Genomic DNA, 102,654 nt, shown 5'->3' with positions numbered 1-102,654 from the left:
GTTGAGCAGAAGCTGCAATTGGTGCTGAACCTGGCTAACTACGCGATGCTCGGCGACGACGAGTTGTATATCGCCGCGTACCTGGGCTCGCTGAAGGTGGCTTTTTTCAGCACGCTGCTGTGCCTGTTGATCGGCTACCCGATGGCCTACGCGATTGCCAGCGCGCGCAAAGAGATGCAGACCGTGCTGGTGCTGCTGATCATGATGCCGACCTGGACCGCGATCCTGATCCGCGTGTATGCGTGGATGGGCATCCTCAGCAACAACGGTTTGCTCAACGGTTTCTTGATGTCCATCGGGCTGATCAACGAGCCTCTGCAGATCCTCAACACCAACATTGCGGTGTATATCGGCGTGGTCTATTCGTACCTGCCGTTCATGATCCTGCCGCTGTACGCCAACCTGGTGAAGCACGACCAGAGCCTGCTGGAAGCCGCCTCGGACCTGGGTTCGAGCACCTTCAACAGCTTCTGGAAAATCACTGTGCCGCTGTCCAAGAACGGCATCATCGCCGGCTGCATGCTGGTGTTTATCCCGGTGGTGGGCGAGTTCGTGATCCCGGAACTGCTCGGCGGCCCGGAAACCCTGATGATCGGTAAAGTGTTGTGGCAAGAATTCTTCAACAACCGTGACTGGCCGGTGGCCTCTGCCCTTGCGGTGGTAATGCTGGCGATCCTGATCGTGCCAATCATTCTGTTCAACCGCAGCCAAGCCAAAGAGATGGAGGGCAAGATATGAAGCGCTTCAGTTTCTCAAGCTTCATGCTGGTGGTGGGGTTGTTGTTCATCTACCTGCCGATGCTGATCCTGGTGATCTACTCGTTCAACGAATCCAAACTGGTGACGGTGTGGGGCGGTTGGTCGATCAAGTGGTACGTCGGCTTGCTCGACAACACCCAGTTGATGGGCTCGGTGGCGCGCTCCCTGGAAATCGCCTGCTACACGGCGGTGGCGGCGGTGGCGCTGGGTACCCTGGCGGCATTCGTGTTGACGCGCATCAGCAATTTCAAGGGCCGCACGCTGTTCGGCGGCCTGGTGACGGCGCCGCTGGTGATGCCGGAAGTGATCACCGGTCTGTCGCTGTTGCTGCTGTTCGTGGCGATGGCGCAGATGATCGGCTGGCCGCAAGAGCGTGGCATCGTCACGATCTGGATCGCTCACACCACGTTCTGTGCGGCGTATGTGGCGGTGGTGGTGTCGGCGCGCTTGCGTGAGCTGGACCTGTCGATTGAAGAAGCGGCCATGGATTTGGGCGCGCGGCCGTGGAAGGTGTTCTTTCTGATCACTATCCCGATGATCGCGCCGTCGCTGGCGGCGGGCGGCATGATGTCGTTCGCGCTGTCGCTGGATGACCTGGTACTGGCCAGCTTTGTGTCGGGGCCGGGCTCTACGACGCTGCCGATGGAAGTGTTCTCGGCCGTGCGCCTTGGGGTCAAGCCGGAGATCAACGCCGTGGCCAGCCTGATTCTGCTGGCGGTGTCGCTGGTGACCTTCCTGGTGTGGTTCTTCAGCCGCCGTGCTGAAGAGCACCGCAAGAAAGCCATCCAGCAAGCGATCGAAGAAGCGGCGGCGGATGGTTGGAAACAGCCGGACAAGCGTCGGGCGCCTGCACCGGTCTGATCAGGTAATGATCGTTCCCACGCTCCGCGTGGGAATGCCTCCTGTGACGCTCCGCGTCACGCCTTCAAGAGCGGACGCTGCGCGTCCAGGGCTGCATTCCCACGCTCGCGTGGGAACGTTCCTGTCAGTCGGCCCAAGGCGACCTGCGAATCACCTCGACAAAGTTCATCGGCTTGAACCCCGGCTCCTGATCCACCAGCACATCCGTCTTCACGTTGCCAAACGTGGTCTGCGGGCGATGGCGCAAGCCGTCGGCAAACGCGCAGATGATGCACTCCTTGAACCCTTCACCCCGTGGATGCGCATGCACCACCGCGTCGCGCTGCACGCTGGTAAACGCGGCATAGTCCAAGCCCAGCACGTCCATTTCCACACCGGCGGTCACCAGCGCTACGGTCGGGCGCAGGTGTTGCGGCACGCCTGGCGTGGTGTGCAAGGCGATCGACAGCCACACCTGTTCAATATCGTCATCGCTCAGCCCGTAAGGCTTGAGGAAGTCTGCCGCTGCGTTGGCGCCGTCCACTTCGAAACGCTCGTCCTTGCTGCGATGGCCTTCCACCAAACCCAGGTCATGGAACATCGCGCCGACGTACAGCAGCTCCGGATTGTAGGCCAGCTGCTTGCGCTCGCCGCTCAGTGCGCCGAACAGAAATACCCGGCGGGAGTGGTGGTAAAGCAGGTCGGATTGGACGTCGCGGATGTACTCGGTGGTGGCCTTGGCCAGGGCGCTGTCCGGGATCTTGATGCCCGCGATGGTGGTGCTCATGGTCGTTATCCTCGAGAAAGCGCCGCAGTGGCGCTGAGGAGTCCAGTCTGGTCGCGCGCCCGCGAAGGGGCTATCGCGGCGGGGGTGCGATCCCGGCCAATGTGCCGCCACATCGTGCCACCCCGCCCTGTAGGCCGGCTCGCCGGCGATGGCGGCCGTATTGGCGCTATCGCCGGCAAGCCGGCTCCTACACAATTGGGTGACCCCACACAGCCGAGGTGCCTGCAGCATGGGCAAAACCGTCGCCGTCCTGATCTTCCCCGGTGTCCAGTCGCTGGATGTGACCGGCCCCATGGATGTGTTCTGCGAGGCCAACCGGTTCCTGGCGCCGCAAGACCACTACCAACTGGAAGTCATCGGCTTGGGCCGCGGCACCATGGCCTGCTCCAACGGCCTGTCGCTGCAGGCCCACCGGCATTACAGCGAAGCCCTGCACGGCTATGACTTGCTGCTGGTAGCGGGCGGCCCGCAGTTGCCCTTCGAAGATTTCGGCCCGCAGTTTGATGAGTGGCTGCGCGGTGCCGCCGCCAGGGCGCAACGGTTTGGTTCGATCTGCAACGGCGCCTTCATGCTGGCGCGCGCCGGGCTGCTTGAGGGAAAAACCGTCACCACTCATTGGGGCGATGCGGCTGACCTGGCGCGTCTATTCCCCTCGACCCAGGTCGAAGCCGACCGCCTTTACGTGCAGGACGGCAACCTCTACACCTCGGCCGGGGTCACGGCGGGCATCGACCTGTCGCTGTACCTGCTGGCCCAGGACCACGGCCCGGAAGTGGCGCTGAGCGTGGCCAAGCGCTTGGTGGTGTTCACCCAGCGCTCGGGCGGGCAGTCGCAGTTCAGCCCGTTTCTTACGCCCCATGCCGAAACGACGTCGGCCGTGGCGCTGGTGCAGTTGTACGTGCTGGCGAACCTGACGGGAGACCTGACCATCGCCGACCTGGCCAAGGCGGCCAATATGAGCGCGCGCAACTTCTCCCGTGTGTTCGCCCGTGAAGCGCGAACCACCCCGGCGGAGTTTGTCGAGCAGGCGCGGGTGGACGCAGCGCGGGTGATGCTCGAGAGCAGCCACGCACCGCTGAAGACCGTGGCCTATCAATGCGGCTTTCGCGATGCCCAGCACATGCGCAGTGTGTTCAACCGTCGGCTGGGGGTGACGCCGCAACAGTTCAGGCTCAACTTTGCGGCACCGGTCTAAGCGGAACACACCGCAGATCAACTGTTTTGATCGTTCCTACGCTCCGCGTGGGAATGCATCCCGTGACGCTCTGCGTCACCCTCCTTCGGGACGCGGAGCGTCCCAGGCGGCATTCCCACGCAGAGCGTGGGAACGATCATCAGCGTGCCGGCAGCAGCTTGAGCGTACCGCGCGTATTGGCCGTCACTTCCTCATCGCTGAAGTGCGCCTGTTCATAGCCGCCCTCGATATACGTCTCGGCTTGATCCCCATAGTGCTTGTCGAACGGCACACCGCTTTGGCCGACCGGGTTGATGGTCAGGGCGTGGGGCACGTCGGCGAAGTCGATCAGGCGGCGGGTCGACGGGCCGTAGGTCACCGGCCATGGCGCTGGGCCGATATTCGCTGACTGGTTGTTCGGCACTTCGTGGGTGCCGGGCGCCGGGAACGGGCCGACATTGACGATCAGGTCCAACGGTTTCTGCGAACCCAACGGATGGCCGTGGGTCAGGGTGTGCGCCTTGCCCCATTGCCACTGGCTTGGGTCATCACCGAACGTGGCCTTGAGGTGCGCCAGGCTATTGTCCCAGGCGAGCTTGACGGTGTCGGCACGCTTGCCGTCCCACCAAGGCGAGTCCGGCGACGCGGCCAGGCGTGGCAAGGCGGCGTCGACTACGCGGGTGCTGAGCAGGGTCTTGAACATGCCGTCGCCGAGTTTCGGGTGGAAAGCCGCATCGGCGAGGTTGAACAGGAACTGGTTGAACAGCGTGGCGCTGGTGGAATCGAGCGGGTAGTCGCCTTTCCAACTGGCCAGTTGTTCCACCAGCTTCAACTGCGCCGGGTCTTTGACCACCTCACGCAGCACCGGCAACAACGGCGCCAGCAGGCGCGGGCCGAAAGTGGTGGTGGTGCCCAGTTGCAAGGCCTGGCTGTTGGTCACATTCCACTTCACGCTCTTGTCGCTCAACTGAGCGTTCAACTGCTGGCCACGGTCGGCCAGGTTGTAATAACCGGGAATCTCCAGGCCGGTGGGTGATACCGGCTGGGCGTTGGCGGACACCACATAGCCGCGCGCCGGGTTCTCTTCCTGGGGGTTGGCGCTGAAAGGGTAGAAGCCCAGCTTGTCCGCCTGGTCGGTGCTGCCATCGAGGATAAAGCCGGGGTGGGTGCCGACGGGGCGGATCGGCAACTGCGCCGCCGCCCACCAACCGATATCGCCCTTGGCATTCGCCCACACGATGTTCAGACCCGGCGCCGAGACCTTGGCGGCTGCGGCGCGGGCCTTGGCCAGGGTGTCGGCGCGGTTGAGCTGGTAGAAGCCTTCGAGGATCGGGTTCTGGGTGTCGAGGAACGCCCACCACATGGCAATCGGCGTCTTGCCGGCATTCTCGCCGAGCACGTCATTGATGATCGGACCGTGTGGCGACTGGCGCAGGGTGAGGGTGACCGGCGGCTGGCCCTTGACCGCAATGTGCTGCTCGCTGTGGGTCATGTCGACCCACTGGCCGTGGTACCAGACTTGGTTGGCGTTGTCCGGGTTGACCTTCTCGGCGATCAGGTCGAGGTCGTCGTTCTGGAACATGGTCAGGCTCCAGCCGAAATCCAGGTTGTGCCCCAGGAACGCCGTCGGCACCAGCGCGTTGTGATAGCCGTACAGCTCAAAACCCGGCGCCGAGAGTTGCGCCTCGTACCATACCGACGGCACCGAGAAACGAATATGCGGGTCACCCGCCAGCAACGGCTTGCCGCTTTGGGTGCGGTTGCCGCTGATGGCCCAGGCGTTGCTCCCTTCGAACTGCGGCAAGCCGTTTTCGGCCAGGGCCTGCTCGCTCAGGGAGGCGATGACGCCGAGAGTTTGCCAGTCGCTGGCAGCGAGGTTGAGCGCGCCCTTGGGTTGCCAGTCGAGGTCGAAGACTTTCAGGTAATCGCTGCCCAACTGGTCGCGTACGTAAGTCAGCAGGGGCTCGGTACGAAACGCGGCGGCAAAGCTGTAGGCCATGTACCCGGCGACGCTGATGGTGTCCTCGGCGGTAAACGGCCGCTTGGGGATGCCCAGCACGTCGAACTCCATGGGGCTGGCGTGGTTGTCCTGATACTGGTTGATGCCGTCCAGATAGGCTTGCAGGGCCTTCCAGTGCGCGGACTCATGGTCGAGTTGTGCGGCATAGGTGGCGGCGCGGTCGCGAATGCGCAGGCTGCGAAACAGCTTGTCGGTCTCCAGTACCTTCGGCCCCAGCACTTCGGCCAACTCGCCACGGGCCAGGCGCCGCATGATCTCCATCTGGAACAGCCGGTCCTGGGCATGCACATAGCCCAGGGCGCGGTACAGGTCGGTCTCGTTCTCGGCGCGAATGTGCGGCACGCCACGGTCGTCGTAGCGCACGGTGACCGAGCCTTGCAGGTTGGCCAGCGTCACCGTGCCCTGGCGGGTCGGTTGCTTGCTGTACACGTACCAGCCGGCGCCCAGGGCGATCAGCACCACCAGAACCGCGAGAACCCGCAAGACGCGCTTCATCAACTTTCCTTACCAAGAGAGGGGTAACTAACTACAAACCTTTGGGCCACGAACAATAGCAGCCCACCGCCAGGGTGTGAGTGGCATTCACTTCGCGCCCCTCTTGAAGGGCTTTCAGGATGGGCTCGATAAAGCTGTTGCCGGCGTTGCACGTCAGCCCCTCACTGTACGGCCCGAAATACGCGAGCTTGCCGGTGCGATCCCAAATACCCACGGCCGGGCTGGCCGGCACTTGATCGGCGCCGGGCAGGGTGGCGAGAATTTTCATGTTGCGCAGATTGTTCGGCAGTTGGCCGTGGCTGCCGGCTTTTTGCAGGGCATAGAATTCGACGCCTTCGGGCGCGTACTGCTCGATCAATTCGCCCAAGTGTTGCTGGTTGCCGACATTGCACGGGCAGGCCGGGTCCCAGAAGTGCACCAGGCGAATCGGACCGGGGCCGGTCAGTTCGGCGGGCAGGCGCAGGGCGTCGCCGGAGAATACGGCCGTGTGTTCGCTAAAGGCGCGCAGGTAGCGCCCCTGGAACCAGTCATACGCCGCCCACAGCACGCCGGCGCAGATGAGCAGGATCAGGCTGGCGAACAAGGCGGAACGGTAGGGTCGTCGCATTCAGATGTATCCTCGCAGGTCGCGTAGCTTGCCATGCTTGTCCGGACAGATGAATATCGCAGCTCGATATTCATCTTCGCCGCAAGTCTGGAACCCTTTATGCCCGTTACCTTTGACCCTGATCATCTGCGCGAAAGCTTGCGGCCCCTGGTGGATGCGCAACCACTCAGCGCCGAGGCGCGGGTGTATCAGCGGTTCTATGGGTTAGACCTTGCATCACGCAAGGTGCCGGCTGTGAGCCGCCTGGGGCACTTCGAGGTGGATGGTTTTGAGGTGGTCGCGCAAGTGTGGTGGCCGCCCGTGCCGGTGGCGACGATGTTTATGTTCCACGGTTTCTACGACCATATGGGGCTTTACCGCAGCGTGGTGGATTGGGCGCTCGACCAGGGGTTTGTGGTGATCGCTTGTGACCTGCCGGGCCATGGCTTGTCCAGTGGCGCGCGCGCGAGCATCGATGATTTCGCGGTGTATCAGGACGTGGTGCAGGCCCTGTTCGTCCAGGCTAAAGCGCTGCAACTGCCGCAGCCCTGGCACCTGTTCGGGCAAAGCACCGGCGGCGCGGTGGTGGTGGACCACTTGCTCAACCATGGCGCCGACAGCCCTGCACAGGGCAAGACATTTTTGCTCTCGCCCCTGGTACGGCCGCGTGCGTGGGGCTGGTCGCAACTGAGTTATTACCTGCTGCGGCCGTTCGTCAAAGGCATCGCCCGGCGGTTCAGCGAGAACACCAACGACCCTCAATTCAAGCCGTTCCTGGAAGCTGATCCGCTACAACCGCGTCAACTGCCTACTGCCTGGGTAGGGGCGCTGGCACGCTGGATCAAACGCATCGAAGCCGCGCCGCGCAGCACCAGGCGGCCGGTGATTGTGCAGGGTGAGGAAGACATGACGGTGGATTGGCAGCACAACTTGCAGGTGCTGCGCGACAAGTTTGATCAGCCCGAGGTGTTGATGTTGCAGCGTGGCAGGCACCATCTGGCGAATGAGATTCCCGAGATACGCGAGCAGTACTTCAAGTACCTCACCGACCACCTGAAATAACGCAGTCCAAATGTGGGAGGGGGCTGCTCCCGATGGCGGTGGGTCAGTCAACGTATGCATCGACTGAACTGCCGCCATCGGGAGCAAGCCCCCTCCCACATTTTTTTACGGTGTCAGGCTTGAGGTGCTCTGGCCCACTGCAAGCCCTGCACGAATGGCCGCCAACGCCGCCTGGTAATACGCCTTACCCTCCGGCGACTCCGCAAACGTGGCGAACTCTTCCAGTTCCGGGTCGGACAAATCCCGATAAACGTACAGCAGCGTGTTGTTCAGGTCATTGCCGATCTGTTGCATCAACCGTTCCCGCTGGCCATTCAACATGCCCTGGGCCTGACCTCCACCCAGCAGGCCGGGAATCATCTGGCTCAAGCTGTCGGCCGCCACACCGGCAATCGCCAGGCTGACTTCGGCACCGGCCTCACGGGCGGGCAACGCCTGGGCCAGGTGGCCGATGATCAGGCTGCGGGTGGCGTCTGCTTCAATTTTCGGCAGGCCCTGGGCGTTTTTCGCCAACTGGTCGCGGCGGGTGGCCAGCAATTCGGCGGCGACAATCTTGCGACCCAGCGGTGACTGGAAAAACGCCAGCGCAGGCGCGGGGTCCGCCAGGTTTTTACGCAATTGGGCTTCGGCGCGCTGGTCCATAGCCTGGGCGGCAAAACGCTTACTGCTGTTGTCCACCAACGCCTGGTACACCGCTGGCGGCAGGCTATTGCGGTAGCGCTGCTGAGCGGCACTGAGGGCGTCATTGAAATGCGCACGTTGTTCGGCCCAGCCGGCGACCTTATACAACTGGTCATGGCTGTCTGCCCAAGCAGGCAAAACGCAGAACATCAGCAAGGAAAAAAACAAACGACGCATATGGACTCCTGTCAGTCGGCCACTATTGTCCGTGTCGGGCGTAGGATTTGTCGAGAAGTCCTATCAGTCACCTGACTAAAGTGTATTCAGACGCTCGGCGGCTCTGTCGGATTCACAGGCGTATGGATACTATGCGCGCCATGCAAATACCCCTCGATCACCCCTTGCTGCAACGCATTGTCGACGACCTGGCCGAAAAAGGCTGGTCGCAGCAAAACGGCTTCCTGCCCCAGGCTCTGACCCTGGAACTGGCAGCTGAGTGCCGTAAACGTGCGGCCGAAGGTGAATTGGCCCCGGCGGCGGTGGGGCGCGGGCCGGCCCAGGAGATTCGCGAAGGCATTCGCGGTGATCATATACAGTGGCTGGAAGAGGGCGATGCCGCTGTCTGTGGCAACTACATGGCGTTGATGGACGGCGTGCGCCTGGCGATGAACCGCAGCCTGTTCCTGGGCCTGGAAGATTTCGAAAGCCATTTCGCGATGTACCCGCCGGGGGCGTTCTACCTCAAGCATCTGGACCGTTTTCGTGACGACGACCGACGCATGGTTTCGGCGGTGCTCTACTTGAACGACGCCTGGCTGCCTGAGCATGGTGGCCAGTTGCGCATGTACCTCAAGGGCGGCGTCGAATACGATGTGGTACCCACCGGTGGAAGCCTGGTGGTGTTCCTGTCGGGGGAAGTGCCCCATGAAGTCCTGCCCGCTACGCGCGAACGCCTGTCCCTGACCGGCTGGTTTCGCCGTCGGGGTAACGAGCCGTTTTAAGCATGGAAAAGATTCTGATCAGCCGTTGTCTGCTTGGGCACAAGGTGCGCTACGACGGCGGGGCCAGCGGGCCGTTCGACCAACTGGCGGCGTGGCAGGCCGAAGGTCGCGTGGTTGCGATCTGCCCGGAAGTCGCGGGTGGTTTGCCGACACCCAGGCCCTCCGCCGAGATTCCGGGCGGGCAGGGCGTCGATGTGTGGGAGGGCCGCGCCCAGGTGCTGACGGCCGAGGGCGAAGACTTCAGCGCCGCCTTCCTTGACGGCGCCCGCCAGGCGTTGGCGCTGGTGCAGCGCCACCACATCCGCATCGCTGTGCTCAAGGCCAACAGCCCGTCCTGCGGTAACCTGCTGACCTACGACGGCACTTTCACCGGTGTGAAAGTGAGCGGCGAAGGCGTGACGGCGGCGCTGCTCAAACGCCATGGGGTGCAGGTGTTCAGTGAGCTGGAGTTGCCTGAGGCGGCACAGGCGCTGAAGCACCTGTAGGAGCCGGCAAGTCGGCTCCTTGTTTGGGTTCCGGCTCCAGCCACTTCTTCGTCAGTTCCTTCAAGCGGCCATCGGCCTTCACGCGTTGCAGCGCCTTGTCCAAACTCGCCTTGAACGCCGGGTTGCCCTTCTGAAACGGAATCGCCAACTCCGGCTTCTCCCGATAAGCCTCACTGAAATCGAAACGATCCTGCAGCTCGGCAGTCATAGCAATATGGTTGATGGCCACGTCGTATTTGCCGGTTTCAACGCCGGGCAATAGATCGGCGTCATCGGTAGTGATAAACGAGGGGCGTACGTCCATTTCCTTGGCCAGTTGCTCGCCCAGTTCCACTTCGAAGCCGGTGAGTTTGTCGCCTTCCTTGAAGTTGAACGGCGGGGTGTTGGCTTCAAGCGCGATACGCAGTTCGCCGCGATCAAACACATCATCGACCAGTTCGGCGTGAGCCAAGGGGCTCATGAGGGGCAGCAAAATTAACAGGCCAGGCGAAAAGCGCATGGTCACTCCTAGAGGTTTCGAATGTGCGAGGCGCGGTTCAGCATCGCTTTGCTATGGTGTTGAGTGCCTTGGACAGCAATTTGTCGCGAAGTTGTCATAACCCTACCTATTTCATAGAAAAATGGAGAAGCGAATGAAAGCCCTTTTGTCACGCGCAAGACTCTCAAATACAGTGCTTGCCAGCCTGTTGCTGGGTGCTTCGATGTTGGCTACTGCCGCTGATGGCATCCCGCGCAGTGCTCCGCCTGAAGGCGCCAAGGTATTTATCGTCTCGCCAAAAGACGGCGCCACCGTTGATAAGACCTTCACCGTCAAATTCGGTATGGAAGGCCTGAAACTGGCCCCGGCCACCGAGCAGGCCCCAGGTACTGGCCACCACCACTTGCTGGTCGACCAGAAAGCCCTGCCGGACGCCAGCGTGCCGATCCCGGCCACCGACACCGTGATTCACTACGGCAAGGCCCAGACCGAAACCGAGCTGACCCTCACACCTGGCAAACACACCTTGCAAATAGTGGCCGGCGACAAACTGCACATGCAGTTCAACCCGACTGTAGCCTCGAAAGTGATCACGGTTAATGTGAAATAAAAAAACGGGAGTCCCTTGCGGGGCTCCCGTTTTTTTATTGCTGCAAGCGGCAAGTTATGAGCTTTTAGCTTACCGCTTGAACTTGCCGCTTGTAGCTGACCATCACCACTGCCTTAGAAAAGCACGCGGCTTCGGATGGTCCCGTTAATGTGCTGCAGCTTCTCTTGCGCCAGGTCCGAGTACTCGGCGTCGACGTCGATTACCACGTAGCCGACCTTCTCGTTGGTCTGCAGGAACTGACCGGAGATGTTGATGCCGTTTTCCGCGAAGACCTTGTTGATCTCCATCATCACGCCAGGGATGTTCTGGTGGATGTGCAGCAGACGGTGCTTGCCAGGGTGAGCCGGCAGGGCCACTTCAGGGAAGTTGACCGACGATACCGAGGTGCCGTTGTCGCTGTATTTGACCAGCTTCTCCGAGACTTCCAGGCCAATGTTGGCTTGGGCTTCAGCGGTGGAGCCACCGATGTGCGGGGTCAGGATCACGTTGTCCAGGCCACGCAGCGGGCTTTCGAAGATGTCGTCGTTGGAGCGCGGCTCCACCGGGAACACGTCGATGGCGGCGCCGATCAGGTGCTTGTCCTTGATCGCGTCGGCCAGGGCGTCCAGCTCGACCACGGTGCCGCGCGCAGCGTTGATCAGGATTCCGCCTTTCTTGATGGCGCGGATTTCCTTCTCGCCGATCATCCACTGGGTCTCAGCGGTTTCCGGAACGTGCAGGGTGACGATGTCGGACATGCCCAGCAGCTCGGCCAGGCTCGACACCTGAGTGGCGTTGCCCAGTGGCAGCTTGGTCAGGGTGTCGTAGAAGAACACCTGCATCCCTAAGCCTTCTGCCAGTACCGACAGTTGGGTGCCGATCGAACCGTAACCGACGATACCCAGCTTCTTGCCGCGGATTTCGAAGGAGTTGGCCGCGCTTTTGATCCAGCCACCACGGTGGCAGGAAGCGTTCTTCTCAGGGATGCCGCGCAGCAGCAGGATGGCCTCGGCCAGTACCAGTTCCGCAACGGAACGGGTATTGGAGTACGGTGCGTTGAACACCGCGATGCCGCGCTCGCGCGCTGCGTTGAGGTCGACCTGGTTGGTGCCGATGCAGAAACAACCTACAGCGACAAGCTTCTTGGCGTGATCGAAGACCTCTTCGGTCAGCTGAGTGCGGGAGCGAATGCCGATAAAGTGCGCATCGGCGATCTTTTCCTTGAGCTGGGCTTCCGGCAGAGAACTGGTGATGTACTCAATGCTGGTGTACCCGGCGGCCTTCAGGACTTCGACGGCCGATGGGTGGACGCCTTCCAGAAGAAGGAACTTGATCTTGCTCTTATCGAGAGAAGTCTTGCTCATCTGCGTAAACCTGTATCCCGGAGAAAAATGGCAGGGAGTCGGATCGCCGGACGTGCCCTGATTCACCAATACTGTTCCTGTTTGACGGCGTCTGTTGCCGTCATGCTGCGTTGCCGCTCCTCCCCATAGCCAGCTATGAGTCGTCGCGGCGCCTTGCCTGACGACAACAGCTACTCGTCAAACAGAAACGTATTGGTGAATCAGGGCACAGAGCTGACCCGGACGGCAGGAAAGCCGTCACCGCAGAACGCCCTTGGGCTCTGTCCTGCGGGGGCGGTATGCTAGCATACGCGCCCCGCTAAACACTCATTCCTGCGACGTGAAGCGTTCTCAGGATGACCATGAATTGTTCGAGAGTTCTGTCGATGACCCATCCTGCCCTGATTGATGAGCTAAAGACCCTGGTTGAGCCCGGCAAAGTGCTGACCGACGCCGACTCCCTGGAGGCTTACGGCAAGGATTGGACCAAGCACTTCGCCCCCGCGCCGACTGCCATCGTGTTCCCCAAGACCACCGAGCAGGTGCAGGCCATTGTCCGTTGGGCCAATGAACGCAAGGTGGCGCTGGTGCCGTCGGGTGGTCGCACCGGCCTGTCGGCAGCTGCGGTTGCGGCGAATGGCGAGGTCGTCGTCTCGTTCGACTATATGAACCAGATCCTCGACGTGAACCTCACCGACCGCACCGCCAAGTGCCAGCCAGGCGTGGTCACCAAGCAATTGCAGAACGTGGCAGAAGAAAACGGCCTGTACTACCCGGTAGATTTCGCCTCGTCCGGTTCGAGCCAGATTGGCGGCAATATCGGCACCAATGCCGGCGGGATCAAGGTTATTCGCTACGGTATGACGCGTAATTGGGTTGCGGGCATGAAGGTCGTCACCGGCAAGGGCGACGTCCTCGAGCTGAACCGTGACCTGATCAAGAACGCCACCGGCTACGACATGCGCCAGCTGTTTATCGGCGCTGAAGGCACTCTGGGCTTTGTGGTCGAAGCCACCATGCGCCTGGACCGTGCACCGAAAAACCTCACCGCGATGGTTCTTGGTACCACCGATTTCGACTCGATCATGCCGGTGCTGCACGCCTTTCAGAGCAAGCTTGATCTCACTGCTTTCGAGTTTTTCTCCGACAAGGCCCTGGCCAAAGTCCTCGGCCGTGGCGATGTACCGGCCCCATTCGAAACCGAGTGCCCGTTCTACGCACTGCTGGAATTCGAAGCCACCACCGAAGAAGTCGCCAACCACGCGCTGGAAACCTTCGAGCACTGCGTCGAGCAGGGCTGGGTGCTGGACGGCGTGATGAGCCAGAGCGAAACCCAGCTGCACAACCTGTGGAAACTGCGCGAGTACATCTCCGAGACCATTTCCCACTGGACGCCTTACAAGAACGACATCTCGGTCACTGTCTCCAAAGTGCCAGCGTTCTTGAAGGAAGTTGACGCGATCGTCGGCGAACACTACCCCGACTTCGAAATTGTCTGGTTCGGCCACATCGGCGACGGCAACCTGCACCTGAACATCCTCAAGCCGGAAAACCTGAGCAAGGACGAGTTCTTCGCCAAGTGCGCCACTGTGAACAAGTGGGTGTTCGAGACCGTCGAGAAGTACAACGGCTCGATCTCCGCCGAACACGGCGTGGGCATGACCAAGCGCGATTACCTGACTTACAGTCGCTCGCCAGTTGAAATCGAATACATGAAAGCAGTGAAAGCGGTGTTCGATCCGAACGGGATCATGAACCCTGGCAAGATCTTCGCTGTTTAACCGCCCCTGAAGGAGTCGTTCCATGAGCTACCAGCACAAGTATGTCGACGGCACCAACATCCACTTCCCGTTGGGCAAAGTGGTGTGTATCGGGCGCAACTACGCCGAACATGCCAAGGAATTGGACAACCCGGTGCCGACCGAACCGTTGCTGTTTATCAAGCCGGGCAGTTGCGTGGTGCCGCTGGACGGCGGTTTCAGCATCCCCACCGAGCGCGGGTCGGTACATTACGAAGCGGAAATCGCGGTGTTGATCGGCAAACCGCTGTCGACCAAGCCCAGCCGTGAAGAAGTGCTGGATGCCATCTCCGGCTTCGCCCCGGCCCTGGACCTGACCCTACGCGACAAACAGGCCGAGCTGAAGGCCAAGGGCTTGCCGTGGGAAATCGCCAAGTCCTTCGACGGTGCGGCGGTGATCGCGCCGTTCTTGGTCGGCAGCACGTTCCCGGACGTGACCGACATCGGCATCCGCCTGACCATCAACGGCGAAGTGCGCCAGGACGGCAACAGTTCGCAGATGCTCAACCCGATTATCCCGATGATCCAGCACATGGCCGGCTGCTTCTCGCTGCAGGCGGGCGACGTCATCCTCACCGGCACCCCGGCCGGCGTGGGTCCGCTAAATGTGGGTGATGAGCTGGTATTGGAGCTGTCGGGCGTGAACCGCTTCGAAAGCAGCGTTCGCTAAACCCTGACGCGCTGATCGTTCCTACGCTCTGCGTGGGAATGCATCCTGTGACGCTCCGCGTCACGACCTCAAGAGCAGACGCAGAGCGTCCAGGGCGGCATTCCCACGCAGAGCGTGGGAACGATCAGCCGATCAGCGCGAACCCTGAGCTTTTGCATTTTTTTCACACGCCATCCGGATAATCTTCTGCCTCCAGCGCGCGGGCCCGTTGATCCTGTGCTATCACCTAACGCTGACTTTCCGGAAAAAGCGCCCCATGGCCGTGCCCCTGCCTGACATCACCTCCAAGCCGCGTTCCCGTTTTGCCCTGCGCTGGTACTCCTGGCTGTTTCTGGCCGGGGCCATTGTGTATGGCGTTGCCTGGGCAATGCACTGGGACGATCGCGGTGTGTTGTGGGTAGTGGAGCGTTTTGAATCCCCGGCCGAACGTCAGGAGAGTGTGTGGCTCCCTGACTATCACGCCGTCATCGATGCCAAACTTCTGCCCGGCATGGAGAAGGACGAAGCCTCGGACCTCTCTTACAACCCGCAGACCAAAACCCTGTTCTCGGTCATGGGCAAAAACCCCTTCCTCGTCGAGCTGACCCTGCAAGGCGATGTGCTGCGCAAGATGCCGCTCAACGGCTGGAACAACCCGGAAGGCCTGACGGTGATGGAGAACGGCCTGATGGCCGTGGTCGACGAGCGCCAACATAGCCTGACCCTCGTCAAGGTCGACGCGGGCACCACCGCGTTGAACAAGGCCGACTTCCCGAGTTACGACTTGGGCCCGTCCAAAGACCAGAACAAAGCCTTTGAAGCCATCACCTGGGACAAGCGCAACCAGCAGCTGGTGTTGGGCGAAGAGCGCCCACCCGCGCTGTTTACCTGGAAGAGCGATGGCAGCCAGACCCTTGTCGGCGACAAGGTCAAACTCGCCAGCACCGAACTGGACATGCGCAACCTCTCCGCCCTGGCCGTCGACCCACGCACCGGGCATTTGCTGGTGCTGTCGGCCGACTCCCACTTGTTGCTGGAGCTGGATGAAAAAGGCGAGCAGGTTAGCTTCATGACCTTGCTCGGCGGCTTCAATGGCCTCAAGGACACCATCCCCCGCGCCGAAGGCGTGACCATGGACGAGAGCGGCAACCTGTACATGGTCAGCGAACCTAACCTGTTCTATCGTTTCGAGAAGCAGAAATAAAAGACCGATTACGTCGGATATTTCTCCAGGAGCGGCATTCGCCAGACATCAGGGCGCGTTTAAGTTTAAATTCAGACAGTCGTGATATTCATTCGCCACTTTTGACTTTGAGCTCGCCCGATGCGCCGACTTGCCCGCCCCAAACCCATGTTTTTCATCCTGCTGCTGATCGCTTTGATTGCCGTCGGGGTCGTTGCGCAGCAGTTTCGTTTGTTCGAGCGCGCCTGGTTCAACTGGCAGGTGTGGCGCCAGCCGGCGGATGCGCGCTCGATTGGCCTGGCGGATTACCGGGTCACCCTGGAAGGCCAGGTGATCGAGGGCCTCAATGATGATGTCTCGGCTCTCACCTACGATCCGGTGCGCAAAAGCCTGTTTACCGTCACCAATAAAAACGCCGAGCTGATCGAGCTGTCCCTGGAGGGCAAGATTCTGCGGCGCATCCCGTTGGTGGGGTTTGGCGATGCCGAGGCGGTGGAATTTATCAGCGACAACATCTACGTCATCAGCGATGAGCGCCAGCAACGGCTGATCAAGGTGCATGTGGACGACGATACCCAGTTTCTCGACGCCGCTGATGCGGAGCAGATGACCCTGGGCGTGCACATTGGTGGCAACAAGGGCTTTGAAGGCCTGGCCTATGACTCGGTGGGCAAGCGCCTGTTTGTCGCCAAGGAGCGCGACCCGATGCTGATCTACGAGGTCCATGGGTTTCCGCATTTCAAGCCGGAAAAAACCTACTCGGTGCACGTGATCAACAACCCCAAGCGCGATGCCGGGCTGTTTGTGCGCGACCTGTCGAGCCTGCAATACGACGAGCGCAGCGGTCATTTGCTGGCGCTGTCGGATGAGTCGTTCCTGGTATTGGAACTGGATATCGACGGTCGCCCGTTGAGCAGCATGTCACTGCTGAACGGGCGCCAGGGCCTGAAAAAACGCGTGCCTCAGGCCGAAGGGATTGCCATGGGCGACGATGGCACCTTGTACCTGGTCAGTGAGCCGAACCTGTTCTACGTGTTCAAAAAGCCCGCTGACGAACCACTGTAGGCGCCGGCTTGCCGGCGATGGCAACGACCCGGTGCAACTGAAAGACCGAGGTGCTTGCGTCGCCGGCCAGCCAGCCCCTATCTGTCAGGCCTTAAGGGTTTTCACGCCTTCCGGGGTGCCCAGCAGCAACACGTCAGCCGGGCGCGCGGCGAACAGGCCGTTGGTGACCACACCGACGATGGCGTTGATCTGGGTTTCGAGTTCCACCGGGTTGGTGATCTGCATGTTGAACACGTCGAGGATGATGTTGCCGTTGTCGGTCAACACGCCTTCGCGGTACACCGGGTCGCCGCCCAGTTTTACCAGCTCGCGGGCTACGTGGCTGCGGGCCATCGGGATCACTTCAACCGGCAGCGGGAACGCGCCGAGTACCGGCACCAGCTTGCTGGCGTCGGCGATGCAGATAAAGGTCTTGGCCACGGCCGCGACGATCTTCTCGCGGGTCAGGGCTGCGCCGCCGCCCTTGATCAGGTTCAGGTGCTCGTCGCTTTCGTCGGCGCCGTCGATGTAGAACTCCAGGTCGCTCACGGTATTGAGCTCGTACACCGGAATGCCATGGCCTTTAAGGCGTGCAGCGGTGGCTTCGGAACTGGCCACGGCGCCGTCAAACGCACCCTTGTGCAGGGCCAGTGCATCGATAAAGCAGTTGGCGGTGGAGCCGGTGCCGACACCGACGACGCTTTTGTCGTCGAGTTTAGGAAGGATTAAATCGACGGCGGCCTGGGCCACTGCCTGTTTGAGTTGATCCTGGGTCATGCGGGCTCCGGAACGGGCGGGGAGTAAAGAGGGGCGCGAGTATAACCCAACAAAACCTCTGGATTCGTGTGGTCGCCCGGCCAAACGCTGGGTTAGACTCCTTGGCCCTGCCCAACCCGCCCAGTGACTTCCGCCGATGCTTGAACAGTACGTCAAAAAGATCCTCACCTCGCGCGTTTATGACGTTGCCGTAGAAACCCCATTGCAGACTGCCCGCCAGCTCTCCGAGCGGCTGGGTAACAAGGTTTGGCTCAAGCGCGAAGACTTGCAGCCGGTGTTCTCGTTCAAGATTCGCGGCGCGTACAACAAGCTGACCCAACTGACGGCCGAAGAGCGCGCGCGCGGCGTGGTCACCGCCTCGGCGGGCAACCACGCCCAGGGTCTGGCCCTGGCGGCCAAGGTGCTGGGGGTCAAGGCCACCATCGTGATGCCCAAGACCACCCCGGAGATCAAGGTCGAAGGCGTGCGTTCCCGTGGCGGCAAAGTGGTATTGCACGGTGATTCCTTCCCGGAAGCCCTGGCCTACTCGCTGAAACTGGTCGACGAAAAAGGTTACGTCTACATTCACCCTTACGATGATCCGCACACCATTGCCGGGCAGGGCACCGTGGCAATGGAGATCCTGCGCCAGCACCCTGGGCCGCTGGACGCGATTTTCGTGCCGGTGGGCGGCGGCGGGTTGATCGCCGGCATCGCGGCGTACGTGAAATACCTGCGCCCCGAGATCAAGATCATCGGCGTCGAGCCGGACGACTCCAACTGCCTGCAAGCGGCCATGGCCGCGGGCGAGCGCGTGGTGTTGCCGACTGTGGGCATCTTTGCCGATGGTGTGGCAGTGGCGCAGATCGGCCAGCACACCTTCGACATCTGCAAGGACTATGTGGATGAAGTGATCACCGTCAGCACTGATGAAATCTGCGCGGCGATCAAGGACATCTACGACGACACCCGTTCGATCACCGAACCGGCGGGGGCGCTGGGCGTCGCGGGCATCAAGAAATACGTGGAGACCCGTGGCGTCACCGGGCAAACCCTGGTGGCCATCGATTCCGGTGCCAACGTCAACTTCGACCGCCTGCGCCATGTGGCTGAACGCGCCGAGCTGGGTGAAGGCCGCGAAGCCATCATCGCCGTGACCATCCCCGAGAAGCCGGGCAGCTTCAAGGCGTTCTGCGAGGCAGTGGGCAAGCGCCAGATCACCGAATTCAACTACCGCTACCACTCCGGCAGCGAGGCGCACATCTTTGTTGGCGTGCAGACCCACCCGGAGAACGACCCGCGCAGCGCGCTGATCGCCAGCCTGACCAGCCAGGGTTTCCCGGTGCTGGACCTGACCGAAAACGAACTGGCCAAGTTGCACATTCGACACATGGTGGGTGGGCATGCGGCGAAAGTCAGCGACGAAGTGGTATTTCGCTTCGAGTTTCCCGAGCGCCCGGGGGCGTTGTTCAACTTTCTTAACAAATTGGGCGGGCGCTGGAACATCTCGATGTTCCACTATCGCAACCACGGCGCAGCCGACGGCCGTGTAGTCGCCGGCCTACAAGTGCCGGCGAACGAGCGTCACCTGGTACCGGCAGCCCTGGAAGCCATCGGTTACCCGTACTGGGATGAAAGCGATAACCCGGCCTATAAACTGTTCCTCGGTTGAGCGACTACGCTGATTGGGGCGGCCTTTAAGGAATAAGACACATGGAAACCCTGACCACCCTCAAAGTTATCCACATCGCAGCCACCGTGTTGTTGCTGCTCAGCGGCCTCGGCCTGGCAGTGCTGGCCTGGCGCAAACGCAGTGCCGGCCCGGCGGTTACCGTGCAGCGCCCGTGGGCGTTCGTGTGGTTGTTGATGGGCATTTGCGTACTGAGCATGCCGTTTACCGGCTGGTGGTTGGTGCACCTGATCGGTTGGCCGCTGGGACAGACCTGGATTCTGGGCTCCAGCATCCTCTACACCGTGGCGGCGCTGGCCTGGTTCTGGCTGGTGGCGCGGCTTAATCGGCTGCGTAAAGGCGAGGGTGGCAGCCTGAATTTCACGCTGGTGCTGGCGGTGGTCAGCCTGGTGGGGTTTGTGGCGATTGCGGGGCTCATGGGCGCCAAGCCGGTTTAGCCGTGAGACTTTATGGCGAGGGGGCTTGTCCCCCGTTGGGTTGCGAAGCAGCCCCAAAACCAGCCGCCTCATCCCTTCTGAAAGAACTCGGTTGTCTTGATTAGGGCTGCTACGCAGCCCAGCGGGGGCAAGCCCCCTCGCCACAGGTGATCAGCTGCGCAGCGTAATCACCGGCCAGCCGCGTTTTTCGGCCTCAGCGCGCAAATTCGGGTCCGGGTCCACCGCTACGGGGTGGGTCACCTGCTCCAGCAGCGGCAAATCATTCATCGAATCGCTATAGAAATAGCTGTCTTGCAGGCTGTGTCCGGTTTCTTCCAACCAACGGTTCAAGCGGGTCACCTTGCCTTCGCGAAAGCACGGCACGTCGGTGCTGCGCCCGGTGTAGCGGCCATCTTCCATCTCGCATTCGGTAGCGATCAGTGTTTCCACGCCCAGGCGTGCGGCAATTGGCGCGGTGACGAAACGGTTGGTGGCGGTGATGATCACGAGTATATCGCCGGCGGCGCGATGCTTGGCCAGCAGTTCCACGGCCTGTGGCAGCATCAGCGGCTTGATGCAATCGCGCATGAAGTCGTTGTGCCATTCTTCAAGTTGGGTCATCTCGGTGCGGCCGAGGATTTCCAGGCTGAAGTTCAGGTAGGCGGCGTTGTCCAGCTTGCCGGCCAGGTAGTCCTGGTAGAACTCGTCGTTGCGAGCCTTGTAGGCCACCGGGTCGAGAATCCCGCGTTCACAGAGGTAATCGCCCCACGCGTGATCGCTGTCACCGCCGAGAAGCGTGTTGTCCAAGTCGAATAAAGCCAGGCGCATTGCAGTTACTCGCTGAAAAGTCTGTAAAAAGGCGTCCAGAATACGGTCTTTTCACAAGAGTGCACATAAGGTAAGAAGCCTCGTTGCCGCTGGATCAACCTTTGTGGAACAATGCGGCGACATGCGTTTGCGAGGTTGTTGCCGTGATCGACCCCGATGGTTTCCGTCCTAATGTCGGGATTATTCTTACGAATGATGCCGGACAGGTGCTATGGGCTCGCCGAATCAACCAAGATGCCTGGCAGTTTCCTCAAGGCGGAATCAACCCCGACGAAACCCCTGAAGACGCCTTGTACCGTGAGTTGAACGAAGAAGTTGGCCTTGAACGCGAAGATGTGCAAATTCTGGCCTGTACCCGTGGCTGGTTGCGTTATCGTTTGCCGCAACGCCTGGTGCGTACCCACAGCCAACCGCTGTGTATCGGCCAGAAGCAGAAATGGTTTCTCCTGCGCCTGATCTCCAACGAGCAGCGGGTGCGGATGGATTTGACCGGTAAACCGGAGTTCGATGGCTGGCGCTGGGTCAGTTATTGGTATCCGTTGGGCCAGGTGGTGACATTCAAGCGCGAGGTTTATCGTCGCGCTCTCAAAGAGCTTGCCCCGCGCCTTTTAGCGCGCGACTGACGACGGAGTTCGACCCCGAGCCATGCTCAATACGCTGCGCAAGATCGTCCAGGAAGTTAACTCCGCCAAGGATCTCAAGGCGGCGTTGGGGATTATTGTGTTGCGCGTCAAGGAAGCCATGGGCAGTCAAGTCTGCTCGGTTTACCTGCTGGACCCCGAGAGCAACCGTTTTGTCCTGATGGCCACCGAGGGCTTGAACAAGCGCTCCATCGGCAAGGTCAGCATGGCGCCCAATGAAGGTCTTGTGGGCCTGGTGGGGACGCGCGAAGAACCCCTGAACCTCGAGCACGCGGCCGATCACCCGCGTTACCGTTACTTTGCCGAAACCGGTGAAGAGCGCTACGCCTCGTTCCTCGGCGCACCGATCATTCACCACCGCCGCGTTGTCGGCGTGTTGGTTATCCAGCAGAAAGAACGCCGCCAGTTCGACGAAGGTGAAGAAGCCTTCCTCGTGACCATGAGCGCGCAATTGGCCGGGGTTATCGCCCACGCCGAAGCCACCGGCTCTATTCGCGGCCTGGGGCGCCAGGGCAAGGGTATCCAGGAAGCCAAGTTCGTCGGTGTGCCGGGTTCGCCGGGCGCTGCGGTGGGTACGGCGGTGGTCATGCTGCCACCGGCCGACCTCGATGTGGTGCCGGACAAGACCGTCAGCGACATCGAAGCCGAAATCAAACTGTTCAAGACCGCCCTCGAAGGCGTGCGCGCCGACATGCGCGACCTGTCGACCAAGCTGGCCACCCAGTTGCGCCCTGAAGAGCGTGCGCTGTTCGACGTTTACCAGATGATGCTCGATGATGCGTCGCTGGGTAACGAAGTCAAGACCGTGATCAAGACCGGCCAGTGGGCCCAGGGCGCACTGCGCCAGGTGGTTACCGATCACGTCAACCGTTTCGAATTGATGGACGACGCCTACCTGCGCGAGCGCGCCTCGGACGTGAAGGACCTCGGTCGCCGTCTGTTGGCTTACCTGCAGGAAGAGCGCTCCACGACGCTGGTCTACCCCGATAACACCATTCTTATCAGTGAAGAACTGACCGCCACCATGCTCGGCGAAGTGCCGGAAGGCAAACTGGTGGGCCTGATCTCGGTATTGGGTTCGGGCAACTCCCACGTCGCGATCCTGGCACGGGCCATGGGCATTCCCACGGTGATGGGCCTGGTGGATCTGCCATATTCCAAGGTCGACGGCATTCAGATGATCGTCGACGGCTACCACGGCGAGGTCTACACCAACCCCAGCGAAGTGCTGCGCAAGCAATACGCCGAAGTGGTGGAAGAAGAGCGCCAGCTGTCCCAGGGGCTCGATGCACTGCGGGAGTTGCCGTGCATAACCCTCGACGGCCACCGCATGCCGCTGCTGGTTAACACCGGCTTGCTGGCGGACGTAGCCCGAGCGCAACAGCGCGGTGCCGAAGGGGTAGGTTTGTACCGCACCGAAGTGCCGTTCATGATCAATGAACGGTTCCCCAGCGAAAAGGAGCAGTTGGCGATTTATCGCGAGCAACTTTCCGCCTTCCACCCGTTGCCAGTGACCATGCGCAGCCTGGACATTGGCGGCGACAAGTCACTGTCGTATTTCCCGATCAAGGAAGACAACCCCTTCCTCGGCTGGCGCGGCATTCGCGTCACCCTCGACCATCCTGAAATCTTCCTCGTGCAGACCCGCGCCATGCTCAAGGCCAGCGAAGGCCTGAACAATCTGCGCATCCTGCTGCCCATGATCTCCGGCACCCACGAGTTGGAAGAAGCGCTGCACCTGATCCACCGGGCCTGGGGCGAAGTACGCGACGAAGGCACCGACGTGCCGATGCCGCCGATTGGCGTGATGATCGAAATTCCGGCGGCGGTGTACCAGGCTAAAGAGCTGGCGCGGCAGGTGGACTTCCTGTCGGTGGGTTCCAACGACCTCACCCAGTACCTGCTGGCCGTTGACCGTAACAACCCACGGGTCGCCGATCTCTACGACTACCTGCACCCGGCGGTGCTGCAAGCCTTGCAAAACGTGGTGCGCGACGCCCATGCCGAAGGCAAGCCGGTGAGTATCTGTGGCGAAATGGCCGGCGACCCGGCGGCGGCAGTGCTGTTGATGGCGATGGGCTTTGACAGCTTGTCGATGAACGCCACCAACTTGCCGAAGGTCAAGTGGATGCTGCGCCAGATCAACCTGAGCCGGGCCAAGGAGCTGCTGGCCGAGTTGATGACCATCGACAACCCGCAAGTTATCCACAGCTCGCTGCAACTGGCGCTGAAGAACCTGGGGTTGGCGCGGATGATCAATCCGGCGTCCACCAAGAACCACTAGACCCTGTGGGAGGGGGCTTGCTCCCGATGGCGGTGTATCAGTGACACATCTGTTGACTGACACCCTGCCATCGGGAGCAAGCCCGCTCCCACATTGGTGTGTGATGCGTTAGAAATTGAGTTCTACTTCGCCCAACCGCCCCCCATGTGGCCCGAAACTGCGCTCCACCATCTGCCGCGTCCCGTCGGCATTCACAATCAGCGCCGTACTCGCCCGCGTCCCGTAACTCGGGCTGGCGATAAACACGCTCGACAACAGACTCTCGGTCGCCAACCCCACACCGGTATCCGGCAAATCCGCGAACGACGCCGTCTGCGGGTCACTCAAAATTCCCAGCAAGGCCTCCGGCTGCGGATCTTCCAGCAACCCGTTCAATGCGGCTTTGGCCTTGAGCAACTTCGGCCACGGTGTATCCAGCCCGGCATTGGACAGCCCATACACCCCGGCGGCCAAAAGCGTTGGTTCGGTGTCATTGGCGTTGTAGTGCCACAGCTCATCCCGTGTGCCTACGAGCAGGTTAAACCCGGCATATTCAATCGAACGGCCGTTAACGTCGGCCAAATACTCCTCAACGGGCAGCGAACCACTGAGAAAACGCGCCACCAACTCCCCGCGCGATTTGCGTGATGGCGGCTGGTGTGGGTCGCGGATATTGGTCAGGGCGGCAAATCGCCCATCGTCATTCACCCCCAGCCAAGTGCCTCCCGCTTCCTGATCGCGACCGGCGTAGACCGTGGGTGCGTCCAGCCATTGGGCCAGCGGCAGGCTGGGGCGGGCGTAGAATTCATCACGGTTGGCCGCGACGATCAGCGGTTGGGCATGGCCCGGCCGCCAGGCGAAAACAATCAGGCACATCAGGCGATTCCCTTTTGTGTTTTTTGCCACTCTACCCACACAAGCAGCAGCGTTCCATCGTATCCAGTTGGGTCGCATGCCTTCCATCCGTTAACATGCCGGTCTTGGTTTGGGGGCTCCCATGGAATTTCTGCTGTATTTGTTGCTGGGCGCCTGTGCGGGCCTGCTCGCCGGGCTGTTTGGCGTGGGTGGCGGGATCATCATCGTGCCAGTGCTGGTGTTCAGCTTCACCTTGCAGGGCTTCGACCCGCAGGTGCTGACCCACCTGGCCGTGGGCACCTCCCTGGCGACGATCATCTTTACGTCGGTCAATGCCGTGCGTGAACACCACCGGCGTGGCGCGGTGCGTTGGCCGATTTTTCTGTGGATGACCGTGGGCATCCTGATCGGCGCAGGCTTTGGCGCGCTGACCGCCGAGGCGATTTCCGGCCCCAACCTGCAGAAGATCATTGGTGTGTTCGCCCTGATCATCGCCGTGCAACTGGCTCTGGAGGTCAAGCCCAAGGCCAGCCGAACGGTTCCGGGAAAGGTCGGCCTGACCCTGGCAGGCACCGTGATCGGCTGGGCCTCGGCGATTTTCGGGATCGGCGGCGGCTCACTGACCGTGCCGTTCTTGACCTGGCGCAGCGTGCCGATGCAGCAGGCGGTGGCTACGTCATCGGCGTGCGGCTTGCCGATTGCCTTGGCCAGTGCATTAAGTTTCATGATTCTGGGCTGGCACGACCCCCTGTTGCCCGCTCATAGTCTCGGGTTCATCTATTTGCCGGCGCTGCTGGGTATTGCCCTGACCAGCATGGTGTTTGCCCGCTTTGGCGCACGCCTGGCGCATCGCTTGTCGCCGCGTTTGCTCAAGCGGTTGTTCGCCGGTTTGCTTTTCTGTGTGGGTTTGAGCTTCTTGGTTTAAACAGAGTTGTTGTAACGCAGGCTTAATCGCGCACGGGCAAGGTCCCGGTCGCCATAACGAATGATTTAACGAGGAGTCGCAATGCTGCCTTACCCGCAGATCGACCCGGTGGCCCTGGCCATCGGTCCGCTGAAAATCCACTGGTACGGGTTGATGTACCTGATCGGCATCGGCGGTGCCTGGCTGCTGGCCTCCCGGCGCCTGAACCGTTTTGACCCGACCTGGACCAAGGAGAAACTCTCTGACATGGTGTTCTGGTTGTCGATGGGAGTGATCGTCGGCGGACGCCTGGGGTATGTGCTGTTTTACGACCTGTCTGCCTACATCGCCAACCCGACGCTGATTTTTGAAGTGTGGAAGGGCGGCATGGCGTTCCACGGTGGCTTTATCGGCGTGATGGTTGCTGCGTGGTGGTTCGCCCGCCGCAACGGCAAGTCGTTCTTCCAACTGATGGACTTCGTAGCCCCGCTGGTGCCGATCGGCCTGGGCGCCGGACGTATCGGTAACTTCATCAACGCCGAGCTGTGGGGCAAGCCGACCGACGTGCCGTGGGCGATGGTGTTCCCGGCGTTCAGCGACCCGGCGCAACTGCCGCGCCATCCGTCGCAGCTGTACCAGTTCGCCCTGGAAGGTGTGGCACTGTTCCTTATTCTGTACATTTTCTCGCGTAAGCCGCGCCCGACCATGGCCGTTTCCGGCATGTTTGCGCTGTTCTACGGGATCTTCCGTTTCATCGTCGAATTCGTGCGGGTACCGGATGCACAGTTGGGCTACCTGGCGTTTGGTTGGTTGACCATGGGCCAGATCCTCAGTATTCCGATGATCCTGGCAGGCCTGGGCTTGCTGTGGTGGGCTTACAACCGCCCGCAACCGATCAAGAACGCGGCGCTTTAAATTCGAATGCCGAGGTCCTTCCGAGAGGGGGCGGCCTCGGTTTCAACGATACGGGTAAACACATGAAGCAATATCTCGAACTACTGAACGACGTCGTGACCAATGGATTGACCAAGGGCGATCGCACCGGCACTGGCACCAAGGCTGTGTTCGCCCGTCAGTATCGGCATAACTTGGCCGACGGCTTTCCGCTGCTGACCACCAAGAAGCTTCACTTCAAAAGCATCGCCAACGAACTGATCTGGATGTTGAGCGGCAACACCAACATCAAGTGGCTGAACGAGAACGGCGTGAAAATCTGGGACGAGTGGGCCACCGAAGACGGTGACCTGGGCCCGGTGTACGGCGAGCAGTGGACGGCCTGGCCGACCAAGGACGGCGGCAAGATCAACCAGATCGACTACATGGTCGAGACGTTGAAGACCAACCCCAACAGCCGCCGCATCCTGTTCCACGGCTGGAACGTCGAATACCTGCCGGACGAGACCAAGAGCCCGCAGGAAAACGCGCGCAACGGCAAACAAGCCCTACCGCCGTGCCACCTGCTGTACCAGGCGTTTGTGCATGACGGCCATCTGTCGATGCAGTTGTATATCCGCAGCTCCGACGTGTTCCTCGGCCTGCCGTACAACACCGCCGCGCTGGCGTTGCTGACCCACATGCTGGCCCAGCAATGCGACCTGATCCCTCACGAGATCATCGTCACCACCGGCGACACCCACGCCTACAGCAACCATATGGAACAGATCCAGACCCAGTTGGCGCGCACGCCGAAGAAACTGCCGGAACTGGTGATCAAGCGTAAGCCGGCGTCGATCTACGATTACACGTTCGAAGACTTCGAAATCGTGGGCTACGACGCCGACCCAAGCATCAAGGCCGACGTGGCCATCTAAAGGCTGCCTCAGTCTAAAGGTGCGGGCTTGTGTGGGAGGGGGCTTGCTCCCGATAGCGGTGGATCAGCTAAGTATTTGGTGGCTGAAACTCCGCCATCGGGAGCAAGTCGAATCGTCGCACCGCCCCTCCCACAGTTTGATTCGGTTACCACTTCAAATTAATGGCCATGGCTTCTGCCCACGTGCGAAGGCTCAGCCTCGCTGGCGGCAACACTGCCGCTGACTTCCAGCCGCTGCAAAATCCCGCAATGATCCCCGCCGCCGCAGCGTTGGCGCAGGTCCAGCAATTGGTCCTGCAACGCCAATAGCCCATCGATCCGCGCTTTCACATGGTGGATATGCTCGTCGATCAACGCATTCACGTTTTCGCACTGGTCCTGGGGGCTGTCGCGCAGGCTGAGCAGGCTGCGGATTTCTTCCAGGGTCATGTCGAGGCTGCGGCAATTGCGGATAAAGATCAGCCGCTCGGTGTGCGCCTGGGTGTACACGCGGTAGTTGGCGTCCGTGCGCGCCGGGGGCGGCAGCAGGCCTTCCTTCTCGTAATAACGGATGGTTTCCACCGGGCATTCGGTCAGTTTGGCCAGTTCGCCGATCTTCATTGCAGCAATCTCCAAATGGGTGCTTGACCCTATAGTGGCTACAGGGTCTTTACTTGGCAACAGGCACCTTACGGACGCGACCTGATGAGCGACTCCCTGCACACCCCGCATAAACACGAACACGAACACGAACACGAACACGAACACGAACACGAACACGAACACGAACACGAACACGACCACGACCACGACCACGGCGAGAAGAAGCTGACGCCTGTGCATAACCACGGCCACGGCGGCTCCTGCTGCTCCGGCACGCCGGCCCCCGCGCTGGTGCAACTGAGCGAAGCGCCCACCGCCGGCTCGCGCTTGAGCACGTTCCGCATCGAAGCGATGGACTGCCCGACCGAGCAGACGCTGATCCAGAACAAACTGGGCAAGCTCGCCGGCGTGCAGCAGCTGGAATTCAACCTGATCAACCGCATCCTCGGCGTCACCCACGACCTGCCGAGCACTGCACCGATCGTCGACGCCATCAAATCCTTGGGGATGCAGGCTGATCCGATTGAAGAGGGCGTTCCGGCCGCCGAGCCACCGGCCAAGAAACACTGGTGGCCGCTGGCGTTGTCCGGCGTGGGCGCGTTGGGCGCTGAAGTGCTGCATTTCACCAATGCCGCGCCGACCTGGGTGATTGCTGTGGTCGCGCTGGTGTCGATCCTCAGCGGCGGCCTCACCACTTATAAAAAGGGCTGGATCGCCCTGAAAAACCTCAACCTGAACATCAACGCGCTGATGAGCATCGCAGTCACCGGTGCGATCCTGATTGGCCAGTGGCCGGAAGCGGCAATGGTGATGTTCCTGTTCACCGTGGCCGAATTGATCGAAGCCAAGTCCCTGGACCGTGCGCGCAATGCCATCAGTGGCTTGATGCAGATGACCCCGGAACAGGCCACGGTGCAGCAGGCCGACGGCAGTTGGGTCGAACTGGAGGTTAAAGGTATCGAGTTGGGCGCCATCGTGCGGGTACGTCCCGGCGAGCGCATTGGCCTGGACGGAGAAGTCACCGCCGGCCAATCCACCATCGACCAGGCGCCGATCACCGGTGAAAGCCTGCCGATTGAAAAGACCGTGGGCGATAAAGTCTTCGCCGGCACCATCAACCAGGCCGGTTCCCTGGAATACAAAGTCACGGCGGCCGCCAACAATTCCACCCTGGCACGGATCATTCATGCCGTGGAACAAGCCCAAGGCGCACGGGCACCGACCCAGCGTTTTGTCGACCGTTTCTCGACCATCTACACCCCGGCAGTGTTCCTGTTTGCCCTGGGTGTGGCGCTGATCCCGCCGCTGTTCATGGCCGGCGTCTGGTTCGACTGGATCTACCGCGCGCTGGTGCTGCTGGTTGTCGCGTGCCCTTGTGCCCTGGTGATCTCCACCCCGGTGACCATCGTCAGCGGCCTGGCGGCGGCGGCGCGCAAAGGCATCCTGATCAAGGGCGGCGTGTACCTGGAGGGCGGCTACAAGCTTGACTACCTTGCGCTCGACAAGACCGGCACCATCACCCACGGCAAACCGGTGCAAACCGATTACCTGGCGCTGTTTCCCAACGTCGAAGACAGCGCACCTGCACTGGCTGCCAGCTTGGCCGGGCGTTCCGACCATCCGGTATCGCTGGCCATCGCCAACGCGGCTGTGGATAAAAAACTGCCGATACACGTTGTGGATAACTTCGAGGCCCTGGCCGGTCGCGGTGTGCGCGGCGACATCAACGGCGAAACCTACCACCTGGGCAATCACCGTCTGGTGGAAGACCTAGGCCTGTGCTCGCCGGCACTGGAAGAGAAACTCTTCGCCCTGGAGAAACAAGGCAAGTCCGTGGTGCTGCTGCTCGACAAATCCGGCCCGCTGGCGCTGTTCGCCGTGGCCGACACGGTCAAGGACAGCAGCCGCGAAGCCATCCAGCAACTGCACGAGCTGGGCATCAAGACCCTGATGCTCACCGGCGACAACACCCACACTGCCCAGGCGATTGCCGCCCAGGTCGGTATCGACCAGGCCCAGGGCGATCTGTTGCCCACCGACAAACTGCAAGCCATCGAAACCCTTTACGGCCAAGGCCACCGCGTGGGCATGGTGGGTGATGGCATCAACGACGCCCCGGCCCTGGCCCGCGCCGAGATCGGTTTTGCCATGGCTGCAGCGGGCACCGACACGGCTATCGAGACCGCCGACGTGGCGTTGATGGACGATGACTTGCGCAAGATTCCGGCATTCATACGGCTGTCGCGGCAAACGTCGAGTATCCTCAAGCAGAACATTGCCCTGGCGCTGGTGATCAAGGCGCTCTTCCTGACCATCACGTTCCTTGGCATGGCCACCATGTGGATGGCCGTGTTTGCCGACATGGGCGTGGCCCTGCTGGTGGTGTTCAATGGCCTGCGCCTGTTGCGCAAATAGATGACGAGAGGGTGGTGTGCTGAGTGCCGAGCTGAAGGCGTTTTTCATGGTTGCCCGCCTGGGCAGCATTACCCAGGCGGCGAAAAAACTCGGCCTGAGCCAGCCCACGGTGACCACCCAGATTCGCAATCTGGAAAGCCAGTACGGCGTTGAGCTTTTCTATCGTGGCGGCCGTCGACTCACCGTCAGTGACGAAGGCGCGCGGCTGGTGCCGATGGTCAAGACGCTGTTGCAGCAGGAAGCGGACATCGAGTTTTTCCTGCGCAACAGTGGCCAGGTCCAGGGTGCATTGAGGATTGCCGCAACGGCGCCGTACTACATTCTCGACCTGGTCAAAGCCTTCCGCGAACGCCTGCCCCAGGTGGAGGTGTCGGTGGAAATCGGCAACTCCCAGCAGGTGCTCGAAGCGTTGGACGATTACCGTGTCGACGTGGCCGCGTCCTCGCAGTTGCTGGAAGACCCTCGCCTGATTCGTCGAGTGCTGGGCACTGATCCACTGGTGCTGGCGGTGCATCGCAATCACCCCTTGGCCACGCTTGACCCTGTGCCTCTGACGGCGTTGGCCGGGCACACCTTGTTGATGCGCGAAGCGGGTTCCACCACGCGACGGTTGACCGAAGAGATGTTGCAGGGTGCCGGTGTGAGTTACGGGCCGCTGCTGGAAATCGGCAGTCGTGAGTCGATCCGTGAAGCGGTGCTGCGCAACATCGGTATCAGCATCATCGCCCGCCAGGAAGTGCCCCATGACCCTCAGTTGCGGGTACTGACCATCGAGAATGCGCCGCAGATTCCTGAGTATTTGTACTGCCTCAAGGAAAGAAAAAGCGCTCGGTTGCCGGCGGCGTTTCTGGGGTTGGCGCAGGAAATGTCACCGATCTGAGTTGATCGTTCCCATGCTCCGCGTGGGAATGCCGCCCTGGACGCTCTGCGTCCGCTCTTAAAGACGTGACGCAGAGCGTCACTGGATGCATTCCTTTGCTGCGCGTGGGAACGATCATGGGTAACCCAAATCTACGAATACCACTATCGCCCCATTTTGCCTTTCTGCCACACCAGGGACTCATTGCCTGCCTAGCATGGCCTTCATCAGTTTGATGAGGTGCCTCCATGAACACAGCCCTGACCCAACCCGGCGCGCCGATGAAGGTGCGCGGTATCCAGAAACGCTTCGGCGCCTTTACCGCGCTGGACAATGTGTCCCTGGACGTCGCCGCCGGCGAGTTGGTGTGCCTCCTGGGCCCGTCCGGCTGCGGCAAGACCACCCTGCTGCGTTGCATCGCCGGCCTGGAGCGCCAGGACAGCGGCGAACTGTATCTGGGCGAGCGTGACGTTTCCCTGCTGCCACCGCAGGCGCGGGACTACGGGATTCTTTTCCAGTCCTACGCGCTGTTTCCCAACCTCACCGTCGAAGCGAATATCGGCTACGGCCTCACTGGCAGCGGCCGCGATGAAGTGCGCAAGCGCGTCGGGCAGATGCTTGAACTGGTCGGCCTGCTCGGCAGCGAAAAGAAATACCCCGGCCAACTCTCCGGCGGTCAGCAGCAGCGTGTCGCCCTGGCGCGTGCTTTGGCGCCGGCGCCTTCGTTGTTGCTGCTGGACGAACCGATGTCCGCCCTCGACGCCCGCGTCCGCGAGCACTTGTGCACCGAGCTGCGCCAACTGCAACGGCGCCTGGGCATCACCACGCTGATGGTCACCCACAACCAGGACGAAGCCATGCTGATGGCCGACCGCATCGCCGTGATGAACAACGGCAAGGTCGAGCAATACGCCACGCCCCAAGAAATTTACGACCGCCCGGCCACGCCGTTCGTGGCGGAATTTGTCGGCCAGGGCAACTGGCTGCCGTTCAGCCGCAACAGCGCCAGCCATGCCCAGGTCGGCGGGCTGAACATGCGCCTGGCCGACGACGCCGGCGTGGCCAAATCCGGGCGCCTGTTCTGCCGTCCGGAAGCCATCAGCGTGAACCCGCCGGTGCATGAAGAAAACCTGTTCCCGGCCAAGGTCCGCGAGATCACCTTCCTCGGTAATCGCTGCCGCATGAGCTTCGAGCTGGAGCAGTTGCCCGGTCACCCGTTGCTCGCCGAGCTGGCGCCGGAAGCCATGCCGCGCCTGGGTGCCCAGGACATCTGGGTGGCGTTGCCGCCGCGCAGCCTGCAGGTGTTTGCCTGAGATGGCCGTTGAGATGACATTGCCGATACCGCGTGAGGTTTCCCGTGCCGAAATGGGCGATCGCTTTTTCGTCGTCGGCGGCAAATTGTTGTGGCTGGTGCTGCTGGGTGTTGCCGTATTGCTGCCCTTGCTGGCGATCTTCTGGCGCGGTTTCAGCAGCGAGGCCGGGCAGGGCGGGGGCCTTGTCGCTGCGCGCGAACTGGTGACCAGCGCCAACTTCCACTGGCTGCTGGGCAATAGCCTGAAAGTTTCCCTCAGCGTAGCGGCCATCGTCGTACCGCTGGCATACCTGTTTGCCTACGCCCTTCAACGCACGTTGATTCCGGGCAAGGCCATTTGGCGCGGTCTGTCGCTGCTGCCGTTGATGGCGCCGTCAATGCTGCCGGGGATTGCGCTGGTGTACCTGTTCGGTAACCAGGGGATGTTGCGAGGCTTGCTGTCGGACAACATCTACGGCTTCTGGGGCATTGTGCTCGGTGAGGTGATCTACACCTTCCCACACGCCTTGATGATTTTGCTGTCAGCGCTGTCGCTGGCGGATGCGCGCTTGTTCGATGCGGCGTCGAGCATGGGCGCCAGCCCGGCCCGAGCGTTTCGCAGCATCACCTGGCCGGCGACGCGCCAGGCGGTGTTCGCCGCGTTCTGCCTGGTGTTCACCCTGACCATCACCGACTTCGGCGTGCCCGTGGTGGTCGGTGGAGACTATCAGGTGCTCGCGCTGGAAGCCTACAAGGCGGTGGTCGGCCAGCAACAGTTCGGTCGCGGCGCGTTGATCGGCATGGTATTGCTCGTGCCGGCGCTGTTCAGCTTTGCGGTCGATGCTTGGTTGCGGCGCCGGCATGGCGATTCAATGAGCGGCCGCGCCCAGGTGTTCCAGCCGGCGCCGTCGAGACTACGCGATGGCTGTTACCTCGCCATCGTGCTGCTGATTTGCGCGGTGTTGCTGCTGGTGTTTGGCATGGCGGTGTACTCCTCGCTGGTGAAGTTCTGGCCGTACAACCTGTCGCTGTCGCTCAACCATTACCAGTTTGAAGACACTGCAGGCGGCGGCTGGCTGGCCTATCGCAACAGTTTGACGATGGCGCTGTGCACGGCGTTGATCGGCAGCGTGCTGATCTTCACCGGCGCCTACCTGATGGAAAAAAACCCAGGGCCAGAAGGGCCTGAACCTGGCGCTGCGCATGCTCAGCTTTGTGCCGATGGCCGTGCCCGGTTTGGTGTTGGGCCTTGGCTACGTGTTCTTTTTCAACCTCAACGGCAACCCGCTGCATGTGTTCTACGGAACCATGGCCCTGCTGGTGGTGTGCACCATTGCTCACTATTTGACCACCGCGCAGATGACCGCCACCACCGCGCTGCGCCAGCTGGACACCGAGTTCGAAGCCGCCGCGTTGTCCCTCAAGGCGCCGCTGTACCGCCACTATTTGCGCGTCACCGTGCCGATTTGCCTGCCGGCGCTGCTGGACATCGTGCGCTACCTGTTTGTGTCGGCGATGACCACCGTGTCGGCCGCGATCTTCCTCTACAGCCCCGACACCATCCTCGCCGCCGTTGCCGTGTTGAACATGGACGACGCCGGCAATGTGGGCGGCGCGGCGGCTATGTCGACCCTGATCCTGTTCACCTCGGCCAGCGTTTCGCTGCTGCTGGCGTGGGCCTCACGCGGCGTGTTGCGCCGCTCCCAAGCCTGGCGCCAGACCGCGCCGGGCCAATAAATAAATCTGTCCCCTTTAGAGGAATGCACCATGTTCAAGCCCCTGACGCTGGCCGCTGCTTTGCTCACTGCCTTCAGCCTGAATGCCTTTGCCGCGAAAACCGAGTTGACCGTGTATACGGCCCTCGAAGCCGAGCAGTTAAAGACCTACAAAAAAGCCTTCGAGCAGGCCAACCCCGACGTTGAAATCAAATGGGTGCGTGACTCCACCGGCATCATCACGGCCAAGCTGCTCGCCGAGAAAGATCGCCCGCAGGCCGATGTGGTCTGGGGCCTGGCCGCGTCGAGCCTGGCGATCCTCGACCAGCAGGGCATGCTGGATAACTACGCACCGAAGGACCTGGACAAGATCGGCAAAAACTACCGCGACGCCGCCAACCCACCGGCCTGGGTCGGCATGGACGTGTGGGCCGCGACGATTTGCTTCAACACCGTCGAAGCCGAGAAGCAGGGCCTGACCAAGCCGGTGAGCTGGCAGGACCTGACCAAGCCCGAGTACAAGGGCAAGATCGTGATGCCTAACCCGGCGTCGTCCGGCACCGGCTTCCTCGACGTCAGCGCCTGGTTGCAGACCTTTGGCGAGAAGCAGGGCTGGCAGTACATGGATGACCTGCACCAGAACATCGGCCAGTACGTTCACTCCGGTTCCAAGCCGTGCAAGCTGGCCGCGTCCGGGGAATTCCCGATTGGTATTTCCTTCGAATACCCTGCCGTACAGTTGAAGCGCCAGGGCGCGCCGCTGGACATCATCCTGCCCAAGGAAGGCCTGGGCTGGGACATCGAAGCCACCGCCGTGATCAAAGGCACCGCCCACGCCGACGCCGCGAAGCAACTCGCCGACTTCTCCGCCAGCCCCGCCGCGATGGAGCTGTACAAGGACAACTTCGCCGTTCTCGCCCAACCGGGTATCGCCAAACCGCAGACCGAATTGCCGGCCGACTACGAGCAACGGTTGATCAAGAACGACTTTGCCTGGGCCTCGAAAAACCGCGACAGCATCCTGACCGAATGGCGCAAGCGCTATGACGGCAAGTCGGAGAAGGTGGCGGGTCAGTAAATTGATCGTTCCCACGCTCCGCGTGGGAATGCATCCGGTGACGCTCTGCGTCACGACCTTGACGAGAGGAACGCATGAGTAGTGATCTGTTAATCATCGGCGCCGGCATTCTTGGCCTGTCCCACGCCTTTGCCGCCGCCAAGCGCGGCCTCAAGGTCAAGGTCTTCGAGCGCAGCGCCACGCCGCAGGGTGCCTCGGTGCGCAACTTCGGCCAGGCCCTGGTCACCGGCCAACCGCCGGGCCCGATGCTCGACCTGGCACGCGAGAGCCGCGAGATTTGGGGCCATTGGGCACAGGTGGCTGGGCTCCAGCTCAAGCGCAACGGCTCGTACCTGTTCGCCCGCACCGAAGCGCAAGAGCACCTGCTCGAAGCCTTCTGCGCCGGTCGCGCGTTAGAGCACGGCTACAACGTCGAGCTGCTGCAAGGCGCGGCGATGAAGGACGTGTACGGCGGGCAGTTCCGCCATCACCGCGCGGCGTTGCATGGCAAGGACGATCAGCAGCTGTATTCCCGCGAAGCAATCCCGGCGCTGATCAACTACCTGAGCCGCGAACTCCAGGTGGAGTTTCACTTTTCCACCCTGGTGCGCAACGTCGAGCCCGGCCAGGTGCACACCACGGCGGGAAGCTTTCGGGGTGAGCAGATCATCGTGTGCTCCGGGCACGACTACCAAACCTTGCTGGCCGAGGCGATCGCCGAACTCAACCCGAGTATCTGCCGCCTGCAAATGTTGCGTGCCCGGCCGGTGCTCAATCTCAACCTGCAGCACGCGTTGCTCACCGGCTTGAGTTGCGTGCATTACGGTGCCTTCGCCGACCTGTCCGAAGCCGCGGCGGTGCAGGCGCAAATCCTGCGTGACGCACCGCACCTGCATGAGCACGGCATTCACCTGCTGATCAGCCCGACACCCCATGGTGAACTGATCATCGGCGACTCCCATGACTACGGCAGCGATGCGTCACCGTTCAACGCCGAACAGGTCGACGACTGGATGATCGAGTTGGCCGAGCAGACCCTGGGGTGCAAGATCCAAGTGGTCGAACGCTGGCAGGGCGTCTACGGTTCTCGCGGGCCGGGGCCGTTTTCATTCCTGTGCGCGGCGCCGGGGGTGAATGTGGCGTTGATGCATACCGGCGTGGGCATGAGCGTGGGCCCGGCGATGGCCGAGCGAAATATCACATTGCTGTGGGGAGCGCCGAGATGAACCCTGAACAGGCAATTGCCGACGTGTTCGGCTTGTATGAACAGCACGGCGCGGCGGATTACATCGGCGAACCGGTGTCGCAGATCGAACACATGTCCCAGGCCGCACAGTGGGCGATGGCCGAAGGCTTTGATGATGAGGTGGTGCTGGCGGCTTTCTTCCACGATATCGGTCACCTCTGCGGCCAGGGTGGCGAAAACATGGGCGGTTATGGCGTGGTCAGCCATGAGCGGCTGGGCGCCGACTATTTGCGTCGGGCGGGTTTCAGCGAGCGCATGGCCCAATTGGTGGAATACCACGTCCAGGCCAAGCGCTACCTGACCTTCAGCCAACCGGACTACTACGCGCGCTTGAGCGAAGCCAGCCGCCGCACGTTGGGTTATCAGGGCGGCGTGATGACGGCCGAAGAGGCCCGGACGTTTGAACAAGACCCGCTCTGCGCGGTGAGTTTGCGCATGCGCCACTGGGACGAACAGGCCAAGGCAATGCAGGTGCCGGTACTGGATCTGCAAATACTCAAAGCCAAGGCTGCGCGGCTACTCGCCATGTAGATTGGCCTTACGCAAAACGCAGATGCGCCGCCTAGAGCCTCGGTGGTTGGGTCGCTAAGGTGCTTGCTTCTTCAATAAAAGGAGCAACGCTGATGCGCTACTTGAAAGTGACTGCCCAGGACATGAGCGGCAATGGTCGTGCGGATACGGTCATCCTGCACTTTTATCAGCAGCAGGCTGGCTGTCCTGATGAGCTGATCCACGAGATCTTCGCGGTGGACATGAGCGCGGATGGCAAGGTCGATCTTCAATGGTCGGGCGAGCTGAGCCCGGTCACCCGGCCATGCAGGCTGGAAAAACAATCGACGGATACTTTTGCCAACAGTTTCCTGAAATTGAACTGGTTCAATAAGCGCAGCCATTGGCAGCGTACGCTGACCCTGTACGTCGATAACTACGGAAAAACGGGGAGGCCCAACGCGGTCAAACTGGACTTCCATGAGCACGCAGCGCCTGGATGTAAAGCCTCGCTGATCTACAGGGCGGCCGCCTATGACGGGGACAGCGATGGCGTGCTGGAGTCGTTTACCAACAGCGATGTCGACCACGACGGGGTAGCCGACAAAGCCGACAAGGAGTTGATTCGATCGTTATGCACGGCCTTTCTGGCCTTTGAGTGGTACGCGCAGTGAGCGTGTCATCCCTCATCGAGCCGGGTCGCTAATGCTTCGACCTGTTCCTGGCGCTCGGCCTGGCTGAGTTTGGCGTGGGGGTTGAGGGACGACCATTGCGGATGGGCGCGGGCTTTGTGCAGTGCGTCCGGCAGTTTGCCCTCGCGCCAGGTCTTGTCCTGGGGCGTGCCGACCTTGATGCTGTGCATCGCTGCGTGGCCGCGAAGGTTCAGGGCCTTGAGCAGTTGGCGCTGGCGCAGGGCCAACAGGCGCAACACGCTGTCGTCGACGGTCAGTTCGCGCTGGCCCTTGATTTTGCCGAGCAGGCGGCTGCCGTAGCTGCGCGCGGTTTGCAGGGCGCCACCGGCGATGGCACCGGCCAGGGCGGCGGCGCCGAGGGTGAGGCCGCCGACCAGCAAGTCCACGCCGGCACCGGCTGCCGCCCCCGCAGCGATGCCGCTACCGACGCGCACGCCGAGTTGCTTGAGGGTTTCCGGGTTGAACAGGTCATCGCCCCAGCGCCCGTCGAGCAGCGGCAAATCGCTGGCGGCGGCGTCTTGCGGGCGGAAGCCGAACAGCTTGAGCAAGGCCTCCACGCAGCGTTGTTCGCGCAGGCGCACAGCCTTGCGTAGATCGCTGATGGCTTGCTGCTCATCTTCGGTCACTACGCTGCGACGGCAGGCGGTGCAGTCGATCAGCAGTTCGGCGATCAGGCGCGCGGCGCTTTGCTGGCGGGCCTGGCGTTGGGCTTGCTGATCCAGGATCAGCCGCTCCAACTGCGGCCGCGCGTTTTCCAGCAACAGGGCGAGGCTTTCATACAGCCGACGCTCGCCGTCTTCCGGCGGCGCGACGCTGTCGAAACGCACCAGCGCATGCAGGCCAAGGCGCGCAAGGGCTTCGCGCCAGTCCGGTTCGCGGTGGTCGCTGCTGCTGACAAAGTTGAGCACCGGCAACAGCGGTTTGCCGCAGCTGGCCAGCACTTGCAGCTCGTCACGGTACTTGGCCAGCACCGGCTCGCGGGCGTCGATCACATACAGCCCGGCGTCGGAGGCGAGCAATTGGCGCAGCACCTTGGCTTCCTGTTCGAAACGCTGGCGGGCTTCGCTGCCTTCCAGAAAGCGCGCCAGGCGGGCGGGGCCGTCGAGACGTTCGCCGGGGCGGTCGAGGCGTTCCAGGTAATCGAGCAGGGCGATGGCATCTTCCAGGCCGGGCGTGTCGTACAGCTCCAGCAGGGCTTCGCCATCGACCGACAAGCGCGCACCTTCGACATGCCGCGTGGTGCTGGGGCGGTGGGAGACTTCGCCGAAGCCGACGTCGCGAGTCAGCGTGCGCAGCAGCGAGGTCTTGCCGACGTTAGTGTGGCCGACCACGGCGAGTTTCAGCGGTTTAGTCATGACCGGTCTCCAGCCAGTTCAACGGCGCGCAGTCGGCGAACGGCAGCTCAAGTTGTTGCAGCGCCGCGTGCCAATCGCCCAGCCGCTCGGCATCCAGCGCTTGGCCTGTGGGGGCTTGCAGCAGCCAGACGCGGGTGGCCGTGGCGCTGCGCGCGAGTTCGGCGATCAACGCCAGGCTGCCACGGTCCGGCGAGCGGCGTGGGTCGCAGGCGATGGCGAGGCGCGCGGGTGGGAAGCGGGTGAGTTGTTCCAGCAGCTTGTTGCGCGATTCGCGGCTGTCGAGGATGCCGGCGTTTTTCACGCTGCTTGGCAGTTTGGGCGGCCAAGCGTGTTGATCGTCGAGTTCGATGGCTACCAGCAGGGCGCCGTCGCTTTCGAGTTCGCTGACGCCGCCGCTGACGTGATGCAACTGTTCCGGTGCGGCGTCATTCACCCCAAGCCGTTCGCTGCTCGGCATCAGGCGTTCGCGCAATGGGCTGTAGCCGGGCAGGTTGAGGTCCAGGCGCAGGGCCGCGCGCCCGCGTTGCCAGCGCCACAGGCACAGCAGGGCGAGGACCAGGCGCGGCAACAAGCCGTAGATCAACAGCACGCCCACCAGCCAGGCGGCCCAGGCTTGGCGGGCGCTTTCGATATTCAGCGCTGAGTCGCCGCTGGCGCGGATCATCTCGACGGTTGGCACGTTGAAGCCCAACAAGGCGGGTAGGGCGCCGAGGGCCTGGGTCACGGCGACGAAGGTGTCGGCGCCGAGGATGGTGGTTTCCCACACAAAACCGTAGCGCCTTGTGGCGAGCAGCGTCAGCAAGATCACCAGCGCGCTGAGCAACGCCAGCAGCCACAGGCTGTTGACCAGCACGCCGACGGCCCAGCGATTGAGTTTCTGGCGCTGCAACAACAGCAGCAACGCCGGCGCCAGTTGTGCGGCCTTGGCGTCACGCGCGAGTTTTTCGCTGAGCCACAACCACAGGCGGCCGAGGCTGGCGCTGTGTTCGCCGGCAAACAGCAGGCCCAGGGCCCAGCTAATCAATAAAATCAGGTTCAAGCCGAGCAGGCTGCCCAGGGCCCAGAACACGTTCACCGGGGTCAAGCCGTTACCCATCGCGGCAAAGGCCAGGCCGGCGCCGCTGATGACGGCGGCAACCGCCAGCAACATCAGCGCCAGCCGCGCGCCTTGCAGCCAGCGGGTGAGGGCGGCGGTCAGCCCGTCGCGCTCGGCCAAATGCAGGGCGCGCTGTTGAACGCGCGTCGGCAGGTCGCCGCCGGCCGCGCGGGCCAGGCGGTTGGCTTCCAGGTCTTCCAGCGGGCCGGCGTGTTCTTCACGCAGGCGCACGGTTTCGGTCAGCCAGAGTTTTTGCAGGGGGTTCAGTGCAGTCACGCGCCGTCCTGTTGTGTTTGTGAGCCTGGAGCATAACCGCTGTGCGGCCGTTTAGTGCACGCTGCGCGTGGCTTGGGGCTCTGGTATTCTCGTCGCCATGAAAAAAACTCTCCCTTTAAGCCTGATCGCAGCCCTCGGTGAAAACCGTGTGATCGGCGTCGACAACAGCATGCCCTGGCATTTGCCGGGGGATTTCAAATATTTCAAGGCCACCACCTTGGGCAAGCCGATCATCATGGGGCGCAAGACCTGGGATTCCCTGGGCCGACCGCTGCCGGGGCGCTTGAACCTTGTGGTTAGCCGTCAGACCGATCTGGCACTGGAAGGTGCGGAAGTTTTTCCGTCACTGGAAGCGGCGGTTGAGCGGGCCGAGGCATGGGCGCTGGAGCAGGGCGTCGATGAGCTGATGCTGATCGGTGGCGCGCAGTTGTATGCGCAAGGGCTTGCGCAGGCGGATCGCCTGTATTTGACGCGCGTGGCGCTGAGCCCGGACGGGGATGCGTGGTTTCCGGCGTTTGATGCGCAGCAATGGAAGCGGGTGTCGACTTTGGAGAATGCGGCGGAGGGGGATAAGCCGGCGTACAACTTCGAGGTTTGGGAAAAAGCCTGACCTGCACCCGATTATCCCGACTTGCAAAAGCGCTTTTTATGCGCCACTGTAATGACTAACGTCTTTACAGTGAGGGATATCTCATGGCCTCTATCAACGTACGCATCGACGACGACCTCAAGGCTCGTGCTTATCATGAGCTCGAAAAGCTCGGAGTCACCCCTTCGGAATTGATGCGACAAGCCTTGCAGTACGTGGCGGAACGCGGCCAGTTACCGTTCAAACCTGTTCTCATGACTGAGGATGACGAGGCGTTGTTCGCAACAGTTCGGGAGCGACTGGCAGCGCCTCAGCGAGTGAAGGTCTCACTGGATGACCTATAACCTTGAGTTCGACGCACGAGCTTTGAAGGAATGGCACAAGCTGGGCGATACCGTTCGTCAACAGTTCAAAAAAAAGCTGGTTGAGGTTCTGACCAATCCGCGCATTGAAGCTAGCCGTCTGCACGGCTTGCCTGATTGCTACAAGATCAAATTGCGTAGCAGTGGATATCGGTTGGTATATCAAGTGATTGACCAGGAGATCACGGTGTTCGTCGTTGCTGTCGACAAGCGTGAGCGTGATGAGGTTTATCGTAAGGCTGCCGATCGATTGAGTTAACAGGGAGCGAGCTCCCTGTTACCCGATTCGTTAAGCCTGCGCCAACTCGGCATGCTCATCCGCATGCAGCAGTTCTTTATCCGTCTGCTGCATGATTTGGCTGGTAATCGCGCCCGCCGTCATCGAACCATTCACGTTCAACGCCGTACGGCCCATGTCGATCAACGGCTCTACGGAAATCAGCAGCGCCACCAGTGACACCGGCAAGCCCATCGCCGGCAGCACGATCAGCGCGGCAAACGTCGCACCACCGCCCACACCGGCAACGCCTGCCGAACTCAAGGTCACAATCGCTACCAAGGTCGCGATCCACAGCGGATCAAGCGGGTTGATGCCGACAGTCGGCGCCACCATCACCGCCAACATCGCCGGATAAAGCCCTGCGCAACCGTTCTGGCCAATGGTCGCACCAAACGAAGCGGCGAACCCGGCGATGGATTGCGGGATGCCCAGGCGACGGGTCTGCGCTTCAATGCTCAGCGGGATGGCCGCCGCGCTGGAGCGGCTGGTGAAGGCAAAGGTCAGTACCGGCCACACTTTGCGGAAGAACCGCAGCGGGTTGATCCCAGCCAGGGACAGCAGCAGGCCGTGCACCACAAACATCAGGCCCAGCGCCAGGTACGACACCACCACAAAACTGCCGAGCTTGATGATGTCTTGCACGTTGGAGCTGGCGACCACTTTGGTCATCAACGCCAGCACGCCGTACGGGGTCAGCTTCATCACCAGGCGCACCAGGCGCATCACCCAGGCTTGCAGGGTGTCGATGGCGTTGAGCACTTTCTGACCTTTTTCCACGTCATCCTTGAGCAGTTGCAGCGCGGCAACGCCCAGGAAGGCCGCGAAAATCACCACGCTGATGATCGACGTCGGCTTGGCCCGGGCCAGGTCGGCGAACGGGTTTGCCGGCACGAACGACAGCAGCAACTGCGGGATATTCAGGTCGGCGACCTTGCCCGCGTAGTCGTTCTGGATCACTTGCAGGCGCGCCATTTCCTGGGTGCCGGCCACCAGGCCTTCGGCGGTGAGGCCGAACAGGTTGGTCAGGCCGATGCCGATCAGCGCCGCAATCGCGGTGGTGAACAGCAGGGTGCCGATGGTCAGGAAGCTGATCTTGCCCAGCGAAGCGGCGTTATGCAGGCGCGCCACGGCACTGAGGATCGATGCGAACACCAGCGGGATCACGATCATCTGCAGCAACTGCACATAACCATTGCCGACCAGGTCGAACCAGCCGATCGAGGCCTTGAGCACCGGGTTGCCGGCGCCATAAATGGCATGCAGGACTACGCCGAACGCCACGCCAAGCACCAGCGCGAACAGGACCTTCTTGGCGAGGCTCCAGTTGGTGCGACGCGTTTGTGCCAGGCCCAGCAACAGGGCCACGAACACCAGTAAATTGAGAATCAGGGGCAGATTCATTGAAGCTCCGTTGAGAGTGCTGCCAATCGCGTGAGCCTGCGATTGCGAACCGGAAAGCCTAACAGGCTGATATCTATTGATTTAATACCAAGATGGAATGGTGACTGTCGTTTTTGGAATAAGCGTTTGACGCTCAGGCGCATGTCTGTGACGGGATCAGGACGCGCACGGTCGCGCTCATAGTGGGAACTGTCACAGGGATTTGTTAGCGTCGATGTCTTTCACTTAGGGAGAAAACGCTTATGAAGCTCGCGCCGAAACTATTTCTATCCGCTGCCTTCTGCCTCGGACTCGCCAGCCAGGCGTTGGCCGCCACCGAGTTGAAACACTGGCCGGCACCTGCCGCCAAGCAACTGAATGAAATGATCGCCGCCAACGCCAACAAGGGTAACTTCGCGGTGTTCGACATGGACAACACCAGCTACCGCTACGACCTCGAAGAGTCGCTGCTGCCCTACATGGAAAACAAGGGCCTGATCACCCGCGACAGCCTCGACCCCTCGCTCAAGCTGATGCCGTTCAAAGACACCGCCGACCACAAGGAAAGCCTGTTCAGTTACTACTATCGCCTGTGTGAAGTGGACGACATGGTCTGCTACCCGTGGGTCGCCCAGGTGTTTGCAGGCTTCACCCTCAAGGAACTCAAGGTCCAGGTCGATGAGTTGATGGCGTCCGGCAAGCCGGTTCCTGTCACCTATTTTGAAGGTGACGCGGTGAAGAAATCCGAGGTGCAGCCGCCCAAAATATTCACCGGCCAGACTGAGCTGTTCAACAAGCTCACGGAAAACGGCATCGAGGTGTATGTGATGACGGCCGCGTCCGAGGAACTGGTGCGCATGGTCGCCGCCGATCCGAAGTACGGCTACAACGTCAAACCCGAGAATGTGATCGGCGTGACCACCCTGCTCAAGGACCGCAAGACCGGCGAATTGACCACCGCACGCAAACAAATTGCCGCCGGCAAGTATGACGAAAAAGCCAACCTCGGCCTGGAACTGACCCCGTACCTGTGGACCCCGGCGACCTGGATGGCCGGCAAACACGCGGCGATCCTCACCTACATCGACGAATGGAAAAAACCAGTGATCGTCGGCGGCGATACACCGACCAGCGACGGCTACATGCTGTTCCACGATGTGGACGTGGCCAAGGGCGGCGTTCACCTGTGGATCAATCGCAAGGACAAATACATGACCCAGCTCAACGGCATGATGACCAAGCACGCTGCGGCCCAGGCCAAGGAAGGGTTGCCGGTGACGGCGGACAAGAACTGGGTGATCGTCAAGCCGGATGAAATCCAATAAGAGCAGTTGCTAGTTGCTAGTTGCTAGTTGCAAGCGGCAAGCGGCAAGCGGCAAGCGGCAAGCGGCAAGAAGAAGCGGATTTGCGTTTTCTTGTAGCTTGCAGCTTGTAGCTGGAAACTAATCGCTATTGCGATTAAATCTCATCCTCTGCTAGCGTGCACACCTCCTGAACCCTCCGTTCTTCTCAAGGTAGTGCTGTGCCCTCCTGGAATTCACAGATTGCGCGCCTGTTCGCGGAGCAGAAGAAAGCCCTCGAAGCCTTCGTCACCCGCCGCACCGGCAGCGCCCAGGTGGCTGCCGACCTGACCCAGGAATCGTTCCTGCGCCTGGCGCGCCTCGATTCCGGCGAGAAGATCGACAACCTCCCGGCCTTCCTCTTCACCATCGCCAGCAACCTGGTGCGCGACCACCAGCGCCAGGCGATCCGCCGCGAGCGCCTGGACGCTGGCGAACCCAGCGAAGAATTGCCGTGCAGCAACCCAGGCGCCGACGAGCAATTGGCCGCCTACCAGCAGGAACAATTGATGCAGGACGCAATCCTGGCGTTGCCCGAAGCGACTCGGCAGATCTTCCTGCTTTATCATGTCGACGAACTTTCCTACCGCGAGATTGGCGAACGCCTGTCTATCAGCCCGCGCAGTGTGGAATACCAATTGCGTCGCGCGTTGATTGAATGCCGTGCGTACATCAAGACGCGGCTTGCCTGCGATGAACAAGGACGTCGGTCATGACCTCCACACCCACTGCCGACGTGTTGTTCGCCGAAGCGTCCGGCTGGTACTTCCGCCTGCAGGCCGAAGACGTGACTGCCGTTGAAATGGACGCGTTTGCCACGTGGCTGGGGCAGGGCAATGCCCAGGATGAAGCCTGGCGGGAAGTGCAGGCGATGCTCGGCGGTTTGCGCGAGCCGGCGCGGGTGATTCGCCGTGCCGAACAGGCCGCCTGGCGCAAACCGGTGCGGCGCTGGCAGCGTTGGGCGTGTGCCGCCGCCGTGTTGCTGGCAGTGGCGCTCACCGTACAAAACACCCCATGGCTCGACCGCCTGCGCGCGGACTACGCCACCGGCACCGGCGAATCGCGCACCATCGAACTGGCCGACGGCTCCCACCTGCAACTCAACACCGACAGCGCGGTACAAATTCGCATGAGCGCCGGCGAGCGGCAGATCCGTCTGTTGCGCGGCGAAGGCTTTTTTGAAGTGACCAAAGACCCGGCGCGGCCATTCGTGGTGCAGTCCGGCGATGGCTGGGTGAAGGTGGTCGGCACTCAGTTCAGCGTGGCGCGACGCGATGCGCAGACGCGGGTGCAGGTGGCGCAGGGCAAGGTTCAGGTCAGTTCCGGTAGCGGTACGCCGGTGTACCTGGAGCCTGGGAGCGCGGTGGAGTATCAGGACCAGCGCCTGGCCGAAGTCCACGGGTTTGATCCGGCCAGCGGGTTTGCCTGGCGTCAGCGGCAACTGGTGTTTCGCCAGCAGCCACTGTCGGAGGTGGTCAGCGAGCTGAACCGCTACTGGCCCGGCAAGACCCTGGTGCTCGGCGATGCGCTGCGCAATCGCGTGGTGTCCGGCGTGTTTGAAATCGACAAACCCGACGCCGTGATCAAGGCGCTGGAGTACACCCTCAACCTGCGCGCCGAACATTACACCCCGTATTTGCTGGTGCTGCGCGAAGGTAAAGCGTCCTGACTGCAAATTTTTTAAAAAACTTTCAGGGTTTCTCCGCAAGCAATCGTCCTTGATCACTGAGGCGTAAATAGTAAGCACTCTCAAGTAGTGCGGCGCCGATCACAGACTTTTTGCACCGGGGAGCACCATCCATGGCACACCGATTCGCCGCACGGCCCTTGCTGGCACTGGCCATTTCCATGGCCTGCAGCACCGCGCCGCTGTATTTGCAGGCCGCCGAGACCACCCAGGCCCAGGCCTACCGCTTCGATATTCCGGGGCAAAGCCTGGACGGTGCACTGGCAGCCTTTTCGGCGGTGACACGGATTCAGGTGCTGGTGTCCGGTGAGTTGACCCAAGGGGTGGTGTCGCCGGGTGTCAGCGGCAACCTGGGGCAGCGCGAAGCGTTGGGGCAACTGCTCGGCGGCACCGGGTTGAGCGCGGCGTTTATCAATGCCGATACGGTGACCCTGGAAAAACGCACGGCCACCGGCTCCGCCATCGAAGTGGGCGCCACCACCATCAGCGCCGAGCGCCTGGGCGCGACGACCGAGGGCAGCGGCTCCTACACGACGGGGGCGGTGACCCTGGGCAAAGGCGAGCAGAAGCTCAAGGACATCCCGCAATCGGTCAGCGTTATGACCCGCAAGCAAATGGATGACCAGAACACCACCAAACTGTCCGAAGTGGTCAAGCGCACGCCTGGCTTAACCGCGACCAAGTCCCCCGGCCCCGGCCTGTTCATTTTCTCCCGTGGCTTTGAGATCGGCACCTTGCAATACGATGGCGTCGGCATTGCGCGTAACACTTACGCGCTGGGCAGCTACCTCACCGAAAACATGGCGATCTACGACCGCGTCGAAACCCTGCGTGGCCCCGCTGCCTTGCTGCAAGGCGCGAACAGCCCTGGCGGTACCATGAACCTGGTGCGCAAGCGTGGCCAGCAGGCGCCCACCGTGACTATCACCGCCAAGGCCGGCTCCTGGGACCACTACGGTACCCAAGTAGACGCCGGCGGCCCGCTCAACGCCGAGGGCACTTTGCGCGGCCGTTTTGTGGCGGACTACGACACCACCAACTCCTTCGTCGACTACGCCGGCAGCTGGAATCAGACGGTGTATGCCGCCGTCGACTACGACTTCACCCCCGACACCACTGTCGGTGTGGGCATCAGCAACCAGAAAGGCCATGCGCGGCCGAACTTCATGTCGCTGCCCCGTTACGCCAACGGCAGCGATCTCGGCCTGCCGCGTTCGACCTTCGTCGGCGCCAGCTGGAACCGCAGCGTTAATAACCAGACCCAGGTGTTTGCCGACATCGAACACCGCTTCAACGATGACTGGAAGTTGAAAGCCGCCGTGATCGCCATGGATGAACACAACGACGCGACCTACCAGGCCACCTGGGACGAAATCCCCAACCCCGGCACTGCCGGCAACGTGCGTTACGTGGACTGGGTCACCGACTTCAACACCAAGAGCCGGGGCGTGGATGTGTACGTCAACGGCAAGTTCGAGACGCTGGGGTTCCAGCAGGAACTGGTGCTGGGCGCCAACTATTCGAAGCTGACTACCCATGACCTGTACGCCCGGGATGCCACGGACGGTGCGGATATCTTCAACATCGACCACAACCGCCCGCAGCGCGACAAATACCAGCTGTTTCAGGACGGCTCCGGGTCAAAGAGCTGGTATGACATTCGCCAGAAAGGCATCTACGGCACCTGGCGCGTCAAGGTACTGGACCCGCTGACGTTGATCGTTGGCGCTCGCACGAGCTGGTATGATTTTTCGTACATCGACCAAAGCGGTTTCCAGGGTGTGTATGACAACCCGACCCAAAGCACCACCCAGACCACCGGCCGGGTCACGCCGTACGCAGGCCTGGTCTATGCCCTCAATGATCAGTGGTCGGCCTACGCCAGCTACGCCGATGCCTTTGAGCCGCAGACCAACCTGACCACCTCCGGCTCGATGCTCAAGCCCATTGAAGGGCAGAACTATGAGCTGGGCATCAAGGGTGAACTCGCGGACGGTCGCCTCAATACCTCGTTCGCGATCTTCCGCTACGACCAGGAAAACCGTGGTGTGCAGGACCTGCAAGGGCCGATGAACTGTGGCGGCTGGTACTGCTCGGTGGCCTCGGGCAAAGTCCGCAGCCAGGGTTTTGAAGCCACCTTGAGCGGCGAAGTGCTGCCGGGTTTGCAGTTGGTGTCGAGCTACACCTACAACACCACCAAGTTTCTTAAGGACGACACCTACGAAGGCAAGATCTTCAGCACCTGGACACCCAAGCACCTGCTCAAAGTGTGGGGTGACTACCAGTTGCCGGGCGATTGGCAGAAAGTCAGCGTCGGCGCCGGTGTGACTGCGCAAAGCAGCACCGAGGCCTACGACCGCAACTTCAGCGTGCCCGGCAATGCCCTGTGGGATTCGCGAGTGGCCTACAAGATCAATCAGGAATTCACCGTGGCGGCGAACTTGAACAATATGTTCGACAAGAAGTACTACATCCCCGCGTACAACGCGACGTGGGGCAGCAACTACTATGGCGACCCGCGTAACGTGATGTTCACCATGACCTACACCCCGCAGTTCTAAGCCATGACGAACGCGAGCTAGGTTCTGTGGCGAGGGAGGCCCCACCCCGTCTTCGACGCCGCGCTGTCGCGCAACAAACTGGGACCTCTGTGGCGAGCGGGCTTGTCCCGCGTTGGGGTGCGAAGCGCCCCTGATGAAGACGAATGCGGTGTATCGGGCACTCCTCTGCGCCTGGTTTTGGGGCTGCTGCGCAGCCCAACGCGGGACAAGCCCGCTCGCCACAAGAATGCGGTCGCCTGAAAGTGTTTATGCAAGACTCAAGACTTTAGGGTGAATTTTTAACCCTTTAAAATCAGTAAGTTATTTTAAGTTTGATAAGAGCTTGCTCCCTCACCACAGAGAGTTTCATTTGAGCGATAAAAAATACTGATTCACGGCTGCCAAACCGTCTTCTCCCCACTCAACTTACGGTCCAAAAATGTCGCGGCACTGATCAACGCCAAATGGCTCAACGCTTGTGGCGTATTGCCTAAATGCCGCGCTTGGCTGTCGAACTCTTCGGCGTACAACCCCAGCGGGTTGGCATACCGCAGCAATTGTTCGAACTCCAAATGCGCTTTTTCGACTTGGCCGGCGCGAGCCAGGCATTCGACGTACCAGAACGAACAGGCGGCAAACGCGCCTTCGGTGCCTTGCAGGCCGTCGATCTGGCTGTCGTCGTTGCGGTAGCGGTAGACCATGCCGTCGCGCACCAGGCTTTTCTGGATGGCTTCCAGTGTGGAGAGCCAGCGCGGATCAGTGGCCGCGACGAAGCGCACCAAGGGCATCAACAGCATCGAACCGTCCAGCGCCGTGCTGCCGATATGCTGCACAAAATGCCCGCGCTCTTCGTTCCAGAAGTTGCTCCAGATGTCGGCATAGATGGCTTGGCGTGTCTGGTCCCAACGGGCGAACGGTGCCGGCAACGAGCGCTTGGACGCCAGGCGAATCGCACGGTCCAGAGCCACCCAGCACATCAGGCGCGAATGCAGGAAGTGATGCTGCTCACCGCGCATCTCCCAGATGCCTACATCCTTCTGGTTCCAGATTTCGCAGACCTGGTCGGCCACGTCCACGGTGTGTTGCCAGCCCTCGTGGGAAATCGCCTCGCCGTACTTGTTGACCAAGTAAACCGCGTCCATCAGCTCGCCATAAATATCCAGCTGGATCTGGTCGAACGCTTCATTGCCGATGCGCACCGGCTTGGCGCCACCGTGGCCGCTGAAGTGATCGAGTTCGGCTTCCGGCAGTTCCTGGCGACCGTCGATACCGTAGAGGATGTTGATCTTGGCCGACTGGCCGCAGCAATCGCTGACCCGGCCCTTGAGCCAGCGCATGTAGGCGTTGGCTTCCTCGATAAAGCCCAGGCGCATGAACGCGTAGACGGTAAACGAGGCGTCGCGGATCCAGGTGTAGCGGTAGTCCCAGTTGCGTTCGCCACCGGGTGCTTCCGGCAGGCCGAAGGTGGCGGCGGCGATGATTGCGCCGTGTTTGCGCGAGGTCAACAGCTTGAGGGCCAGGGCCGAGCGGTTGACCATTTCGCGCCAGCGCCCACGGTAATTCGATTGGGCGATCCAGCCACGCCAGAACTTCAACGTATGCGCCAGCGCGAGGTCGGTGCAGCCGCTGTCGACGCGCGGGTCATCCTGGCCGCCGAGGACGAACTCGGCGCCTTCTTCCTGGGCCAGCGTGAAGCTGGCGATGGCGGCGTTGCCTTCGATTTGCATCGAGTGGCTGCTGGTCAGGCGCAGGCCGGGCTGGCCTGCGGCGGTGAAACAGACCGCGCCTTCGTCACCCGTGGCGCGGGTCGGCGTGCGGGCGTAGTCATGACGCACGGCGCAGCGCAGGTGGATCGTGGCCTGGCCGCTGACCACGCGCACGCGGCGGATCAGCAGCGGCAGGTCATCGATCTCTTCACTGATGGTCAGCAGGTCGGTGATTTCCACCACGGCCTCATCGCTGAGCCAGCGGGTTTGCAATACGTTGGTGTCGGGCAGGTAGATCTGCTCGCGGCGGGCGTCGGGCAGGTCGGGCGCGAGTTGGAAAATACCCGCGTCGGGGGTGTCGAGCAGCGAGCAAAAAATCGAGGGACTGTCGAATTCCGGCCAGCAGAAAAAGTCGATGCTGCCTTTGTCGTTGACCAGCGCCGCACTGCGCATGTCGCCGATGATGCCGTGTGCATCGATGGCGCTTTGTTGCTCGTTTTTCAAATCAACCATTGTCACGAAGCTCCTAATAAGAGCCCTGGGGATAAAGGCTCATGCCGCCATCGATGAACAGAGTACTTCCGACCACGTAGTCTGAGGCGTCGCTGGCCAGCCAGACCACTGCATTCGCCACGTCCTCCACATCACCTACACGCCCGTAAGGAATCAACTTCAACAGCTGTTTCTGCGCGTCACCTTCGGTGGTCGCACGGTTGATCGCCGTGCGAATCGCGCCAGGCGCAATGCCGTTGATGCGAATGCGCTGCTCGCTGACTTCCTGGGCGAGGGTGCGCATCAACATCTCCACGCCGCCCTTGGACGCCGCGTAATTCACGTGCCCGGCCCACGGAATCAGTTGGTGCACCGAGCTCATGTGGATGATTTTGCCCGCCGCGCGGGACACACCATCACGAACACCCTGGCGGTTGAAAATACGCACGGCGGCGCGGGCGCAGAGGAATTGGCCGGTGAGGTTGACGCCGATCACGGTGTTCCAGTCGTCGAGGGTCATGTCGACCAGGTTGGCGTCTTTTTGCAGGCCGGAATTGGCTACCAGGATGTCCAGGTGGCCGAAGGCGTCGAGGGTCTGGGCGAACAGGCGTTCCACATCCGCCTCTTTCGACACATCGCCACCGATGGCAATCGCCCGGCCACCGTTGGCATTGATCTGCGCGGCGAGGGCCTCGGCCGGTGCCGCCTGGGAATTGTAATTGAGCACCACGGCCGCCCCGGCGTCAGCCAGTGCCTTGGCGGCGCCTGCACCGATGCCCGAACTGGCGCCGGTGACGAGCGCGACTTGTTGCTCCAGCGAGAGTTGCATGGGCTGCCCACCTTTAATTTGCGAGTTCAATTAGCTGACTGACAGGGCAGGGCACAAGTTCACCGTCAGTCCGGGCGACGGGAAGCAATGACCCCCACTTAATAGGAAATATTACTATTCACGGCCCGCCTCCCCAGTGCCCCCGCGATGATTGCGCCACCGCCCCGCAGAACAGGCTTTTTCGAGCACTACGAAGGGTTGATCGGAACCCGGATGCGCCGCCTGAGAAACCGTCAGCAGGCCGAAGACCTGGCCCACTACGACCTGTCGAACCCGAAGCTGGGCGTTGGCGTGAAAGACGTCTTCGACCAGCAGCACTACACCCGCTCCAGCGACAACAATGCCGGGTTGTACCTGGGCGAGCCGCGTACTTTCTTCGTACAGGCCAGTGTCAGGTTCTGACGGGGGTAGAGGGGAGAAGTCGCAGCGCAACGCTGCGATTTTTTTTGCGCATCAGTCCAATCTCCTACCGTTCGGTGGCGACAGGTTGCCGCTTTCAGGAACTGAATCGGACATGTTCGCCACACAAAGGTCGCCTGCATTCTTTCAGTTGAGTCAGGTGACCCTCGTGATAAAGCCGGACTGGAGATTCATATGTCGGTATCTGCCCTCGATAAACCTGTGAACCACTCACCCCCTCGTACGCCGTCTCCCAAGGCCGAGACCAAGGCAAAGGAAGCTGTCACCTCTCGGGGTGATGGGCAAAAAAGTACGCGTATCGATTTCAACTCGAGCGACAACAAACCTGTCAATTTGTCTGCCAATCAAGCGCCTGCCCTCCAGGGGCGTTCTGATGGAAGGTCGCAGGGTGATAGTCGTCAGGCATCAGCTGCGGACGCCCAGGCCACTGGGGTCCTCAGTAAAATCAAGCAAAACGTGAAGGGCTGGTGCGGTGGACGCCCACCCAAGCCAGACCCGTGTAAGCCGGACCCTTGCTACAACAAGCCGAAGCCGCCCAAGCCAGACCCGTGCAAGCCGGACCCTTGCTACAACAAACCGAAGCCACCCAAGCCGGACCCGTGCAAACCCGACCCTTGCTACGGCAAGCCGAAGCCGCCCAAGCCAGACCCGTGCAAACCCGACCCTTGCGACAGCAAGCCGCCGGTACGTCCTACACCGTGCAAACCGGACCCTTGCTACGGCAAGCCACCCAAGCCGGACCCCTGCAAACCCGATCCTTGCGACAGCAAGCCGCCGGTGCGCCCTACACCGTGCAAACCGGACCCTTGCTATGGCAACAGGCCCGATCCTGTGTACTCGCAAAAGAGTAACGACGATCTGGCGCGCATGCTGCTGAACAACTTCGATGCGTTTAAAGATCCGAAACAACCGTGGTTCGTTACCAAAGATGGTCTGTCGGATATGGCCAACAAGCCGCTGACAGGTAACACATCGCAGGATCAGAATATCCGTCTGGCCCGTGAGTTAATGAAGCGTCCGGAGCTTGTGAATGCACTGGATCGGCACAGCACCACCGGCGCGCTGGATGGCTTGATCGACCGGCAAAAAATCCAGATGACCCTCAGCAGCCAAAGTCCTATGAAGTACCAGGACGACAATCAATTGGCCGCTGAGATGCTCCGTCATTTCGACGCATTGAGGGACCCCGATAATCGGGATTACATCAGCCTCGATAAGCTGCGCGGGCTTGCCCAATGGCCTACCAACGATCCGGTTCATGGCCGTCTTGCCTGGATCGCACAGGAGGTCCTCAAGCGCTCCGAGGTGAAGGACACCATGGACGGCGGTGATCGCTGGGGCAAAGACGGTTGGATTCACAAGGACACGCTGCGGCAGATGTCCCGCTGATCCACCCGTATCGCAGAGTGTTTCATTGAACAGGCAAATCGCCACGAACCCTTCGTGGCGTTTTCCTTGGGGGCTTTATGACTACGACTTCGTTTAACGCTCGCCAGCCGGAATACCGGCCGCTTGTTGGCACTCTGGCCGGTGCGGGAACTTCAGAACTCGCCGACGAAAAAGACCCTGCGCACGTACGCCATGCTGACGAAATCCAGCGTATGAAGGACTTTGCAGGTCGACGCCGGTTTCAGGCGCCGGTGGCCGACGATTTTGCGCGAGGCATGCTGGAACCTGGACATGACCTTATGGATCGCGTCCAGCCGTCGAAGCATGTTCGCGGCGCGCTTGCCGCAGTGATCGTCGGGCTGCGAGCTTTGTGCGGCGGGCAAAAGGCGCAAGGCAATCCAGCGGATGATTCCCGCGCACCCGACTGACCAGGCGTCGTCGTGCACTCTTTTACATACTGTCATTGCTATTCCCCCGCCACCCGGAACTATTGCGTTCGCCCAACCACAGATCGGTGGCTTGCTTCGCTGGAATCTATTTTTGATGATTTCGACCACCACTGGCAGTGGTCACCAGGCAAGCGCGGATCCGGAAAAGGTTGGAGATGACGCATGAAAATTGATGGTGCAATTCCTCGCGGACAGCAGACGGCCATGGTTGAGCCGCAGGTGCAGCCGACTTTGCCGTCACCCGTTGTTCATCCTCTGCCGGATGATCAATACACTTCCCAAAGCACCCTGCCGCGCCGGCCCTTGCTGCTGCGAAGCGCGTTGTCTGCGCTGCGCTACTCTACCCAGCAGAGCGTGCCTGCCACACGTGTGAACAATGTGCCGCCCGGCGCGAGCTCAACCGATAGCCAATTGGCGACGGCCCTGGCGAAAGGGTTCGACGTACTCCACCCATTCTTGCGGGACGGGCAACTGACGCAGTCAGCCTTGCAACAGGTCGCTGCGGGTGAGGGGGGCGAGAGTGACGTGATGGAACGTACGATTCTGGCGGCCAGGGAAGTGCTAAAACGGCCGCGACTCAACGACGCGATCATGAACAACGACGGCTATATCACGCGTGACAGCCTGAGCGCGGCTGCGACGCACATGACGAGCAACAGTGCGCCGACGGCCTTCAGCCAGGACCCTTTTCATGGCCAGGGTAACGCCCAGGTTGTTCAAGCCTTTCAGGATCAGTTCGAACAGCTGAGAGACAAGACCCGGGACCGCACGGTTTTTTTTGAAAAGTACCAGTACGTGGAAATCGCTGCGCTCAAAGCCGTGACGACCGATCCAGACGCAACCGACCCGCGAGGCTTGCCGGTTCTGGAGACATCTACCGGGTTACCCAAAAAGAAGTACAGCGAACACGTGGTCTACACGGCGAGGAATATCATTGAGCGTCCTGGTTTGTTGCGTTCGCTCCAGCGGGCGACCGCCAACAGCCTGTTCGGGCGGAGTGCCGAAGAGGGTTGGCTCAGCAATAAAAGTCTTGAACGTTGGCTCAAGCAGGACAAGGAGCACAAGGCCAGGTGACGCCCTGGCCTGGTGCGGCGGTTTTACACCTTGAGAATTTTGCCACTGATGGACACACCCGCCAGCAATAGCGCGACCAACACAAAGGCCGTGCTCAGGCTGCTGCCATGGGCGATAAAGCCGATCATTGCCGGGCCCGCGAGGATGCCGGCATAACCCAGCGTAGTGATGGCAGGCACGGCGATATGTTCCGGCATGACAGTCTGCTTGCCGACGGCGGTATACAGCACCGGCACGATATTCGAGCAACCGGCGCCCACCAGTGCGTACCCCAGCAGCGCGGTTTCCCACGCCGGGAACAGCGTCGCCAATAACAAACCCGCAGTGGCCAGTGCGCCGCCGATTACGATCACACGGGTGGCGCCCAGGCGACGCACGATGGCGTCACCGGTCAGGCGCCCGGCGGTCATTGTCAGGGCGAAGGCGGCATAACCCAGGCCGGCGTAGGCTTCGTCCAGGCCGCGTTCGGCACTGAGAAACACCGCGCTCCAGTCGAGCACAGCGCCCTCAGCCAGAAATACAATGAAGCACAGGCAACCGATGAACAGCACCACGCCGTGCGGCACCGCGAACGCCGGGCCCGAGCTTTCACTGCCGTAGGGCAACAGGTGCGGCCCGGCCTTGAGCAGCGCCACGGCCATGATCACGATCACCACCAAAGTCGCCTGCAGCGGCGACAAGCCCAGTCCCAGTAACCCTGCGACGCCCGCCGCGCCGACAATACCGCCCAGGCTGAACAGGCCATGGAAGCCCGACATCATGGTTTTGCCGCTGGCGCGCTCGACGATTACGGCTTGCAGGTTGACCGTAGAGTCCACCGTGCCCAGGCCAGCACCGAACAGAAATAACGCGGCGATCAATAACGGGATCGAACTGACCGTGGCCAGCATCGGCAAGGCCATGCAGATCATGATCGTCCCAGCGGTCAGCACCCGTCGGCAGCCGTAGCGTGATGCCAATGCGCCTGCCACCGGCATGGCGAGGATCGACCCCACCCCCAGGCACAACAGCAACAGGCCAAGCGTGCCCTCATTGAGTTGCGCGCGGGCTTTGGCGTACGGCACCAGCGGTGCCCAGGCGGCGATGCCGAAACCGGCGATGAAAAAAGCGATGCGGGTCGACATTTGTTCCAGCCGCCCGGGAACCACGGGCGCTGGGGTGGGGATGGCAGTCATGAAAAATCCTTGGTTTTGCGTTCAATGAACGATGTCCGGCGCGACATCCTTGCATATCAGGCTGTATCGAGCGAGCCGGGTTCCCTGCGGATTCAGGATCGGCGCGAAGGTTACAAATTTTATGTTTAGAAACAGGGAACGCTTTGGGCGTGGGGGGCCACATAGAGGCTGTTGAAATGTGTAGGAGGTGGTCTGGAAGGTGTGTAATCCCTGTGAGATTGGATGAACCCCAGGTTCTTGCGGTGGATTACCACCTTCCAGCCCACCTCCCACAGATCGGAGGTTCTGTAATACGCTGCTGCCCCAGTAAGTAGGCAACTGGACGAACGAACCGATGAAAATGCTCAGGCAGGCGGTAGCATGACCGTGTTCTACGACGCGCGCGGCAATATCTATGGGGTGGTCAACCCGGCTTATTTGCGCAGCCAGGGTGTAGCAGTGCCTGACACGGCTGGTTTGGCTGCGAGCACGCGGGAGGCTTGGGCATCGTCAGCGATTGTGTCCGAATGTGGTTGGGGGACGTTGCCACATCCGGCCGATGCCAAACCTCACCGCTGCGACGGCTTGTTGGTCGGGCCGTTCCAGGCTGCGCCGCCTTTTGACCTGCTGATCGTCAATACCGACGGCTCCCTCGCCGAGCGCAGCGGCAACGGCTTGACCATCTTCGCCCAGGCGCTGACGGACCAGGGCCTGATGACACAAGGCTGTGAGTTGCGAGTGCATCACGACAAGGCGGATGCGGCGTCGCCGGTGGCCACGACTGTCGAGCCTGCGATGTACGCGCAGGTGCCTGGATTCTGGCTGACCCTGGGGCAACCTCAGTTCGGGCCGCTGGCCGTCGGCGCGGTGGGCGTTGAACGGGCGCTCGTGGGGCGTCATGAATTCAGTCATGTGGCTGCGCTGGCTGCGATCAACCCGCAATGGGCGCGCAGCCAGTGTGTGCGTGTGGGCAATCCGCATTGCGTGACGCTGGTCGAGCAGGTGTCGGCATTGCCGGATAATCAGGCGATGCACCAGCCCGCACTGTTCAATCCATTACAGGCGATTGCCTTCGCGCCACCCGCCGGGAGCGGCCAACCCTGTGCGGCCGGGATCAACCTGCAATGGGCCGCCCGGGCCTCCGGTAATCGGGTTATTGCGCGAGTGTTCGAGCGGGGTGAGGGGCCCACCGCGTCCTCGGGTACCAGCGCCACTGCGGTGGCTTGCGCGGCGTGGCGGGCGGGTTGGGTTGAGGGCGGTGAAGTCACCGTGGTGATGCCGGGTGGCACGGCGCCAGTACGGTTGCAGGTTCAGGGTGAAATAGTGTTGAACGTCAGTTTGTTCGGGACTGCGCGACCACAAACCTGAGTCGGGGAAAACGGCTGATAGCCTGAAAAGGTGTCAGCTGTTTCTTTAAAGTTTAGTTATGCAGGTATAAATCAAAGTAAGACTTTTCTTGTTGTTGATGACTGGGTATTTGGCTCGATTTCTTATTTTGTAAAAGACACGTCCATTCTCGTTGTACGAAACTTCTTTTTTATTTTATAAGGGCCGAATTTCTCCTGGAATCGCTAAGCTTCAGGGCGTTCAGGCACTTTTTCTCAGCCAATTACCGGCATTTACGGGGGGAAGTATTTCAGTCAGAAAGTTGAGGGCGGGTAACAACGGATGGTTAACGCGTTTGTTTCGTCACGTTTCAAATTAATCCTTTCAGGAACAAGTACTGACTTTCAGGTATTGGCTTTTAAAGGCAGCGAGACGCTTGACCAGCCGTACTTCATTCAGGTGCAGTTAGTCAGCGAAAACCCCTCGCTTGATCTGGAAGCCTTGCTCCACCAACCCGCCTATCTGGACTTCGGCGAAGCGGATCAAGGCCTGCATGGGCAAGTCTACGCCATCGGCCGGGATGCCCCGGGTGTCCGGCTCACCCGTTACCACCTCACCCTGGCACCGCGCCTGGCCTGTCTTGCCTACCGTCGCGACCAGCGGATTTTCCAGCAGCGAAGCGTGCCGCAGATCATCACCGCCGTGCTCGAACATCACGGCATCCTCGCTGACGCCTACGCGTTTGAACTCGGTCCTGTGGTCTATCCGCCGCGCGTATTTTGCGCGCAGTACGCAGAAACCGACCTGCACTTCATCCAGCGGCTGTGTGAAGAAGAGGGCATTCACTACCATTTCCGTCACAGCGTGGACAACCATCTACTGGTGTTTGGGGATGACCAGACGGTGTTTCGGCGTTTGCCTGCGCAGCGCTATTGTTCGTTGGCTGACCCGGCGGCCCGGACGCCAGTGATCCGGCGTTTCGACCGGCACCTGGAAACACGCAGCCGGCAAACGGTGCGCCGTGATCATGACTTCGAACACCCTTCGTTGCGCCTGCAAGACAAGGCCGGCGTGGTGTCGGCGCAACCCCTCGAGGATTATTGCTACCCCGCAGGTTTTACCGGTCATGCACGGGGCGTGCAATTGGCGCGCCGTGGGCTGGAGCGCCATCAGAGCGACCGTTCCCGGGCATTGGGCAAAAGTAATCAACCGGTGTTGCGCAGCGGTCATTTTCTGGAACTGTGTGATCACCCGGATCCGGCCTGCAATGACTTGTGGTTGCTCTCGTCGGTGCGTCACGAGGGGTATCAGCCGCAAGTGCTGGAAGAAGCGGTGCTTAACGCTGAAGCATTCCAGGGGTATCGCAACCGTTTCACGGCAACGCCATGGCGTGCGGTGTATCGACCGCCCCTCAAACATCCCAAACCGACCATCAACGGCAGCCAGACTGCCACCGTGACCGGGCCAGAGGGTGAGGACGTGCATTGCGATGCCTATGGTCGGGTAAAAGTGCGCTTTCATTGGGATCGTCTGGACAAGACGGACGACAAAAGCAGTTGTTGGGTACGCGTGGCGTCCGGTTGGGCCGGTGACGGGTTTGGCGCCATGATGATTCCACGGGTGGGTATGGATGTGCTGGTGACCTTCCTGGAAGGCGACCCGGACCAGCCATTGATCAACGGCTGCTTGCCCAATGCGCTGCACCTGCCGGCTTATTCCTTGCCGGAGCACAAGACCCGCAGCGTGTTGCGTACTTGCAGTTCCCCTGGTGGCGCGGGCGCCAACGAACTGCATCTGGAAGACCGTCGCGGCGAGGAACTCATTTACCTGCGTGCCCAACGTGACCTGGAGCAACAGGTCGGCCATGACAGCCGCCTGGAGGTGGCCGGAGAGCGGCGTGAAATCGTCCGGGGTTTAAGTACCAGTCACCTGGAAAGCGCGGAGCATCGTTACGTCACCGGTGATCGCAAGGTGGTGCTGAAGGCGAGCGATCACCTTGACGTGCAAGTCGATAGCCAGACCCGTGTGGGGCAGACCCTGGTGATCGAAGCCGGGCAACAGGTTCATCTCAAGGCAGGGGCCAGCTTGGTCATCGATGCGGGTGCACAACTGAGCTTGAAGGCCGGGGGAGAGCACTTGGTAATCCAGGCGGGCGGCATTTTCAGCAGTCGGCCGATCACCCTTGGCGGTTCACCGTCCGCGACCTGGCCGGAGAGTTCGTCTTCGGTTACCGATGCCCCCCAAATCGCCGCAGCGCAAGGCGCCATCATGCATTTGGCCAAACAACTGGGCGCGGACTTCTGCCCCCTGTGTGAACGTTGCCGCGAAGGCCAGTGCGAAATCACGGGGAGGGCGGCTTGATGGAAAACCTGCCAAGCCAATGGATGGCCCGACAACAACAGGCAGGGCGCCGACTGTGCCTGATGCTTGAGGGGAACCACGAGTCATGCCCGCCCATGTTGGCGGCCCGCGACGTGACGCAATATTGCAGCCTCTACACCGAGACTGGCGCGGCGGAGTTGGCAAATGCTGGCCCGGTGATCCTGCTGTTGGGGCCGTTGAGTGAGTCTGCGCTGCTTGATCTGCTGCAACACCCCGAGACGAATTGGGGGTGGCTTGGCAGCTTGCCCGATGATGATTTGGCTGGCGTCACTCGGCATTGGCGCGAGCGACTGCTGGTAGGGCCAGAGGGCGCGCGTGCTCTCTACCGCTTTCACGACAATCGCACGTTGGCCCGTGCCCTGGCCTATCTGACGCAAGCGCATTGGCCGGTATTCCTCGGGCCGCTGATCAGCCTGTGTTACTGGCATGAAGGGCGCTGGTGCCATGCCGAAAACCCGGCTCCCGGCGAGTACCCGATGCCTGTTCCGGCACCTTGGATGGATACCCCAAACCCTCAGGCCGAAGCCATCCTGCACGCCAATATCCTGCGGTACCTACTGGCGGAACACAGCGAGGATCTTGCTGCTCTGGTTGAGTTTCAAGACCCCAGAATCTGGCTGGCCCAAGTACTGGAACAGGCTCGCGCCTGGCAGTGGCGTGGGCCGGAGCAGTTGGAGTTTCTGGTGGTACGCAGATTGGAGGAGGCGACCCGAGGCAGTGTCATTCGGTGGCAGCCGAGAGGGGGCGAGACGCCGGGGGAACACGTTGAGCGAGTGGTGGAGCAGTGGCGCAGGGGTGGGGGAAATACATGAACAGGTGGATGGGTGGGGCGTTAATTGTTGTTGGAATGGCGTGGCTTTCGGGGTGTGCGGGAAGGGGGGTTGAACACTTTACGTTGGAGGTGGATTTGCCGGCGGATTTCGAACTTAAAAGTGCCGCCAATTACCGTCCGGCCACAGGTGAGGCCTGCACCTTGCCCCCGCGTCGAGGAAAGAGACCCGAGCGGAAAGTGTTTTTTACTGATTACAAACCTGTGGCCAGTCGGGTGCGCTACGAGCTTCCTCTGACTGAAACGGTAGACGGGTGTCCGTTGGTATTGCGCGGTGTGGAGTTTGATTTTTATGCGAAGTGGGGAACGCGTGACTCGGATGTTGGGGGCGCTATGGCAGGTATTTCCATTCGTGATCGTTCGGAGGGGGATGTGCCTGGGATGCCTGAGTCGGGTGTTCAGGAGTTATTTAGGCAGTGTCAGTGGTTGTTTCGGACGGTGGGGCCGAAGCACGCGATCATTAAAATCCTGCTATGCAATTCGCTGGATGCAACGGGTCAGCCGCAAAAAGCACGAGCGGGTGGGGTCGTGCAACGAGATCAGCTATCGGGGAAAACACTCAGGATGGTGCTGACCGTTATCGATGAGGAACTACCTGCTTTTGACGACACATGGATAGCTGTTCAAGGAGGATGGAAGCGCTGCAAAGGTCACAGTTTCGAAGACTTGTCCGCATATTGCAGGGGCAATACTACGGACTTCAAACCCATAAAAATGCCGGATGGGCGCATATGTGACGTCTATCCAACATGCCAGTGACAAGGAACCAATCATGAAGCAGGACGCATGGAAGCAACCTTTTTTCAATGACAAGATGCCTGCCTGCTCATTGCGGGGACATTGGGTAAGCTTTTGTCTGGTAGATGAAGCCGGTAGCGGAAAGGCATATGGCGGCCTTTCATTCACGGTCTACGACAGTACAGGACGTAAGTACGAGGGCAGGGTGAATGGAGATGGATTTGCCAAGCTGCAGGACTTTTACTGTGGCCCAGTGGTTCTTCTGTTGGAGGGGCGGTATTGCGGGACAGAAGAACTGTATGACCGACTGAGCAAGCGCATAACGTACAAACTACCCATCACCGAACTGCAAACCCGCGCCGAGCAGACACGCTTTTCTACAGCTGACGGTCGACGAATTGAGGGTAATCCAGCCAAGCAGCAAGCGGACCGGTTTTATCAGGTTGAAGTGAGTGACTTGGTTCGTCATAACGCTCATTTACCGCCTGTAGCAACTACGCCGTACCGCCCTCAACGGCATGCACTGAAAATGATGGCCGACCTCGGATTCGGCCCGTCTCAGCCGACCCTCTCAGGGATTGTGTTGTTCCCCAATCAACACACCGTACTCGAAGTACGGCCTTTGCGAGCCTTGCGCCCGATTATCTCCGTCGATGATCAATTCTGTGCCTTGAACCTGTACCAGTTGGCGCTGATGTCTGCCCTGAGCTACTGCGATTTTGGTCAACAGCCTCCCAGGAAGCCGGTGGATCAAGTCACCTTTGCGATGGACCCCTCCGTCGGAAATCTGTTTTCAGAAAAGCTCTCGGGATACCACGAAGCCTGGCGAATTGATCCCGAACAGGCGCAACGTTTTTATCCTGTTTATGAAGAGGTCCCTTACTCCAAGCGATTCGAGATCCTGCCCTTCGATCCTGAGCTTTATCCACAAAACAATCCGGAACTGGGCGATGAGCAGGAACACCCTGCGAGCCTGCACTTTTTCGATGATGAAAAACTCGGTACTGACACTCAGGCTTTTATCACTCATCACGACGAGGTGATCCTGATCTCTGTGCGTGGTACAGCCAGTGGTGCCGATGCGCTGCGCGACGCAAATGCCCATCAGGTGAGCTTTGCCGAAGGCGTTGGCAAGGCACACGAAGGTTTTTATCAAGCTTATCGGGCTATGCGCAATTTCGTGCTGCGCTACCTTGATCAGTTTCACCAAGGACAACGTATCGTCATTTGTGGCCACAGCCTGGGCGGCGCCATCGCGTTGCTTTTGGCAGAAGGGCTGCGGCGGATTCCTGATCGCGGCTACAACATCCTCCTATACACCTACGGGGCCCCCCGCGCCGCGGACTCCGAATTCACCTCCGGCGCCTCCACCCTGGTCCACCACCGAATCGTCAACTACAACGACCCCGTCCCCAGTGTCCCCGCTACCTGGATGAACACCACCGCCAAACTCTGGATCCCCGGCGCCGTGACGTTATTTAGCGCCCCCGGTGCCGGTGGCCTGCTGTTCGCCGCCGGCCTGGTACGCGTGGGTGGAAACGCCTATCAGCATCACGGCGAACAACAGCATTTCATGCCGATCATGCTCCCGGACGGCACGCATTCTTCGGTGCTGTGGACACCCGGTTGTGAATCCATCGAGGAGGCGGGGTGCAATCGCGCGTTGCAACTCCAGGGCGATATGCCCCACCGCGACAATTTGCTGAAACAGCTGTTCCAGGCCAACCAGCACTTCATGACCGCCAGCTACATCCCTGCCGCCTGGGCCACGTTGCGCCGCTGGCAACAAACCCTGGACAGCCAGGGGCCTCTTGTCACACCGAGAGAATTCGAGTTGCTCGACCACGCGCTTGAGACCATGCGTCAACAACTGCGCGACAAGAACCGAGAACTCGAGCATCGTCGCCCGGCGAATCAGCGAAGCCATGCACATCAACACAACCAGGCCTTGAACGCCGAGATCGAACGCTTGAACGCCAGCCGTCACCGCCTGCAAAGCCTGCGCTGGCGTCGCCTCAAAGCCCGCGATGTGTACGGCAGTCAGGCCCGCTCCGCCAACCTGCAACCCAGTCTCAATCGCTGGTTCAGCCATCGTGAGAACCGTGAGTTGTCCCAACATGCCAGCATCCCGTCGCCCTCCCACAACGACGGGGGGAGGGCGCAGACACTGGATATCGATTCGATCGTCTGACCACGTTTCTTACAAAAACTCCACCTGCGCCGGCTGCCGCTTCATCAAAACCTCACCATTGCGGATCGAGTACAACGGCAGGCCCTGGCTGCGAATCACCTCGTAGTCGCTGTCTGCCGACAGAATCAGCAGGTTGGCCGGTCGACCCGGTTCCAGGCCGTATCGGTCACCCAGGGCCATGGCTTTTGCACTGTTGTCAGTAACCAGATCGAGGGCGCTTTGCAGGTTTTTGTAGCCGAGCATGTGGCAGATGTGCAAACCGGCTTCCAGTACCCGCAGGATGTTGCCGTTGCCCAACGGGTACCAGGGGTCGACGATGGAATCCTGGCCGAAACAGACGTTCATGCCGGCTTCCAGCAGTTCGTTGACGCGGGTGACGCCTCGGCGTTTAGGAAAGCTGTCGAAGCGGCCCTGCAAGTGAATGCTTTCGGTAGGGCACGACACGAAGCTGATCCCGGAATGCCCCAGCAAGCGGAACAGTTTGGCGCAGTAGGCATTGTCGTAGGAACCCATGGCCGTTGTGTGGCTGGCGGTGACGCGGGCGCCCATGTCGCGGCTGCGGGCTTCTTCGGCCAGCACTTCGAGGAAACGTGAGTGTGGGTCGTCGGTTTCGTCGCAGTGCACGTCCACCAGGCAGCCGGTGCGTTCGGCCAGGTCCATCAGGAACTTGACTGAACTCACCCCTTGGTCGCGGGTGTACTCGAAGTGCGGGATGCCGCCGATCACGTCGGCGCCCAGGCGGATGGCTTCTTCCATCAGTTCCCGGCCATTGCGGTAGGACTCGATGCCCTCTTGGGGAAAGGCGACGATTTGCAGGTCGATCAGGTGCGTGCTTTCTTCGCGCACTTCGAGCATGGCTTTCAGGGCGGTGAGGTCCGGGTCGGTGACGTCGACGTGGGTGCGCACATGCTGGATGCCATGAGCGGCCAGGGCTTGAATGGTTTTTTTGGCGCGGGTCTTGGTGTCTGCCTGGGTAATGGTGGCTTTACGCTCGCCCCAGCATTCGATGCCCTCGAACAGAGTGCCGCTCATGTTCCAGCGCGGCTCGCCGGCGGTCAGGGTTGCGTCGAGGTGAATATGGGGTTCGACGAAGGGTGGAATCACCAGGTTGCCGGCAGCGTCCAGGTCGTCAGCGCCCACTATTGGCGCTGTTGATTGTGGGGTAATGCTGGCGATCCGGCCGTGTTCCAGGTGCAGATCATGCAGGCCTTCACGGTTGCGCAGGCGGGCGTTGATGATGTGCATGGGCAAGTTCCTCTTGGCTAAAAACAATCAGGCAGACAGCCGCCAGATCATCAGCGCGATGCCAATGTCCAGGCGGTCATAAGCGTTATCCAGCGTCAGCCCGCACAGGGCTTCGATGCGCTGGACGCGGTGAGTCAGGGTGTTGCGGTGCACGGCCAGGCGCTGGGCGGCGGCCATCAGATTACCATTCTCGTGAAACCAGGCTTCCAGGGTCGGCATCAGGCTCGGGCCATGGTGCAGGTCGTGGCGCAATAAGGGGCCCAGGCGCTCGTTTAGAAATTGGTCGAGCAGGGCACGATCCCGCACGCCGCTGAGCAGCTTCAAAACGCCCAGTTCGTCGTATACACAGAGCCCGGCGCGCTCACTAAAGCGCCGCGCGGCGGCCAGCGCCTGGCGCGCTTCGTCCTGCGCCTGGGCCAGGCGCGCGGGTGGGTGTGCGGCGGCGCTCAAGCCGATAAACAGTTTCAAGGGCGCCAGGCGCAGGTTCAGCGGATTCAGCCAAGTGGCCAATTGCTGACGATTGGCCAGCGCCGCGCCGGCATCGGTGGCCGGCAGCAGCAATGTCCATTGCCCTGCGCGGCCGACTACCGGTATCGATGCTGAAAACTGGCGCAAGCGCCGGGTGATCGCTTCGTGTTGACGTGCCAGCTGCGCTTCTACCTGTGCGGTATCATCTTGGTCAAACAGCGCCTCGCCACCCTCCAGTTGCAATTGGACAACCTGCCAACGCCCCGCCAGCGGCATGCCCAGTTGCGCAGCGCGGTGCAGCAGCAGGTCCAGGGACTGATAGTCACCGGTGAGCAGCCGCTCCAGTACATCGTGCCGCGAGCGTCCAAGTTGTTCGGCCTGGATCAGCGCGGAGCCGATGGCCTGTGTCACCAGGACCATTTTCAGCGAGTAGGGCTGCTCAATCAGCGGCATGCCGGCGGCTTCGGCGGCATCCAGCAAACGCTGGGGAATTATTTGGATATAGGCCGGCCCGGTGAGAATCACCAGTCCGGCGACCTGGCGCTGACAGGCTTCCTCCAGCAGTTGCAGCAAGTTGGCTTCATCGCGCGGGTGATTGATGCCGGTGACGAACACCAGTTCACCCCCGAGCACCCACTCGGCGATCCCGCTGTTTTCCGCGACGTACGGCCAGCGCACAGCATTATCGAGTCCGGCCGAACCGGCGCGCAGGCGCATCGACTCCAGGCCAGGCAGGGCCAGCACATCGGTAACGGTCAGGCTCATGCCTGGGCGTCAGCCAAAGGTGCCCGCACGCGCAGGACGGCGGTGAGCACGATGTAGGTCAACGACGCCGCGGCAATCCCCACCAAAGGCGCTACCCACGGCGAGTTGAACGCCAGCACCGTGCCCACGGCATACGCCACCAGCCCCGGCCAGTTGAACGCGGGCAGGTGCACATCGGCCAGGCGCGGGTAGTGGCCGCGATAGCGGTAGAAGAAATCCGCCATGATCACCCCGCCAATCGGCGGGATCACCGTGCCGAGCAGGATCAGGTACGGCACCAGAAGGTCGTACATGCCCAGCAGGGCGAGCAGGGTGCCGATCACGGCGCCTGCCAGGGTCACCGTCTTGCGGCGTTTGGTGCGCAGCAGGTTGCAGCCGGCCACGGCGAAGTTGTAGATGGTGTTGTCCTGGGTACTCCAGATATTGAGCAGCAACATCGCCATCGCGGCCATGGCGAAGCCTTGCAGCAGCAACACTTCCACCACGTCGGGTTGCTGATAGACGATGGCGCCATAGGCCCCGATCAGCACCATCAAGCCATTGCCGATAAAGAAGCCGATCAGACTGGCCAGCACCGCGACCCTGGCCGAGCGGGAAAAACGCGTCCAGTTGGTGGCCTGGGTCGCGCCGCTGACAAAGGTGCCGAACACCAGGGTGATCGCCGTCGACAAGTCCAGCTCAGCAGTCGGCACCACTGCCAGCAGGCCGTCCAGGCCGCCGACCTTCACGGTGGCGACCCACATCGACAGAAACAGCAAAATCCCCATGGCCGGCACCGCGATGTAGGACAGAATTTCCAACCCGCGATAGCCCACGTACGCCGTCGCACAGAACACCATGCCGAACAGCACCATCAGGGCCAGTACGCTGGCATCGCTTAACTCGAAATACTTGCCCAGGACCACGGCAGCAGTGGCGGTGCCCCACGCATACCAGCCGATCTGGGTGAAGCCGAGGATCAAGTCGCTGAGCTTGCTGCCCACCTCGCCGAAACAGAAGCGCCCCATCAACACTGAGTTCAAACCGCTCTTGAACGCGATGTAACCCAAGCCTGCGGCGTAGATACCCAACAGCAGGTTACCCAGGGCCACGACGCCGAGCATGTCGAGGAAACTGAACGCCACCCCCAGCTTGCCGCCGGCAAACATGGTCGCGGTAAAAAACGTGAAACCCAGCAGCACCATGGCGGTTGAGGCCAGGCCCTTGCGGGCATGCATGGGGACTTCGCTGAGGGGGTAATCGTTACCCGGTTCTTGCTGCGTCATGTGCCTTGCTCCCTGAATGAGTGACGCAGGCCTATTGCACCGCGCGTGCCATATCGGCGGAAGTGACACACGCACGGCGGGCGCTGTGCACCGTGCACAGTATTTATAGCCAAGCAGGGGAGAAACGCAGGTTGGTGTGTTCGCGGTGCCCTGTCAGGCACGAAAGCGGTGCAGCGGTGATACAAATTGGATCAGTCGAACAGCGTCTTTGTGGCAGGACGAAGGGCACTATGGCAGCCATAAAAAAACCACCGCAAGGGTGGTTTTTTCACATCGCCGGTTTATTCACCGCGATAGATGCAGCCGCTGGTGCAGGTCTCATGGATGCGGATCGCGCTGAGTTCCGGCAGCAGAGGTTTCAACTCGGCCCAGATCCACTTGGCCAGCACTTCGCTGGTCGGGTTTTCCAGGCCGGGGATGTCGTTGAGGTAGTTGTGGTCGAGACGTTCATAGAGCGGCTTGAAAATAGCCTTGATCTCCGAGAAGTCGCGAATCCAGCCGGTATGGGGATCCAGGTCGCCGCTCAGGTGGATCGCCACCTTGAACGAATGGCCATGCAGGCGCCCGCATTTGTGGCCTTCGGGCACGTGCGGCAGGCGGTGGGCGGATTCGAATGTAAATTCCTTGAAGATTTCCACAGTATTTTCAGCTCGGTCAGGTATCTGGCAGGCGGCGAGTTTAACAGCTTGATCCGTCACCGGGCATACCGTCCCTCCGTAGGAGAAATGCGCAGCTTCAAAGCGCCTGCAAGCGCTCGCCCAGCCCACCGTTATCAGCCAGTTGCAGAAACTCATCCCCCAACCGCTGGCTTTCGCTCATTGCTGTCTGCCAGTACTTGTGACGACTCGCGTCATCGCCCATGAAGCGCTTGAAGTCGCTGCGGTCCGGCAGCTTGCCGTGGGGCAGGCGGGCCAGGTAGTCCTTGGACGGCGCCAGCAGCAGCACGTCCTGCAAGCCCTGTTGACTGCTGCGCCGCCACGGCAGGCCCTTGTCGAACCAGCCGGGGACGACCCGGTCGGTAAAGTGCGGGTACAGCACGATATCGTCGCCGTGGTAGGGCAAGTCGAGGTGGTAGTCCAGCAGGCCGCCGTCGCGGTAGGTGCCGGCGCCGGCGCCCGGCAGGTCGCGCACGCCTTGCATCACCATGGGGATCGAGCCGGACGCCAGCAACGCCTGGCGCAGGTTGTCCAGTTTCAGGTCAAGGAAGCGCGACGGGAAATCCTTCAGCGGGTGCACCGGTGGCGGCTGGCGAGGGTCGTGGATGATCAGCCGTTCGAAGTGCCGCGACAACCGCGCGCGGCCGCGCAGGTTGTCGGCAATCACCGAGGACAGGCCCAGGCCAAGGCGCCCGCGGTGGTCATCGGCGAGCAGGCCGTGGCTCTTGACCACCATGATGTTCAGCCGATAGTCGGAGTTGTCCAGCACCCGCGCGTCGCGTCCGGCCAGCAGGTCATCGAGCATGCGTTGGCAGCTCTGGCTGACTTGCGCCATGGTCACGCCTTTGGCAAAGCGCTGTTCGTTGTACAGGCGGCCGAGGTCGAGCAGGCCTTGCACCGGGTCGGGCAGGCAGGCGCTGGCAAAACGCCAGGAGCCGATGGACGCACCGATCAGTGCCCGTTCGCGTGGCGCGCGGGGTAGCCAGTCGCCAAACAGCGCCAGGTCCAGGCCCTGGATACCCAGCGCCTTGGGGCCACCGGCCGCGCCGGGGAGGATGCCGACATCGGCAGGCTTGAGGCCTTGCTCACAAATACGTGCAAAGGCGCGCTTGCCGGCCTTGAGGGTCAGGGCGGGAAACTTGATGTGGATGGCTGTCATACCGGTCTCTTGTGAAGCGAGCAGGGCAGTATAAAAAATCTCGCACGGTGAGGGGAAAAAGCGGCCCGAGGAAATTGCCATGGTGGCAATTCAGTTTCAGTTAAGTTGCAGCGGGTAGGGTGGCCCGGTAGGAAAAGCAACCTGAAAGGGAGACTCATCATGAAGCGTCTCACAGCGCTGGTCGCCGCCGGCGTCATCACCTCACTGGCGGCCCACGCCCAGGCAATGGACCCCGACAAACCACTGAAATTGCCTGGCACTGTTACTATTGTCGCCTTCGATCAACTGGAAGCCACGGCCCTGGCCTTGCACCCCGGTTCGACCTTGCTGGACACCGACCTGGACGAGGCCTACGGCCGGTACCTGTACCAAGTCGAGCTGGAGGATGCCAACGGCATCGAATGGGACGTTGAATTGGACGCGCTCACCGGGCGCGTTCTCAAGAATCATCAGGATACGTAATGACGGTATATCGACGCGCCGCTAGCCTGGTGGTGGCGGTGCTCCTGGTTTTTTGCTCAAGCCTGGCAGCCCGCGACCTTAACCAGGATGAAGCCTTGGCGCTGCGCCAGCAGGGGGTGATCCTGCCGCTGGAGCAACTGTTGCAAAAGGCCATGGCACGCTATCCCGGCTCGCGACTGCTGGAAGCGGAGCTGGAAAAAAAGCACGGCCAGTACGCCTATGAAGTGGAACTGGTGACCACCGAAGGCGTGGTGCGCGAGATTAAACTCGACGCAGCGACCGGTGCGCTGATCAAAGATGAGGAAGACTGATGCGCCTGCTTCTGGTGGAAGACAACGTACCGCTGGCCGATGAACTGCTGGCCGGCCTGCAGCGCCAGGGCTATGCGGTCGACTGGTTGGCCGATGGGCGTGACGCGGTGTATCAGGGCCGCAGCGAACCCTACGACCTGATCATCCTCGACCTCGGCCTGCCCGGCTTACCGGGGCTTGAGGTACTGGCCCAATGGCGCGCCGCCGCGCTGGCCACGCCGGTGCTGATCCTTACCGCCCGTGACTCCTGGGCCGAGCGCATCGAAGGGCTCAAGGCCGGCGCCGACGATTACCTGAGCAAACCGTTTCACCCCGAAGAACTGCACCTGCGCATCCAGGCACTGTTGCGCCGCTCCCATGGCCAGGCCAACCAGCCAACCCTGCAAGGCGCCGGCCTGCACTTGGACGAAGGCCGCCAATGCGTGCTGCGCGATGGCGAAGAGATCCAGCTGACCGCCGCCGAATTCCGCCTGCTGCGCTATTTCATGTTGCACCCGGAACAGATTCTGTCGAAAAGCCATCTGGCCGAGCATTTGTATGACGGCGAGACCGAGCGTGATTCGAATGTGCTGGAGGTCCACGTCAACCACCTGCGGCGCAAGTTGGGCCGCAGCGTGATTGAAACTCGGCGCGGCCAGGGTTACCGGTTCGGCGCCAGCCCTGCATGAAGTCGATCCAGCGGCGGCTGAGCCTGGGGCTGATCAGCGTGATGGTGATCGTCGGCGTGGTGCTGGCGCAAACCAGCCTGTGGTTGTTCGAGGCGGGTTTGCAGCGCTACCTGGAAGCCGGTTTGCGCAACGACAGTGAGAACCTGCTGGTGGCGCTGGTGCGCGGGCCCAACGGTGTGCAGCTGGATGAACAGCGTTTGTCGCCGGCCTATCAGCGGCCGTTTTCCGGGCATTATTTCCGAATCGATTTTGCCGATATCCACTGGCGCTCCCGCTCGTTGTGGGACCAGGAACTGCCCCGCCTGCCCGCGGCCGGGCTCAAGGGCAACTTGCAGTTGGGGCCGGAAGGCCAGCAGCTGTTGGTGTTGCGGTCGGACTACAAGCGTTTCGGCCAGTCGATTTCCATCAGCGTGGCGCAGGACTACACGCCTGTGCGCGAAAGCTTTCGCCTGATGCGCCAGATCGGGTTGGTGCTGGGGCTGGCGGCGCTGCTGCTGGTGCTGATCCTGCAACGGGTCACCGTGCGCCGCGCGCTGCGCCCGCTGGAAACGGCGCGTAACCAGATCGCCCAACTGCAACAGGGCCAGCGCTCGCAACTCGACACCGAGGTGCCGCTGGAGCTGGAACCGCTGGTGGCGCAGATCAACCACCTGTTGGCCCACACCGAAGACAGCCTCAAGCGCTCGCGCAATGCCCTGGGCAACCTCGGCCACGCGCTGAAAACCCCGCTGGCGGTGCTGTTGAGTGCGGCCTCAAGTGAAGCGCTCAAGGATCACCCGCAACTGAGCAAGTTGCTGCGCGACCAACTGGAGCAGGTGCAACAACGCCTCAACCGCGAACTCAACCGCGCGCGCCTGGCCGGCGAAACCCTGCCCGGCGCGTTGTTTGACTGTGAAAAAGAACTGCCCGGCCTGCTGGCCACGTTGAGCATGGTCCACGGCGAACACCTGGACCTGAGCTACCACGTCGCACCGGGCCAGCAATTGCCCTGGGACCGCGAAGACTTGCTGGAGCTGCTCGGCAACCTGCTCGACAACGCCTGCAAATGGGCGGACGCCGAAGTGCGCCTGAGCATCAGCGAGACGCCGCACAGCTACCTGCTGGCGGTGGAAGACGACGGCCCCGGCATTCCCGAAACCCAGCGTGACCAGGTATTCAGCCGTGGCACGCGCCTGGATGAGCAGATTGACGGCCACGGCCTGGGGCTGGGAATCGTGCGGGACATCGTCGAGGTGTGGGGCGGGGTGTTGCAGTTGCAGGAGAGCGAGTTGGGCGGGCTCAAAGTGCTGATCGAATTACCCAAGCGCCAGTCCTGACGGACCGAAAATCCAAACGCGGAGATCGGCTTTATTGTGGCGAGCGGGCTTCCTGTGGCGAGCCCGCTCGTCAGAGGCAAAGGCTCTTACACCCTGAACTGATCCATGAGCCCCTGCTGCTGATTCGCCAAACGGTTCAACGCCTGACTCACCCGCGCCGACTCATTGGCCTGCTCCGACAGCGACTCGGTCACGTCCCGAATCGTCGCCACATTGCTGTTGATCTCCTCGGCCACGGCGCTTTGCTCTTCGGCGGCGCTGGCGATTTGCAGGTTCATGTCGCTGATCACCGTGACCGCCTCGCCAATCTGGCGCAAGGCGGTGACGGCCTGGCCGACTTGTTCGACGCTGCCCTGGGCCTGGCGATAGCTGTTGCCCATCGAGCCGACCACCTCTTGAGTGCCGCTCTGCAATTGCTCGATCACCAGGCGGGTTTCCTCCACCGACTCCTGGGTGCGTCGCGCCAGGTTGCGCACTTCGTCGGCCACCACGGCAAAGCCACGGCCGGCTTCACCGGCGCGGGCGGCTTCGATGGCGGCGTTGAGTGCCAGTAGGTTGGTCTGCTCGGCGATGCCGCGAATCACTTCCAGCACCGAACCAATCTGCTCACTGTTGGCGGCCAGCCCCTCAACCTGGGCCATTGCCGTGCTCATGTCTGCCGCCAGATGCCCGATGTTGGTGGTGGTGCGGTCGATCACCGTCAGGCCGTCGCGGGTGGCCTGGTCGGCATCGCGCGCGGCTTGAGCGGCTTGGGCGGCGCTACGGGCCACGTCCTGGGCGGTGGCACTCATTTCATGGGAGGCGGTGGCCACCTGGTCGACCTGGCGATACTGCTGTTCCATGCCGGCGCTGGTTTGGCTGGCAATCGCGGCGGACTGGTCGGCGGTGCCTCGGGCGTCCTGCACCGAGCGTTTGACCTCGGCGATGATCGGTTGCAGTTTGTCGAGGAAGCGGTTGAACCAGCCGGCCAACTGCCCCAACTCGTCCTGCTTGTCGTAGGCCAGGCGACGGGTCAGGTCGCCTTCGCCGCTGGCAATGTCTTCGAGCATGCGCGCCACGCCGAGGATCGGGCGGGTCACGCTGCGTGCCATCAGCCACACCAAAACCAGGCCGATCACGGCGGCCAGCAGGCCCAGGCCCAGTTCAAGCAACGTTCCGCGGGTGTTATCCGCATCCAACTGCGCTTTCAACGCTTCGGCCGGTCCGACCAGGACTTTTTCCGGCACATCCAGCAACACGCCCCACGGCTTGCCGTCGGGAATCGGCTCGAAGGGCGCGAGTACTTTGAGTTGGTGGTCGGTGCGCAGGCTGTGGATCTGCGTGCTGCCGGCCAGTGCGTTGATCAGTTGCGTGCCGCTGGCGGTGTCCACTTGGTCCAGGCGCTGGCTGAGTTTGCTGGCATCGGCGCTGTAGCCGGCGAGCAAACCGGTGGGGCTGAGAATGCTGACGTGGGTCTGGCCGTCATACAGCTTCTGGCTCGCCCTTAGGCTGACGGCTTGCAGACTGTTGAGGTTGATGTCCGCCGACAACGAGGCGATGACTTTGCCATTCACCATCAGCGGAAAGACGATGCTGGTCATCAACACGTTCTGCCCGTCGATCCTGTAAAAGTACGGTTCGATCACGCACGGCTTGAGGGTGGTACGAGGGCAGGTGAACCAGGCATTGGCTTTTTCGCCGCTGGGGCCGACGCTGGTGTCGGACATGTCGCTTTCGGGCAGCGACATCGACGTGAGCTTGCCGGGCCTCGGCTGCGACCAGTACAGGGCGAAGCGGCCCTTGTCATTACTGCCCAGCTCCGCCTGGTCGGCGAACAACTCATCCTTGCCGTCCAGCGCATTGGCTTCGAACACCAGGGACAGGCCGAGCAAGTCCGGGTTGGCCTGCAAGGCTGCCTTGACCTGGCGGGTCAGGTCTTCGCGCAGGTCGAACGCATCGAGGAAGCGCTTTTCAGCCTGCTCGCGCAGGAACAGCACCTGGCGGGAAAACCCGTGGCCGTACTGGTAAGCGTCCATAAACTGCTGGCGAATGCCCAGCGCCTGCACTTCGCCCTGTGCCTCGATACGCGCTTGGGCGGCTTCATCGAGCATCTGCATGCTCGACGCTTGGACCTGTTGCGAACTCTGCTCCATGCGGTACAGCGACAGGCCCACCAGCAGGGTCACGATCCCCAGCAGGCAAAGGCCGGCGAGCAGGGTGATTTTCCATTGAATGGAGAGCTGTCTGAGGGACATCGAGGAGCATCCTTAACCTTAAAACACAGAGAGCCTTTGTATCGGCCGCTGTAAATTTTTCTTTATTCAAACGTTCATTTTAAAGCTGCTCTTGTGGCGAGGGAGCTTGCTCCCGCTGGGGTGCGCAGCAGCCCTAAAAGCCGACTCCAGCTGCGCTGTCGAGCGGGAGCAAGCGCCCTCGCCACAGGTTTTTTGACATGAGTGCCTGCCTGCTGCAAAGTGCGCGCCCTCTAATAAGACCTCCTTAAAGCCTGCACGCTGGCTGCCGTCTCCGATGGCCGCCCGGTCGCGGGCATGCCTGTTTTTTATGTTTCTGTCTTGAGGTATCCATGATTAACGCAGTCATCGCCGCGGTCGGCACCATGCTGGTGCTCAGCTTGTCCCGCGTGCATGTAGTCATTGCCATCATCGTTGGCGCCCTGGTGGGTGGCTTGACCGGCGGCCTGGGCATCGACGCGACGCTCAAGGCGTTCAACGGTGGGTTGGGCGGTGGGGCGACCGTGGCCTTGTCCTACGCACTGCTCGGTGCTTTCGCGGTGGCGATTGCCAAGTCAGGACTGGCCCATGCACTGGCGGACAAGGCGCTGATGCTGGTTGACCGCCAGGAAGCCACGGGTGGCAGCCACGTCAAATGGCTGCTGATCGGCCTGTTGTGGGTGGTGGCGATTGCCTCGCAGAACATCCTGCCGATCCACATCGCGTTTATCCCGTTGCTGGTGCCGCCGCTGTTGTATGTGCTGACCAAGCTGCAACTGGACCGCCGCCTGATTGCCTGCGTGATGACCTTCGGCCTGATCACCCCGTACATGTTCCTACCCGTGGGCTTCGGCAATATATTCCTCAACCAGATCCTGCTGGCCAACGTGGCCAAGAGCGGTGTCGACATCAGCCAGGTCAACGTCACCCACGCCATGGGCCTGCCGGCGCTGGGCATGGTGGTCGGCCTGCTGGTGGCGGTGTTTGTCAGCTACCGCAAAAAGCGTGTGTATGACCTGGAGAAAATCGAGCGGGTCGAGCAGGTGGCGGTGCAGTACAACCCGCTGACTCTGCTCGTGGCCGGCCTGGCGATTGCCTCGGCGTTCATCATTCAGCTGTGGTTGGACTCGATGATTATCGGCGCCCTGGCCGGGTTCCTGATCTTCTCGGTGTCGGGCATCGTGCGCTGGCGTGAAACGGACGACCTGTTCACCGAAGGCATGAAGATGATGGCGATGATCGGCTTCATTATGATCGCCTCTTCGGGTTTTGCCGAAGTACTCAAGGCCACGGGTGACGTGCGCTCGCTGGTGGAAACCTCGGCGGCATTCATCGGCCATAGCCGTGGGGTAGGGGCGTTGCTGATGTTGCTGGTGGGCCTGTTGGTGACGATGGGCATCGGCTCGTCGTTTTCCACGGTGCCGATCCTCGCGGCGATTTTTGTGCCGTTGTGCGTGCAACTGGGGTTCAGCCCGCTGGCCATCGTGTGCATTGTTGGCACAGCCGGCGCCTTGGGCGATGCCGGCTCGCCCGCGTCGGATTCTACCCTCGGGCCGACCTCCGGCCTGAACATCGACGGCCAGCACCACCATATCTGGGACACCGTGGTGCCGACGTTCCTGCACTACAACATTCCGTTGCTGGCGTTTGGCTGGATTGCCGCCATGACGCTGTAACCCACAACAAGCCCAGTCACCACAAATAGCTTTTGTCCTACAGAATTCGGGCAATTGGCCGCTAACCTCTCAAGTCGCCTAACAAGAGAGAAAAGCCATGCGTCTGAGTTTAAAGGCCAAAGTCCTGTCCCTCGCCGTAGTGCCGGTGCTGCTGTTTGCCTTGGTGATCAGCCTGACCACCGTGTGGATTCTCCAGGGGCAAGCGCGCAACGAGGTGGATGAAACCCGCCAGCGTTTGCTCAACAACGCCAAGACGACCCTGCAAAGTTATGTGGAAGTGGCCATGAGCACCATCAAGCCGCTCTACGATGCAGCCGCCCCCGGCGACATCGCCGCGCGGGCTCAGGTGGTCAAGCTGCTGTCCAATACCAGCTACGGCAAGGACGGTTACTTCTTCGGCTACGACTCCGAGACCATTCGCCTGTTCAAGGGCAACAGCTCGGACGGCGTCGGCAAGAGTTTCAAGGACAACCGCGACCCCAACGGTGTCTACGTCAACCGCGACCTGGTCAAGGTCGGCAAGGACGGCACCCACTACCTGCAATACAGCTCGACCCAGCCCGGCCAGACCGAACTGGTGCCCAAGCTCGGCTACACCGAGTACCTGTCCAAGTGGGACATGGTCATCGGCACCTCCGTAAACCTGGATGGCATCGAAGCCCAGGTGGCAGTAGTCGAGGCCAAGGTCGAGAAACGCATGGAAGGTGTGCTGCTGAGCATTCTCGGCGTGGCCGTGGTGGTGCTGCTGGTGATCGCGGCCGTGGGTATGCTGCTGGCCAATACCATCCTGCGCCCGTTGCACCTGATGAAAGCCAACCTGGATGACATCGCCGCCGGTGAAGGCGATTTGACCCGCCGCCTGGCCATCACCAGTCACGACGAACTGGGCGATCTTGCTGGCGCGTTCAACCGTTTTGTCGACAAGATCCACGGCCTGGTACGCCAGATCACCGAAATGACCTCGCAACTCACCGGGCTGGTGAGCCAGGTGTCCGACCAGGCCCAGCGTTCGGAACAGGCCATGGAACGCCAGCGCCACGAGACTGACCAGGTGGCCACCGCGATCAACCAGATGTCGTCTGCTGCGCAAGAAGTTGCGCGTAGTGCTCAAGGTGCCTCGGTCGCCGCCCAGCAAACTGACGTGGAAGGCCAGTCCGCCAAACGCGTGGTCGACGGCAGCATCGCGCAGATACATGCGCTGGTGAACGATATCCGCAGCAGCGGCGTGTCCCTCGACAGCCTGCAGCAGGATGTGTCGTCGATTGTCAGTGTGTTGAGCGTGATCCGCTCGATCGCCGAACAGACCAACTTGCTGGCCCTCAACGCCGCGATCGAAGCCGCGCGGGCGGGGGAGGCCGGGCGTGGGTTTGCCGTGGTTGCCGATGAAGTGCGCGCCCTGGCCAGCCGCACCCAGAGCAGCACACAGGAAATCCAGGGCATGATTGACCGCCTGCAAAAAGGCACCGAAGCCGCCGTCGACGCCATGCGCCGTTCCAGCGATGCCGGCGAAGGAACCTCGGCCCAGGCCAACCAGGCCGGCGCGTCGCTGGACACCATGGCGCAACTGATCGGCACCATCAACTCGATGAACGCGCAAATTGCCAGCGCCGCCGAAGAGCAGACCGCGGTGGCCGAAGAGATCAACCGCAGCGTGCACCAGATTGCCGTGGCGGTTGACAGCGTGGCCGATGAAACCCAACTGGGCGCCCAGACCTCCCGCAGCCTGGCGGACCTGGGCCAGCGGTTGGGGCAATTGGTCGGTCAGTTCAAGATCTAGCGCTTTCAGACATCGCGCATCAGCAGGCCGAAGCGCAGGTCCATCTCGGCCGGCAGGGGCACATACACTGTGTGCCCGTCGCCTGGCGCCACTTTGATGGCTTCGCCCTTGGCGTTGTGCAAGGTGGCCAGGTCAAAGTGAAAGTTGCCGGCGGGCGTCATCAATTCCAGGTGATTGCCCACGGCAAAACGATTCTTCACCTTGACCTCGGCCAACTCGCCCCGACGCTCGCCGGTCAACTCCCCGACAAACTGCTGACGCTCCGATACCGAGCTGCCGTTCTGGTAATTCTGGTATTCATCGTGCACGTGGCGGCGCAGGAAACCCTCGGTGTAACCGCGCTGGGCCAGGGATTCCAGGTCGGTCATCAGGTTGCGGTCGAAGGCGCGACCGGCCACCGCATCATCAATCGCCTGGCGATACACCTGGGTGGTGCGCGCGCAGTAGAAGTGGGATTTTGTGCGGCCTTCGATTTTCAGCGAATGCACGCCCATCCGGGCCAGGCGCTCCACATGCTGCACCGCCCGTAGGTCCTTGGCGTTCATGATGTAGGTACCGTGCTCATCCTCGAAGGCGGGCATCTGCTCGTCGGGGCGATTGGCCTCCTGCAACAGGAACACCTGATCGGTCGGCGCGCCGATGCCCAGCGTTGGCTCCGGCTGATATTCCTGGACGATATCGCCGGTAGCGTTTTCCACTGCCGGTGTGGCCTGGTATTTCCAGCGGCAGGCGTTGGTACAGGAACCCTGGTTGGCGTCGCGCTTGTTCATGTACCCCGAAAGCAAGCAGCGCCCGGAGTAGGCCATGCACAAGGCGCCGTGCACAAACACTTCGAGTTCCATGGCCGGCACCTGCTGGCGGATTTCGTCGATCTCCTCCAGTGACAGTTCCCGCGACAGAATCACACGGCAGATGCCTTGCTGCTGCCAGAACTCCACGCTGGCCCAGTTCACCGTATTGGCCTGCACTGACAAGTGGATTGGCATCTGCGGGAAGTGCCGCCGCACCAGCATGATCAACCCGGGGTCGGACATGATCAGCGCATCCGGGCCCATGGCGATCACCGGGGCCAGGTCCTTGAGGAAGGTCTTCAGCTTGGCGTTGTGCGGCGCGATGTTCACCACCACGTAAAAACGCTTGCCCAGCGCGTGGGCTTCCTGAATGCCGAGGGCCAGGTTGGCGTGGTCGAATTCGTTGTTGCGCACGCGCAGGCTGTAGCGCGGCTGGCCGGCATACACCGCATCGGCGCCGTAGGCGAAGGCGTAGCGCATGTTTTTCAGGGTGCCGGCGGGGGCGAGCAGTTCGGGGGCAAGGATGAGAGGCATGAGTATCGGGCCGCAAAAGGCCGCGAGCGTAGCCGAAGGTCCGCGAGGCTTTATTGATCCAGGTCTACGCTTACGGCAACACAGATGGCACTCCCAGGATTTTCGGCGGACTAAGCACCTGGACGCAAACGCGCGCCCGGCTTTTTTGACATGGATCGAACATGAATCAAACCAACCTGCAATTCAAAACTCTGCTGTTACTGCTGGTCCTGGTGACCATTGCCTTTATCTGGATATTGCTGCCGTTTTATGGCGCGGTGTTCTGGGCGGTCATTCTGGGCATCATCTTTGCCCCGATGCAGCGGCGCCTGCAGGCGAAATTTGGCTGGAACCGCAACCTGACCTCGCTGGGCACCCTGATGGTCTGCCTGGTGATCGCGATTCTGCCGGTGATCATCACCAGCGCCTTGCTGGTGCAAGAGGGTGCCACGCTTTATAAAAACATCGAAAGCGGCAAGTTGGACGTAGCCGGCTATATCGAGCAGTTCAAGAACTTCCTGCCGCCGTACTTCCAGCACCTGCTCGACCGCTTCGGCATGGGCAACCTGGAAGGCCTGCGCGAGAAGATCGTCAAGAGTGCGATGCAGGGCAGTCAGTTTTTCGCCACGCAGGCGTTCAGCTTCGGCCAGGGCACGTTTGATTTCCTGGTGAGCTTTTTCATCATGCTGTATTTGCTGTTTTTCCTACTGCGCGACGGCCCGGAGTTGGTGCGCAAGGTGCGTACGGCGGTGCCGTTGGCCGAGCCGCAAAAGCGTCGCCTGCAACTCAAGTTCAATCGGGTGGTGCGTGCCACGGTCAAGGGCAATGTGCTGGTGGCCGTGACCCAAGGGGCGCTGGGTGGTTTGATCTTTTGGTTTCTGGATATTCCCAGTGCGCTGCTCTGGGCGGTACTGATGGCGTTTCTGTCGCTGCTGCCGGCGGTGGGTGCGGGGATTGTGTGGGGCCCGGTGGCGGCGTATTTCCTGATGAGCGGGGCGATCTGGCAAGGCGTGGTACTGGGCTTGTTCGGCGTCTTCGTGATCGGCCTGGTGGACAACGTGCTGCGCCCAATCCTGGTAGGCAAGGACACCAAGATGCCGGACTACCTGATTCTGATCTCGACTTTGGGCGGGCTGTCGGTCTTCGGCCTGAACGGGTTTGTGATCGGGCCGCTGGTGGCGGCATTGTTCATGTCCAGCTGGGCGTTGTTTGTCGAAAGCAAGCCACGGGTCAAGTTGCCGTTGCCGTAGGGCTCAGGCGTGGAGACTGAAGCAGGATGTTTGTTGCAGCTGTTTTTCAGCCGCGGACAACGAGGTGAGCGGGCCGCTGATAGGCTCGCCATCGCGTACCAGGTACCAGCATGCGAGCAGTCCAAGTTTGCGCAAGGGGGCGGGAACGGCGCTGCCGATGACGGACATGATCTGAATAGTGGGCATAAATACCTCCGGTTGCTATGGAGGTCACCTTACGGGGCGTGAGCGTCGAGGAAAAATCACCTGGCTCGATAGTCGACATCAACGCCAGGTGTCAATCCACCACCTGGTCGAGCATTTTCACCACTTCCTGCTCGCTGAGCAGGCCCTTTTGCACCAGGCTCTCCGCCAGTAACGCTAGGAATTTTGCGCTGCGGTGGCCTTCGAGGTGCTTGAGTTCGGTCAAGGCGCTATAGACCTTGCTGGACGTACAGAGTCCGGCGGTGCGGTGCGGGTTTTGCGTGGGCATGGTCAGTCGTCCGTGTTGTTATTGGGTGGACAGGATGAGTGTGTGAGTGTGTCGTGACATAAACATGACAGCGCGAGCCCATATCGGGCAAGTAGACTTTCGACCTCAATGATGTGGGATTGCCGCCAGGTCACTGTCCTCATAGCGACCTTGGCGCGATCAATCCGGACTTTTCCGGATAAATCGTTGCCCAAAAAAAGGCCCCGCGGGTGGGCGAGGCCTGTTCAGGTGCGTCAGTTCAAGGTTACCAGCCGCGGCCGTAGTAGCCACCGTGGGGAGGACCGTAGTAGCCACGTGGCGGCCCGTAATAGACCGGCGCCGGGCGGTAATAGACCTGTTGTTGCACATACACCGGTGGTGGCGGTGCGTAGTAGACCGGTGGTGGCGCGGCGTAGACCGGCTGCGGTTGCACATACACCGGCTGCTGCACATAGACCTCGCGCGGCTGGCTGGCAACCACAGAGCCCACGACGGCTGCGCCTACTATCGCACCCAAGACGGCCGGGCCACCCCATCCACCACCGTGGGCGGAGGCTTGGCCTGCCATAGCGAGTGCACCGATCAGCAAGGCGATCTTGGGGATTTTACGAATCATGGTCATTCCTCGGTTAGCCCCTGCGCTTGTGGTCTGCAATCAATAGACTCAAGTAATGTCGCGGGGATACTTTTAAGACAACGTATTTCTGAAAAACAGCACAGCCGCTAGGTAAAGGTTGTGTAAGGTCTGTATCGATTTGCTTACTTCAAGGAGTTACCCATGCAGATGCACCCCAACAAGGACACCCAACTGTGCATGTCACTGTCGGCGCGTCCCGGGAATTTTGGCTTGCGTTTTCATAACCATCTGTACGAACAGCTGGGTTTGAACTTCTACTATAAAGCCTTCAGCAGCCAGGATTTGCCCGGCGCGATCGGCGGTATCCGGGCGCTGGGGGTGCGTGGTTGCGGGGTTTCCATGCCATTCAAGGAAGCCGCCATTGCCTTAGTGGAAGAACTCGACGATTCAGTTCAAGCCATCGACTCCTTGAACACCATCGTCAATACCGCCGGCCGTCTGAAGGCCTACAACACGGATTACATCGCCATCGAACAACTGCTGAAAAAGCATGCGGTGCCGAAGGAATCGACCTTCGCCCTGCGTGGCAGCGGCGGCATGGCCAAGGCCGTGGCCAGTGCGTTGCGCGATGGTGGCTTCGCCAATGGCGTGATCGTGGCGCGCAATGAACCGGCAGGCCGGGCGTTGGCACAGAACCTGGGGTATGAATGGCAAGCGGAGCTAGGCGAGTTGCGCCCGCAGATGCTGATCAATGTGACGCCCATCGGCATGACCGGTGGGGCCGAGGCGGATGCGTTGTCGTTTGAAGCGGATGTTATCGATGCGGCTGACACTGTCTTCGATGTGGTGGCGATCCCCGCTGAAACCCCATTGATCGTGCGCGGGCGTGCCCAAGGCAAGCGTGTGATCACCGGGCTGGAAGTGATCGCGATTCAGGCGTTGGAGCAATTTGTGCTCTACACCGGTGTGCGGCCGACGCAGGAGCAGTTTGAGAAAGCCGTGGTGTTTGCCCGCAGCTGAAGGCATACACATTCCCTGTGGCAAGCCCGCTCGCCACAGGGCATGTGAATGCCACAAAAGCCGCTTATTCCAGGCGCGCCAGGCGCTCTTCCAGTGCGGCAATCCGCGCTTCCAGCTCTTCGATTCGCTCCAAGGAAACACCACCGGCGGCCCCACGTTCCACCGGACTCCCCCGCGCCGCGATAATCACCTCGATATCCGCCGGGTCCCCCAACGCATGGGTATAGCGATCCTCCCGCTGTCCCGCCTGACGCGGTACCAGCAACGCCAGTCCGCGCGCAATCAGGCGTTCGAGTTGGTGCACCACCTGCTCGGCATCTTCGAAGTCATGCATGCGCCCGCTGCGTGTCAGCAGTTCGTTAACCGTCTGCGGCCCACGCAGAAACAGCAGGCCGGTGAGGATCACCTGGGCCGGCACCAGTTCCAGCGCCTTGTCCACGCGATGTTCCCAGCGGTCGGCGCGGCTGCCCATCACCAGCCGGGTATAACCCTGGCCTTCCAGCGCACGCAGGCTTTGGCCGACCTGGCCCTGGCTGAGGTTCATCACCGGCTCGCGGCTGGTCTTTTGGTTGCAGGCCAGCACCAGCGCGTTGAGGGTCAGGGGATAGGTTTCGGGGTTGGTCGCCTGTTTTTCGATCAGGCAGCCCAGGAGGCGGATTTCCGTGCTGTTCAGGCGCGGCTCAGGGGTGTCGGTGTCGTGCTCGGCGGTCATCGCGCTTTCCCTATGCAGTGAAGGTCACTAGCCTAATCCTGAAAAAATAAAAGACAAGCGGCGGGCATGGCTATAATCGCCGCTGGTTCCAACCCTGCCATTATCGATGAGACTGTCATGACTATTTCCCTGTACGCCGCCTCCATCCCAGTCTTCAAGCAAATGCTCACCGCCCTTAGCGATGTGCTGAACAAAGCCGAAGCCCACGCCACCGCCAAGAACATCGATCCGAACGCCTTGCTGCAAGCGCGTTTGTTCCCGGATATGTTCCAGCTGGTGCGCCAGGTGCAGATCGCCGTCGATTTCGCCAAGGGCGTTTCCGCACGCCTGGCCGAGATTGAAGTGCCGAAATACGAAGATACCGAAGTGACCTTCGCCGACCTGCAAGCGCTGATCGCCAAGGTACTGGCCTTCGTCGACACCATCACCCCGGCCCAGATCGACGGCAAGGAAGGCATCGAAATCATCACCCGCCCAGGCACCCCGAAAGAGAAGCGCTTCAGCGGCCAGTCGTACCTGCTGACCTACGGCCTGCCGCAGTTCTTCTTCCACGTCACCACCGCTTACGCCTTGCTGCGTCACAACGGTGTGGAAGTGGGCAAGCGTGATTACATGGGCGCTTTCTAAGCGCAGTCATAAAAAAGCCCGGCTCGGTTCTTTAGCGAACCGAGCCGGGCTTTTTTGTGCGCGGGTTTCAGGCCAACTGCTCTTCCTTGCCCAGGCACGCCGCCGCCGTAAACAGCACATCGGTCGACGAGTTGAGCGCGGTTTCCGCCGAGTCCTGCAACACACCGATGATGAATCCGACCGCCACCACCTGCATGGCGATTTCGCTGGGAATGCCGAACAGGTTGCACGCCAGGGGAATCAGCAGCAGCGAGCCGCCGGCGACGCCCGATGCACCGCAGGCGCAGATCGCCGCGACCACGCTGAGCAACACCGCGGTGGGCAGGTCGATGGCAATTCCCAACGTGTGCACAGCGGCCAGGGTCAGCACGGTGATGGTGATCGCGGCCCCGGCCATATTGATGGTGGCACCCAGCGGGATTGACACCGAATAGGTGTCTTCATGCAGCCCCAGGCGTTTGCTCAACGCCAGGTTCACCGGAATATTCGCCGCCGAGCTGCGGGTGAAGAAGGCAGTGATGCCGCTCTCACGCAGGCACATCAGCACCAGCGGGTAGGGGTTGCGGCGCAGTTTCCAGAACACGATGGCCGGGTTGACCACCAGCGCCACGAACAGCATGCAGCCGATCAACACCACCAGCAGGTGGGCGTAACCGAGCAGTGCGCCGAAGCCGGAGGTGGCCAGGGTCGAGGCCACCAGGCCAAAGATGCCCAGCGGCGCAAAGCGGATCACCACGCGTACGATCAGCGTCACGCCGTTGGACAGGTCATCGAGCACGGTGCGGGTGGTTTCGCTGGCATGGCGAATGGCAATGCCCAAGCCGATGGCCCATGCCAGGATGCCGATAAAGTTGGCGTTCATCAGCGCACTCACCGGGTTATCCACCACGCTGAGCAACAGGCTTTGCAGCACCTCGAGGATGCCACCGGGGGCGCTCACGGTGGTGTCATGGGTGGCGAGCACCAGCGTCGAGGGGAACAACGCGCTGGCAATCACCGCCACCACGGCGGCGGCAAAGGTGCCCAACAGGTACAGGAACAGGATCGGCCTGATATGAGTTTGTTGGCCATGTTTATGGCTGGCAATGGACGCCATCACCAGCACAAAAACCAGGATCGGTGCCACGGCCTTGAGCGCGGCGACAAACACTTTGCCGATAAACCCGGAGGCCTTGGCCGCTTCGGGCAGAAGCAAGGCCATAAGGATGCCGGCGATCAGGCCGATGACGATTTGCGTGACCAGGCTGACGCGCAGCAGTCGTTGCAAAAGGGAAGGGGCAGCAGTCATAAACACTTGTCTCTCGTTTTTTTTTGGGAGGCTCAGCGGCGCAATCAGAAAGGGCTGTAGGACGCGGGTCGCGAAGTCTAGCATGCTGTGGGAAATGTCCCGGTCGCTGCGGCATTCCGTTACCCGCTGTCAGCCGGCCTTCGCCAAGTCCGGACATGTTCTGTTAAGATTCCTCCCTCTCATCTTTCCTCTCTGTCAGCGAGCCCCTCGGGCTGTCGTTGATGTCGTCGTTTCTGGAGTTTCCATGCTGTTTCCCATCCTGCTGCTGTCGGCGGCCGGCTTTACCGTGCTGACCACAGAATTCGTTATCGTCGGCCTGTTGCCGTCGATTGCCCGGGACTTGAATGTCAGCGTGTCCCAGGCCGGGCTGCTGGTGACACTGTTCGCGTTCACCGTTGCGGCGTTCGGCCCATTCCTGACCGCTTACTTCGCGCGGTTCCCGCGTAAGCGCCTTTTCATTGCCATCCTGATCATGTTTGCCGTGGCCAATACCGTGGCGGCCCTGGCGCCAAATATCTGGGTGATGGCCGTGGCGCGCTTGATCCCTGCGTTGGGCTTGCCAGTGTTCTGGGCGCTGGCCAGTGAAACGGCGGTGGACATCGTCGGCCCTGAATACGCGGGCCGGGCGATCGAGAAAATTGGTTTCGGGATTGTCTGCGCGACCGTGTTCGGTATTCCGGTGGGCACGCTGATTTCCGACATGTTCGGCTGGCGCAGCGCGTTTGCCATCTTGGCGGTGATTGCGCTGGCCAAGGCGCTGCTGCTGTTTATCTACCTGCCGGTGACGAAGGCGAAGAACGAGCAAGTCACGCTGCGTTCGCAGTTCAAGCTCCTGCGCAGCCCGTTGATGCAAGGGCATATCCTGTTGTCGATTCTGGTCTTCAGCGGCATGTTTACCGCTTATACCTACCTGGCGGACATCCTTGAGCGCCTGGCCGGTTTCGACGGCACGCTGGTCGGCTGGTGCCTGATGGGCTTCGGCGCGGTCGGCCTGATCGGCAACTCCCTCGGCGGTCGCGCCGTGGATCGCCACCCGTTGATCGCCTCTATGGTGTTCTGCGGGTTCATGATCGCCGGCATGGTGGCGGTGGTTCCGGCGATTCACTCCACAGTCGGGCTGGCGGCGGCCATGGCAGTGTGGGGCGTGACCCAGGCGGCGATGTTCCTGGTCAGCCATGTGCGGTTGATGAAGGCCGCGCCCCATGCGCCGGCGTTTGCCGCGTCGCTGAACATCGCGGGGGCCAACCTGGGCATCGGCCTGGGGGCGCTGGTGGGTGGGCATGTGATCGACACGTTGGGCCTGGGCAGCCTGGGCTTTGCCGCCTCGGGGTTTATCCTGGTGTCGATCCTGCTGGCGCTGTGGCTGATGACCGCCAAGCCAGTGCCGACACCGGCCTGAGGCGTCAGGGCAGGGCGGTAAACAGCTCTCGTCGAGCGCCTTCGGTAATCGCCACGATGCCGGGGTGCTTGACCTTGCGCTCCACCGAGATCGCGTAAAACGATTCGGTCACCGCAAACGTCTGGCCAATCAGCACCACGCCGTACTGGCGCACCACCTCGTCGGCAATCACGCTGGGCGCGATGAAGATCCCGCTGCCGGATTGGCCAAACGCCTGCATCAAGGCGCTGTCGTCAAACTCACCGATGATCCTGGGTTGAATCTGCTGCTCGGCAAACCAGCGCTGCAAGCGGCTGCGCACCACGGTCTCTGCCCCCGGAATCAACAGCGGCGCATCGTGCAAACACTGTGGGAAATCGCCGCCGTGCTGGTCAGCCAAGGCCTGGGTGGCGAAAAAGCTGATGCCGCATTCCCCCAGCTTCTGGCTGTAGCCCTTGATGTCCAGGTGCGTGGGCATCGGGCTGTCGGAGATCACCAGGTCCAGGCGCTGGATCGCCAGGTCGGCCAACAAACGTTCGAGTTTGTCTTCACGGCAAGTGATGCGGATCGGTTCGCTGAGCTCCATGGTCGGCGCGATCAGCCGGTAGACGATGGACTTGGGCACCACGTCCGCCACCCCGACCCGGAACAAAATCTGCTGCTCATTAGGCTGCGCGCGCAATATCGCCTCCAGTTCATTGCCGGTCTGGAACATCTGTTCGGCGTACGGCAGGGCCCGTCGCCCGGCCTCGGTCAACTCCAGCTGGCGTCCCACCCGTTGAAACAGTGCGATACCGAACGTTTGCTCCAGCAGGCTGATCTGCCCGCTGATGGTCTGCGGCGTGAGGTTAAGTTGCTCACAGGCGCGCACGATGCTGCCGGTCTTGGCCACAACCCAGAAGTAGTGCAGCTGTCTATAATTCAGCATGGCGACCTACACTTCGTAAAAACCGAAGTATACTCGAGAAAAATACGAATTTTACTGAACTGTTCGTCTGCATAGAATGCCTCGCTATCGAGGGGCCACTATTTGGACCCAAAGGTTCTAACGAGGAATACATCATGAAACTCAATTCCCTGGGCGCGGCGTCGTTGCTTGCGCTTTCATTGGTGATGATCAGCGGCTGTGACCAAGTCGAAAAAAGCGCACAGCAGGTGATGGGCAAGGCCACCGAATCGGCCAAGCAAGTGATCGATGAAACCCACAAGGCCGCCGAACAGGCGTTGAGTGAAGCGACACAAGGCTTGATCAGTCCGGAAAAAAAGGATGATCAGGAAGAAAACGAGTCTGAATCGAACAGTAAAGAAGCCTAATTTCCCCGTACAACGTCAGGACTGACCTATGGACTACCTTTTACAACTGGCCGCCAGCCCCACCGCCTGGGTCGCACTGGCTACCTTGATCGTCATGGAAATCGTGCTGGGCATCGATAACCTGATCTTTATCTCGATTCTCACCAACAAATTGCCCGAGAAGCACCGGGCCAAGGCGCGGCGCATCGGTATCAGCATGGCGTTGATCCTGCGCCTGGGCCTGTTGAGCACCATCGCATTTATCGTGCAATTGACGGCGCCGGTGTTCGAGATCTTGGGTCAGGCGTTCTCCTGGAAAGACATGATCCTGATCGCCGGTGGCTTGTTCCTGGTGTGGAAGGCGACGACCGAGATCCATCACAGCATGGACCCGGAGCCTGAAGAGAAGGCCAGCGCCGGCAATGCCGTGTCCATCGGCTTTGCTGCGGCCATCGGGCAGATCCTGTTGCTCGACCTGGTGTTCTCCATCGACAGCATCATTACTGCCGTGGGCATGACCGAGCACTTGCCGATCATGATCATTGCCGTGGTGGTTTCGGTGATCGTGATGTTGGTGGCGGCAGAGCCGTTGGCCAAGTTCATCAACGACAACCCGACCGTGGTGATGCTGGCGCTGGGCTTCTTGATCATGATCGGCATGACGCTGATCGCCGAAGGCTTCGGCGCCCATGTGCCAAAAGGCTACGTGTATGCGGCCATGGCGTTCTCGGCAGCGATCGAGTGCTTGAACATTGCACGACGTAACCGGCACAAGCGTTTACTGGCTGCCAAACAGTAAAAGCAATGCCTAAAAGGCCGGCTGCACTCGCAAGAGTCCAGCCGGCCTTTTGCTGTCTGATAGAATCCGCGCACTTGATAGCTTGAGGTCCACCATGAACGAGCCGATTCGCCTTACCCAGTACAGCCACGGCGCGGGTTGCGGCTGCAAGATTTCGCCCCAGGTGCTGGAAGTGATCCTTGCCGGCAGCGGCGCACAGAACCTTGATCCCAAGCTGTGGGTGGGCAACGCCTCGCGTGATGATGCGGCGGTGTACGCCATCGACGACGAGCGCGGCGTGGTCTCCACCACTGACTTTTTCATGCCGATTGTCGATGATCCCTTCGACTTCGGCCGTATCGCCGCCACCAATGCCATCAGCGACATCTACGCCATGGGCGGCGACCCGTTGATGGCCATCGCGATTCTCGGCTGGCCGGTGAATGTGCTGGCGCCGGAGATCGCCCGTGAAGTGATCCGTGGCGGCCGTTCGGTGTGCGACGAAGCCGGCATCCCCTTGGCGGGTGGCCATTCCATCGACGCCCCGGAGCCGATTTTCGGCCTGGCGGTGACCGGCCTGGTGCAAAAGCGCCACATGAAACGCAACGACACCGCCACCGCCGGCTGCCGTTTGTACCTGACTAAACCCCTGGGCATCGGCATCCTCACCACCGCCGAAAAAAAGGGCAAGTTGCGCGAGGCGGACATCGGCCTGGCCCGTGACTGGATGTGTACCCTCAACAAGCCCGGCAGCCGTTTTGGCAAGTTGGCGGGCGTGAGCGCCATGACCGATGTCACCGGTTTCGGCCTGCTTGGCCACTTGGTCGAAATGGCCGACGGCAGTGGCCTGACGGCCCGCATCGAATACGAAAAAGTCCCACGCCTGCCAGGGGTCGAGTACTACCTGGAACAAGGCTGCGTGCCGGGTGGCACCTTGCGCAACTTCGACAGCTACGCCAGCAAGCTCGGGCGCCTGCAGGAACTGCACAAACGCGTGTTGTGCGACCCGCAGACCAGCGGCGGCCTGCTGATCGCGGTCACCCCTGAAGGCGACGCCGAGTTCCAGGCGGTGGCCGCTGAACTGGGCCTGAGCCTTGAGCCAATCGGCGAACTGGTTGAGCGACAGACCAACGCGGTCGAGGTGTTTTGATGGCGACCGACATCACCGATTACCGCGACATCTTCCTCAACGACCGGCCAATGATGGACACCCGTGCGCCGATTGAATTCACCAAGGGCGCGTTCCCTGGTGTGATCAACCTGCCGCTGATGACCGACGACGAGCGCCAACGGGTCGGCACCTGTTACAAGCAGCAGGGCCAGCAGGCGGCCATCGTGCTGGGGCACGAGCTGGTGTCCGGGGCGATCAAGGCCGAACGCATCGAACACTGGGCGCAGTTCGCCCAGGCCAACCCCGACGGTTACCTGTACTGCTTTCGTGGTGGGTTGCGGTCGCAGATCGTGCAGCAATGGCTTAAAACCGAAGCCGGTATCGAGTATCCGCGCGTTGGCGGTGGCTACAAGGCCATGCGTACTTTCTTGTTGGACACGCTGGAGCAGGCCACGGCCGAGTGTGATTTCGTATTGCTGGGCGGCATGACCGGCACCGGCAAGACCGAAGTACTTGGCCAACTGCGCAACGCCCTTGACCTGGAAGGCCACGCCAACCATCGTGGCTCCAGCTTCGGCAAGCGCGCCACGGCGCAGCCGTCCAACATCGACTTCGAGAACCGCCTGGCGGTAGACCTGCTGAAAAAACGCGCGGGCGGCATCGAGCAGTTTGTGGTCGAGGATGAGAGCCGCATGATCGGCAGTTGCGCGCTGCCGTTGCCGTTGCACAAGGGCATGCAGGCGTTCCCGATGGTGTGGCTGGAAGACAGTGTTGAAGGCCGCGTCGAGCGCATCCTGCGTGATTATGTGGTCGATCTGTGTGCGGAATTTGTTGAGGTGTTTGGCGACACCGGCCAGGCGCTGTTTGCCGAGCGCTTGACCCAGAGCCTGATCAATATCCACAAACGTTTGGGCGGCGAGCGCTTCCAGCGGTTGCAGGCAGTTTTGCAGGATGCCCTGGCGGAACAGGCCCGCAGTGGCGCGGTGGACCTGCACCGGGTGTGGATCGAAGGGTTGCTGCGCGAGTATTACGACCCGATGTACGCGTTCCAGCGCGAAAGCAAAGGCGCGCGCATCGAGTTCGCCGGGGAGCAGGCAGCGGTGGTGGCTTATCTGCGCGAGCGCGATGCTCGACGAAGTTGATGGGCAGTATTCAAGAGCCTCATCGCGAGCAAGCCCGCTCCCACATTTGAAGGTATTCACAATTCAAAATGCAGGCGCCGGCTTGCCGGCGATAGGGCCCTAAGCCCGCCCAATACCTAAAGAATCACCGCCCCGATCAAGCCGCACACCACGCCCATCAACATGGTCAGCCCGGCGACGGTCATCAGCACCCGTGCATCGAAATCCTTGCGCAACATCAGCAGCGACGGCAGGCTCACGCTCGGCAGGGTCATCAGCAAAGCCACGGCCGGGCCGGTGCCCATGCCCAGGGTCATCATGGTTTGTACGATAGGAATCTCGGCTGCCGTAGGAATAACGAACAACGTGCCGACGATCGCCAGCGGCACCAGCCACACCAGGCTGTCGGTCATCGCCCCATCCACATGGGGGAACAGCCAGACCCGCGCCGCGCCCAATATCAGCACCGCCAGGATGTAGATCGGGATGGTGCTCCAGAACAGCTGCCACAAGGTGCGCAACCAACGGCTCAGGAACGGTTGGGACTCGACAACGCTGGCCTCGGCCACCGCGCCCAGTGCCGCTTCCGGCACCTGCTCCGGGTGCGCAATGCGCTGCGCCACAAGCGACACGCCCACCACCAGCACAATGCCCGCCACCAGCCGCAACGCGGTAAAACCCCAGCCCAGTACAAATCCCATAAACACCAGGGTGGCCGGGTTCAACACCGGGTTGGCAATCCAGAACGCCAGCGCCGCGCCCACCGACACTTGCTGACGACGCATGCCCGCCGCCACCGGCGCCGCGCAGCAACTGCACATCATCCCCGGCAAGGCGAACAGCCCGCCGCGCAGGGTCGAGCCCAGCCCGGCGCGGCCAAACAGGCGCAACAGCCAGTCGCGGGGGATCAACACTTGCAGCAACGAGCCGAGAATCACCGCCAGGACGGCGGCTTTCCAGATCGCCAGGAAATACACCTGGGCATAGGCCAGCGCTGCCGACAGGGGCGAGCTTTGCTGATCGTTCAAAATCGAAGCGCCGATGCTGTGGTTATCGGCGGCGACAAAGGCCTTGAGGTAGTAGGGCGACCATTTCACGTAATACAGGCCGATGCAGGCCACGAGCAGGAACAGTGCTGGTTTCCACCAGAACGACCAGCCCCGGTTGGGCTGGGTGGAAGCGAGGTTGGGCATGGAGATGATCCGCAGAAGAGTCAATAGCGGGGCATCATACGCGCCTGCCATTGATCGTTCCCACGCTCTTGCGTGGAAATGCATCCTGTGACGCTCCGCGTCACCCGTGCGTAAGGCTCAAGCCGAAGCCGGACGCGGAGCGTCCCAAGCGGCATTACCACGCGGGGGCGTGGGACCGATCGTGGTGTGCCTCAGGTATCTGCGCTGACTTGGGTCGCTTCCGGACAGCTATGCTCGCCGTTATTCAGGCCCTGCTTATAGTTGCGACTCAGCAGCGACGCTTTGCCGTTGTGCCAGGTCAGCGTCAGCACATACAGCGTGTCGTAATCGCTGCCGGACCAGTCCTGGGTGATGGTGTGCTTTTCGCCCGCGGCTTCACTGGCCACCTTGTTGATCAACTCCGGCAGGTAGCCGTGGGACCAGGCAGTGTAAATGGTGGCGTTATGGTATTTGTCTTCCACCAGCTCATCGGCAAGGGCGCTGGTGTCATTTGCCGAGAACTTGATGTTCACCGGCAACCCGAGCTTGATCGCGCTGGGGCTGATGGTCATCAGGGGGCGAATGTAACTGTAGGAATTATCCAGCTCGCCTTCTTCGACGTTTCGCGTCGGGTTGGCAGCAAACACGAAGTCGGCCTTGCCGAATTTTTCCGGCAATACGGTTGCCAGGTTCATCGCGCGGTTCAGGCCCTGGCAGTTGAGCTGGCCCAGGCCGCCGGCGGGTTTTTCGCCGTGGCGCAGGAACACCAGGGTTTGCACGCCGTCGACCGGCTCGGCGCGGCTGATGCGCGACTCCAGGGTCAGGCCGATGGCGCCGCCGATCAGCAATACCGGCAACATGATGTATGAATATCGTTTCAGACGTTGCGCAAGGCACAGAGGCTTGATGGTCATTAGGTTCGAGTCTTCAGTGCATCTGATTAAGGCGGACAAGCCCGGCCACAGTGACGCATCTGGCGTCCTGCGGTTTTCCCTGTCGATAGAGCGAAGTGCCTCCATTCACCGTTCGTGCGCACTTAAGAGTGCCGATGGGCGTGTTGGTTCGCCTGTGGAGGAGATTAGCCGGCCGATGTTGCGTATTGATGACCCATGCAGGACGGGGGGCAGATGACTATCATGGGGGCTTTCTGCTTAGGGGTTTCCCGATGAACGCACTCGATAACTTCCCGATCAACAGCAAATGGCCTGCCCAGCATCCTGAGCGTCTGCAACTGTACTCGTTGCCCACGCCCAACGGGGTAAAAGTCTCGATCATGCTCGAAGAGCTGGGCCTGCCTTATGAAGCGCACAAAGTCAGCTTCGAGACCCAGGACCAGTTGTCCCCCGAGTTCCTGTCCCTGAACCCCAACAACAAGATCCCCGCGATCATTGACCCCAACGGCCCCGGCGGTCAGCCTTTGGCACTGTTCGAGTCTGGTGCGATCCTGATTTACCTGGCGGAAAAATCCAGCCAGATGCTCTCCGAAGACCCGGCCACACGTTATGAAACCATTCAGTGGCTGATGTTTCAGATGGCCGGTATCGGCCCGATGTTTGGCCAGGTTGGTTTTTTCAACAAGTTCGCCGGTAAGTCTTACGAAGACAAGCGCCCCCGCGACCGCTACGTCGCCGAGTCCCGGCGTTTGCTGGCCGTCCTGGAAAAACGCCTGCTGGGTCGTACCTGGATCATGGGCGACGATTACAGCATCGCCGACATCGCTACCTTCCCGTGGATTCGCAACCTGATCGGCTTCTACGAATCGGGCGACCTGGTGGGCATCGCCGACTTCCCCAACGTGCTGCGCGTGCTGGACGGCTTTGTCGCCCGGCCGGCGGTGATCCGTGGCCTGAATATTCCGAGCTGAGCCCATGCCGACTTTCGATTTCAAGCAACTGGATGTATTCAGCAGCGTGCCGCTCAAAGGCAACCCGCTGGCGGTGGTGTTGGGCGCCGACAGCCTGACTGACCAACAGATGGCCGACTTCGCCAAGTGGACCAACCTCAGCGAAACCACGTTTCTGCTGACGCCACGTGATCCGCGGGCTGACTACCGGGTGAGAATTTTCACCACCTTGACGGAGCTGCCGTTCGCCGGGCACCCGACCCTGGGCAGCTGCCACGCGTGGTTGCAGGCGGGGGGCGTTCCAAAGGGGTGGGAGATCATCCAGGAATGCGAAATCGGCTTGGTGCGTATTCGTCGCCAAGGCGATGAACTCGCATTTATTGCGCCGCCGTTGTTGCGCGCCGGGGCGGTGGAAGCGTCATTGCTGGAGCGTGTTTGCGTTGGGTTGGGCTTGGCGCCCGAGGCCATTGTGCGCAGCCAGTGGGTGGACAATGGCGCGGGCTGGCTGGCGGTGATGCTGGCTGACCGCCAGACGGTGCTCGATCTGCAGCCCGACTATTCGCAGTTGCTCGGATTGGCGATTGGAGTGATCGCCCCCTGTGATCCCGCGCGGGATGCGGTAGACGCGCAGTTTGAGGTACGCGCCTTTATCGCCGGCGACGGAGCCCAGGAAGATCCGGCCACCGGTAGCTTGAATGCCGGCGTAGCCCAATGGTTGCTGGGCGAAGGCTTGGCACCTGAGCGCTACGTAGTCAGCCAGGGCACCGCCATGGGGCGCGAAGGGCGCATCCACGTTGAGCGTCAAGGTGACGAAATCTGGGTGGGCGGTGTCGTGGCGGTGTGCATTGAGGGGCGTCTACAGCTCTAGATCAATGCAATTGTTGCAGGTTTCGCAATAAACTATTGGCGCCCTGGCATTTGTGCTGCCAGGGGCAGGGGCATAAGCTTTCGCCCCAAAGTTTTCAGCCTTAACTGTTTAGCCTCAAGTCAGGACAGCCATGACCAGCCAGTTCCCCCAAGCCCGCCCACGCCGCCTGCGCCGCTCCCCGGAGCTGCGTGGCTTGTTCCAGGAAACCGAATTCACCCTCAATGACCTGGTGCTGCCGATTTTTGTCGAAGAAGAAATCGACGACTTCGTGCCGATCACCAGCATGCCGGGGGTGGTGCGTATTCCCGAGAAGAAGCTGGCCGGCGAGATCGAGCGCTATGCCCGTGCCGGCATCAAGTCAGTCATGACCTTTGGCGTGTCCCACCACTTGGACGCCAACGGCAGCGACACCTGGAAAGAGCGCGGCCTCGTCTCGCGCATGTCCTCGATCATCAAGGACGCCGTGCCGGAAATGATCGTGATGTCCGACACCTGCTTCTGCGAATACACCGACCACGGCCACTGCGGCGTGATGCACGGCGCCCATGTCGATAACGACGCGACCCTGGTCAACCTCGGCAAACAAGCCGTGGCCGCCGCCCGCGCTGGCGCCGACGTGATCGCACCCTCGGCCGCGATGGACGGCCAGGTCCAAGCCATTCGCCGTGCCCTGGACGACGCCGGTTTCACCCATATCCCGATCATGGCCTATTCCACCAAGTTCGCCTCGGCCCTCTACGGCCCGTTCCGCGAAGCCGGCGGCAGCGCACTCAAGGGCGACCGCAAAAGCTACCAAATGAACCCGATGAACCGCCGCGAAGCCGTGCGCGAATCGCTGCTCGACGAACAGGAAGGCGCCGACGCACTGATGGTCAAACCAGCGGGTGCCTACCTCGACATCATCCGCGACATCCGCGAAGCCTCACGCCTGCCAGTGGCGGCGTACCAGGTCAGCGGCGAATACGCGATGATCAAGTTCGGCGCGCAGGCGGGGGCGATTGATGAAGATCGCGTGGTGCGGGAAACGTTGGGGTCGATCAAGCGCGCGGGTGCGGATTTGATTTTTACGTACTTTGCGATGGATTTGGCGTTGGCGGGGATCTGAGGGCATCGACTGAGCCTGTGGCGAGGGCAAACTCGTCACAGGGGCTTCAAGCCACATCTACACCGATTCAGCCCAGCGTTGGCAGAAGTTATGTTGCTCCTGTATGTCGTTAGTGAGATTGTTTTCTTCATAAGAGAAAATATGCACAAGTTCACCGTCCGGTACTCCCATCGTCATCTCGTACGCAACAAGACCGTTAGACATGTGCGAAGACATTCCTGACGGGTGGACGTTGATTTTTGAGCCTTTACATAAAAACGTTATATCTTTTAAGTCTGCCCTCAATAAACCGAAGCAATCATATAGGTCTAGTGCTGTGTAGCTTTTTCGTGTTTCATCGCTCAGCCTTAGGTGAAGGGTAGGCTTGCCCCCTTCATATTCGATTACTGCGCTTTCATGTATCCCGTTTTTGATAATGGTGATTTCACGTGATTTCATGGGTATTTCCTATTAGGGTTCAATATTGTGTATCCCTTGTAGGTACCGTCTTCGTAGACAGGTGAAGCACCTAAAATATCTTTGGTATCTATGCGTTCTGGAATCGCGATTTCTAACTCATTTTTGTGTTTGGAACGAGCGCCTAGTTCCTTATTTACATCTCTACCAGGGATTTTTCTTAGCGTGTAAAGAAACCCTTCCTCGAATCCATAATTTGATGCGAATACCAACGCTTGGGTGCTAGAGGTTGAAGTAGGTACAAAGTTACTTGGGGGGCTAGCGTTGTTTATCGAATGCAGATAAAGGTCCGTGCTGGACCCTCGACTCTCAAATCCCTTTTCAAAAATTTCATCTGGTTCTCTTAGATCTCCACGATATAAATAACGCCGATTTTTCTGTGAGGTTGGAGCCGATGGCGACTTCTCATCAACCTTTACCTTCTCTGTAGGCCCCTCTTTTTTTGATTGCTGTTTACACCCATCCTCTCCTGGGCATGCGTTTAAGCCTAGCGGGTCTATCCACCCTGTAGGATTGGGTACGTACTGGTAGCAGTTAATCCCACCCGCCAGCTTCACTGGGTCTGGCGTCAGGTAACGACCAACATCCGGATTGTAGTAGCGATGGCGGTTGTAGTGCAGTCCGCTTTCCTGGTCGAAGTATTGACCCTGGAAACGCAGCGGGTTGTCGATTTTTCCGATGTCGAGGCGGGCGATTTCGCCGTAGGCGCGGTAGTGTGCGGACCAGACGATTTCACCGTCGGGGGCGGTGAGTTCCTGCGGGGTACCGAGGTGGTCCAGTTGGTAGTGGAAGGGCTTTGTTTCTTTTGGGCCAAATCCTTCCAACAGCGCCAATGGCCGGAAGCTGTCCGGTTCGTAGATATAGCTGCGATGGCGATCCGCGTGGTGCTCGGTAATCAGCTTGTCGCCTTGCCAGAAAAACTCCGTAGTGATGCCGTCGACGGTTTTGCTGATGCGCCGACCAAACGGGTCGTAGCGATAGCTCGCGGTTTGGCCGTTAGGTTGAGTAAGGCCGATCAACCGATGTTGGCAGTCGTAGCGGTATTCGGTCACCAACTGGTGACCGCGACCGCGACGCTCGCGTATGAGGTTGCCGAAGGCGTCGTAGTCGTAGTGGCGGTCGCCCTGGATCATCAGGCGGTTGCCGGCGACGATGTCGGGCCCGGGGCGGTCGAGCATGAGGAGGTTGCCCGCTGGGTTGTGGGCGAAGCGTTCTTGCACGTCTTGCGAGTGGTTGGCGCGGGTCAGGCGGGCGAGGGGGTCGTAGTGGTAGAGGTGTTCGCCTTTACGGGTGTCGAGGAGGCGGGTGAGATTTCCCGTTTTATCGTAGTCGTATTGGCGTTGGTAGAGGGTGTGTTGCTGTTGGGTGAGGGTGTGGGCGTGCAGGCGGTTTTGGTCGTCGTGGTGGTAGTGGCTGAGGAGTTGGCCTTGTTGGCGCTGGCGTTCGCGGCCGTCTTTGAATAGGTGTGATGTCAGCTGCGCGCCGTTCAGTTCGACGGTGGAAAGGTGGCCGCCTTTGTCGTGGTTAAACACGAGGCGGTTGTTGTCCGGCAGGCGCAGGTTTTTCAGTTGGCCGCAGGCGTCGTAGCCGTAGCGCAGGGTGCCCCAGCCTTGGTGTTCGCCGGTGAGGCGGTTTTGGACGTCGTATTCGTAGGCTAACGCCCAGTGGCCGTCGTCGACGCTGAGGAGGTTGCCTTGGCGGTCGTAGGTGTAATCGACGTTTTTGCCATCGGGCAGGGTTTTTCGTACAAGCCGTCCGGCGTGGTCTCGCGTGTAACGGGTGACTAGCTGACTGTCATCGTCGCCGTGTTCAGTCTTCTCTTGCAGGTTGCCGTTGAGATCGTAAACGTAGGCGGTGCGCTGCCCGTCAAAACCGGTTTCCTGTTGGATCAGGCCGTTTGGGTGGTAGTCCAACTTATACGTTTCGCCGATTTCGTTTTCGATCTCGGTCAGCAGCAACCGCACGTTGTCGTAGCGATAGTTGACCTGGGTGCCATCCGCGTTGAGACGGCGGCTGATCAGGTGCAATCCGTCGGCGTATTCGTAACGGGTGACGTGCCCCAGTTCATCGCGTTCTGCGGTGATTTTTCCGTAGGGGTTATAGCTGTATTCCCTAAAAGCACCGCCCGGCAATACGACACGATTTAACCGGCCAACACTGTCCCACTCATATTGGCTCAGCGCGCCATGTTCGTCCTCACGCGCAACCTGCCGCCCAAGATCGTCATAGCGATAGCGCTTGATCCCGCCATTCGGCAACTGCTCCTCAAGCAACTGCCCCCGCTCATTCCACACCAGCCGCTGGCAACTGTGATCCGGATACCAAACCCCAATCAGCTGCCCGTATTTGTTGTAGCTGTAGTCCGTAACCTGTCCGTCCGGATCGGTCCTACGCGTAACGTCGCCCTGATCATTACGCTCATACTTCCAAACCGCTTCCCCACGCCGCACAACCCGTACGAACCCGTTGTCATGCTCGTAGGAAGTCGGCTCGTCCTCCCCCGGAAACAGCGCCACCAAACGCCCGGCTTCGTCGTACTGATACGCCGTCACCGCCCCCAGCGGGTCCTGCTCGACCGTCAGCCGGCCTTTGTCATCGTAGGATTTGAAATGCTCGGCACCGTCAGGATCAATCCGCTGCACCAACCGTGCACGCTGGTCATGAACGTAAACTTCCCGGCTACCATCAGCGTTATGAACGCCAACGCGGCCGTCATCCCCCCAGATATACCGCGTGTCCATCTGCGAAAAACTGGCCCAGTGCCGAACACATCGCGCCGCCTTGCCAGACCGTTCCCACGCCCAAAAGAAACTCGCCCCACCGGCCAACTGCCGTTCAAGAATGACGTGCTGCTCGTCGTACCGATAACCCTCACTTTCGCCTACGGCATTGGTCGCCGAGACCAGTCGTCCAATGTCGTCATAGGCGTAGGAAACGACGTTCTGCTCGGTCACCCAGACGAAAGGTTCATGCCCCGTGGCGCGATGAATCTGGTAATCCACCGCCACGATTCGGCCGAGCTCATAGCGCAAGAACAATGACCGACCGACACCGTTATCCAGCCGCTCAACCCGCCCCAGCACATCTCGCGAAACCCGCAGCCGGTTGTCATACGCATCGCTGATCGCTGTCAGCGTGCCATTGCGAAAATGATAAAAACGCGACGCCTGGGCAAGCACCAGTTCATCAGGCACAGACCCCAGGTAGATCGCTGCTTCGGCCAGCGAGTTAGTGATTGCCGGTCGCGATGCAGTAGGCAAGGGCAGGGCAGTCGACCGATTCTCATGATCCGTCCAGACCACCGAATCACCGTCAACCGTAAGCCGCTGCGCCAGCGAGTGACTCCACCCAAACCCCAGCCCGCAATCCACTTCCACCGCACTGGTGCGGTAAACCCTTGTCCACTCAAACGGCAATATCCCGTCCAGCGAACCATCCGTCAGCGTCAGCAACTCCTCCCCAGTCACCATCGACACCGGGCAGCCGTTAGTCAGCGTCTTATCCGAAGAAGCGGAGGCATCCCCAGCCGGGTTCTTCGCCGAAGCGGGCACATCATCGACGTGTTCCTGCCGGACCAGCACCGTCCGCTGCGTAGCCTTGTCGCGAACCGCCGGCACCGGGTTCGAAACCAACTGCTCCCCCGCCTTCAACTGCACAGCCGGCACCGTCCTGATCGGGATCGCCTGGCTACCCAGCAATATCGGCTTGGCCATCTCAGCATGATCATTCACGCGAGATTTTCCGAACTGCGCGGCCATGTGTTCCAACCATTTGCGCGCTCGGTGAGACTTGATGCCGCCCAGCACATTTGTGCTCATCCGCACCGCTACGCCCATGCCGGCCGTGGCGAGGAGCAGCAATAGATTGATCAGGACTTCGGCGCTGATTTCCCCCAGCAACTCGTTCATATACGGCGGTGGCAACATCCGCATCCAGCTGACCATAGCCGCCAGATAGATGAACAACAGCGGTTCATCACTGAGCACCAGCAGCGCTTTGGCCAGGGTTTCGGTACTGACTTTCAGCAGCTTTTCAAACGCTGCCTGGGACAGGTAATGCAGCAGTTTTTTTGCATTGGCCAACGGGTCTGCAAGCCACTGAAACAGCTGCTTTATATTGTCCCAGAGTGACTGCAAAGCTTCGCCAAAACCACGAGCGTAGGCGTGGTGGAGCGAGAGGTAGCGCTTGAGGAAGTTCGCTTCGGAGTAGCCCTTCCACAGCGGTTCGAAGGTGGTGCCCCATTCGCTGCGCAGCCAGCCCTCCAGCGGTGTGATTACCGATTGATAGGAGGCGTACAGCGCTTTGAAATGCTCTTTGGAAACGTTGGGGTAGAAACTGACTCGGTACTTCTGGTTGCGATCACACTCGGTGATTTCCAGAATGCCGCTGGGGCCGATGGTTTTGTGGAGGGGCTCGCCCAGCGGGCCGCCGTTGGGATCGATGCGTTGCAGCATCACCGGTGTGTTGCCAATGGGCACAAACCGTGAGCTCTGGAACATATGCACCAGGGTCAACGTGCCATTTGCCTGGCACGTTGCAGTGGTCGTGCTGGGCATGATGGAGCGGTTGATCGGCGCGACGAGCGCCACTTCATCGCCGACTTTGAATATCTGCTCGACATCCAGCGCGGAAAAACTGAAAAAGCTTTCCGCCCAGGCATCGTAGGAATTAAGGCAGCGCCGGAAATCGCTGAGGACGGATTCGACGTCCCGCGTCTTCGCATCCATGGCGGCCAGCACCAGAAGACCGATGGTCTGGCTGGTCACGCCGATCATGAGGCAGCCTCAACAACCGGGGCCTTAACGGAAAAAACCATCTGCAATCCCTCGCACTGTGTATTCAGGCGAGGGACTTTGCAGACGTTTTTAGGGGCGGGGAGTAGAGCTTATCCGGCGGCTGGGTAGGACGTTTCGACAACTCCTGTCTTCTCTCGCCCAGCACCAAATGGCTGGGCGATCCTGCGAGGCTAAGTGTTCAACGTTGCGCAAACGCCAGATTCAACCCCAACCCCGCAAAGGCCGCCGCAAAACTGCGGCGCAGCCAGTTTTGCACCCGTGGTGATTCAATCACCGCGCGGCGAAACACATTGGCCAGCAGGCCATACAGCACAAACACCGCAAACGTCATTGCCATGAACACACTGCTCAGCACCAGCATTTGCAGGGCCGGCGCCGTGCTGCCTGGCGTCACGAACTGGGGCAGGAAGGCCAGGAAGAAAATGGTCAGTTTAGGGTTGAGAATATTCAGCAAGAAACCGCGAATCACCAGGCTGCGAGCCGTTGAAACCGCCGGTGTGTCGTTCATGGCGAAGGCCGAGCGATCTCGCCAGGTGGCGTACGCCAGATAAAGCAGATACGCGGCTCCAGCGTATTTGAGCGCTTCGAACGCCAATGCACTGGTGTGCAGCAGGGCGGAAAGGCCGAGTATGGAGGCCAATAGGTGAGGGATAATGCCGGCGGTACAGCCAAGCGCGGCGGATACGCTGGCGCGCTTGCCGGCGGTCAGGCCCGTGGAAATGGTGAAAATCACGCCGGTGCCGGGAATCAGCACGACAATCAGGCAGGTGACGAGGAAGTTCAGGCTGAGCATGGCATTCAAACTCCTTGTAGGAATGGTCGATGACAGATCCTGTCACGTTCGGTCTATGCTGGCGAGAGGGTGGGTTGGCGAACCCGCGTTAGACTTACCGGTCGATATCTGCAATGCCTGGCCCACCGCCCTTCAAGGAAGCCCCATGTACTCATCCCGTCTGATCCTGTGCCTGGCTACGCTGCTGGTACTGGCCGGCTGCTCCACATCGCGAGGCCCGCAACAGCCGGAACGCAGCGAAGCCGAGGTGAAGGCGCAGATCGTGCGCTTGCTGCCCGCCAAAGTGCCGGATCGCAACGGTTGGGCCCAGGACATCTACACCGCCTTCGACACCCGGAAAATCTACCCCAGCACCGAAAATATCTGCGCGGTGCTGGCGGTGACCGAGCAAGAGTCCACCTACCAGGTCGACCCGCCGGTGCCGGGCATGGGCAAGATCGCACAGGATGAAATCCTGCGCCGTTCCGGTAAGGTGCATGTGCCGGCATTTGTGGTACGCAGCGCATTGCAACTGCGTTCGCCCACCGGCAAGTCCTACGCTGATCGGCTGAGCGCGGCGCGTACGGAGAAGGACCTGAGCGGCATCTTCGATGACTTCATCAGCATGGTGCCCCTGGGCAACACGCTGTTTGGCGGTTTCAATCCGGTGCACACCGCCGGGCCGATGCAGGTCAGCATCGACTTCGCGCAAAAACAGGCACGAGGTTATCCCTACACGGTGGATGGCTCTATTCGTCGAGAGGTGTTCACTCGCCGTGGCGGCATGTACTTCGGCATTGCACATTTGCTGGGCTACCCGGTGAGCTACGACCAGCCGTTGTACCGCTTTGCCGACTTCAATGCCGGCTGGTACGCCAGCCGCAACGCTGCGTTCCAGGCCGCTGTCAGCCGGGTATCGGGCACCGAGTTGGCGCTGGATGGGGATTTGATTCGCTACGGCTCACTGCTGCCGGGCACTACCGAGTTGGCGGTGCGCTCCCTGGGCTCGAAGCTGGACATGCGCAACCCGAGCATTCGCAGCCAACTGGAGCAGGGCGAGCAACTGGATTTTGAAGAGACCACCCTCTACAAACGGGTGTTTGCCCTGGCCGATAAGGCCGCCGGAAAACCGCTGCCGCGCGCGATTCTGCCGGGCATCGTGCTCAAGAGCCCAAAGATCACGCGCAACCTGACCACGGCGTGGTTTGCCAAACGGGTGGATGAGCGGTACCAGCGCTGCATGAAGCGCTGAACCATTGTGTGTCGGTGAGTGATGAGTGATGAGTGGTGAGCGGTGAGCGGTGAGCGGTGAGCGGTACGCGGGCTTGTTGTGGCGAGCGGGCTTGCCCCGCGTTGGGCGGCGTAGCAGCCCCAAAACCTGTGGCCTAAATGTCCCTGGTGTACCGAGTCGTTTGGGTTGGGAGCGCTTCGCACTCCAACGCGGGGC

The 102,654-nt window shown here is 61.0% G+C and carries 92 protein-coding genes and 3 pseudogenes; 60 read left to right on the top strand and 35 right to left on the bottom strand.

Annotated elements, in window-relative coordinates; genetic code table 11:
- Together ACR52_RS22990 and ACR52_RS22985 are read left to right on the top strand one after the other, a co-directional pair.
- A partial coding sequence (locus ACR52_RS22990; protein ID WP_048729805.1) for an ABC transporter permease subunit occupies positions 1-738 on the top strand: 738 nt, incomplete at its 5' end.
- Entirely contained in the window at positions 735-1,619 is an 885-nt protein-coding gene (locus ACR52_RS22985; RefSeq protein ID WP_048729803.1) for an ABC transporter permease subunit, read from the top strand. The genes ACR52_RS22990 and ACR52_RS22985, both read left to right, overlap by 4 nt.
- A 124-nt stretch (positions 1,620-1,743) precedes the next feature.
- Here ACR52_RS22985 and ACR52_RS22980 read toward each other — a convergent pair whose 3' ends face one another.
- Complete coding sequence (locus ACR52_RS22980; protein ID WP_048729800.1) at positions 1,744-2,385, bottom strand: HD domain-containing protein; 642 nt, start codon at positions 2,383-2,385, stop codon at positions 1,744-1,746.
- Positions 2,386-2,614: 229 nt separating this feature from the next.
- Here ACR52_RS22980 and ACR52_RS22975 point away from each other — a divergent pair, with 229 nt between their 5' ends.
- Positions 2,615-3,580: a GlxA family transcriptional regulator gene (locus ACR52_RS22975; RefSeq protein ID WP_048729797.1), complete on the top strand. Its 966-nt coding sequence runs from the start codon at positions 2,615-2,617 to the stop codon at positions 3,578-3,580.
- Positions 3,581-3,719: 139 nt separating this feature from the next.
- Here ACR52_RS22975 and ACR52_RS22970 read toward each other — a convergent pair whose 3' ends face one another.
- Both ACR52_RS22970 and ACR52_RS22965 read right to left on the bottom strand, forming a co-directional pair.
- A complete protein-coding gene (locus ACR52_RS22970) occupies positions 3,720-6,074 on the bottom strand; it encodes a penicillin acylase family protein (RefSeq protein ID WP_048729795.1) in 2,355 nt (784 codons plus the stop codon).
- A 31-nt stretch (positions 6,075-6,105) separates the two neighbouring features.
- Complete coding sequence (locus ACR52_RS22965) at positions 6,106-6,681, bottom strand: DUF6436 domain-containing protein (protein ID WP_048729792.1); 576 nt, start codon at positions 6,679-6,681, stop codon at positions 6,106-6,108.
- 99 nt (positions 6,682-6,780) lie between these two features.
- Here ACR52_RS22965 and ACR52_RS22960 point away from each other — a divergent pair, with 99 nt between their 5' ends.
- Positions 6,781-7,722: a phospholipase BipL gene (locus ACR52_RS22960; protein WP_048729789.1), complete on the top strand. Its 942-nt coding sequence runs from the start codon at positions 6,781-6,783 to the stop codon at positions 7,720-7,722.
- A 105-nt stretch (positions 7,723-7,827) separates the two neighbouring features.
- Here ACR52_RS22960 and ACR52_RS22955 read toward each other — a convergent pair whose 3' ends face one another.
- Positions 7,828-8,580, bottom strand: a complete 753-nt coding sequence (locus ACR52_RS22955) for a DUF2059 domain-containing protein (RefSeq protein ID WP_048729787.1) — start codon at positions 8,578-8,580, stop codon at positions 7,828-7,830.
- 131 nt (positions 8,581-8,711) lie between these two features.
- Here ACR52_RS22955 and ACR52_RS22950 point away from each other — a divergent pair, with 131 nt between their 5' ends.
- Both ACR52_RS22950 and ACR52_RS22945 read left to right on the top strand, forming a co-directional pair.
- Positions 8,712-9,344: a 2OG-Fe(II) oxygenase gene (locus tag ACR52_RS22950; protein WP_048729785.1), complete on the top strand. Its 633-nt coding sequence runs from the start codon at positions 8,712-8,714 to the stop codon at positions 9,342-9,344.
- 2 nt (positions 9,345-9,346) lie between these two features.
- Complete coding sequence (locus ACR52_RS22945; protein WP_048729783.1) at positions 9,347-9,829, top strand: DUF523 domain-containing protein; 483 nt, start codon at positions 9,347-9,349, stop codon at positions 9,827-9,829.
- Here the strand turns inward: ACR52_RS22945 and ACR52_RS22940 are convergent.
- A complete protein-coding gene (locus ACR52_RS22940) occupies positions 9,780-10,328 on the bottom strand; it encodes a transporter substrate-binding domain-containing protein (RefSeq protein WP_048729781.1) in 549 nt (182 codons plus the stop codon). The two genes, ACR52_RS22945 and ACR52_RS22940, sit on opposite strands and share 50 nt — an antisense overlap.
- A gap of 133 nt (positions 10,329-10,461) precedes the next feature.
- Between ACR52_RS22940 and ACR52_RS22935 the strand changes: the two genes are divergently transcribed.
- Positions 10,462-10,917 (top strand): DUF4399 domain-containing protein, encoded by a 456-nt coding sequence (locus ACR52_RS22935; RefSeq protein ID WP_048729779.1) that lies wholly within the window; start codon positions 10,462-10,464, stop codon positions 10,915-10,917.
- Between the two features lie 113 nt (positions 10,918-11,030).
- Here ACR52_RS22935 and serA read toward each other — a convergent pair whose 3' ends face one another.
- Positions 11,031-12,260 (bottom strand): phosphoglycerate dehydrogenase, encoded by a 1,230-nt coding sequence (gene serA, locus ACR52_RS22930; protein WP_048729776.1) that lies wholly within the window; start codon positions 12,258-12,260, stop codon positions 11,031-11,033.
- A gap of 365 nt (positions 12,261-12,625) precedes the next feature.
- Between serA and ACR52_RS22925 the strand changes: the two genes are divergently transcribed.
- The 4 genes from ACR52_RS22925 to ACR52_RS22910 all read left to right on the top strand — a co-directional run bounded on the left by ACR52_RS22925 (position 12,626) and on the right by ACR52_RS22910 (position 16,935).
- Positions 12,626-14,020: an FAD-binding oxidoreductase gene (locus ACR52_RS22925; RefSeq protein WP_048729775.1), complete on the top strand. Its 1,395-nt coding sequence runs from the start codon at positions 12,626-12,628 to the stop codon at positions 14,018-14,020.
- Between the two features lie 22 nt (positions 14,021-14,042).
- Positions 14,043-14,708 carry a fumarylacetoacetate hydrolase family protein gene (locus ACR52_RS22920; protein WP_048729773.1) on the top strand — a complete coding sequence of 222 codons (666 nt, stop codon included), beginning with the start codon at positions 14,043-14,045 and terminating at the stop codon, positions 14,706-14,708.
- A 256-nt stretch (positions 14,709-14,964) separates the two neighbouring features.
- A complete protein-coding gene (locus ACR52_RS22915; RefSeq protein WP_048729772.1) occupies positions 14,965-15,891 on the top strand; it encodes an SdiA-regulated domain-containing protein in 927 nt (308 codons plus the stop codon).
- 120 nt (positions 15,892-16,011) lie between these two features.
- Positions 16,012-16,935, top strand: a complete 924-nt coding sequence (locus ACR52_RS22910; protein ID WP_048729770.1) for an SdiA-regulated domain-containing protein — start codon at positions 16,012-16,014, stop codon at positions 16,933-16,935.
- An 84-nt stretch (positions 16,936-17,019) separates the two neighbouring features.
- On the opposite strand, the gene rpiA is transcribed toward ACR52_RS22910, so the two are convergent.
- Positions 17,020-17,691 (bottom strand): ribose-5-phosphate isomerase RpiA, encoded by a 672-nt coding sequence (gene rpiA / locus ACR52_RS22905; RefSeq protein ID WP_048729769.1) that lies wholly within the window; start codon positions 17,689-17,691, stop codon positions 17,020-17,022.
- Between the two features lie 136 nt (positions 17,692-17,827).
- On the opposite strand from rpiA, the gene ilvA reads away from it, so the two are divergent.
- Both ilvA and ACR52_RS22895 read left to right on the top strand, forming a co-directional pair.
- Entirely contained in the window at positions 17,828-19,342 is a 1,515-nt protein-coding gene (gene ilvA / locus ACR52_RS22900) for a threonine ammonia-lyase, biosynthetic (protein ID WP_048729767.1), read from the top strand.
- Positions 19,343-19,383: 41 nt separating this feature from the next.
- Positions 19,384-19,797, top strand: coding sequence for a DUF2269 family protein (locus ACR52_RS22895; RefSeq protein ID WP_048729764.1), 414 nt, complete (start codon positions 19,384-19,386; stop codon positions 19,795-19,797).
- Positions 19,798-19,947: 150 nt separating this feature from the next.
- Here the strand turns inward: ACR52_RS22895 and ACR52_RS22890 are convergent, their stop codons facing one another.
- Positions 19,948-20,604 carry a histidinol-phosphatase gene (locus ACR52_RS22890; protein ID WP_048729763.1) on the bottom strand — a complete coding sequence of 219 codons (657 nt, stop codon included), beginning with the start codon at positions 20,602-20,604 and terminating at the stop codon, positions 19,948-19,950.
- 143 nt (positions 20,605-20,747) lie between these two features.
- Between ACR52_RS22890 and ACR52_RS22885 the strand changes: the two genes are divergently transcribed.
- Positions 20,748-21,227, top strand: a complete 480-nt coding sequence (locus tag ACR52_RS22885) for an RNA pyrophosphohydrolase (protein ID WP_003176750.1) — start codon at positions 20,748-20,750, stop codon at positions 21,225-21,227.
- Positions 21,228-21,249: 22 nt separating this feature from the next.
- The gene (gene ptsP / locus ACR52_RS22880) at positions 21,250-23,529 is read left to right on the top strand and encodes a phosphoenolpyruvate--protein phosphotransferase (RefSeq protein WP_048729761.1); all 2,280 of its coding nucleotides are present in this window, start codon (positions 21,250-21,252) and stop codon (positions 23,527-23,529) included.
- A gap of 108 nt (positions 23,530-23,637) precedes the next feature.
- Here the strand turns inward: ptsP and ACR52_RS22875 are convergent, their stop codons facing one another.
- Positions 23,638-24,384: an NRDE family protein gene (locus ACR52_RS22875; RefSeq protein WP_048729759.1), complete on the bottom strand. Its 747-nt coding sequence runs from the start codon at positions 24,382-24,384 to the stop codon at positions 23,638-23,640.
- A 121-nt stretch (positions 24,385-24,505) separates the two neighbouring features.
- On the opposite strand from ACR52_RS22875, the gene ACR52_RS22870 reads away from it, so the two are divergent.
- The 3 genes from ACR52_RS22870 (at position 24,506) to ACR52_RS22860 (ending at position 27,078) form a co-directional block, all read left to right on the top strand.
- Positions 24,506-25,288 carry a sulfite exporter TauE/SafE family protein gene (locus ACR52_RS22870; RefSeq protein WP_048729757.1) on the top strand — a complete coding sequence of 261 codons (783 nt, stop codon included), beginning with the start codon at positions 24,506-24,508 and terminating at the stop codon, positions 25,286-25,288.
- Positions 25,289-25,369: 81 nt separating this feature from the next.
- Positions 25,370-26,182, top strand: a complete 813-nt coding sequence (lgt, locus tag ACR52_RS22865) for a prolipoprotein diacylglyceryl transferase (RefSeq protein ID WP_048729755.1) — start codon at positions 25,370-25,372, stop codon at positions 26,180-26,182.
- A 62-nt stretch (positions 26,183-26,244) separates the two neighbouring features.
- Entirely contained in the window at positions 26,245-27,078 is an 834-nt protein-coding gene (locus tag ACR52_RS22860; protein ID WP_048729754.1) for a thymidylate synthase, read from the top strand.
- Positions 27,079-27,236: 158 nt separating this feature from the next.
- On the opposite strand, the gene cadR is transcribed toward ACR52_RS22860, so the two are convergent.
- On the bottom strand, positions 27,237-27,677 hold the full coding sequence (gene cadR, locus ACR52_RS22855; RefSeq protein WP_048729752.1) for a Cd(II)/Pb(II)-responsive transcriptional regulator: 441 nt from the start codon (positions 27,675-27,677) through the stop codon (positions 27,237-27,239).
- Between the two features lie 84 nt (positions 27,678-27,761).
- Here cadR and ACR52_RS22850 point away from each other — a divergent pair, with 84 nt between their 5' ends.
- The 8 genes and pseudogenes from ACR52_RS22850 to ACR52_RS22815 all read left to right on the top strand — a co-directional run bounded on the left by ACR52_RS22850 (position 27,762) and on the right by ACR52_RS22815 (position 37,405).
- On the top strand, positions 27,762-30,074 hold the full coding sequence (locus ACR52_RS22850) for a heavy metal translocating P-type ATPase (protein WP_173439320.1): 2,313 nt from the start codon (positions 27,762-27,764) through the stop codon (positions 30,072-30,074).
- A 16-nt stretch (positions 30,075-30,090) separates the two neighbouring features.
- On the top strand, positions 30,091-30,954 hold the full coding sequence (locus ACR52_RS22845; RefSeq protein WP_048729750.1) for a LysR family transcriptional regulator: 864 nt from the start codon (positions 30,091-30,093) through the stop codon (positions 30,952-30,954).
- 227 nt (positions 30,955-31,181) lie between these two features.
- Positions 31,182-32,246, top strand: coding sequence for a putative 2-aminoethylphosphonate ABC transporter ATP-binding protein (locus ACR52_RS22840; RefSeq protein WP_048729748.1), 1,065 nt, complete (start codon positions 31,182-31,184; stop codon positions 32,244-32,246).
- Position 32,247: 1 nt separating this feature from the next.
- A pseudogene (locus ACR52_RS22835) lies at positions 32,248-33,961 on the top strand (putative 2-aminoethylphosphonate ABC transporter permease subunit).
- 30 nt (positions 33,962-33,991) lie between these two features.
- Positions 33,992-35,017 (top strand): putative 2-aminoethylphosphonate ABC transporter substrate-binding protein, encoded by a 1,026-nt coding sequence (locus ACR52_RS22830; RefSeq protein ID WP_048729747.1) that lies wholly within the window; start codon positions 33,992-33,994, stop codon positions 35,015-35,017.
- Between the two features lie 74 nt (positions 35,018-35,091).
- The gene (locus ACR52_RS22825) at positions 35,092-36,222 is read left to right on the top strand and encodes a TIGR03364 family FAD-dependent oxidoreductase (protein ID WP_048729744.1); all 1,131 of its coding nucleotides are present in this window, start codon (positions 35,092-35,094) and stop codon (positions 36,220-36,222) included.
- On the top strand, positions 36,219-36,773 hold the full coding sequence (locus ACR52_RS22820) for a phosphonate degradation HD-domain oxygenase (RefSeq protein ID WP_048729743.1): 555 nt from the start codon (positions 36,219-36,221) through the stop codon (positions 36,771-36,773). The genes ACR52_RS22825 and ACR52_RS22820 overlap by 4 nt, the downstream gene beginning before the upstream one ends.
- A 92-nt stretch (positions 36,774-36,865) precedes the next feature.
- Entirely contained in the window at positions 36,866-37,405 is a 540-nt protein-coding gene (locus tag ACR52_RS22815) for a hypothetical protein (protein WP_048729741.1), read from the top strand.
- A gap of 5 nt (positions 37,406-37,410) precedes the next feature.
- Here ACR52_RS22815 and ACR52_RS22810 read toward each other — a convergent pair whose 3' ends face one another.
- Both ACR52_RS22810 and ACR52_RS22805 read right to left on the bottom strand, forming a co-directional pair.
- On the bottom strand, positions 37,411-38,778 hold the full coding sequence (locus tag ACR52_RS22810) for a DUF3482 domain-containing protein (protein ID WP_048729738.1): 1,368 nt from the start codon (positions 38,776-38,778) through the stop codon (positions 37,411-37,413).
- Positions 38,771-40,150, bottom strand: a complete 1,380-nt coding sequence (locus ACR52_RS22805; protein WP_048729736.1) for a DUF2868 domain-containing protein — start codon at positions 40,148-40,150, stop codon at positions 38,771-38,773. The genes ACR52_RS22810 and ACR52_RS22805 overlap by 8 nt, the downstream gene beginning before the upstream one ends.
- Before the next feature lie 97 nt (positions 40,151-40,247).
- Between ACR52_RS22805 and ACR52_RS22800 the strand changes: the two genes are divergently transcribed.
- The 3 genes from ACR52_RS22800 (at position 40,248) to ACR52_RS22790 (ending at position 41,360) form a co-directional block, all read left to right on the top strand.
- On the top strand, positions 40,248-40,760 hold the full coding sequence (locus ACR52_RS22800; protein WP_048729733.1) for a dihydrofolate reductase: 513 nt from the start codon (positions 40,248-40,250) through the stop codon (positions 40,758-40,760).
- A gap of 83 nt (positions 40,761-40,843) precedes the next feature.
- Complete coding sequence (locus ACR52_RS22795) at positions 40,844-41,083, top strand: type II toxin-antitoxin system RelB/DinJ family antitoxin (protein WP_048729731.1); 240 nt, start codon at positions 40,844-40,846, stop codon at positions 41,081-41,083.
- A complete protein-coding gene (locus ACR52_RS22790; protein WP_048729727.1) occupies positions 41,073-41,360 on the top strand; it encodes a type II toxin-antitoxin system RelE family toxin in 288 nt (95 codons plus the stop codon). The genes ACR52_RS22795 and ACR52_RS22790 overlap by 11 nt, the downstream gene beginning before the upstream one ends.
- Before the next feature lie 30 nt (positions 41,361-41,390).
- Here ACR52_RS22790 and ACR52_RS22785 read toward each other — a convergent pair whose 3' ends face one another.
- The gene (locus tag ACR52_RS22785) at positions 41,391-42,782 is read right to left on the bottom strand and encodes an L-cystine transporter (protein WP_048729725.1); all 1,392 of its coding nucleotides are present in this window, start codon (positions 42,780-42,782) and stop codon (positions 41,391-41,393) included.
- Positions 42,783-43,024: 242 nt separating this feature from the next.
- Between ACR52_RS22785 and ACR52_RS22780 the strand changes: the two genes are divergently transcribed.
- The 4 genes from ACR52_RS22780 to ACR52_RS22765 all read left to right on the top strand — a co-directional run bounded on the left by ACR52_RS22780 (position 43,025) and on the right by ACR52_RS22765 (position 48,349).
- Positions 43,025-44,086 (top strand): HAD family hydrolase, encoded by a 1,062-nt coding sequence (locus tag ACR52_RS22780; protein ID WP_048729723.1) that lies wholly within the window; start codon positions 43,025-43,027, stop codon positions 44,084-44,086.
- A 197-nt stretch (positions 44,087-44,283) separates the two neighbouring features.
- Entirely contained in the window at positions 44,284-44,817 is a 534-nt protein-coding gene (locus ACR52_RS22775) for an RNA polymerase sigma factor (RefSeq protein ID WP_048729721.1), read from the top strand.
- Entirely contained in the window at positions 44,814-45,770 is a 957-nt protein-coding gene (locus tag ACR52_RS22770; protein ID WP_048729719.1) for a FecR family protein, read from the top strand. The genes ACR52_RS22775 and ACR52_RS22770 overlap by 4 nt, the downstream gene beginning before the upstream one ends.
- Before the next feature lie 131 nt (positions 45,771-45,901).
- On the top strand, positions 45,902-48,349 hold the full coding sequence (locus tag ACR52_RS22765) for a TonB-dependent siderophore receptor (RefSeq protein ID WP_048729718.1): 2,448 nt from the start codon (positions 45,902-45,904) through the stop codon (positions 48,347-48,349).
- Positions 48,350-48,720: 371 nt separating this feature from the next.
- Here ACR52_RS22765 and ACR52_RS22760 read toward each other — a convergent pair whose 3' ends face one another.
- Entirely contained in the window at positions 48,721-50,547 is a 1,827-nt protein-coding gene (locus tag ACR52_RS22760) for a glycoside hydrolase family 15 protein (protein WP_048729716.1), read from the bottom strand.
- Between the two features lie 13 nt (positions 50,548-50,560).
- On the bottom strand, positions 50,561-51,355 hold the full coding sequence (locus ACR52_RS22755; RefSeq protein WP_048729714.1) for a glucose 1-dehydrogenase: 795 nt from the start codon (positions 51,353-51,355) through the stop codon (positions 50,561-50,563).
- Positions 51,356-51,502: 147 nt separating this feature from the next.
- Here ACR52_RS22755 and ACR52_RS29705 point away from each other — a divergent pair.
- A pseudogene (locus ACR52_RS29705) lies at positions 51,503-51,613 on the top strand (RNA polymerase subunit sigma-24); the annotation flags it as partial.
- Positions 51,614-52,642: 1,029 nt separating this feature from the next.
- Complete coding sequence (locus ACR52_RS30805; protein WP_048729710.1) at positions 52,643-53,164, top strand: hypothetical protein; 522 nt, start codon at positions 52,643-52,645, stop codon at positions 53,162-53,164.
- 152 nt (positions 53,165-53,316) lie between these two features.
- Here the strand turns inward: ACR52_RS30805 and ACR52_RS30800 are convergent, their stop codons facing one another.
- Positions 53,317-53,610 carry a hypothetical protein gene (locus ACR52_RS30800; protein ID WP_161799313.1) on the bottom strand — a complete coding sequence of 98 codons (294 nt, stop codon included), beginning with the start codon at positions 53,608-53,610 and terminating at the stop codon, positions 53,317-53,319.
- A gap of 165 nt (positions 53,611-53,775) precedes the next feature.
- Here ACR52_RS30800 and ACR52_RS31005 point away from each other — a divergent pair, with 165 nt between their 5' ends.
- Complete coding sequence (locus tag ACR52_RS31005) at positions 53,776-54,687, top strand: type III secretion protein (RefSeq protein ID WP_173439318.1); 912 nt, start codon at positions 53,776-53,778, stop codon at positions 54,685-54,687.
- A gap of 23 nt (positions 54,688-54,710) precedes the next feature.
- On the opposite strand, the gene ACR52_RS22730 is transcribed toward ACR52_RS31005, so the two are convergent.
- Positions 54,711-55,862, bottom strand: coding sequence for an MFS transporter (locus ACR52_RS22730; RefSeq protein WP_048729707.1), 1,152 nt, complete (start codon positions 55,860-55,862; stop codon positions 54,711-54,713).
- A gap of 360 nt (positions 55,863-56,222) precedes the next feature.
- Between ACR52_RS22730 and ACR52_RS22725 the strand changes: the two genes are divergently transcribed.
- The 5 genes from ACR52_RS22725 (at position 56,223) to ACR52_RS22705 (ending at position 63,307) form a co-directional block, all read left to right on the top strand.
- Positions 56,223-57,209: a diaminopimelate epimerase gene (locus ACR52_RS22725; protein WP_048729705.1), complete on the top strand. Its 987-nt coding sequence runs from the start codon at positions 56,223-56,225 to the stop codon at positions 57,207-57,209.
- Positions 57,210-57,509: 300 nt separating this feature from the next.
- The gene (gene tssI, locus ACR52_RS22720) at positions 57,510-59,528 is read left to right on the top strand and encodes a type VI secretion system tip protein TssI/VgrG (protein WP_048729704.1); all 2,019 of its coding nucleotides are present in this window, start codon (positions 57,510-57,512) and stop codon (positions 59,526-59,528) included.
- Complete coding sequence (locus ACR52_RS22715; RefSeq protein ID WP_048729702.1) at positions 59,528-60,361, top strand: DUF4123 domain-containing protein; 834 nt, start codon at positions 59,528-59,530, stop codon at positions 60,359-60,361. Before tssI ends, ACR52_RS22715 begins: the two co-directional genes overlap by 1 nt.
- The gene (locus ACR52_RS22710; RefSeq protein WP_048729700.1) at positions 60,358-61,137 is read left to right on the top strand and encodes a hypothetical protein; all 780 of its coding nucleotides are present in this window, start codon (positions 60,358-60,360) and stop codon (positions 61,135-61,137) included. Before ACR52_RS22715 ends, ACR52_RS22710 begins: the two co-directional genes overlap by 4 nt.
- 13 nt (positions 61,138-61,150) lie before the next feature.
- A complete protein-coding gene (locus ACR52_RS22705) occupies positions 61,151-63,307 on the top strand; it encodes a lipase family protein (protein ID WP_048729698.1) in 2,157 nt (718 codons plus the stop codon).
- A gap of 9 nt (positions 63,308-63,316) precedes the next feature.
- Here the strand turns inward: ACR52_RS22705 and codA are convergent, their stop codons facing one another.
- The 5 genes from codA to ACR52_RS22680 form a co-directional block, all read right to left on the bottom strand.
- Positions 63,317-64,552 carry a cytosine deaminase gene (gene codA / locus ACR52_RS22700; RefSeq protein WP_048729695.1) on the bottom strand — a complete coding sequence of 412 codons (1,236 nt, stop codon included), beginning with the start codon at positions 64,550-64,552 and terminating at the stop codon, positions 63,317-63,319.
- Positions 64,553-64,579: 27 nt separating this feature from the next.
- Positions 64,580-65,785, bottom strand: a complete 1,206-nt coding sequence (locus tag ACR52_RS22695; protein WP_048729694.1) for a PucR family transcriptional regulator — start codon at positions 65,783-65,785, stop codon at positions 64,580-64,582.
- Complete coding sequence (codB, locus tag ACR52_RS22690; RefSeq protein ID WP_048729691.1) at positions 65,782-67,050, bottom strand: cytosine permease; 1,269 nt, start codon at positions 67,048-67,050, stop codon at positions 65,782-65,784. Before codB ends, ACR52_RS22695 begins: the two co-directional genes overlap by 4 nt.
- A 281-nt stretch (positions 67,051-67,331) precedes the next feature.
- Positions 67,332-67,688, bottom strand: a complete 357-nt coding sequence (gene queD / locus ACR52_RS22685; RefSeq protein ID WP_048729689.1) for a 6-carboxytetrahydropterin synthase QueD — start codon at positions 67,686-67,688, stop codon at positions 67,332-67,334.
- 97 nt (positions 67,689-67,785) lie between these two features.
- Positions 67,786-68,865 (bottom strand): hypothetical protein, encoded by a 1,080-nt coding sequence (locus ACR52_RS22680; protein ID WP_048729687.1) that lies wholly within the window; start codon positions 68,863-68,865, stop codon positions 67,786-67,788.
- 159 nt (positions 68,866-69,024) lie between these two features.
- Between ACR52_RS22680 and ACR52_RS22675 the strand changes: the two genes are divergently transcribed.
- Genes ACR52_RS22675 through ACR52_RS22660 form a run of 4 tightly spaced genes read left to right on the top strand, consistent with a single transcriptional unit; the run spans position 69,025 to position 71,622 of the window.
- A complete protein-coding gene (locus ACR52_RS22675; protein ID WP_048729686.1) occupies positions 69,025-69,327 on the top strand; it encodes a PepSY domain-containing protein in 303 nt (100 codons plus the stop codon).
- The gene (locus tag ACR52_RS22670) at positions 69,327-69,638 is read left to right on the top strand and encodes a PepSY domain-containing protein (RefSeq protein ID WP_048729684.1); all 312 of its coding nucleotides are present in this window, start codon (positions 69,327-69,329) and stop codon (positions 69,636-69,638) included. Before ACR52_RS22675 ends, ACR52_RS22670 begins: the two co-directional genes overlap by 1 nt.
- Positions 69,638-70,306 (top strand): response regulator transcription factor, encoded by a 669-nt coding sequence (locus ACR52_RS22665; protein WP_048729682.1) that lies wholly within the window; start codon positions 69,638-69,640, stop codon positions 70,304-70,306. The genes ACR52_RS22670 and ACR52_RS22665 overlap by 1 nt, the downstream gene beginning before the upstream one ends.
- Entirely contained in the window at positions 70,303-71,622 is a 1,320-nt protein-coding gene (locus ACR52_RS22660; protein WP_048729680.1) for a sensor histidine kinase, read from the top strand. The genes ACR52_RS22665 and ACR52_RS22660 overlap by 4 nt, the downstream gene beginning before the upstream one ends.
- Positions 71,623-71,708: 86 nt before the next feature.
- Here ACR52_RS22660 and ACR52_RS22655 read toward each other — a convergent pair whose 3' ends face one another.
- Positions 71,709-73,856, bottom strand: a complete 2,148-nt coding sequence (locus ACR52_RS22655) for a methyl-accepting chemotaxis protein (protein WP_048729678.1) — start codon at positions 73,854-73,856, stop codon at positions 71,709-71,711.
- Positions 73,857-74,188: 332 nt separating this feature from the next.
- Between ACR52_RS22655 and ACR52_RS22650 the strand changes: the two genes are divergently transcribed.
- The 3 genes and pseudogenes from ACR52_RS22650 to ACR52_RS31850 all read left to right on the top strand — a co-directional run bounded on the left by ACR52_RS22650 (position 74,189) and on the right by ACR52_RS31850 (position 77,285).
- Positions 74,189-75,508, top strand: coding sequence for a Na+/H+ antiporter family protein (locus ACR52_RS22650; protein WP_161799314.1), 1,320 nt, complete (start codon positions 74,189-74,191; stop codon positions 75,506-75,508).
- A gap of 97 nt (positions 75,509-75,605) precedes the next feature.
- A pseudogene (locus ACR52_RS31855) lies at positions 75,606-76,427 on the top strand (cache domain-containing protein); the annotation flags it as partial.
- Between the two features lie 36 nt (positions 76,428-76,463).
- Positions 76,464-77,285: a methyl-accepting chemotaxis protein gene (locus tag ACR52_RS31850; RefSeq protein ID WP_406955523.1), complete on the top strand. Its 822-nt coding sequence runs from the start codon at positions 76,464-76,466 to the stop codon at positions 77,283-77,285.
- 5 nt (positions 77,286-77,290) lie between these two features.
- On the opposite strand, the gene trhP is transcribed toward ACR52_RS31850, so the two are convergent.
- Positions 77,291-78,610, bottom strand: coding sequence for a prephenate-dependent tRNA uridine(34) hydroxylase TrhP (trhP, locus tag ACR52_RS22640; protein ID WP_048729673.1), 1,320 nt, complete (start codon positions 78,608-78,610; stop codon positions 77,291-77,293).
- Between the two features lie 161 nt (positions 78,611-78,771).
- Between trhP and ACR52_RS22635 the strand changes: the two genes are divergently transcribed.
- Positions 78,772-79,839: an AI-2E family transporter gene (locus ACR52_RS22635; protein WP_048729671.1), complete on the top strand. Its 1,068-nt coding sequence runs from the start codon at positions 78,772-78,774 to the stop codon at positions 79,837-79,839.
- Between the two features lie 3 nt (positions 79,840-79,842).
- On the opposite strand, the gene ACR52_RS22630 is transcribed toward ACR52_RS22635, so the two are convergent.
- From ACR52_RS22630 to ACR52_RS22620, 3 genes are all read right to left on the bottom strand, one after another.
- A complete protein-coding gene (locus ACR52_RS22630) occupies positions 79,843-80,025 on the bottom strand; it encodes a hypothetical protein (protein WP_048729669.1) in 183 nt (60 codons plus the stop codon).
- Between the two features lie 91 nt (positions 80,026-80,116).
- Positions 80,117-80,311 (bottom strand): hypothetical protein, encoded by a 195-nt coding sequence (locus ACR52_RS22625; RefSeq protein ID WP_048729667.1) that lies wholly within the window; start codon positions 80,309-80,311, stop codon positions 80,117-80,119.
- A gap of 244 nt (positions 80,312-80,555) precedes the next feature.
- Complete coding sequence (locus tag ACR52_RS22620; protein ID WP_048729666.1) at positions 80,556-80,912, bottom strand: hypothetical protein; 357 nt, start codon at positions 80,910-80,912, stop codon at positions 80,556-80,558.
- Positions 80,913-81,068: 156 nt separating this feature from the next.
- On the opposite strand from ACR52_RS22620, the gene ACR52_RS22615 reads away from it, so the two are divergent.
- The gene (locus ACR52_RS22615) at positions 81,069-81,887 is read left to right on the top strand and encodes a shikimate 5-dehydrogenase (protein WP_048729665.1); all 819 of its coding nucleotides are present in this window, start codon (positions 81,069-81,071) and stop codon (positions 81,885-81,887) included.
- Positions 81,888-81,951: 64 nt separating this feature from the next.
- Here ACR52_RS22615 and ACR52_RS22610 read toward each other — a convergent pair whose 3' ends face one another.
- A complete protein-coding gene (locus ACR52_RS22610) occupies positions 81,952-82,599 on the bottom strand; it encodes a YceH family protein (RefSeq protein WP_048729664.1) in 648 nt (215 codons plus the stop codon).
- A gap of 117 nt (positions 82,600-82,716) precedes the next feature.
- On the opposite strand from ACR52_RS22610, the gene ACR52_RS22605 reads away from it, so the two are divergent.
- Complete coding sequence (locus ACR52_RS22605) at positions 82,717-83,226, top strand: DUF1993 domain-containing protein (protein WP_048729663.1); 510 nt, start codon at positions 82,717-82,719, stop codon at positions 83,224-83,226.
- A gap of 67 nt (positions 83,227-83,293) precedes the next feature.
- On the opposite strand, the gene sstT is transcribed toward ACR52_RS22605, so the two are convergent.
- Positions 83,294-84,514, bottom strand: coding sequence for a serine/threonine transporter SstT (sstT, locus tag ACR52_RS22600; RefSeq protein WP_048729661.1), 1,221 nt, complete (start codon positions 84,512-84,514; stop codon positions 83,294-83,296).
- A 244-nt stretch (positions 84,515-84,758) separates the two neighbouring features.
- Between sstT and ACR52_RS22595 the strand changes: the two genes are divergently transcribed.
- A complete protein-coding gene (locus ACR52_RS22595; protein ID WP_048729659.1) occupies positions 84,759-85,913 on the top strand; it encodes an MFS transporter in 1,155 nt (384 codons plus the stop codon).
- A 4-nt stretch (positions 85,914-85,917) separates the two neighbouring features.
- Here ACR52_RS22595 and nhaR read toward each other — a convergent pair whose 3' ends face one another.
- Complete coding sequence (nhaR, locus tag ACR52_RS22590) at positions 85,918-86,820, bottom strand: transcriptional activator NhaR (RefSeq protein ID WP_048729656.1); 903 nt, start codon at positions 86,818-86,820, stop codon at positions 85,918-85,920.
- Positions 86,821-86,954: 134 nt separating this feature from the next.
- Here nhaR and ACR52_RS22585 point away from each other — a divergent pair, with 134 nt between their 5' ends.
- From ACR52_RS22585 to mnmH, 4 genes are all read left to right on the top strand, one after another.
- Positions 86,955-87,206: a hypothetical protein gene (locus ACR52_RS22585; protein WP_048729655.1), complete on the top strand. Its 252-nt coding sequence runs from the start codon at positions 86,955-86,957 to the stop codon at positions 87,204-87,206.
- Positions 87,207-87,234: 28 nt separating this feature from the next.
- Positions 87,235-87,984: a TerC family protein gene (locus ACR52_RS22580; protein WP_048729653.1), complete on the top strand. Its 750-nt coding sequence runs from the start codon at positions 87,235-87,237 to the stop codon at positions 87,982-87,984.
- 94 nt (positions 87,985-88,078) lie between these two features.
- Complete coding sequence (gene selD / locus ACR52_RS22575; RefSeq protein ID WP_048729651.1) at positions 88,079-89,113, top strand: selenide, water dikinase SelD; 1,035 nt, start codon at positions 88,079-88,081, stop codon at positions 89,111-89,113.
- Positions 89,113-90,216, top strand: a complete 1,104-nt coding sequence (mnmH, locus tag ACR52_RS22570; RefSeq protein WP_048729649.1) for a tRNA 2-selenouridine(34) synthase MnmH — start codon at positions 89,113-89,115, stop codon at positions 90,214-90,216. Before selD ends, mnmH begins: the two co-directional genes overlap by 1 nt.
- Before the next feature lie 116 nt (positions 90,217-90,332).
- Here mnmH and ACR52_RS22565 read toward each other — a convergent pair whose 3' ends face one another.
- Entirely contained in the window at positions 90,333-91,388 is a 1,056-nt protein-coding gene (locus ACR52_RS22565; RefSeq protein ID WP_048729814.1) for a permease, read from the bottom strand.
- A gap of 191 nt (positions 91,389-91,579) precedes the next feature.
- Positions 91,580-92,281, bottom strand: a complete 702-nt coding sequence (locus ACR52_RS22560; RefSeq protein ID WP_048729646.1) for a hypothetical protein — start codon at positions 92,279-92,281, stop codon at positions 91,580-91,582.
- Positions 92,282-92,532: 251 nt separating this feature from the next.
- On the opposite strand from ACR52_RS22560, the gene ACR52_RS22555 reads away from it, so the two are divergent.
- From ACR52_RS22555 to hemB, 3 genes are all read left to right on the top strand, one after another.
- Entirely contained in the window at positions 92,533-93,231 is a 699-nt protein-coding gene (locus ACR52_RS22555) for a glutathione S-transferase N-terminal domain-containing protein (protein ID WP_048729639.1), read from the top strand.
- 4 nt (positions 93,232-93,235) lie between these two features.
- Positions 93,236-94,078 carry a PhzF family phenazine biosynthesis protein gene (locus tag ACR52_RS22550; protein ID WP_048729637.1) on the top strand — a complete coding sequence of 281 codons (843 nt, stop codon included), beginning with the start codon at positions 93,236-93,238 and terminating at the stop codon, positions 94,076-94,078.
- 130 nt (positions 94,079-94,208) lie between these two features.
- Positions 94,209-95,183: a porphobilinogen synthase gene (gene hemB, locus ACR52_RS22545; RefSeq protein WP_048729634.1), complete on the top strand. Its 975-nt coding sequence runs from the start codon at positions 94,209-94,211 to the stop codon at positions 95,181-95,183.
- A gap of 57 nt (positions 95,184-95,240) precedes the next feature.
- Here the strand turns inward: hemB and ACR52_RS22540 are convergent, their stop codons facing one another.
- The 3 genes from ACR52_RS22540 to ACR52_RS22530 form a co-directional block, all read right to left on the bottom strand.
- On the bottom strand, positions 95,241-95,621 hold the full coding sequence (locus ACR52_RS22540; protein ID WP_048729633.1) for a hypothetical protein: 381 nt from the start codon (positions 95,619-95,621) through the stop codon (positions 95,241-95,243).
- The gene (locus ACR52_RS22535; protein ID WP_048729630.1) at positions 95,618-100,414 is read right to left on the bottom strand and encodes an RHS repeat-associated core domain-containing protein; all 4,797 of its coding nucleotides are present in this window, start codon (positions 100,412-100,414) and stop codon (positions 95,618-95,620) included. The genes ACR52_RS22540 and ACR52_RS22535 overlap by 4 nt, the downstream gene beginning before the upstream one ends.
- Positions 100,415-100,613: 199 nt before the next feature.
- Complete coding sequence (locus ACR52_RS22530) at positions 100,614-101,228, bottom strand: LysE family translocator (RefSeq protein WP_048729628.1); 615 nt, start codon at positions 101,226-101,228, stop codon at positions 100,614-100,616.
- Positions 101,229-101,373: 145 nt separating this feature from the next.
- Here ACR52_RS22530 and ACR52_RS22525 point away from each other — a divergent pair, with 145 nt between their 5' ends.
- Positions 101,374-102,459 carry a DUF1615 domain-containing protein gene (locus ACR52_RS22525; protein ID WP_048729625.1) on the top strand — a complete coding sequence of 362 codons (1,086 nt, stop codon included), beginning with the start codon at positions 101,374-101,376 and terminating at the stop codon, positions 102,457-102,459.
- The last annotated feature ends 195 nt before the right edge of the window (positions 102,460-102,654 follow it).

It is taken from the genome of Pseudomonas fildesensis (genome assembly GCF_001050345.1).
GTDB lineage: Bacteria > Pseudomonadota > Gammaproteobacteria > Pseudomonadales > Pseudomonadaceae > Aquipseudomonas > Aquipseudomonas fildesensis.
The sequence above is the reverse complement of the archived record's forward strand: the minus strand, read 5'-3'. Positions and strand labels throughout refer to the sequence as shown.

Bases quoted from the DNA above. Each gene is read 5' to 3' on its own strand.
- ACR52_RS22535 (WP_048729630.1), bottom strand. From the start codon at position 100,414: ATGATCGGCGTGACCAGCCAGACCATCGGTCTTCTGGTGCTGGCCGCC.
- ACR52_RS22890 (WP_048729763.1), bottom strand. From the start codon at position 20,604: ATGCGCCTGGCTTTATTCGACTTGGACAACACGCTTCTCGGCGGTGAC.
- mnmH (WP_048729649.1), top strand. From the start codon at position 89,113: ATGGCGACCGACATCACCGATTACCGCGACATCTTCCTCAACGACCGG.
- ACR52_RS22965 (WP_048729792.1), bottom strand. From the start codon at position 6,681: ATGCGACGACCCTACCGTTCCGCCTTGTTCGCCAGCCTGATCCTGCTC.
- ACR52_RS22985 (WP_048729803.1), top strand. From the start codon at position 735: ATGAAGCGCTTCAGTTTCTCAAGCTTCATGCTGGTGGTGGGGTTGTTG.
- ACR52_RS22560 (WP_048729646.1), bottom strand. From the start codon at position 92,281: ATGACCATCAAGCCTCTGTGCCTTGCGCAACGTCTGAAACGATATTCA.
- ACR52_RS22675 (WP_048729686.1), top strand. From the start codon at position 69,025: ATGAAGCGTCTCACAGCGCTGGTCGCCGCCGGCGTCATCACCTCACTG.
- ptsP (WP_048729761.1), top strand. From the start codon at position 21,250: ATGCTCAATACGCTGCGCAAGATCGTCCAGGAAGTTAACTCCGCCAAG.
- ACR52_RS22925 (WP_048729775.1), top strand. From the start codon at position 12,626: ATGACCCATCCTGCCCTGATTGATGAGCTAAAGACCCTGGTTGAGCCC.
- ACR52_RS22660 (WP_048729680.1), top strand. From the start codon at position 70,303: ATGAAGTCGATCCAGCGGCGGCTGAGCCTGGGGCTGATCAGCGTGATG.
- sstT (WP_048729661.1), bottom strand. From the start codon at position 84,514: ATGACTGCTGCCCCTTCCCTTTTGCAACGACTGCTGCGCGTCAGCCTG.
- ACR52_RS30805 (WP_048729710.1), top strand. From the start codon at position 52,643: ATGCTGCTGAACAACTTCGATGCGTTTAAAGATCCGAAACAACCGTGG.
- ACR52_RS22790 (WP_048729727.1), top strand. From the start codon at position 41,073: ATGACCTATAACCTTGAGTTCGACGCACGAGCTTTGAAGGAATGGCAC.
- ACR52_RS22950 (WP_048729785.1), top strand. From the start codon at position 8,712: ATGCGCGCCATGCAAATACCCCTCGATCACCCCTTGCTGCAACGCATT.
- ACR52_RS22550 (WP_048729637.1), top strand. From the start codon at position 93,236: ATGCCGACTTTCGATTTCAAGCAACTGGATGTATTCAGCAGCGTGCCG.
- ACR52_RS22960 (WP_048729789.1), top strand. From the start codon at position 6,781: ATGCCCGTTACCTTTGACCCTGATCATCTGCGCGAAAGCTTGCGGCCC.
- codB (WP_048729691.1), bottom strand. From the start codon at position 67,050: ATGACGCAGCAAGAACCGGGTAACGATTACCCCCTCAGCGAAGTCCCC.
- ACR52_RS22555 (WP_048729639.1), top strand. From the start codon at position 92,533: ATGAACGCACTCGATAACTTCCCGATCAACAGCAAATGGCCTGCCCAG.
- ACR52_RS22970 (WP_048729795.1), bottom strand. From the start codon at position 6,074: ATGAAGCGCGTCTTGCGGGTTCTCGCGGTTCTGGTGGTGCTGATCGCC.
- ACR52_RS22795 (WP_048729731.1), top strand. From the start codon at position 40,844: ATGGCCTCTATCAACGTACGCATCGACGACGACCTCAAGGCTCGTGCT.
- trhP (WP_048729673.1), bottom strand. From the start codon at position 78,610: ATGCCTCTCATCCTTGCCCCCGAACTGCTCGCCCCCGCCGGCACCCTG.
- ACR52_RS22975 (WP_048729797.1), top strand. From the start codon at position 2,615: ATGGGCAAAACCGTCGCCGTCCTGATCTTCCCCGGTGTCCAGTCGCTG.
- ACR52_RS22730 (WP_048729707.1), bottom strand. From the start codon at position 55,862: ATGACTGCCATCCCCACCCCAGCGCCCGTGGTTCCCGGGCGGCTGGAA.
- nhaR (WP_048729656.1), bottom strand. From the start codon at position 86,820: ATGCTGAATTATAGACAGCTGCACTACTTCTGGGTTGTGGCCAAGACC.
- ACR52_RS22955 (WP_048729787.1), bottom strand. From the start codon at position 8,580: ATGCGTCGTTTGTTTTTTTCCTTGCTGATGTTCTGCGTTTTGCCTGCT.
- ACR52_RS22630 (WP_048729669.1), bottom strand. From the start codon at position 80,025: ATGCCCACTATTCAGATCATGTCCGTCATCGGCAGCGCCGTTCCCGCC.
- ACR52_RS22870 (WP_048729757.1), top strand. From the start codon at position 24,506: ATGGAATTTCTGCTGTATTTGTTGCTGGGCGCCTGTGCGGGCCTGCTC.
- ACR52_RS22670 (WP_048729684.1), top strand. From the start codon at position 69,327: ATGACGGTATATCGACGCGCCGCTAGCCTGGTGGTGGCGGTGCTCCTG.
- hemB (WP_048729634.1), top strand. From the start codon at position 94,209: ATGACCAGCCAGTTCCCCCAAGCCCGCCCACGCCGCCTGCGCCGCTCC.
- ACR52_RS22710 (WP_048729700.1), top strand. From the start codon at position 60,358: ATGAACAGGTGGATGGGTGGGGCGTTAATTGTTGTTGGAATGGCGTGG.
- ACR52_RS22595 (WP_048729659.1), top strand. From the start codon at position 84,759: ATGCTGTTTCCCATCCTGCTGCTGTCGGCGGCCGGCTTTACCGTGCTG.
- ACR52_RS22825 (WP_048729744.1), top strand. From the start codon at position 35,092: ATGAGTAGTGATCTGTTAATCATCGGCGCCGGCATTCTTGGCCTGTCC.
- ACR52_RS22820 (WP_048729743.1), top strand. From the start codon at position 36,219: ATGAACCCTGAACAGGCAATTGCCGACGTGTTCGGCTTGTATGAACAG.
- ACR52_RS22910 (WP_048729770.1), top strand. From the start codon at position 16,012: ATGCGCCGACTTGCCCGCCCCAAACCCATGTTTTTCATCCTGCTGCTG.
- ACR52_RS22875 (WP_048729759.1), bottom strand. From the start codon at position 24,384: ATGTGCCTGATTGTTTTCGCCTGGCGGCCGGGCCATGCCCAACCGCTG.
- ACR52_RS22945 (WP_048729783.1), top strand. From the start codon at position 9,347: ATGGAAAAGATTCTGATCAGCCGTTGTCTGCTTGGGCACAAGGTGCGC.
- ACR52_RS22920 (WP_048729773.1), top strand. From the start codon at position 14,043: ATGAGCTACCAGCACAAGTATGTCGACGGCACCAACATCCACTTCCCG.
- ACR52_RS22585 (WP_048729655.1), top strand. From the start codon at position 86,955: ATGAAACTCAATTCCCTGGGCGCGGCGTCGTTGCTTGCGCTTTCATTG.
- ACR52_RS22665 (WP_048729682.1), top strand. From the start codon at position 69,638: ATGCGCCTGCTTCTGGTGGAAGACAACGTACCGCTGGCCGATGAACTG.
- ACR52_RS22915 (WP_048729772.1), top strand. From the start codon at position 14,965: ATGGCCGTGCCCCTGCCTGACATCACCTCCAAGCCGCGTTCCCGTTTT.
- ACR52_RS22540 (WP_048729633.1), bottom strand. From the start codon at position 95,621: ATGAAATCACGTGAAATCACCATTATCAAAAACGGGATACATGAAAGC.
- ACR52_RS22680 (WP_048729687.1), bottom strand. From the start codon at position 68,865: ATGACAGCCATCCACATCAAGTTTCCCGCCCTGACCCTCAAGGCCGGC.
- ACR52_RS22655 (WP_048729678.1), bottom strand. From the start codon at position 73,856: ATGTCCCTCAGACAGCTCTCCATTCAATGGAAAATCACCCTGCTCGCC.
- cadR (WP_048729752.1), bottom strand. From the start codon at position 27,677: ATGAAGATCGGCGAACTGGCCAAACTGACCGAATGCCCGGTGGAAACC.
- ACR52_RS22940 (WP_048729781.1), bottom strand. From the start codon at position 10,328: ATGCGCTTTTCGCCTGGCCTGTTAATTTTGCTGCCCCTCATGAGCCCC.
- ACR52_RS22755 (WP_048729714.1), bottom strand. From the start codon at position 51,355: ATGCAACTCTCGCTGGAGCAACAAGTCGCGCTCGTCACCGGCGCCAGT.
- ACR52_RS22610 (WP_048729664.1), bottom strand. From the start codon at position 82,599: ATGACCGCCGAGCACGACACCGACACCCCTGAGCCGCGCCTGAACAGC.
- tssI (WP_048729704.1), top strand. From the start codon at position 57,510: ATGGTTAACGCGTTTGTTTCGTCACGTTTCAAATTAATCCTTTCAGGA.
- ACR52_RS22895 (WP_048729764.1), top strand. From the start codon at position 19,384: ATGGAAACCCTGACCACCCTCAAAGTTATCCACATCGCAGCCACCGTG.
- ACR52_RS22765 (WP_048729718.1), top strand. From the start codon at position 45,902: ATGGCACACCGATTCGCCGCACGGCCCTTGCTGGCACTGGCCATTTCC.
- ACR52_RS22580 (WP_048729653.1), top strand. From the start codon at position 87,235: ATGGACTACCTTTTACAACTGGCCGCCAGCCCCACCGCCTGGGTCGCA.
- ilvA (WP_048729767.1), top strand. From the start codon at position 17,828: ATGCTTGAACAGTACGTCAAAAAGATCCTCACCTCGCGCGTTTATGAC.
- ACR52_RS22620 (WP_048729666.1), bottom strand. From the start codon at position 80,912: ATGACCATGATTCGTAAAATCCCCAAGATCGCCTTGCTGATCGGTGCA.
- ACR52_RS22980 (WP_048729800.1), bottom strand. From the start codon at position 2,385: ATGAGCACCACCATCGCGGGCATCAAGATCCCGGACAGCGCCCTGGCC.
- ACR52_RS31850 (WP_406955523.1), top strand. From the start codon at position 76,464: ATGACCTCGCAACTCACCGGGCTGGTGAGCCAGGTGTCCGACCAGGCC.
- ACR52_RS22815 (WP_048729741.1), top strand. From the start codon at position 36,866: ATGCGCTACTTGAAAGTGACTGCCCAGGACATGAGCGGCAATGGTCGT.
- ACR52_RS22935 (WP_048729779.1), top strand. From the start codon at position 10,462: ATGAAAGCCCTTTTGTCACGCGCAAGACTCTCAAATACAGTGCTTGCC.
- serA (WP_048729776.1), bottom strand. From the start codon at position 12,260: ATGAGCAAGACTTCTCTCGATAAGAGCAAGATCAAGTTCCTTCTTCTG.
- codA (WP_048729695.1), bottom strand. From the start codon at position 64,552: ATGCACATCATCAACGCCCGCCTGCGCAACCGTGAAGGCCTGCATGAT.
- ACR52_RS22525 (WP_048729625.1), top strand. From the start codon at position 101,374: ATGTACTCATCCCGTCTGATCCTGTGCCTGGCTACGCTGCTGGTACTG.
- ACR52_RS22715 (WP_048729702.1), top strand. From the start codon at position 59,528: ATGGAAAACCTGCCAAGCCAATGGATGGCCCGACAACAACAGGCAGGG.
- ACR52_RS22770 (WP_048729719.1), top strand. From the start codon at position 44,814: ATGACCTCCACACCCACTGCCGACGTGTTGTTCGCCGAAGCGTCCGGC.
- ACR52_RS22840 (WP_048729748.1), top strand. From the start codon at position 31,182: ATGAACACAGCCCTGACCCAACCCGGCGCGCCGATGAAGGTGCGCGGT.
- ACR52_RS22810 (WP_048729738.1), bottom strand. From the start codon at position 38,778: ATGACTAAACCGCTGAAACTCGCCGTGGTCGGCCACACTAACGTCGGC.
- ACR52_RS22850 (WP_173439320.1), top strand. From the start codon at position 27,762: ATGAGCGACTCCCTGCACACCCCGCATAAACACGAACACGAACACGAA.
- ACR52_RS22860 (WP_048729754.1), top strand. From the start codon at position 26,245: ATGAAGCAATATCTCGAACTACTGAACGACGTCGTGACCAATGGATTG.
- ACR52_RS22780 (WP_048729723.1), top strand. From the start codon at position 43,025: ATGAAGCTCGCGCCGAAACTATTTCTATCCGCTGCCTTCTGCCTCGGA.
- ACR52_RS22530 (WP_048729628.1), bottom strand. From the start codon at position 101,228: ATGCTCAGCCTGAACTTCCTCGTCACCTGCCTGATTGTCGTGCTGATT.
- ACR52_RS22830 (WP_048729747.1), top strand. From the start codon at position 33,992: ATGTTCAAGCCCCTGACGCTGGCCGCTGCTTTGCTCACTGCCTTCAGC.
- ACR52_RS22695 (WP_048729694.1), bottom strand. From the start codon at position 65,785: ATGAGCCTGACCGTTACCGATGTGCTGGCCCTGCCTGGCCTGGAGTCG.
- ACR52_RS22605 (WP_048729663.1), top strand. From the start codon at position 82,717: ATGACTATTTCCCTGTACGCCGCCTCCATCCCAGTCTTCAAGCAAATG.
- ACR52_RS22625 (WP_048729667.1), bottom strand. From the start codon at position 80,311: ATGCCCACGCAAAACCCGCACCGCACCGCCGGACTCTGTACGTCCAGC.
- ACR52_RS22800 (WP_048729733.1), top strand. From the start codon at position 40,248: ATGAAAAAAACTCTCCCTTTAAGCCTGATCGCAGCCCTCGGTGAAAAC.
- ACR52_RS22635 (WP_048729671.1), top strand. From the start codon at position 78,772: ATGAATCAAACCAACCTGCAATTCAAAACTCTGCTGTTACTGCTGGTC.
- ACR52_RS22725 (WP_048729705.1), top strand. From the start codon at position 56,223: ATGACCGTGTTCTACGACGCGCGCGGCAATATCTATGGGGTGGTCAAC.
- ACR52_RS22760 (WP_048729716.1), bottom strand. From the start codon at position 50,547: ATGGTTGATTTGAAAAACGAGCAACAAAGCGCCATCGATGCACACGGC.
- selD (WP_048729651.1), top strand. From the start codon at position 88,079: ATGAACGAGCCGATTCGCCTTACCCAGTACAGCCACGGCGCGGGTTGC.
- rpiA (WP_048729769.1), bottom strand. From the start codon at position 17,691: ATGACCCAGGATCAACTCAAACAGGCAGTGGCCCAGGCCGCCGTCGAT.
- lgt (WP_048729755.1), top strand. From the start codon at position 25,370: ATGCTGCCTTACCCGCAGATCGACCCGGTGGCCCTGGCCATCGGTCCG.
- ACR52_RS22615 (WP_048729665.1), top strand. From the start codon at position 81,069: ATGCAGATGCACCCCAACAAGGACACCCAACTGTGCATGTCACTGTCG.
- ACR52_RS22785 (WP_048729725.1), bottom strand. From the start codon at position 42,782: ATGAATCTGCCCCTGATTCTCAATTTACTGGTGTTCGTGGCCCTGTTG.
- ACR52_RS22705 (WP_048729698.1), top strand. From the start codon at position 61,151: ATGAAGCAGGACGCATGGAAGCAACCTTTTTTCAATGACAAGATGCCT.
- ACR52_RS31005 (WP_173439318.1), top strand. From the start codon at position 53,776: ATGAAAATTGATGGTGCAATTCCTCGCGGACAGCAGACGGCCATGGTT.
- ACR52_RS22565 (WP_048729814.1), bottom strand. From the start codon at position 91,388: ATGCCCAACCTCGCTTCCACCCAGCCCAACCGGGGCTGGTCGTTCTGG.